The organism is Streptomyces sp. STAM6 (assembly GCF_054963715.1).
Map to the genome: position 1 here is coordinate 1 of NZ_JBUEFZ010000029.1, position 84,999 is coordinate 84,999.

General features: G+C 73.3%; 60 protein-coding genes and 1 pseudogene. 39 read left to right on the forward strand and 22 right to left on the reverse strand.

From position 1 onward, the window contains the following. Nucleotides 1-129 precede the first annotated feature (129 nt). The 7 genes from ACY34K_RS26365 to ACY34K_RS26395 all read left to right on the forward strand — a co-directional run bounded on the left by ACY34K_RS26365 (nucleotide 130) and on the right by ACY34K_RS26395 (nucleotide 9,868). A complete protein-coding gene (locus ACY34K_RS26365; protein ID WP_462751336.1) occupies nucleotides 130-1,377 on the forward strand; it encodes a Tm-1-like ATP-binding domain-containing protein in 1,248 nt (415 codons plus the stop codon). A gap of 81 nt (nucleotides 1,378-1,458) precedes the next feature. Next, the gene (locus ACY34K_RS26370) at nucleotides 1,459-3,579 is read left to right on the forward strand and encodes a SpoIIE family protein phosphatase (RefSeq protein WP_462751338.1); all 2,121 of its coding nucleotides are present in this window, start codon (nucleotides 1,459-1,461) and stop codon (nucleotides 3,577-3,579) included. 40 nt (nucleotides 3,580-3,619) lie between these two features. Then, nucleotides 3,620-5,842: an NADP-dependent isocitrate dehydrogenase gene (locus ACY34K_RS26375; protein WP_462751340.1), complete on the forward strand. Its 2,223-nt coding sequence runs from the start codon at nucleotides 3,620-3,622 to the stop codon at nucleotides 5,840-5,842. A 420-nt stretch (nucleotides 5,843-6,262) separates the two neighbouring features. Further along, nucleotides 6,263-7,318 (forward strand): molybdopterin-dependent oxidoreductase, encoded by a 1,056-nt coding sequence (locus ACY34K_RS26380; protein WP_462751342.1) that lies wholly within the window; start codon nucleotides 6,263-6,265, stop codon nucleotides 7,316-7,318. Between the two features lie 9 nt (nucleotides 7,319-7,327). After that, complete coding sequence (locus ACY34K_RS26385) at nucleotides 7,328-8,680, forward strand: MBL fold metallo-hydrolase (RefSeq protein ID WP_462751344.1); 1,353 nt, start codon at nucleotides 7,328-7,330, stop codon at nucleotides 8,678-8,680. Between the two features lie 13 nt (nucleotides 8,681-8,693). Next, the gene (locus ACY34K_RS26390) at nucleotides 8,694-9,545 is read left to right on the forward strand and encodes a sulfurtransferase (protein ID WP_462751346.1); all 852 of its coding nucleotides are present in this window, start codon (nucleotides 8,694-8,696) and stop codon (nucleotides 9,543-9,545) included. A 92-nt stretch (nucleotides 9,546-9,637) separates the two neighbouring features. Continuing rightward, nucleotides 9,638-9,868: a hypothetical protein gene (locus ACY34K_RS26395; protein WP_462751348.1), complete on the forward strand. Its 231-nt coding sequence runs from the start codon at nucleotides 9,638-9,640 to the stop codon at nucleotides 9,866-9,868. A gap of 386 nt (nucleotides 9,869-10,254) precedes the next feature. Here ACY34K_RS26395 and ACY34K_RS26400 read toward each other — a convergent pair whose 3' ends face one another. Further along, nucleotides 10,255-10,887 (reverse strand): LysE family transporter, encoded by a 633-nt coding sequence (locus ACY34K_RS26400; protein ID WP_462751350.1) that lies wholly within the window; start codon nucleotides 10,885-10,887, stop codon nucleotides 10,255-10,257. 261 nt (nucleotides 10,888-11,148) lie between these two features. After that, nucleotides 11,149-12,072, reverse strand: coding sequence for an MBL fold metallo-hydrolase (locus ACY34K_RS26405; RefSeq protein WP_462751352.1), 924 nt, complete (start codon nucleotides 12,070-12,072; stop codon nucleotides 11,149-11,151). A 120-nt stretch (nucleotides 12,073-12,192) separates the two neighbouring features. Here ACY34K_RS26405 and ACY34K_RS26410 point away from each other — a divergent pair. The 4 genes and pseudogenes from ACY34K_RS26410 to ACY34K_RS26425 all read left to right on the forward strand — a co-directional run. Then, nucleotides 12,193-13,131: pseudogene (locus ACY34K_RS26410) on the forward strand (AraC family transcriptional regulator); the annotation flags it as partial. Between the two features lie 169 nt (nucleotides 13,132-13,300). Then, nucleotides 13,301-15,712 (forward strand): SpoIIE family protein phosphatase, encoded by a 2,412-nt coding sequence (locus ACY34K_RS26415; protein WP_462751354.1) that lies wholly within the window; start codon nucleotides 13,301-13,303, stop codon nucleotides 15,710-15,712. A 113-nt stretch (nucleotides 15,713-15,825) separates the two neighbouring features. Next, complete coding sequence (locus ACY34K_RS26420) at nucleotides 15,826-17,127, forward strand: S1 family peptidase (RefSeq protein WP_462751448.1); 1,302 nt, start codon at nucleotides 15,826-15,828, stop codon at nucleotides 17,125-17,127. Nucleotides 17,128-17,314: 187 nt separating this feature from the next. After that, complete coding sequence (locus ACY34K_RS26425; RefSeq protein WP_462751356.1) at nucleotides 17,315-18,472, forward strand: RCC1 domain-containing protein; 1,158 nt, start codon at nucleotides 17,315-17,317, stop codon at nucleotides 18,470-18,472. A gap of 54 nt (nucleotides 18,473-18,526) precedes the next feature. Here ACY34K_RS26425 and ACY34K_RS26430 read toward each other — a convergent pair whose 3' ends face one another. Together ACY34K_RS26430 and ACY34K_RS26435 are read right to left on the reverse strand one after the other, a co-directional pair. Next, entirely contained in the window at nucleotides 18,527-19,714 is a 1,188-nt protein-coding gene (locus ACY34K_RS26430) for an amino acid aminotransferase (protein ID WP_462751358.1), read from the reverse strand. After that, nucleotides 19,707-20,765 (reverse strand): DMT family transporter, encoded by a 1,059-nt coding sequence (locus ACY34K_RS26435; protein WP_462751360.1) that lies wholly within the window; start codon nucleotides 20,763-20,765, stop codon nucleotides 19,707-19,709. Before ACY34K_RS26435 ends, ACY34K_RS26430 begins: the two co-directional genes overlap by 8 nt. Before the next feature lie 130 nt (nucleotides 20,766-20,895). Here ACY34K_RS26435 and ACY34K_RS26440 point away from each other — a divergent pair, with 130 nt between their 5' ends. Continuing rightward, entirely contained in the window at nucleotides 20,896-21,354 is a 459-nt protein-coding gene (locus tag ACY34K_RS26440; RefSeq protein WP_462751362.1) for an Lrp/AsnC family transcriptional regulator, read from the forward strand. On the opposite strand, the gene ACY34K_RS26445 is transcribed toward ACY34K_RS26440, so the two are convergent. The 3 genes from ACY34K_RS26445 to ACY34K_RS26455 all read right to left on the reverse strand — a co-directional run bounded on the left by ACY34K_RS26445 (nucleotide 21,336) and on the right by ACY34K_RS26455 (nucleotide 27,982). Continuing rightward, the gene (locus ACY34K_RS26445; RefSeq protein ID WP_462751364.1) at nucleotides 21,336-24,011 is read right to left on the reverse strand and encodes a SpoIIE family protein phosphatase; all 2,676 of its coding nucleotides are present in this window, start codon (nucleotides 24,009-24,011) and stop codon (nucleotides 21,336-21,338) included. The genes ACY34K_RS26440 and ACY34K_RS26445 overlap by 19 nt on opposite strands. An 811-nt stretch (nucleotides 24,012-24,822) precedes the next feature. Continuing rightward, nucleotides 24,823-25,740 carry a S1 family peptidase gene (locus ACY34K_RS26450; RefSeq protein WP_462751366.1) on the reverse strand — a complete coding sequence of 306 codons (918 nt, stop codon included), beginning with the start codon at nucleotides 25,738-25,740 and terminating at the stop codon, nucleotides 24,823-24,825. A 694-nt stretch (nucleotides 25,741-26,434) separates the two neighbouring features. Beyond that, nucleotides 26,435-27,982 (reverse strand): MFS transporter, encoded by a 1,548-nt coding sequence (locus tag ACY34K_RS26455; RefSeq protein WP_462751368.1) that lies wholly within the window; start codon nucleotides 27,980-27,982, stop codon nucleotides 26,435-26,437. 331 nt (nucleotides 27,983-28,313) lie between these two features. Here ACY34K_RS26455 and ACY34K_RS26460 point away from each other — a divergent pair, with 331 nt between their 5' ends. From ACY34K_RS26460 to ACY34K_RS26480, 5 genes are all read left to right on the forward strand, one after another. Further along, nucleotides 28,314-30,413 carry a PEP/pyruvate-binding domain-containing protein gene (locus ACY34K_RS26460; RefSeq protein WP_462751370.1) on the forward strand — a complete coding sequence of 700 codons (2,100 nt, stop codon included), beginning with the start codon at nucleotides 28,314-28,316 and terminating at the stop codon, nucleotides 30,411-30,413. Then, nucleotides 30,410-31,318 (forward strand): hypothetical protein, encoded by a 909-nt coding sequence (locus tag ACY34K_RS26465; protein WP_462751372.1) that lies wholly within the window; start codon nucleotides 30,410-30,412, stop codon nucleotides 31,316-31,318. Before ACY34K_RS26460 ends, ACY34K_RS26465 begins: the two co-directional genes overlap by 4 nt. A 134-nt stretch (nucleotides 31,319-31,452) precedes the next feature. Next, nucleotides 31,453-32,154: a phosphatase domain-containing putative toxin gene (locus tag ACY34K_RS26470; protein ID WP_462751374.1), complete on the forward strand. Its 702-nt coding sequence runs from the start codon at nucleotides 31,453-31,455 to the stop codon at nucleotides 32,152-32,154. Between the two features lie 859 nt (nucleotides 32,155-33,013). Then, entirely contained in the window at nucleotides 33,014-33,790 is a 777-nt protein-coding gene (locus ACY34K_RS26475; protein WP_462751376.1) for an alpha/beta fold hydrolase, read from the forward strand. Continuing rightward, nucleotides 33,787-35,031 carry a cytochrome P450 gene (locus ACY34K_RS26480; RefSeq protein ID WP_462751378.1) on the forward strand — a complete coding sequence of 415 codons (1,245 nt, stop codon included), beginning with the start codon at nucleotides 33,787-33,789 and terminating at the stop codon, nucleotides 35,029-35,031. The genes ACY34K_RS26475 and ACY34K_RS26480 overlap by 4 nt, the downstream gene beginning before the upstream one ends. Here ACY34K_RS26480 and ACY34K_RS26485 read toward each other — a convergent pair. Both ACY34K_RS26485 and ACY34K_RS26490 read right to left on the reverse strand, forming a co-directional pair. Further along, nucleotides 34,988-36,187: an anhydro-N-acetylmuramic acid kinase gene (locus ACY34K_RS26485; protein WP_462751380.1), complete on the reverse strand. Its 1,200-nt coding sequence runs from the start codon at nucleotides 36,185-36,187 to the stop codon at nucleotides 34,988-34,990. The two genes, ACY34K_RS26480 and ACY34K_RS26485, sit on opposite strands and share 44 nt — an antisense overlap. Nucleotides 36,188-36,201: 14 nt before the next feature. After that, nucleotides 36,202-37,569: an MFS transporter gene (locus ACY34K_RS26490; protein ID WP_462751382.1), complete on the reverse strand. Its 1,368-nt coding sequence runs from the start codon at nucleotides 37,567-37,569 to the stop codon at nucleotides 36,202-36,204. A gap of 216 nt (nucleotides 37,570-37,785) precedes the next feature. Here ACY34K_RS26490 and ACY34K_RS26495 point away from each other — a divergent pair, with 216 nt between their 5' ends. The 3 genes from ACY34K_RS26495 (at nucleotide 37,786) to ACY34K_RS26505 (ending at nucleotide 43,479) form a co-directional block, all read left to right on the forward strand. Further along, entirely contained in the window at nucleotides 37,786-39,846 is a 2,061-nt protein-coding gene (locus ACY34K_RS26495) for a transglycosylase domain-containing protein (RefSeq protein ID WP_462751384.1), read from the forward strand. Beyond that, entirely contained in the window at nucleotides 39,843-41,150 is a 1,308-nt protein-coding gene (locus tag ACY34K_RS26500) for a polysaccharide deacetylase family protein (protein WP_462751385.1), read from the forward strand. The genes ACY34K_RS26495 and ACY34K_RS26500 overlap by 4 nt, the downstream gene beginning before the upstream one ends. A gap of 157 nt (nucleotides 41,151-41,307) precedes the next feature. Next, nucleotides 41,308-43,479 (forward strand): SpoIIE family protein phosphatase, encoded by a 2,172-nt coding sequence (locus ACY34K_RS26505; RefSeq protein WP_462751387.1) that lies wholly within the window; start codon nucleotides 41,308-41,310, stop codon nucleotides 43,477-43,479. 58 nt (nucleotides 43,480-43,537) lie between these two features. Here ACY34K_RS26505 and ACY34K_RS26510 read toward each other — a convergent pair whose 3' ends face one another. Beyond that, nucleotides 43,538-45,991: a SpoIIE family protein phosphatase gene (locus tag ACY34K_RS26510; RefSeq protein ID WP_462751389.1), complete on the reverse strand. Its 2,454-nt coding sequence runs from the start codon at nucleotides 45,989-45,991 to the stop codon at nucleotides 43,538-43,540. A gap of 198 nt (nucleotides 45,992-46,189) precedes the next feature. Here ACY34K_RS26510 and ACY34K_RS26515 point away from each other — a divergent pair, with 198 nt between their 5' ends. From ACY34K_RS26515 to ACY34K_RS26545, 7 genes are all read left to right on the forward strand, one after another. Next, the gene (locus ACY34K_RS26515; RefSeq protein ID WP_462751391.1) at nucleotides 46,190-46,378 is read left to right on the forward strand and encodes a hypothetical protein; all 189 of its coding nucleotides are present in this window, start codon (nucleotides 46,190-46,192) and stop codon (nucleotides 46,376-46,378) included. A 13-nt stretch (nucleotides 46,379-46,391) separates the two neighbouring features. After that, a complete protein-coding gene (locus ACY34K_RS26520) occupies nucleotides 46,392-47,093 on the forward strand; it encodes a hypothetical protein (protein WP_462751393.1) in 702 nt (233 codons plus the stop codon). After that, a complete protein-coding gene (locus ACY34K_RS26525; RefSeq protein WP_462751395.1) occupies nucleotides 47,090-48,022 on the forward strand; it encodes a DUF6895 family protein in 933 nt (310 codons plus the stop codon). Before ACY34K_RS26520 ends, ACY34K_RS26525 begins: the two co-directional genes overlap by 4 nt. Then, complete coding sequence (locus tag ACY34K_RS26530) at nucleotides 48,019-48,942, forward strand: DUF6895 family protein (RefSeq protein ID WP_462751397.1); 924 nt, start codon at nucleotides 48,019-48,021, stop codon at nucleotides 48,940-48,942. Before ACY34K_RS26525 ends, ACY34K_RS26530 begins: the two co-directional genes overlap by 4 nt. Continuing rightward, complete coding sequence (locus ACY34K_RS26535; protein ID WP_462751399.1) at nucleotides 48,939-49,982, forward strand: serine hydrolase domain-containing protein; 1,044 nt, start codon at nucleotides 48,939-48,941, stop codon at nucleotides 49,980-49,982. Before ACY34K_RS26530 ends, ACY34K_RS26535 begins: the two co-directional genes overlap by 4 nt. Before the next feature lie 29 nt (nucleotides 49,983-50,011). Beyond that, nucleotides 50,012-50,812: a VOC family protein gene (locus tag ACY34K_RS26540; protein ID WP_462751401.1), complete on the forward strand. Its 801-nt coding sequence runs from the start codon at nucleotides 50,012-50,014 to the stop codon at nucleotides 50,810-50,812. A gap of 129 nt (nucleotides 50,813-50,941) precedes the next feature. Next, the gene (locus tag ACY34K_RS26545) at nucleotides 50,942-52,258 is read left to right on the forward strand and encodes a DUF418 domain-containing protein (RefSeq protein ID WP_462751403.1); all 1,317 of its coding nucleotides are present in this window, start codon (nucleotides 50,942-50,944) and stop codon (nucleotides 52,256-52,258) included. Between the two features lie 38 nt (nucleotides 52,259-52,296). Here ACY34K_RS26545 and ACY34K_RS26550 read toward each other — a convergent pair whose 3' ends face one another. Continuing rightward, the gene (locus ACY34K_RS26550) at nucleotides 52,297-53,472 is read right to left on the reverse strand and encodes a hypothetical protein (protein WP_462751405.1); all 1,176 of its coding nucleotides are present in this window, start codon (nucleotides 53,470-53,472) and stop codon (nucleotides 52,297-52,299) included. Nucleotides 53,473-54,770: 1,298 nt separating this feature from the next. On the opposite strand from ACY34K_RS26550, the gene ACY34K_RS26555 reads away from it, so the two are divergent. Then, nucleotides 54,771-55,871, forward strand: coding sequence for a glycosyltransferase (locus ACY34K_RS26555; RefSeq protein WP_462751407.1), 1,101 nt, complete (start codon nucleotides 54,771-54,773; stop codon nucleotides 55,869-55,871). A gap of 82 nt (nucleotides 55,872-55,953) precedes the next feature. Here ACY34K_RS26555 and ACY34K_RS26560 read toward each other — a convergent pair whose 3' ends face one another. Together ACY34K_RS26560 and ACY34K_RS26565 are read right to left on the reverse strand one after the other, a co-directional pair. Continuing rightward, the gene (locus tag ACY34K_RS26560; RefSeq protein ID WP_462751409.1) at nucleotides 55,954-56,721 is read right to left on the reverse strand and encodes a class I SAM-dependent methyltransferase; all 768 of its coding nucleotides are present in this window, start codon (nucleotides 56,719-56,721) and stop codon (nucleotides 55,954-55,956) included. Further along, complete coding sequence (locus tag ACY34K_RS26565; RefSeq protein ID WP_462751411.1) at nucleotides 56,718-61,199, reverse strand: aminotransferase class I/II-fold pyridoxal phosphate-dependent enzyme; 4,482 nt, start codon at nucleotides 61,197-61,199, stop codon at nucleotides 56,718-56,720. Before ACY34K_RS26565 ends, ACY34K_RS26560 begins: the two co-directional genes overlap by 4 nt. A gap of 198 nt (nucleotides 61,200-61,397) precedes the next feature. On the opposite strand from ACY34K_RS26565, the gene ACY34K_RS26570 reads away from it, so the two are divergent. Both ACY34K_RS26570 and ACY34K_RS26575 read left to right on the forward strand, forming a co-directional pair. Continuing rightward, nucleotides 61,398-62,144: a TetR/AcrR family transcriptional regulator gene (locus ACY34K_RS26570; protein WP_462751413.1), complete on the forward strand. Its 747-nt coding sequence runs from the start codon at nucleotides 61,398-61,400 to the stop codon at nucleotides 62,142-62,144. A gap of 29 nt (nucleotides 62,145-62,173) precedes the next feature. Beyond that, nucleotides 62,174-62,467: a hypothetical protein gene (locus ACY34K_RS26575; protein WP_462751415.1), complete on the forward strand. Its 294-nt coding sequence runs from the start codon at nucleotides 62,174-62,176 to the stop codon at nucleotides 62,465-62,467. Between the two features lie 45 nt (nucleotides 62,468-62,512). Here the strand turns inward: ACY34K_RS26575 and ACY34K_RS26580 are convergent, their stop codons facing one another. From ACY34K_RS26580 to ACY34K_RS26595, 4 genes are all read right to left on the reverse strand, one after another. Further along, nucleotides 62,513-63,739 (reverse strand): acyl-CoA dehydrogenase family protein, encoded by a 1,227-nt coding sequence (locus tag ACY34K_RS26580; RefSeq protein WP_462751417.1) that lies wholly within the window; start codon nucleotides 63,737-63,739, stop codon nucleotides 62,513-62,515. A gap of 135 nt (nucleotides 63,740-63,874) precedes the next feature. Continuing rightward, the gene (locus ACY34K_RS26585; RefSeq protein ID WP_462751418.1) at nucleotides 63,875-64,333 is read right to left on the reverse strand and encodes an RrF2 family transcriptional regulator; all 459 of its coding nucleotides are present in this window, start codon (nucleotides 64,331-64,333) and stop codon (nucleotides 63,875-63,877) included. A gap of 45 nt (nucleotides 64,334-64,378) precedes the next feature. Continuing rightward, nucleotides 64,379-64,879, reverse strand: coding sequence for an NUDIX hydrolase (locus ACY34K_RS26590; protein ID WP_462751420.1), 501 nt, complete (start codon nucleotides 64,877-64,879; stop codon nucleotides 64,379-64,381). Further along, the gene (locus ACY34K_RS26595) at nucleotides 64,876-65,457 is read right to left on the reverse strand and encodes a MerR family transcriptional regulator (protein WP_462751422.1); all 582 of its coding nucleotides are present in this window, start codon (nucleotides 65,455-65,457) and stop codon (nucleotides 64,876-64,878) included. The genes ACY34K_RS26590 and ACY34K_RS26595 overlap by 4 nt, the downstream gene beginning before the upstream one ends. A gap of 126 nt (nucleotides 65,458-65,583) precedes the next feature. Between ACY34K_RS26595 and ACY34K_RS26600 the strand changes: the two genes are divergently transcribed. After that, nucleotides 65,584-66,213 carry an alpha-ketoglutarate-dependent dioxygenase AlkB gene (locus ACY34K_RS26600; protein WP_462751424.1) on the forward strand — a complete coding sequence of 210 codons (630 nt, stop codon included), beginning with the start codon at nucleotides 65,584-65,586 and terminating at the stop codon, nucleotides 66,211-66,213. A 261-nt stretch (nucleotides 66,214-66,474) separates the two neighbouring features. On the opposite strand, the gene ACY34K_RS26605 is transcribed toward ACY34K_RS26600, so the two are convergent. Next, nucleotides 66,475-67,266 (reverse strand): carbonic anhydrase, encoded by a 792-nt coding sequence (locus ACY34K_RS26605; RefSeq protein WP_462751426.1) that lies wholly within the window; start codon nucleotides 67,264-67,266, stop codon nucleotides 66,475-66,477. 202 nt (nucleotides 67,267-67,468) lie between these two features. Between ACY34K_RS26605 and ACY34K_RS26610 the strand changes: the two genes are divergently transcribed. From ACY34K_RS26610 to ACY34K_RS26625, 4 genes are all read left to right on the forward strand, one after another. After that, complete coding sequence (locus tag ACY34K_RS26610; RefSeq protein ID WP_462751428.1) at nucleotides 67,469-70,210, forward strand: SpoIIE family protein phosphatase; 2,742 nt, start codon at nucleotides 67,469-67,471, stop codon at nucleotides 70,208-70,210. A gap of 25 nt (nucleotides 70,211-70,235) precedes the next feature. After that, complete coding sequence (locus ACY34K_RS26615; protein WP_462751430.1) at nucleotides 70,236-70,970, forward strand: class I SAM-dependent methyltransferase; 735 nt, start codon at nucleotides 70,236-70,238, stop codon at nucleotides 70,968-70,970. 66 nt (nucleotides 70,971-71,036) lie between these two features. Continuing rightward, nucleotides 71,037-71,870: an ATP-grasp domain-containing protein gene (locus ACY34K_RS26620; RefSeq protein ID WP_462751432.1), complete on the forward strand. Its 834-nt coding sequence runs from the start codon at nucleotides 71,037-71,039 to the stop codon at nucleotides 71,868-71,870. A gap of 135 nt (nucleotides 71,871-72,005) precedes the next feature. Beyond that, entirely contained in the window at nucleotides 72,006-73,529 is a 1,524-nt protein-coding gene (locus tag ACY34K_RS26625; RefSeq protein WP_462751434.1) for a DUF6056 family protein, read from the forward strand. Here ACY34K_RS26625 and ACY34K_RS26630 read toward each other — a convergent pair. Then, nucleotides 73,504-73,947 carry a GtrA family protein gene (locus ACY34K_RS26630; RefSeq protein ID WP_462751436.1) on the reverse strand — a complete coding sequence of 148 codons (444 nt, stop codon included), beginning with the start codon at nucleotides 73,945-73,947 and terminating at the stop codon, nucleotides 73,504-73,506. The genes ACY34K_RS26625 and ACY34K_RS26630 overlap by 26 nt on opposite strands. Further along, complete coding sequence (locus ACY34K_RS26635; protein WP_462751438.1) at nucleotides 73,944-74,927, reverse strand: glycosyltransferase family 2 protein; 984 nt, start codon at nucleotides 74,925-74,927, stop codon at nucleotides 73,944-73,946. The genes ACY34K_RS26630 and ACY34K_RS26635 overlap by 4 nt, the downstream gene beginning before the upstream one ends. 465 nt (nucleotides 74,928-75,392) lie before the next feature. Here ACY34K_RS26635 and ACY34K_RS26640 point away from each other — a divergent pair, with 465 nt between their 5' ends. Then, entirely contained in the window at nucleotides 75,393-75,599 is a 207-nt protein-coding gene (locus tag ACY34K_RS26640; RefSeq protein ID WP_462751440.1) for a DUF5133 domain-containing protein, read from the forward strand. A 262-nt stretch (nucleotides 75,600-75,861) separates the two neighbouring features. Here the strand turns inward: ACY34K_RS26640 and ACY34K_RS26645 are convergent, their stop codons facing one another. Then, on the reverse strand, nucleotides 75,862-76,800 hold the full coding sequence (locus ACY34K_RS26645) for a MurR/RpiR family transcriptional regulator (RefSeq protein ID WP_462751442.1): 939 nt from the start codon (nucleotides 76,798-76,800) through the stop codon (nucleotides 75,862-75,864). A 170-nt stretch (nucleotides 76,801-76,970) separates the two neighbouring features. On the opposite strand from ACY34K_RS26645, the gene ACY34K_RS26650 reads away from it, so the two are divergent. Both ACY34K_RS26650 and ACY34K_RS26655 read left to right on the forward strand, forming a co-directional pair. Next, nucleotides 76,971-79,781, forward strand: coding sequence for a SpoIIE family protein phosphatase (locus ACY34K_RS26650; RefSeq protein ID WP_462751450.1), 2,811 nt, complete (start codon nucleotides 76,971-76,973; stop codon nucleotides 79,779-79,781). Between the two features lie 63 nt (nucleotides 79,782-79,844). Further along, nucleotides 79,845-82,238, forward strand: coding sequence for a SpoIIE family protein phosphatase (locus tag ACY34K_RS26655; RefSeq protein ID WP_462751444.1), 2,394 nt, complete (start codon nucleotides 79,845-79,847; stop codon nucleotides 82,236-82,238). Between the two features lie 170 nt (nucleotides 82,239-82,408). Here ACY34K_RS26655 and ACY34K_RS26660 read toward each other — a convergent pair whose 3' ends face one another. Then, the gene (locus ACY34K_RS26660; protein WP_462751446.1) at nucleotides 82,409-83,143 is read right to left on the reverse strand and encodes an SDR family oxidoreductase; all 735 of its coding nucleotides are present in this window, start codon (nucleotides 83,141-83,143) and stop codon (nucleotides 82,409-82,411) included. A gap of 401 nt (nucleotides 83,144-83,544) precedes the next feature. Between ACY34K_RS26660 and ACY34K_RS26665 the strand changes: the two genes are divergently transcribed. Next, nucleotides 83,545-84,771: an MFS transporter gene (locus ACY34K_RS26665; RefSeq protein ID WP_462751452.1), complete on the forward strand. Its 1,227-nt coding sequence runs from the start codon at nucleotides 83,545-83,547 to the stop codon at nucleotides 84,769-84,771. Nucleotides 84,772-84,999: the final 228 nt, after the last annotated feature.

Below are 84,999 nucleotides of genomic sequence, written 5' to 3' on the forward strand. Positions count from 1 at the left end.
CCGGTCGGACGACCGGGACAGGCCGGCGCATGGCCGGCTCTTCGCCTCAACTCACCTCCCCATAGCACGACTTGGCGACCCTTGGCCAGTGCTCTTGCCGGGCCTGCGGGGGCGCGTGAGAGTACGTGCATGGCGAACGTCGTACTGGTGGGCACCCTCGACACCAAGGGGCAGGAATACGGGTGGCTGCGCGAGCGGCTGCTGCGGCACGAGGTCGACGTCATGGTGGTCGACACGGGAGTGATCGGCGAGCCGAAGACCGCCGCGGACGTCCCCCGCGCCGACGTGGCGCGGGCGGCCGGCGCGGACCTGGAGCGGTTACGGGCCGAGGGCGACCGAGGAGCCGCCGTGACGGCCATGGCCAGGGGCGCGGCCGAAACCCTGCGGCGGCTGCACCGGGAAGGCCGGGTGCACGGCGTCCTCGCGCTGGGCGGCAGCGGCGGTACGTCGATCGCCACCCGGGCGATGCGGGAACTGCCGCTCGGCGTGCCGAAGGTGATGGTCTCCTCGATGGCCTCGGGTGACGTGTCGGCGTACGTCGGCTCCACGGACATCACCATGATGTACAGCGTCGTCGACATCGCCGGTATCAACAGTGTCTCGGCCCCGGTGCTGGCGAACGCCGTCGACGCCGTCGCCGGCATGGCGAAGGAGTTCGCCGCCGGCTCCCGCGAGCTGTGGCCCGCCGAGCTCGGGGCCGAAGGGCGGCCCCTGATCGCGGCGAGCATGGCCGGTGTGACCACGGCCGGTGTCGACGCCGCCCGTGACCGGCTGACCGGACTCGGCTACGAGGTGCTGGTCTTCCACGCCAGCGGCGCCGGTGGAAGAACCCTGGAGTCCCTGGCGGACCGCGGGCTCTTCGCGGGCGTTCTCGACCTGACCCTCAGCGAACTCGCCGACGACCTCTGCGGCGGCATCCTCACCGCGGGGCCCGACCGGCTCCTCGCCGCCGGCCGGCGGGGCATTCCGCAGGTGGTGAGCCCGGGCGCGCTCGACATGGTGAAGTTCGGCCCGGTAGGCACCGTCCCGGCACGTATGCGCGACCGCCATGTTCGCGTGCACAACCCGTCCATCACGGTCGTCCGTACCACGGCCGAGGAGTGCGCCGAGCTGGGCGGTCGCGTCGCGGCCAAACTGCGGGCGGCCACCGGCCCCACCGCGGTCTGCCTGCCCCTGCGCGGGCTGTCCACCCTCGGCGCGCCCGGCGGCCCGTACCACGATCCGGAGGCGGACCGGGCCCTCTTCGACGCCCTGCGCGGCGGCCTTCGCGGCAGTTCCGTCGAGGTGATCGAGGTCGGCACCCACCTCAACGACCCGGCTTTCGGCCGCACCGCGGCCATCGCGCTGCACCGGCTCATCGGCGCGCACGTCTCCTGATCCCGTGCGGCCTTCCGGGGCGGCCGGAGTGGCGACTCATACGCACAATGGAGGACAAAGGGGTCATGGAGGGAGCGCTCGGTGTCAGCAGACCCGCTCAGGGGCGAGCCCGCTCCCGGAATTCTCCGATCCGAGCCGGGAACGCTGCTGGAGCACGTCTCCGTGGCCGTCTTCGGCTTCGACGAGGACGACCGGGTCTGCTACTGGGGCCCGGGCGCCCACGAGCTCTTCGGGTACGACCCCGGATCGATCCTCTCCCGGCCCGGCGCCGGGCTCTTCGCCGACCCCGGCAGGTGCGCGTGGCTGGCGGAACGCGGCCGGACCCTGGGCTACTGGCGCGTGCGGCTCCCGGCCCGGCACCGCGACGGCACGGTGTTCGACTGCGGCTTCCGCGTCTTCCCCGTGACCGGCGCCGAGGGGCGTTCCGTGATCATGGGCCTGGCCAGCCGCGGCGACGAGCTCGACCGGGTCAAGACCAACCTCGTGTTCCTCGACGCTCTCTTCGAGACCTGCCCCATCGGCCTGGTCATGCTCGACCGGGACCTGCGGTACGTCCACCTCAACCAGGCGCTCGCCGACATGGACGGCCTGCCCATCCGGGCCCACCTCGGGCGGCGGATGGACGAGGTCATGATCACGACCGACGGTGACGAGTACCGGCGCATACTGCGCAGCGTCGCCGACGGCGGTCCGCCCGTCGTCGGGATGCTGGTCGGGATGCGCACCCGCGGCCGTCCCGACAGGGACCAGGTGCGCTCGGTGAGCCTCTTCCCGCTGACCGGGGCCGGTGACACCCTCCCCGGCGTGGGCGGGCTGCTGGTGGACGTGACCGACCGCGAGCGGGCCATCCTGGAGGCCACGGCGAGCCGGCAGCGACTCGCCCTGCTCGATCGCGCCGCCGCCCGGATCGGCACCACCCTCGACGTCGACGTCACCGCACGCGAACTGGTCGAGACCGCCGTACCCGACTTCTCCGACGGCGCCGTCGTGGAGGTGGTCGAGCGGCTGGACGAGGCCGAGGCGATCGACCCCGAGCTCCCGCTCCTCACCCGCCGCATCGCCTCCGGCACCGTCCTGCCACCACCCGCCACCGAGCTGGTGAGCGGTGTGGAGAGGGTCCGCTACCCGCCGGGGTCCGTCATCCACCAGATGCTGCGCACCGGCCGCCCCATCGCCGCCGAGGTGAACGAGGAGTTCCTGGCCACGAGCGTGAGCGTCCAGTCCCGTGCCCGGCTGTTCGCCGAGAGCGGCCTCGTCTGCATCCTCGTCGCGCCGCTCATCGCCCGCGGCACGGTCCAGGGCCTCGCGATGTTCGGCCGGTCCGACGCCCGGCCCGCCTTCACCGACGACGATCTCAGCCTCGCCGCCGAACTCACCTCCCGCGCCGCGCTCTGTCTCGACAACGCACGCCTCTACAGTCGCGTCCAGGACATCGCCCTGACCCTCCAGCGCGCCCTGCTGCCCAGCGTCCTGGCCACCAGCCCCTACATGGACATCGCGCACCGGTACGTGCCCGGCAGCCGCGTCACCGAGGTCGGCGGCGACTGGTACGACGTCGTCCGCCTCCCCGGCGAACAGGTCGCCCTGGTCGTCGGCGACGTCATGGGCCACGGGGTACCGGCCGCCGCCGCCATGGGCCGGTTGCGCATCACCAGCAAGGCCCTGGCCCGGCACGACCCCGCACCGGACGAGTTGCTCGCCGAACTCGACGAGTGCGTCCAGGAGGCCGGCATCGAGCTCGCCACATGCCTCTACGTGGTGTACGACCCCGCCACCGGCCGTGCCCGCATCGCCAGCGCCGGCCACCCGCCGCCGATGGTCCGCCACCCGGACGGCCGGGTGGAGACCATCGGCGACGTCCTCGGCGTACCCCTCGGCGTCGGCGGCCGGCGCTTCGGCACCCTCACGGTGGACCTGCCCGAGGACGCCACCCTCGCCCTCTACACCGACGGACTCATCGAGGTCCGCGGCCGGGACATCGAGGTGGGGCTGGAGGCGCTGCGCGCCGAGCTGGGCCAGGCGTCCGAGCCCCTGGAGGACACCGCGGACCGGCTCCTCGTCCGCCTCATGCCGCATCCGCCGACCGACGACACCGTCCTGGTCCTCGCCCGCGTACGGAGGGCCCCGCCGTCCGCCCGGCCCCCGGCCGCGCCCCCGGAGGCAGGGCCCTTTCCTGAGAAAGCCGATCACGAGATATCTTGATGTCGAGCAAATGTTGCAGACGTGGAGAGTGGAGCACCCGGTGACTGACTCGACCATCATCTATACGCACACCGACGAGGCGCCGGCACTGGCGACGCATTCGTTCCTGCCTGTGATCCAGGCGTACGCCTCGACGGCCGGGGTCACCGTGGAGACCCGGGACATCTCGCTCTCGGGGCGGATCATCTCCCAGTTCCCCGAGTTCCTGGAGGAGGGCCAGCGCCTCGACGACGCGCTCGCCGAACTCGGTGAGCTGGCCAAGACGCCCGGCGCGAACATCATCAAGCTGCCGAACATCTCGGCCTCCATCCCGCAGCTGAAGGCCGCGATCGCCGAGCTCCAGGCCCAGGGCTACGCCCTCCCGGACTACCCGGACGACCCGAAGACCGAGCAGGACAAGGACGTCCGCGCGCGCTACGACAAGGTCAAGGGCAGCGCCGTCAACCCGGTCCTGCGCGAGGGCAACTCCGACCGCCGCGCCCCCGCCTCGGTCAAGAACTACGCCAAGGCCCACCCGCACCGCATGGGCGCCTGGTCCGCCGACTCGAAGACGAACGTCGCCACGATGGGCGACAACGACTTCCGGTCCACCGAGAAGTCCACGGTCATCGCCGAGGCCGGCTCCCTGCGCATCGAGCACGTCGCCCAGGACGGCACCACCACCGTTCTGCGCGAGTCGGTACCCGTCCTCGCGGGTGAGGTCGTCGACGCCTCGGTGATGCGCGTCGCCGCGCTGCGCGAGTTCCTGGCCGCCCAGGTCGCCCGCGCCAAGGCCGAGGGCGTGCTGTTCTCGGTGCACCTCAAGGCCACGATGATGAAGGTCTCCGACCCCATCGTCTTCGGGCACGTGGTGCGCGCCTTCTTCCCGAAGACGTTCGCGAAGTACGGCGAGGCGCTGGTCGCCGCCGGTCTCTCCCCGAACGACGGCCTGGGCGCCATCCTCACGGGCCTGGAGTCCGTGCCGCACCTGGGTGCCGAGATCAAGGCGTCCTTCGAGGCCGAGCTCGCCGAGGGCCCGGCCCTGGCGATGGTCGACTCCGACCGCGGCATCACCAACCTGCACGTCCCGAGCGACGTCATCGTCGACGCCTCCATGCCGGCCATGATCCGCACCTCCGGCCACATGTGGGGCCCGGACGGCCAGGAGGCCGACACCCTCGCCGTCCTTCCGGACAGCAGCTACTCCGGTGTCTACCAGGCCGTCCTCGACGACTGCCGCGCCAACGGCGCCTACGACCCGGCCACCATGGGCTCCGTTCCCAACGTCGGTCTGATGGCCCAGAAGGCCGAGGAGTACGGCAGCCACGACAAGACCTTCGAGATCGCCGCCGCGGGCACCGTCCGTCTGGTCGACGAGGCCGGCAACACGGTCCTGGAGCAGGAGGTCGCCGAGGGCGACATCTTCCGTGCCTGCCAGACCAAGGACGCGCCGATCAAGGACTGGGTGAAGCTCGCCGTCAGCCGCGCCCGCGCCACCGGCGACCCGGCCGTCTTCTGGCTCGACGAGACCCGCGCCCACGACGCGCAGCTCATCGCCAAGGTCAAGGCGTACCTGCCGGAGTTCGACACCGAGGGCCTGGACATCAGGATCCTCGCCCCCGTCGAGGCCACCAAGCTGTCCGTGGAGCGCATCCGCCGCGGTGAGAACACCATCTCCGTCACCGGCAACGTGCTGCGCGACTACCTCACCGACCTCTTCCCGATCCTGGAGCTGGGCACCAGCGCCAAGATGCTCTCGGTCGTCCCGCTGATGAACGGCGGCGGTCTGTTCGAGACGGGCGCCGGCGGCTCCGCCCCGAAGCACGTCCAGCAGCTGGTCAAGGAGAACTACCTGCGCTGGGACAGCCTCGGTGAGTTCCTCGCCCTGGCCGTCAGCTTCGAGCACCTCGCGACGACGACGGGCAACGCCCGCGCCCAGGTCCTCGCCGACACCCTCGACCGCGCCACCGGTACGTTCCTCAACGAGGACAAGTCGCCGAGCCGCCGCCTCGGTGGCATCGACAACCGCGGCAGCCACTTCTACCTGGCGCTCTACTGGGCCCAGGAGCTGGCCCGGCAGACCGACGACGTGAAGCTCGCCGAGGCGTTCGAGCCCCTGGCGAAGACCCTCACCGAGCAGGAGCAGACGATCGTCGACGAGCTGATCGCGGTCCAGGGCACGCCGGCCGACATCGGCGGCTACTACCGCCCGGACGTCACGAAGGCCTCGGCCGTCATGCGTCCGTCGGCGACGTTCAACCAGGCGCTGGCCACCCTCGCCTGACGCGACCCGCGCAGCAGCGTCCGACGCGACGCACGCATGAGCCGCCCCCGGCCGGATCGTTCCGGCCGGGGGCGGCTCATATGTGTCCCCGACAGAGCAGTCCCCGGCGTCCTCATCGGTTCGCGGGGCCATCAGCCGTCGCTGGTGGCTCCCTCACCGACGGGTGCCGTCGGGGGCCTGGCCGGAGCCGACCAAAAGAGTCACGCGGGCCTTCGGACGTCTCCGAAAGCTGGTGCGGCTCTTTCCGGTTGTCCGGTGTATTGATGAGTGTCCTCCCTATTTGTCCCCAGTCAAGAGGTATGGATGGATTAATTTGGAATAGGGCTTTCGCGGGTCGCCGAGTGTGCCTTGGCACCCGGACCTAGACTGGGAACACCCGCGTCGCGTTCCCCGACGCGCACCCGGCGGAAGGCTGCCGCCATGACCACACCGGCAATTCCACGAGGGCCCGGTGCCAAGGCCTGGGCGCCCGAGACGGTCACGGCCGACCCGTACAACGCCGAGACGCCGTCGGCCGCACTCACCCGGCCCGTCACACCGGCCGCCGCCCTCTTCGTACGCGACCACTTCGGCCGGCCGCGCCCGGACCCCGGCCGACGGCTGCGGCTCGACGGCGCCGTCTTCGCACCGGTGGAGATCGGACACGACGAGCTGGCCGCGCTCCCGCACCGCGAACTCGACGTCGTCATGGAGTGCGCGGGCAACGGCCGCAGCCTGATGACACCCCGCCCGCCCGGCCTGCCCTGGGGGCAGCGGGCGGTCGGTTGTGTGCGCTTCTCCGGGGTGCCGTTCCGTACCCTCCTCGGGCCGGTGCGCATCAAGGACGACGCGGTCGAGATCGTCTTCACCGGCGCCGACTCCTTCGAGCGCAGCCTGCCGCTCGACGTGGCCCTGCACCCCGACACCCTGCTCGCCACCCGCATGAACGGCGAGCCGCTCACCCCCGAACACGGCGCGCCCGTCCGCCTCGTCGTACCGGGCAGGTACGCGGTCGCCGACGTGAAGTGGCTGGTCGCGGCAAGGGTGGTCACCGAGCCGTTCACCGGGGTCTTCCAGACCGACGAGTACGTCTACGTGGCGTCGCGCGGCACACCCGACGGGCCCGTCGCGGACCTCCGGGTCAAATCGCTGATCGTCGAGCCGGAGCCGGACACGCCCGTCAACCGGGGCCACCCCACCGTCGTACGCGGCCGGGCCTGGTCCGGCGCCGGGGTGCCGGTGCGCGGGGTCGAGGTCCTGGCGCGGGGCGAGGAGGACGAAAGCGGCGCATGGGCCGCCGCGGAGCTGGAAGAGCCCGCCGGCCCCTACGCGTGGACGGGCTGGTCCTACCGGTGGACGCCCCGACGGCCCGGCCCCTACCGGCTGATCGCCCGTGCGACCGACGCGCGCGGCGACACCCAGCCGCTCCGTGCGCCGTGGAACGCCCACGGGTACGGCTGCAATCCCGTGGCGTCCGTGGACGTGGTCGTCGTGTGAGGTGACGGCATGAGTGAGATACAGGTCATGACCACCGCGTCACTCGGTGACACCAGCTATCTCCTCCTCAGCGGGGACGAGGCCGCGCTGGTCGATCCGCAGCGGGACAGCTGGGAGCTGATCGAGTCCTGTGGCGCCCGGGGGGTGCGCATCCGGTACGTCCTGGAGACCCATGTCCACAACGACTACGTCTCCGGCGCGCTGGAGGTCCGTGCGGCGACCGGTGCCACGGTGGCCGGCCCGGCCCGCGCCCCGTACGCCTTCGGCCACCTGCCGCTGGCCGAGGACGACGAGATCGTCGTGGGCGACACCACCGTGCGGGCCATGGAGACGCCCGGCCACACCGCCGAACACACCTCCTACCTCGTCTTCGACGACACGCGCCCCGAACCCACCGCCGTCTTCACCGGCGGGAGCCTGCTCGTCGGCAACGCCGGGCGCACCGACCTGTCCGGCGAGGAGCACACCGAGGAGCTCGCGCGCGCCCAGTTCCGTTCGCTGCGGCGGTTGTCGCTGCTGCCGGACGCCACGCGCGTACTGCCGACGCACGGCGCGGGCAGCTCCTGTACGGCCGGCCCGGTGGCCCGGGGCAGAACCACCACCGTGGGCGCCGAGCGGCGGACCAACCCGACCCTCACCGCCCGCGACGAGGAGGACTTCATCGGCGAACGTCTCTCGGGACTGCCGCCGTACCCGGCGTATTACCACTACATGGCGGACATCAACCGGCACGGGCCCGCGGTGCTCGGCGGCCCGCCCGGGCTCCGGCCGCTCACGCCCCGCATGGTCGAGGGGCTCGCGGGCGGCGGGGCGCGGATCGTCGACGGACGTGACCGCGTGACGTTCGCCGAGGCCCATCTGCCCGGGGCGCTCTGCGACGAACTGGACGAGCGGTTCGCGAGCCTCGTCGGCGAGGTGGTCCCGTTCGGGTCGCGGCTGGTGCTGGTGCTCCCCGAGCCGGCCCGCGAGGCCGCCGAGGAGGCGATGGTCCAACTGCTGCGGATCGGCTACGAGAGCGTGGCCGGATATCTGGCGGGCGGGGTCGGCGCCTGGGCCGCCGCGGGCCGTCCGCTGCGCGGGTTCCGCACCGCCGACGCCACCGAACTGGCCCGGCGGCCGGGTGGCGCACGGGTGCTCGACGTCCGGCCGGAAGGCCCCGGGGACCCGGTGCCCGGCACACAGGCCGTGCCCCTGGCCGAACTGCCGCGGCGGCTGGGCGAGGTACCGAGGGACCGCGAGGTCTGGACGGTCTGCGGCAGCGGCCGCCGGGCCACCCTCGCGGCGAGCCTGCTGGACGCCGCCGGCATCCCGGTCACCGCGGTGGTCCGGGGAGGTGTCCAGGAGCTCAGGGGACACGTATAGGCGGGAGAAGGCCATGGGCAGCAACGGCTACGCACATCCCGAGACGCTGGTCGACACCGAGTGGCTGGCCGCCCATCTGGACGACGGAACGGTCCGGGTCATCGAGGTGGACGAGGACACCCACGCGTACGAACAGGGCCACATCCCCGGCGCCGTGAGCTGGAACTGGGCCACGGACCTGCACGCCGACGTGGGACGCGACCACCTCGACCGCGACGCGCTCGGAAGACTGCTGGCCGCGGCCGGCGTGGAGGACGACACCACGGTGATCCTCTACGGCGCCAACAGCAACTGGTTCGCGGCGTACGCCTATTGGATCCTGCGGCTGCGAGGCTTCCGCAAGGTGCGGCTGCTCGACGGCGGCCGCAGGAAGTGGGAGCTCGAAGGCCGGTACATGACCCAGGAGGTCATGGACTACCAGCACACCGGCTACACGCTCACCGGCCGGGAGAACCCCCAGTTCCGCGCCCTGCGCGGCGAGGTGCTCGACAGTGTGGGGTCGGCCGTGCGCATGGTCGACGTACGGTCCCCGGAGGAGTTCCGCGGCGAGAGGCTGGCGCCGCCGCACCTGCCGCAGGAACAGGCGCAGGTCCCCGGCCACATCCCCGGCGCGGTCAACATCTCCTGGTCGCAGGCGGCCAACGAGGACGGCACCTTCAGGTCGGCGGAGGAGCTGACGGCGTTGTACTCCGCCCAGGGCATCACGTCCGACAGCGAGGTCATCGCCTACTGCCGGATCGGCGAGCGGTCCTCCCACACCTGGTTCGCGCTGCACGAACTGCTCGGCTACCCCGTCGTCAAGAACTACGACGGATCCTGGACCGAGTACGGATCGCTCGTCCGAGCCCCCGTCGAAATGGGGTGATCAGTCCGTTGTGCCGTGCCCTCGTGAGGTCCCGGGCTGTTACTCAGAGCGCGTGGAGCAACAGCTTCCGGACCGACCGCGAAGGGACACCCATGATCGAGAAGGTTCTGTTCACCGCCGGCCTGGCCGCCGCCACCGTGCTGGGGGCCGCCGCCCCGATGGCCGCCGCGGTCGGCGACCGGACGATCTCGACGCACAACGGCAACGGCTCCGTCCAGGCGTACGGGAACACCCACACCGGCACCGGCGCCACCGCCGGTGCTGACGCAACCGCCCCCGACCGGTCGCCGACCCGCCTCGCCGGGCACCTCCTCGGCTTCTGACCTCGGCGCGGATACCGGCCCCCTGAACCGCGCCCGCCCACGGGGCGCGAGGCGCCGTACAGCTCGCGGCGTCGCCCGTCGGCCCCGACACGGTCGTCCCCGCGGGCCGGCGGTGCAGCCAGGTGCCGCGGCCCTCATCGCGGACAGCGCCGGCCGGACCCTGGCCGACGCCGTCCGGCACTGGCACGACACGCGTGCGGAGGCGGCCCGGCCCCAGGAGGTCGGAGCCCAGTTCGATTTCAACCGCTTCCAGCGGGCCTGGTATTCGACCACCCGCGCGGCACCCGTGACGAGTCCCTGGCCGCCTGGCGTCTGCACCGGTCGCGGCCCCGTGGCACCGTGAGCGAACCGCGGAACCGCCGCCCCCGCGCCCCGAGGGGCTGCCGTCATGACGGTGACAGGAGCAGGTGCCCCGCGAGGGCGATGATCACCGCGCTGGAGGCCAGGGCCGTCAGCAGCCGCCCCCGGTCACCGGTCAGGGCCCGGCCCAGCAGCGCTCCGCCGCCGGCGAGCAGCAGCTGCCAGCTTGCTGAGGCCGCGAACGCGGCGACCACGAAGACGGCCTGCTCCCACCGGTCCGGTGCCGCCGCCGTCCGGCTCCCGAGCACCAGGGCCGCGAAGTAGACCACGGTCATCGGGTTCAGCAGGGTGATCCCGAGCAGGCCGAGGAAGGCCCGGGCGGCGCCGGGCGGCGGCTCCTCGCCGCGTGCGGCCGTCCGCCGCTCGCGGTAACGCGCCACCGCGGCGGCGCCCCCGCGGACGGCCAGGGCCACGAGCACCACGGCCGAGACCCAGCGCAGCGGGACCGTGACCGGTGCGACGAGCGGGGCGAGCGCCGAACCCCCGACGGCGGCGACCAGTGCGTAGAGACCGTCGGCCGTGGCCACGCCCATCGCGGCGGCCGCGCCGACCCGCAAGGACGTACGCGCGGTGAGCGCCACCAGATAGGTCCCGACCGCTCCCACCGGGATGGCGATGCCGTACCCGGCGAGCAGCCCCGCGACCAGGGCGGCGATCACGCGCGGACGGGAATCGGTCCTCGGTGCCGGCCGGTCTGCTGCTGCTCCCGCACCGAACGGTCGGCGGAGGTCGGCGGCAGCGGGGCGAGAGCGGTCAGCGTGTTCATGCGCCGATCCTGAGGGCCGCGGGCCCGCCGGAACAACCCGTTTTCCGCGCGCCCCACTCGCCCGGCCCGCCCCGGCCGTCCGTCCGCCCCGGCCGTCCGCCCGCCCCGCCCGCGCGACCCGTCCCGCCGTCCCGCCCGGCGGCGCCGGAAGGCGTCAGTGGGAGGCCGCCCACCGGGAGATCGCGAACCGCGCACCCTCGCGCCGCACCTCCGCCGCGCCGCGGCCGCCGAAGTGGGCCGGGACGACCAGCTCCCGCTCGTCGGCCGCGCGCGCGAGGACGCGGCGCCGGCTCTCCGCCGCCCGGCGCGGGTCCTCGCAGAAGCAGCTGCTGCAGGACGGTTCGAGGATCTGCACCGGACTGTGGAGCAGATCGCCCACGAAGACGGCCCGGTCACCGCCGGAAGCCAGCCGCAGCACCGACGAACCGGGCGTGTGGCCCGGCGCGGGCTCCAGCGTCAGATGGGCGTTGATGCGATGGGTACCCTCCCACAGCACGGCCTGTCCGGCCCGGTGAACGGGCGCCACGCTGTCCTCGAACACCAGCCGGTCGGTCTCCCGCCGCAGCCGCCCGTCCTCCCCGTGCGGCGCCGGCCGGCGGACGGACGACCCGTCCGGGTCGAAGTGCGCGTGGTCCGCCGCCGGCATCAGATACGTGGCGTTGGGAAACGCAGGCACCCACTCCCCGTCCCTCTCCACCGTGTTCCAGCCCACGTGGTCCGCGTGCAGATGCGTGTTGACGACGACATCGACGTCCTCCGGCCGCACGCCGGCCCGCTCGAGCCGCTCGGGGAAATCCGTCGCGAGGTTGTCGAACTGCGGTGTGTACGGCCTTTCGCGGCCGTTGCCCACCCCGGTGTCGACCAGCACCGTCATCCCCTCGCTGCGCAGCACCCAGGTCTGCAGCGCGGCGACGAAGGCGTCGCCGTCCGGCTCCCAGAAGTCCGGTGCCAGCCACTCCTCGTTCGCCTTCCACACCCCCGGTGCGCACTCCGGGACGATCGCCCCGGCGGGGGCGAACGGCCCCTGCCACTCCACGATCCGGGTGATCTCGACATCTCCCAGTGTGATCCGCTCCATGGTTCCTCCGCTCGTCCGGCTCTCTCCCGAACGACCCTAGGAACAGCCCATGAGCCGCTCAATGCGCCCGCACCTCACGCGGATACGCATACGTCTCACTCCGGACCATAGGGTGGGGCCATGGATGTGGTCAGCGATGCGATCTCGGCCGTCCGCACGGGACGGCCCTCCGCCAACCGGGTGCGCGTCACCGGGACTTGGTGCAGCCGATTCGCCTCCTACGGCGGTGCGGGCTTCCACGTAGTGCTGGAGGGAAGCTGCTGGCTGCTCACCGACAGCGGGTCCGCGGTGGCACTCTCGGTGGGCGACGCGGTCCTGCTCCCGCACGGCACCGGCCACGTGGTGGCCGACTCCCCGGCCGGCCGGGACACGATCGACCGGGCGGTCCCGTTCGAAGCATGGCTCGCCGCCCGGGAATCGGGAAACCCGCTGCCGCCTCCGCTCGCCCCGGCGGCGCACGACTCCGACGGGCCGGCGGCGGAACTGCTCTGCGGCAAGTACCGGCTCGACCGGACCCACGGCCACCCCCTGTTGGCCGAGCTCCCGGACGTCGTCCATCTGCCGGACCGCCCCGGGCGCGACCCCGAACTGCGCGCCGCCATCGATCTTCTCGGCCGGGAAACCGCCGCCGAACGCCCGGGGGCAGGCGTCGTCCTCCCGGGTCTGCTCGACCTGCTGCTGGTGTACATGGTCCGCGCCTGGACGACGCGGACCCCGGCCGGTACCGCCACCGGCTGGCCGGCCGCCCTGAGCGACCCCGCCGTGGCCGCCGCCCTGCGCGCCCTGCACGACGACCCCGCCCGCCCGTGGACCATGGAGCGCCTGGCCGCCCGGGCGGGCGTGTCCCGCGCGACACTCGCCCGCCGGTTCACCGCCCGAGTGGGCCGCCCGCCCATGGCGTACCTGACCTGGTGGCGCATGACCCGCGCGGCTGCCCTCCTGCGCGACACCGACGAGCCCGTCGACACCGTCGCCCGGCGGGTCGGCTACGGCTCCCCGTACGCCCTCTCCCACGCCTTCACCCGTCACCTGGGCACCACTCCCGGCCGCTACCGGGCGGAACACCGCCGGTCGGCGGGCCGGGAGCCGCGGCGCCACGACCGCCGAATGGCCCAAGGGGGCCGCCGCTCACCGGGCCCGCCGACCACCCCTGCGACAGAATGGGCGGTACAGGCCGCTGAGTGAGGTGTGTATGGGAGGCGCCGGCAGCGAGAGTCGCTCGTACGACGTGGACATCCCTGCACTGGTGCTGGACGAGCGGGGACTGGTCGCCCGCTGCACCCTGGGCGCCGAGCGGCTGTTCGGGCGGTCGGCCGACGATCTCTGCGGACTGCTCGCGCCACGGCTGCTGGCCGAGCCCGGCCGGTGGACCGACCTGATGGCACGCCACACCGGGGACATGTGGGAGGGCGAGACCCGCGTACGGCGCGGCGACGGCTCGGAGCTCGACGTGGCCTTCCGGGTGCTGCCGCTGCGGACCGGACGACCGGCCGGCCGGGACTCCCAGTGCCTGGTCATGGGAGCTCCGCTGGACGTGGTCTCCCGCAGACGGCACGACGAAGCCTTCACCAAGGAACTGTTCCTGCAGGACCGCGTCGGCCTCGCGGTGTTCGACGACGAGCTCAGCATCGTACGGACGAACACCCCGCTGCTGCCCTACACGGGCCTGCCCGGGGAGCTCAGCGGCCACCGCCTCGGTGACTTCCTCCAGGACGACGACGCCCGCGTCATCGAGGGCGAGCTGCTCCGCGTGCTGGAGACCGGCGCCCCGATGGTCACCAGGGAAGTGCACGTCCGCACGCTGGTCGACCCGCGGGAAGGCCGCACCATGTCGATGTCCGCGTTCCGGCTCCAGGGACCGGACGGGCACGTCATGGGTGTCACCGTGCTCTTCACCGACGTGACCGACCAGCGGCGCGCTCGCCGCCGGCTGCGGCTGCTGCACCTCGCCACGGCCGTCATGAGCGGCTCCCTCTCCGTCGTCGAGACCGCGCAGGACCTCGTCGACGTGCTGGTCCCCGGACTCGGAGACCTCGCCGCCCTGGACGTCGCCGACTTCGTCTTCACCGGCGACGAACCGCGGGAGGCCGGGGCCGGGCCGTGGCTGCCGCTGCGCCGGGTCGCCACCGCCGTGGGCGATGGCGACGCGGAGCTCCTGACCGGCACCGCCCTCGGCGTCGACCTCACCAAGGCGGCGCGCAGCGTCATGTGGTCGGGCCGCGAGGGCACCGCCCACCCCGAGGGAACCCCCGCCGGTGCGGGCGTCCACGCCGGGATGAGCGTGCTGCTGCGGGCCCGGGGGCACGTCCTCGGGCGCGTCACCGTCTGGCGGGCGGCCGGCCGCCCGCCCTTCGAGGACGACGATCTGTCGATGCTCGAGGAGATCGCCTCCCGCGCCGCCCTCGTCGTGGAGAACGCCCGGCGGTACGCCCGCGAGCGCCGCGTGGCCGTACGACTCCAGCGCAGCCTGCTGCCGCCGGCGGTGACCGACAGCGTCGCCGTCCAGACGGCCAGTGTGTACCTGCCCACCGACGCGGCCACCGGGGTCAGCGGGGACTGGTTCGACGTCATCCCCCTGTCATCGGCCCGGGTCGCCCTCGTCGTCGGCGACGTCGTCGGCCACGGGCTGAAGGCCACGGCGACGATGGGCCGGCTCCGCACCGCCGTGCGCACCCTGGCCGACCTCGATCTGGAACCCGACGAACTGCTGGCCCACCTCGACGACCTGGTCTCGCAGCTCGCCCTGGAGGACAGCCGTGAGGAGGCCGGCACGACGGACGAGTACGCGGCCGGCCACCCGGGACCCCTGGAGGGCGACATAACGGAACGCACCTATGACTCGTTCGGTGCGACGTGCCTCTACCTGACCTACGATCCGGTCACCCGGCAGTGCGTCATGGCCAGCGCGGGCCACCCGCCGCCCGTCGTGCTCGCCCCCGACGGCTCCGCCTCCTACGCCCGGGTCAGCCCCGGCCCGCCCCTCGGGGTGGGTGGCCTCCCCTTCGAGCGGCTCGACCTGCGGATCGAGGAGGGCAGCGTGCTGGCCCTCTTCACCGACGGCCTGGTGGAACAGGGCCGTTCCGACGTCGACGTGGGCATGGCGATGCTGCGGCGCGAACTCCAGGCGGCACGACCGCTCGAGCGGTCGCTGCGGGACGTGGGACGTGCGGTGGTGGACACGCTCGCCCCCCGCCGGCTGGACGACGACGTCACCCTGCTGCTCGCCCGCACCCGCGCCGTACCCGACGACTGCACGGTGGCCTGGGTGCTGGAGCCCCGCCCCGAAGTGGTGTCCGAGGCCCGGCGCCTGCTCACCGGGCAACTGGTCGCCTGGGGGCTCGACGAACTGCTCTTCACCACCGAGCTCGTGGCCAGCGAGCTGGTCACCAACGCCATCCGGTACGCGGGGGAGGGCCCGGTGGAACTGCGGCTGGTCCGCGCCGGCACCCTCATCTGCGAGGTGTCCGACCGCAGCGGCACCCAGCCGCGCATGCGCCGTGCCCACACCACGGAGGAGGGCGGGCGCGGGCTCTTCCTGGTGGCCCAGCTGACCAGCCGCTGGGGCAGCCGCTACACCCGCCGGGGCAAGACCATCTGGACGGAACAGCCGCTGCCCCGCACACCGTCGCACCGCCGTTGAGGAATTCCGGCCTCCACTGAACACAACTCCCGCTCGCTCCGTACCTAGGGGCGGACGCGTCCCCCGGCTGCCGACGGCAGTCGGAGTCCGAACCACCCCCAGGAGACGTGGAGTTGAGTCACAGGCGAATAACCAAGCGGAAGGCCGTCGTCGCAGGAGCCGGGGCGATCGGCATCGTCGCAGCGGCCATCCTGCTGCCGAACGCCAACGCGTCCCAGTCCGGTTCGGGCCCCGGCCCGTCGGGTGTCAAGAAGCTGAACGCGGCGGCCGCCGCACAGCTCGCCCAGCAGCTCGGCAAGAACCTGGGGGACTCGTACGGCGGCGCCTACTACGACGCGGGGAAGCAGCAGCTCGTCGTCAACGTGGTCGGTGACGACAAGAAGTCGATCGTCAGCGAGGCGGGCGCGGTGGCCCGCAGCGTTCGCAACAACACCGCCACTCTCAAGTCGGCGACCGGCACCCTGTCGGCCCGGGCCACCATCCCGGGCACGGCGTGGGCGGTCGACCCGAGGACCAACCAGGTTCTCGTCACCGCCGACCGGACGGTCACCGGCGAGCGGTGGGACAGACTGGAGTCGACTGTCAAGTCGCTGGGCGACGGAGTGGCCCGGATCCAGAAGTCCAAGGGGGCGTTCAAGCCCTTCATCGAGGGCGGAGACGGCATCGCCCGAGGCGGTGCCGCGTGCTCCCTCGGCTTCAACGTGACGACCCAGGAGGGGCAGAAGGGCTTCCTCACCGCCGGGCACTGCGGGCCCGCGGGGTCGCAGTGGTCCGACGAGCAGACGGGCGAGCCGCTCGGCTCCACCCAGGAGTCGGTGTTCCCCGGCAACGGTGACTTCTCCCTGGTCACCTATGACGACCCGGCGGCCGAGGCGCCCAGCGCGGTCGACGTGGGCGGCGGGCAGCTCGTGGAGATCCGGCAGGCGGCCGATGCCGCGGTCGGCCAGCAGGTGTTCCGCATGGGCAGGACCACCGGGCTGAACGACGGTCAGGTCACCGGTCTCAACGCCACGGTGAACTACCCGGAGGGCACGGTCACCGGGCTCATCCAGACCAATGTCTGCGCCGAGCCGGGGGACAGCGGCGGCGCCCTGTTCACCCGGGACGGCAACGCCGTCGGTCTCACCTCGGGCGGCAGCGGCAACTGCGACGCGGGCGGCGAGACGTTCTTCCAGCCGGTCACCACCGCGCTCGCCGCCGTCGGCGCGCAGATCGGCGCGGGCGGCGGCGGTCAGCAGGACGGCGGTCAGCAGGACGGCGGCGCCCAGCAGGACGGCGGCCAGCAGGACGGTGGCGCCCAGCAGGACGGCGGCCAGCAGGCCGGTGACGGTCAGCAGGACGGCGGTCAGCAGGCCGGTGACGACCAGCAGGGTGACGGCGGACTGCAGGTCGGCGGCGGACTGCAGTTCAACTGACCCCCACGGCGAATCCCCCCCATCGCCCCCGGCCCCGTGCACCCTCGCGTGCACGGGGCCGGGGGCGTTCCGGGCCTCTTCCGTGCCGCGCGTACGGGTGACTGACGCCACGTCACCGCGGATGTGCGGCCCGCCGGTGGGATGACTCACCCGTGGAGCAGGACCGTCCACCGGGAACGGAGGATTCATGGAGAGCGATGCCCAACGGCGCTGGAGCCTTCACCTCTGGGGCGCCAACCACTGCGGACAACTCGGCGACGGAAGCAGGGAAGAACGGCTCACCCCCGTGACCCTCGACGACGTGGCCGACGTCACCGCCGTCGCCGCCGGCTCCCACCACACCCTGGCACTCACATCCCGGGGCACGGTCCTGGCCTGGGGAGCCAACCACTACGGGCAGCTGGGCGACGGCACCAGACAGGACCGCTGCCGCCCGGTCGCCGTCCGGGACCTCGGCGGCGTCACCGCCGTGGCGGCCGGCGGCGGGCACAGCATCGCCCTGCTCGCGGACGGCACCGTATGTACCTGGGGCGCCAACGACTGGGGCCAGCTCGGCGACGCCGGCCGGCAGGACCGGTACGCCCCGGTCCCCGTCCCCGGCCTGCGGAACGTCGTGTCCGTCGCGGCGGGCGGCGGCCACAACCTGGCACTGCTCGAAGACGGCACCGTCCGGTCCTGGGGGTCGAACAACCGGGGCCAGCTGGGCGACGGCACCAAGGACGAGCACCGGACCCCCGTGCCGGTGCACGACCTCGGCGACGTCACCGCCGTCTCCGGAGGCGGCTATTTCAGCCTGGCCCTCCTCAAGGACGGGACGGTACGGGCCTGGGGCACCAACCACTGGTGCCAGCTCGGTGACGGCACCAACGACGAGCGCTCCCGCCCGGTGGCCGTCCGGGACGTCCACGGGGCCACCTCGATCGATGCCGGGTGGCACCACGGCCTGGCCCTCATCGGGGACGGGACCGTCCGGGCCTGGGGCAACAACCACTGCGGTCAGCTCGGGCACCCGTCCGGCCGCCAGCCGACCGCCCCGGTCACCGTCCCCGGTCTGCGCGACGTGGCGCGGCTCGCCGCCGGCTACCGGCACAACCTCGCCGTCCTCACCCCCGACGGCCCCGGCGGCGCCGAACACTGTCTGGCCTGGGGCACCGCCCCCGACAGCCGAGGCCACGGCCGGCCCGCTCCCATCGAACTCGCCACCCACCCGGAGGGGACCACCACGTCCCGGGTCCCCGCGCTCGCCGCCGGCTGGGCCCACACCGTCGCGGTCGTCCACGCCCCAGCGACCCCGAGGGGCCACGACCCGGGGCGACCGGACCGCCAGGGCGTGTTCCGGAAGTAGCGTCGTCCGCCCGGAGGGCGGGGCCCCGGCCGGACGGGACCTTCGAAACACGCCCTAAGGGCGATCGAGCACCTTCGCGATGCCCTCGGCGAGGCAGGGGACGCGGTCCGCCGGAAGCCCCGCGATGTTGACGCGACCCGCGGTCGTGCCGTAGATGGCGCACTCGTCGCGGAGCCGGAGCATCCGGTCGGGCGTGAGCGGCAGCATGGAGAACATGCCCTTCTGCCGTGCGATGGACCCGGCCGGGGTGTCCAGGCCCAGCGCCCGCAGGTGCGCGACCAGGGACGTCCGATTCCCCTCGATGCGTGCCCGCATCGCGTCGAGTTCGGCCCGCCAGGTGGCGCGCAGACCGTCGTCCTCCAGGATGGCCGTGACGACCGCGGCGCCATGCTCGGGCGGCATCGAGTAGAGGGTGCGGGCGGCGTTCTGCAGCGCGGTCTCGGCGTGCCGCAGCGACTGGCGGGACCCGCCGACGACGACGGCGCAGCCGGTGCGGTCGCTGTACAGACCGAAGTTCTTCGAGCAGCTGATGGCGATGAACATCTCCGGCACCCGCTCCGCGAGCATCCGGGTCGCCGCCAGGTCCGCCTCCAGCCCGTCGCCGAGTCCGTGATAGGCGAGGTCGACGAACGGCACCCAGCCGTTGTCGGCCGCGAGCCGGGCGATCGCGTCCCAGGCCTGCGGGGACGGGTCGACTCCGGTGGGGTTGTGGCAGCAGCCCTGGAGCAGGACGACATCGTCGCGGCGTGCGCCCGCGAGGTCCCGCAGCATGCCCTCCGTGTCGGCGCGGCCCTCGGCGTCGAGCCAGCCGAAGGTACGTACCCGCAGGCCCGCCGCCTCCAGGATGGGCCGGTGGTTGACGTAGGCCGGGTCGCTGATCCACACCGTCGTGCCCGGACGGGTCCGGAATATCAGGTCCGCCAGCAGCCGCAGTGCGCCGCTGCCCGCGACGGTCTGGACCGCCACCGCCTGCTCCGCCGATCCACCGGTGCCGAGGACCATCGTGAGCATCGCGCGGTTGAACGCGGTGTTGCCGGAGAGGCCCCGGTACTCCTTGGAGACGGATCGTTCCGCCAGGCGCAGCTCGGCCTCCCGGACGGCCGCCATGACCGGAGTGCCGCCCGTGTCGTCCCGGTAGACACCGAGAACGAGGTTGAGGCGCTCGGGCCGGTTGTCGGCGCCGTACGCCTCCGTCAGGTCCCACAAGGGGTCGACGGGCGGCGGGAGGAGAAGCTCAAGCATCTGCGGACACCTTGGCTCGGGATCGGGAGGGGGACGAGGACGGAGACTGGGACGGGAGCGGGGACCCGGAGCCGGACTCGGGCTGGGCACCGGACTCGGGTTCGGCGTGGGACACGGGCCCGGGCGCCGCGGGCCGGGGGCGCCGGTTGGCGAGGACGACGCCCGCGGTGATCAGCGGTACGCCGACGAGGACGGACAGCGTCGGGGCCTCGTCGAGCAGCGGCACGGCCAGCAGGACGACGGCGACCGGGCTGAGGCTGCCCACGACGGAGCTGCGCTCCGCGCCCAGCCTGCGGATCGCGAAGGCGTACAGCAGGCCCGCGCACAGACCCACTCCCAGTCCCTGCACCACCAGGAACAGCGCGATGTCGCCGCCCGTCGCGGAGGCCAGGCCGGTGGGGAGCACCCCGGTCAGCACCAGCAGCGCCACCACGGCGAACGACGGCAGGCACAACAGTCCTATGGAGCCGACCGGGTCGAGGTCCACTTCCTTCAGACCGACGGTGTACAGCGCCCACAGCCCACTGGCGACGAGCAGCATGCCGGAGCCGGCCAGCACCTGCGTGTCGAGCGGGATCACGAAACGCCAGACCAGCGCGGCCACCCCGACCGTGATCAGGGCGAGGCCCGCCGCCCCGGTCCCCCGGGGTACACCCTTGCCGGCGGCCACCATGAGGGCGGAGACGAACAGCGGGACCATTCCCGGGATCAGCGAGCCCACGAACGCCGCCGAGGTCAGCGACCCGCCGAACATGGCCGCCAGGAAGAAGGGCACCCCCGCACCGCAGATGATCTTGAACGCGGCGGCCGGGCGCACCGCGGCGATGTCGCGGCGCCGCCGCCACAGCGCGGGCGCCAGCACGACGAGCGGCAGACCGAAGCGCAGCAGGGCCGCGTCGGCGGGCAGCAGCGACGAGGCGCTCAGGGCGCGGGCGCTCAGTGCGAAGGCCGCCCAGATCGTCACGGTCACCAGCAACGCCGCCATCCCCAGTGCGTGGGGGGAAGGCCGGCTGCCGCGCGTTCGCGCGGGAACGGTCTCAGCGGTGGCCAAGGGGGCTCCTCCAGTCCGGGAAGGGGCCGGTTCCGGCCATGGGGCAACGGTAGAGCGTGGACCGGGGCAGCCGATTGCCAGTTCTGCCGCTCGGGCATAGCTTTGAGGCAGAATCTGCCAAGGAGGGGTGATGGACGCGGTCGATCTGCAGATCATCCGGGAGTTGCAGGCCGACGGGCGGCTCTCCAACCAGGACCTGGCCGACCGGGTCCGGCTCTCGCCGTCCCCCTGCCTGCGCCGGGTGCGACGGCTGGAGGAGGCGGGGCTGATCAGGGGCTATACCGCCATGGTCGACCAGGTCGCCTTCGGGCTCCCGATCACCGTGTTCGTCCGGATACGCCTGGACCGCCACACACATGAGGCGGTCCGGGTGTTCGAGGAACACGTGGCCGTCATCGAGCACATCCAGGACTGCTATCTGATGGCGGGAACCAGCGACTACCTGCTCAGGGTCGTCATCGAGAGCCTGGAGGCGTACGAGGCCCTGGTGCGCCACCGGATCCACGCCATTCCGGGGATCGCGTCGATCGAATCCAGCTTCGCCTTCGGCAGCGTGAAGCAGTCCAGGGTCTACCCGCGGCCCGCGTGAGCGGCGACGAGCGGCTGCTCGGTCCAGATGACCTTTCCGTTGCCGGTGTAACGCGTCCCCCACCGCTCGGCGAACTGCGCCACCAGGAACAGGCCCCGGCCGCCCTCGTCGGTCGCGGCCGCCCGGCGCAGATGCGGGGCGGTGCTGCTGCCGTCGGAGACCTCGCAGATCAGCGCCCCGTCGCGGATCAGGCGGACCCGGATCGGTTCGACCGCGTACCGGATGGCGTTGGTGACCAGCTCGCTGAGGATCAGTTCGGTGGTGAACGCCTCCTCCGCCAGACCCCACGACTCCAGCGTCCGGGACACATCCGCCCGCACCACCGCCACGGCCGCCGGGTCCGACGGCACGTCCCAGGCGGCCGTGTGGTCCTCGCCCAGGACCCTGGTCCGGGCCACGACCAGGGCCACGTCGTCCCGCGGCCGCCCCGGGATCAGGGCGTCCAGCACCGCCCGGCACGTCTCCTCCGGTGACCGGCCGGGCCGCGCCAGGGTGCGCCGCAGCAGCTCCAGCCCCTCGTCGATGCCGCGGGTGCGGTCCTCGACCAGCCCGTCGGTGTACAGCACCAGGCTGCTGCCCTCCCGCAGCCGGAGCTCGGCCGTCTCGAAGGGCAGCCCGCCGAGACCGAGCGGCGGACCGGCAGGCAGGGCGGGGAACTCCACGGTGCCGTCCGGGTCCACCACCGCGGGCTCCAGGTGCCCGGCGCGGGCCAGCGCGCACACCCCGGAAGCCGGGTCGTAGACCGCGTACAGGCAGGTCGCGCCGGTGACCGAGGTCATCGCCCCCTCACTGTCCTCGTCCTGGTCGATCCGGGTCACCAGTTCGTCCATGTGCCACAGCAGCTCGTCGGGCGGCAGGTCGAGGGTGGAGAAGTTGTGCACCGCGGTGCGCAGCCGGCCCATGGTGGCCGCCGCGTGCAGCCCGTGACCGACGACATCGCCCACCACGAGCGCCACCCGGGAGCCGGGCAGCGGAATGACGTCGAACCAGTCGCCCCCCACCCCCGCGGGCCCCGCCTGGGCGGGCAGGTAGCGGTGGGCCACTTCCAGGGCGGTCTGCTCGGGCAGGACGCGCGGCAGCAGGCTGCGCTGCAGGGTGACCGCCATGGTGTGCTCGCGGGTGAAGCGGCGGGCGTTGTCGACGCTGACGGCGGCCCGGGCCACCAGCTCCTCGGCCAGGGACAGATCGTCCTCCTCGAACGGCTCGGGCTTCCGCCGGCGCCAGAAGGTGGCCACGCCGAGGATGACGCCGCGGGCCCGCAGCGGTGCGGCGATCATGGAGTGGATGCCGTACGCGACGAGCTTGCGGGCCCGCTCCGGCTCCTGCTCCTGCCAGCCCGAGAACGCGGGCATGTCCGCCTCGATGACGGCCTTCCCCGTCTCGAAGGCGGCGGCCTGCGGGGTGGCCCGGACGAAGTGGATCAGCCGGCCGGTCGGGTAGAGGGGTGTGTCGTCCCGGATGCCGGCGGACGCCACCCGGCGCATTTTCGTGCCGCTGTTCCCGGGTTCCTCGCCGCCCAGCACCGCCTCCGGCAGATCGACGGTGACGAAGTCCGCGAACCGGGGGACCGCGAACCGCGCCAGCTCCTCACAGGTCCGCTCCACGTCGAGCGTGGTGCCGATCTCCACGCCCGCGTCGTACAGCAGTTCCAGCCGGCCCTGGGCGATGTCGGCGCGGCCGGTGAGCGCCTGGAGCTCGGTGGTGTCCCGCAGCGTCGCGACCGTGCCGGACGGCCCGCCGTCCAGACGCGTCCTGCGCTGGTTGACGGCCACCAACCGGTCCCCGACCGGGTGCACCTCGTCGGTGACCGGACGTCCGGAGTCCAGCAGGAGCGCCAGCTCCGGAGAGATGCCCAGGTCCAACGGGGTGCGCCCGTCCGCGTCGGCACGCAGGCCGAGCAGCCGGCGCGCCTCGTCGTTGGCCAGCAGCAGCTTGTGGCCGTCGTCGAAGATGAGCACGCCCTCGCGCACGGCGTGCAGGACGGCGTTGTGGTGCTCGTACATCCGGCTCATCTCGGCGTAGCCCAGGCCGTGCGTCTGGTGCCGCAGGCGCCTGCTGACCAGGGCGCTGCCGGCGGTGGCGAGCGCCACGGCGAGCGCGGCGGCACCGAACACCAGGGGCAGCTGCCGCTCGACGACCGACGTCACCTTCTCGATGGTGATCCCGGCCGACACGAGCGCCACCACCCGGCCGTCGGCGCCGGTCACCGGGACCACGGTGCGGATGGACGGGCCGAGGGTTCCGGTGACCGTCTCCGTCACCATCCCGCCGCGCGCCGCGGGTGCGATCGTGCCGATGTACCGCTTCCCGATCTGAGCGGGGTTGGGGTGCGTCCAGCGGACGCCCTGAGGCGTCATGACGACGATGAAGTCCACCCCGGACGCTTTGCGGGCCTCCTCGGTCAGGGGCTGCAGCGCCGCCGTGGGATCGCGGCCCGCCAGGGCTGCCCGGAGGCCCGGACCGTACGCGAAGGTCTCGGCCACGGAAATCGACCGATTGCGGGCCTCGCGCTCGCTGTCGGTCCGGGACTGCAGCACGAGGGTCACCACCGCCGCGACGACGAGCAGCACCGCCACCACCGCCTGCAGGAGGAACACCTGAGTGGCGACGGCTCGCACACTCAACAGCGAGCGCAAGCGGCCGAAAGGTCCGGCCATGTCTCCTTTCTAACACCCGGCGCTGCGACAGGCTAAGTCTGCCGCCGTCCCGCACGGCGACGATGCCGTGGCAGACTCCCGCGCAGGCGGTGCCGTCGTTGCCGACGGTGACCGGTGGCCGGTCGTTGTCGTCCCGCGGGCCGTTCCGTGAGCGTGCGCCAGCGGCGCTCCCCGGTCCGGAAATCGACCGCTGCCAGGTGCCGGGCGTCGATGCCCAGCCTGTTCGGTTCCTTGTCGGAGAAGTTGAGTACAGCGGCCCGCTCGCGGTGGCGAGTCTGGGCGCGGTGGAGGGGGAGCGGACGCCGCTCTCCTCCCACCGCGTCGCGGCCGCTGCCGTCCCGGCCTGCGTCGATCCGGGTGGCTCCGTCGGCGGCGCCGCGTCCGGAGGCCGGTGATGTGGGGTTCGCACAGCCGTAGTTGTTCTCCACCAACAGGCTGTCGCCCCGGCGCATCGGCGAATTGCCGGCGCGTCGGGGCGCCCGGAGCGGCCACGGCGACGGCAGGCGCGAGTGCAAGGGCGGGCGCTCTGCGGGGCACTGGGCTCCTGGTTCGCGTACGTCGTACGGCGCGTCGAGCGGCCCGCGACGTCGGAGCCGCGCCGTGCAGTGTCCGTGCGCATGCCGAACCGCTCTCCAGCAGGAACGGCCGGAGGGCGGGCACGGGCCGCGATGCCGGGGGACCGGCGGTCCGCCCGGGGCGGCCGCCGGTCCGGTCGTGGAGCGGGGGAGCGCGGTGCCCAGGGCGTGTTTCGAAAGTAGCGTCGTCCGCCCGGAGGGGCGGGCCCCGGCTGGACGGGACTTTCGAAACCGCCCTAGAAGACGCTCACGCCGTACGCGCTCAGCGCCTCCGTCACGGGCTGGAAGAACGTGGTGCCGCCGGAGGAGCAGTTGCCGCTGCCGCCGGACGTCAGTCCGAGCGCGGTGGAGCCGGCGAAGAGGGCGCCGCCGCTGTCGCCGGGCTCGGCGCAGACGTTGGTCTGGATCAGGCCGTAGACGATGTCGCCGTTGCCGTAGTTGACGGTGGCGTTCAGTCCGGTGACCGTGCCGCCGCGCAGGCCCGTGGTGCTGCCGCTGCGCTGGACGGACTGGCCGACGTAGGCGTTCCCGGCGGAGGTGATGTCCCGGTAGCCGCCGTTGTAGAGGTAGACCCGGCCGTCGGCCGCCGAGGCGCTGGAGTGCCGGATGATGCCGTAGTCGTTGCCGGGGAAGCTGGACCCGGTGCGGGTTCCGAGCAGTGTGGTGTTGGCGGAGTTGGTGTACCAGGTGCTTGCGATGTCGGTGCAGTGGCCGGCCGTCAGGGCGTAATAGGTGCTGCCGCTGCGCACGTTGAAGCCGAGCGAGCAGCGTCCGCCGCCCGCGTAGATGGCCTGGCCGCCCGCGATGAGCTTGTTGAACGTGCCGGGGGTGCGCTTGATCTCCAGAGCGCCGGCGCGGCTGCCGGCGGCCTCCTTGATACGGGCGATCTCGACGGCCGAGACGGTGGAGTCCGCGGTCACCACGAGTTTGCCCGACGCGGCGTCCGTGTACCACGCGGTGCCCGGGACGTCGGCTCCCAGGACGGCCTCGCTCGCCCGGGCCAGCTGGGCCGTGGTGACCCGCGCGTGGTCGGTCGGCTCGGCCGCCGCGCTCGGGCTCGCAAGCGCGGCGGCGGTCAGCAGAGCGGCTGCGACGGCGGTCAGCCGCGCGCCTCTCGCCTTGGCGCCGAGGGGGGTGAAGCGCTTGGTGTTCACTACATCCTCCGGTGGGGGATCCGGGGCCCGCTGGGTGGGCGGGCCCGAGGGCGCGCCGGAGGCCTTCACCCGACGGCTGAGTGTCCGTCATGTGCCTGACAATCCGGCGCGGTAGGAATCCTGGGCTTCGGTCATCGAACGGGCAAGATCGCCTTTCGGTCGCGCTACGCGCGTTCGTGTCCCGCGCGGGCCCGGGGGCCGGGGGAGGCGCGGCGGCCGGGGCATGGATCGCGGGGGCGGTGGGGCCCCGCCGCGCGGGAGGTCCGGTGTGCAGCAAAGGGCGCCAGTTTGCTGAAAGCCCGTCAGGTCATGTACGCGGCACGGGGAGAGGGGCGGGGAGTTGCGGGGTGGTGTCCGGCAGTGGTGATCAATAAGCGGAAGGAAGTATGCCGTTTGTGCTGTTCATGCTTCAACTGGCAGCCGGGAAAGGTGCGTCCGGCGAATCGCCGCCGGTGGCCGGCGACGCGGGGCGGGGACAGACGCCGGTGCGTCAGCCGGGCGGTGGCTCCTGCAACGGCGGCCCCCCGGCGGCGGAGTGCCGTTCCGCGTCCGGCCCGGGTGCGGCGGCACCGGAAGGACGTGGACACGCGCCGGCGGCCGGTGGGCAGGCCGCCGCGTGCGCCACTCCGTTATGCCTCGATCACTCCCGTTCGCCCGCCGGGCCGGTGTGTCCGGATTCCGTCGCCGACCGGCGTCAGAGCTGTCCGGGCCCCACTCCACCCTTGAGGCGTTCGATGTCCGAGGGACGCACCTGGATCACCAGGACGGCGATCAGCGCGGCGACCACGGTGAAGATCGCGGCCACGATGAACGCCAGGGAGACGCCCGCCGTCAGCACCTCGTCGGCCCAGGGCGGAGGCAGTTCTCCGGTCCGCTGGAACCGCAGCCGTTCCACAGGTGTCGCCTGGGCCAGGTAGTTCGCCACCTGCTTCTCGGCCTCGTTGGCGCTGGCCGTGCCGAAGACCGTGACCAGGATGGACAGTCCGAGCGCTCCACCGACCTGCTGAGTGGCGTTCAGCAGACCGGACGCGGCGCCCGACTCGTGGACCGGCACATTGGACAGCGCCATCAGGGTGAGCGACACGAACTGCATGCCCATGCCGAGGCTGAAGACGAGCATCGGACCCAGGATGCTGCCCAGGTACGTCGAGTCGACGTCCGTCAGTGTCAGCCAGCCCAGACCCACCGCCGCGAGCAGCGCCCCCATCACCATGAACGGCTTGGGCCCGAACCGGGGGAGGAACTGGGAAGCCAGGCCCGCGCCCACCGCGATGACCGCGCTCACCGGCAGGAACGCCAGGCCGGCCTCCAGTGGGCTGAAGTCCAGTACGTTCTGCACGAAGAGCGTCAGGAAGAAGAACATGCCGAAGATCGCGGCCGCCAGGCTGAGCATCATGCCGTACGTGCCGGCCCGGTTGCGGTCGGCGAACATGTGCAGAGGTGTGATCGGCTGCCGGGAGCGCTTCTCCACCAGGATGAACAGGCCGAGCACCACCACGGCGGCGACGAAGGACGCGATCGTCAGCGCGTCGCGCCAGCCCTCCTGCGCGGCCCGGATGAACCCGTAGACCAGCAGCACCATGCCGAGGGTCGATGTGAGCGCACCGGCGAAGTCGAAGTTGCCGGGATGGCGTTCGGACTCCTTGATCCAGCGCGGCGTGGCCAGGACGATGAGCAGTCCGATCGGCACGTTGACGAAGAACACCCAGCGCCAGTCCAGCCACTCCACGAGCATGCCGCCCGCGAGCAGCCCGATCGCGCCGCCGCCAGCCGACACCGCGGCGAAGACGCCGAAGGCCCGGTTGCGCTCCGGGCCTTCCGGGAACGTCGTGCTGATCAGGGCGAGCGAGGTCGGGGACGCGATCGCGCCGCCCACGCCCTGCAGGGCGCGCGCGGCCAGCAACTGGGCCTCGTTCTGCGCCAGCCCGCCGAGCAGGGAGGCCACGATGAACAGCACCACGCCGAACATGAAGACCCTGCGCCGGCCGAGGATGTCGCCCATGCGACCGCCCAGCAGCAACAGGCCGCCGAAGGTGAGCGTGTAGGCGTTGACCACCCAGGAGAGCGAGGTCGTCGAGAAGTCCAGCGCGCTCTGGATGTGCGGCAGCGCGATGTTCACGATGGTGATGTCGAGCACCACCATCAGCTGGCACGAGGCGATGACCAGCAGCGCGATTCCCCTGCCGCCGCCCTTCTCGGGGGTGGCGGCCTGCGGGGCAGGGGTCGGCTGAGGCGTGGTCATGGCGAGATCGCCCTCCGTCGGAGGGCGGGTGGACGGTGCCTGGGACCAGGCGGCGTGGCCGTCCACCATTCGAAGGTAAGCCCGGCGGGGGAACGTCACCAGTCGATCAAGGGCAGGGGCGTGATGCGCCTCGGGAGCGGCCCATCGGGGCGTCCAGAACCGGGACTTGGGCAGTGGGGGCCCTCGGACCGGGCGGCTGGCCCGCCCCCGGGTGCGATCCACCGATCGCGGGGACGGCGCAAGGCGTACAGAGTGGGCGAAAGGCCGTGTTCCGGCGCGGCCCGTACGCAGGCCGTCAGTGCGACTGTCGGCGTGACCGAAGGAGGCTGCTGTGGGCATCGGCCTGGAGCGGCTGGCGGTGATCCCGCTGGACGCCGAGGAGGCCCGGGACCCGGCGGTGACCGGGGCCAAGGCGGCGAACCTCGCCCGTGCCGCCGCGGCCGGGCTGCCGGTTCTGCCGGGGTTCGCCCTCGTCCCCGACCGGTCGGTGGCCGACGACCGCCCGGCGGCCGGACCGGCGCGCGGCGAGGCCGCCGTACGGGCCGCCTGGCGGAACCTGACCGGCGAAAGCGGCCCCTCCCTGGTTGTACGGTCCTCTTCGGCACACGAGGACGCGACGGACTCCTCGATGGCGGGCCTCTTCGCCTCCGTCCTGGACGTCCGCGGCTGGGAGGGGTTCGTCACCGCGGTGCGCACGGTCCTCGACTCCGCCCTCCGCCTGAACGTGCCGCCGCCGGCCGGTCGCGCGGACCCCGGTGTCGCGCCCGGCGGAATGGCCGTCCTGGTCCAGCCCATGCTGCACACCGCCGTGGGCGGAGTGATGTTCGGTGCCGACCCCGTCGCCGGCCGCGAGGACCGCATCCTCGTCAGCGTCGTCCGCGGCGGCCCGGAACAGCTGCTGGCCGGGACCGCGCAGGGCGTGCGCTACCAGCTGACCCGCCACGGCAGGCTGGTCGGCACCGAGCCGCGCGAACCCCGCCGGGGCCGGCTGCTCGGCCGCCGCCACGTCTGCCGGCTGGTGCGGCTGGCCCGGCACGCGGAGCGCGTCTTCGGCGGGCCGCAGGACATGGAGTTCGGCTTCGACGCCGACAACCGCCTCTGGCTCTTCCAGGCCCGCCCGATCACCGCCATGGGCCTGCGGGCCGCGCGCGGCGCCCGGCTGCTCGGGCCCGGCCCGGTCGCCGAGACGTTCCCGGGTGTGCTCCAGCCCCTGGAGGAGGACCTGTGGCTCACACCCATGTCCCACGGACTGACCCTGGCCCTCGACGCCGCCGGGACGGCCCCTCGACGCCGGCTGCGCAGCCTGCGAGTGGTCACCACGGTCGACGGGCGGGCGGCGGCCGATCTGAGGCTGCTCGGCGCGGTACCCTCCGCACACCCCGTCCTCGACTTCATCAACCCCGTCCCCGGGGCCCGGCGCGCCTCGGCGGCCTGGCGCGTGGGACGGCTGCGCACCGTGCTGCCGCTTCTCGCGGTCGATCTGATGGCCGACGTCGACCATGAGCTGGCCGAGCTCCCGGCGCCGCGCGCGATGCTGTCGGGCCAGATCCTGGCCGCCCTGAACTGGGGCCGCAACACCCTGTCGGCCCTGCACGCCCAGGAATCCCTGGCCGGGTCCCTGCTCGGCCAGGGCAGCGGCGTCACGGCCGTCGGCGAGGCCCTGGCCCTGCTCGCCGAGGGACGGGCCCGCGGTACGCCCGACGACGAGCTGCTGGGCCGCCACCCCGTCCTGCTGTGCCTGTCACCGCCCTCGCTGGCACGCCGGCCCCGGCTGCCCGAGCGGACCGGCTGGACCGGCGCCACCCGCGGTGTCGGTTCGCTCCCGGTCCGTGAGGGACTCCGGCTCAGGGCGAGGTGGGTCCAGGAGATGCAGGCGAGCCTCGTCCGGGAGTGCGCGACCCGCCTGGAGGGCTCCGGCCGACCGGCCGCGCTGTCCGAGCTCGCCGCGCTGCGCTGGGAGGAACTCGTCGCCCTGCTGAACGGCTCCCCGGCCCCCGCCGACCTGGACGAGCGGCGGCCGCGGCCCGAGGCGCCCCCGCTCCCCGCGGCGTTCCGCCTCTCGCCCGAGGGCAGACCGGTGGCAGAGCGGCTCGGCTCGCGCGGCACCGGCGACGGGCAGGGCGCGGGCGGCGGCTACGGCACCGGCACGGCCTGGCACGGGCACGGCCCGCGGCCCGACCACCCGGTCCTCATCACGCGCGCACTGGACCCCGCACTGGCCGCCGAGCTCCCCGACCTGGCCGGTCTGGTCGCCGAGACCGGCAGCGTGCTGTCCCACCTCGCGGTACTCGCGCGCGAGTACAAGGTGCCCACGGTCGTCGGCGTGCCGGACGCCGTCGAGCGGTACCCGCAGGGCACACGGCTGAGCGTGGACGGCACGAGCGGCGCCGTGACCCCCACGGACCCGGCCGCGGACGAGGACGCGGCGTGAAGTACGTCAGCTATCTCCTGGGTGGCGCGGCCGCGGTGGCGGCCGGCGTCTACCTCTTCGTGTACCTCTACCGCTGGGAGTGGCAGCGCGCGCTCACCAGCGGTGTGCTGCTGCTGATCGTCGAGGTCTTCCTGGTGGCCACGGTGCTGCTGTCCCGGATCGGGCGCCTGGAGGAGAGGATCGCCCAGAGCGAGGCGCGGGCCGAGGAGGTGCGCCAGCGCATGGAGCAGAGCCGGGAAGCGGCGGCGGAGCGGTTCCGCTGGCTGGACACCCGGCCGGAGGAGGACCGCAACAGCACGTTCGTCTTCATCCCGGTGCTGATGGCTGCAGGGGTCGCGCTCTCCGCCGTCGCCTTCGTCATCCAGAAGATCGCGGGCGCCACGGGGCGCGCCGAGGCGGAGCGCCGGCTGGCCGGCCGCCTGGTGAACCTGGCGGCCCCGCCGGGCGGCGTCCGGACGGCCGGGCCCGGGCTGGAGGAGCGGCCCGCCGTTCCGCCGGGCCGGCCCGCACGGGCCCTCCTCCGGGTCGGGCTGGGACTGGCGGGTGCCGGACTGCTCGCCTACCTCACGTTCTTCCTGGCCGACACGATCCAGAGCCGCCAGACGCGGCCCCCGGCCTCCGCGGGCACCACCGTGGTCTTCCGCGTCGAGGTGCGCAGCGGTCACAGCGTGACGGGCCTCGACCTGGCCGCCCGCGACCTGTGGGAGACCTGCCGCCGGTCCACCGCCCAGTCCCGCAAGAACGCGCCGCTCACCTCCCTGGACACGGGTGTGTACGCGGGGGTGCTGCGGCCGGCGCTGGCGCCGCACGACCTGGTGCGGCTGCGAGGCTGTCTCCAGGACCTCACCGCCAACCGGGCGCAGGCGGTCGTGCTCGGGGAGGGGCAGGCGCTTCCGACGCCCTGACGAGAGCCCCACTTTATGAAATGTCTGATTTGGGGTGAATGTGCGCTACGTCACAAACTTCGACCTTTGGTCCCCCGCTCGGGTTATCGTCGCGGAGGACACCCCTCCCACGCCCCAAGGTGATCGCCCTCGTGATGCCCGCCCCCACCGCCCCGCTCACCCCTACCACGGCCTCCCGGGCCGGCCGTTTCCATCCGGCCCTCCGCAAGACGGTGAAGATCCTGCTTCTGAGCGCCCTCGGCTACGTCGCCGTCTGGCTCGTCGCCACGCTCGGCATGCTCGGCATCCACGCGCTGGCCGCCCAGAAGGAGACCTCAGGGGTGCGGCTGGAAGGGATCAACCACTTCACGGCGGTCGACGACCGGGTGTGGCGGGGCTCCGCGCCCAATGAGGCCGGCTACCGCGCCCTCGCCGAGCGCGGCATCCATACCGTGGTCGACCTTCGCGCCGAGAAGATGACCGCCAAGCAGCTCGCCTTGCCGCAGACGGCCGGCCTGGACGTCGTCCGCCTGCCCATCCGGGACGGCCAGACGCCCACGAAGGAGCAGGTCGAGCAGTTCATGAAGACGGTCGAATCCTCGTCCGGCCCGGTGTACGTGCACTGTGGCGCCGGCGTCGGCCGCACCGGCTCCATGGCCGCCGCCTACCTCGTGCGCACCGGTGAGGCGACGAACACGCAGGCCGCCCTGCGCAACCTCGCGGTCGGCCCGCCGTCGATCGAGCAGGTCTGGTACGCGCTGTCGAGCAAGGACGAGAAGATGGAGCAGCCGCCGGCCGCCGTCGAGGCCATGAGCCGCCTGCTGGACGCGCCGCGCCGCATCAAGGCCACCCTCTGACCCAACGGCCGGCCATCGCGCCGGCCGGACAGCGGCCCCGGCCGCCGACCGCCGAGAAGGGCGGCATCCGCCACGGATGCCGCCCTTCCGCGCGCCCGGCCGCCGGGCCGGTGCGCGGGCGGCCAGCCGGGGCCGCGGTGCGTCGGGGGCCGGTCCGGTGCATGCCAGGGGGGCGATCGGGAGGTGTGATGCCCGGTCGGCGTGCCGGGGGCCTGCCTGGCGGGCGTCTCAGGTGCGTGTTTGGGGCGTGCAGGGTGGACGCCTGGTTGGCGGGGCTGGTGTGTGCCGGATGGGTGATCCGTGGGGTGGGGCCGCTCGGCCGGTCGGGGTGGTGCGTGGGTCGGCCGGTCCGGTGCATGCCCGGTGGGCGATCGGGAGGTGTGTCTGGTCGGCGCGCCGGGGTCCTGGGGCAGCGTGCCTGTGCCTGTGGCGGTGCTTCTGGTGGGCGCCCTGGTCGGCGCGCCCGGTGCCTGCCGGGTGGGCGAGCCGGGGTGTGCCTGAGGAGGGTGGGGCCGCTCGGCCGGTCGGGGGTGGTGCATGGGTCGGCTGGTCCGGTGCGCGCCCGGTCGGCGGTCCGAGGGTGCCAGCCCGGTGGCACGCCGGGTGTGCCTGGTGGGAGCCGGGTGGGCGATCCGGGGTGGGGGCGCTCGGCCGGCCCGGGGCGGGCCCGGTCGGCGTGCACCGTGCGCGGTCAGGCCGGTAGGCCCGGTGCTCGGCCCGGTCCGCGTGGGGCGGAGGGTCGGCGGACGCTGCCGCCCGCACCGCCGCTCGCGTGTACGCTCGCACGCGCTCTTGTGGCCCACCGGGGACGGGGCCAAGGTGGTGGGCGTCCGGCCGAACCCTCCCGGTAGGAGCGCCCGTGACCCCTTTCGTCCTGCCCCATGAGCTGATCGGCGACGGGCCCCACCGGGTTTTCGCCGTACACGGCTGGCTCGCCGACCGCCACGCCTACGCGCCGGTCCTACAGGACCTCGACCGCACCGCCTTCACCTACGCGGTCGTTGACCTGCGCGGCTACGGCGAGGCCAGGGACGCCGCGGGCGCGTACACCACCCAGGAGGCGGCAACCGACCTGCTCGGGCTCGCCGACCGGCTCGGATGGGACCGCTTCTCCCTAATCGGGCACTCCATGGGCGGCAGCGTCGTCCAGCGCGTCCTGGCGGCCGCGCCCGGCAGGGTCCGCCGGCTCGTCGGGGTGTCCCCGGTCCCCGCGGCCGGACTGCCCCTGCCGCCGGAGCAGTGGGAACTGTTCGCCGGGGCCGCCGAACGTCCCGAGAACCGACGGATCATCATCGACACCACCACAGGCGGTCAGCGCCCCGCCGCCTGGCTGGACCGCATGGTGCGCCGCTCCCTGGAACGCAGCGATCCCAAGGCCTTGCGCGCCTGGCTCGACTCCTGGGCCTGCGAGGACTTCCACACCGAGATCGACGGCAGTCAGGTGCCCGCCCTCGCGGTGGTCGGGGCACTCGACCCGGCTCTCGGCGCCGATTTGATGCGCCGCACCTGGCTGCGCTGGTACGCCGGCGGCCTGCTCACCGAACTGCCGCGCGCCGGGCACTGCGCCATGGACGAGACACCTCTCGAACTCCTGCGCACCGTCGAGGACTTCCTGCGTGCGGACGGCACCGCGTGACGGTACGCACGGACGTGTTCGACCCCCGCGTCTACGCCCGGGGACTGCCGCACGACGCCTACCGCGAACTCCGCGACCACGCGCCCGTCGCCTGGCAGGAGGAGTACGAGGTGCTGGGCTGGCCCGCGGGACCCGGCTTCTGGGCCGTCACCCGCCACCATGACGTGGTGCGGGTCCTCAAGGACGCCCGGCGGTTCTCCTCGTACCTCGGCGCCACCCAGATCCGCGACCCGGACCCGGCCGACCTGCCGTTCATCCGGCGCATGATGCTCAACCAGGACCCTCCCGGCCACGGTCGGCTCAGACGGCTCGTCAGCCGCGCCTTCACCCCCGGCCGCACCGACCGCTTCGAGGCGAACGCCCGTGCCCGGGCCCGGCGGCTGCTGGAGGCGGCCGTCGCCGCCGCCCGGGACGGCGACGGCAGCGTCGACGTCGTCCGTGCCGTCACCGACGAGTACGCCCTGCTCAACCTCGCCGATCTGCTCGGTGTGCCGGAGACCGACCGCGGCCTGCTGCTGGCCTGGACCGAGCGCGTCATCGCCTACCAGGACCCCGACGAGCCGGCGGTCCTCGGCCCGGACGGCCGACCCGTCAATCCGCGCTCGCCCGCCCTGCTCAAGGAGATGTTCGACTACGCCCAGCGACTCGCGGCGTACAAGCGCGACCACCCCGCCGACGACGTCCTCACCTCGCTCGCGCACGCCGGGCTCCTCGACGGAGAGCTGGAGATGTTCTTCTTCCTGCTGACGGTCGCCGGCAACGACACCGTCCGCAGCGCCGCCCCGGGCGGCCTCCTCGCCCTCGCCGAACATCCCGACCAGCAGCGGCGGCTGCGGACCGGGGACGCCGCACCGGCGACCGCCGTCGAGGAGCTGCTGCGCGTCCACCCGCCGGTGCTGAGCTTCCGCCGCACCGCCGCCGAGGACCGCGAGCTCGCCGGGCAGCCGGTCCGCGCGGGGGACAAGGTCGTCGTCTTCCACGCCTCCGCCAACCATGACGAACGCGTCTTCCCCGACCCCCACCGCCTGGACCTGGCCCGCACCCCGAACCCGCACGTCTCCTTCGGCGACGGGCCGCACGTCTGCCTGGGCGCGCACTTCGCCCGCCTCCAGCTCCGCGTGCTCCACGAGGAGGCGCTGCGTGCCCTGCCCCCGTACACCCTGGCGGCCGGGCCGGCGCGGCTGGTCTCGAACTTCATCAACGGGCTGAAGACACTGCCCCTGCGGTTCCCGCGATCCTGAGCCGGACCGGTGCCGTGTCCACCGGGCGCGGCAGGCGCAGGGCCCGGCGGCCGGGGGTGATCGAGCCGAGGACGCGGGCGCCCCGGGCGCCCGTGCAGGAGGGGACCGTGCCCGGCAGGCCGTGGGCCGTCAGGAAGCCGAGGACCGCGAAGGCGTAGGCCTCCTTCGCGGCCGAGGGCAGTCCGAGCTCGTCGGAGGTGCGCAGCGGGACACCGGGCAGGGCCCTGCGCAGCATGGCCATCATCGCCGCATTGCGGGTGCCGCCGCCGGAGGCGATGACCTCGGTGGCGGCAGCCCCGCGGACCGCGTCGGCCACCGTGCGGGCCGTGAGGGCGGTGAGGGTGGCGACGACGTCCTCGGGCGGGAGCGATTCGTGCCCCGTCAGCGCCCGGCGGAGGTAGGCGGGGTGGAACAGCTCCTTGCCGGTCGTCTTCGGCGGGGCCTTCGCGTAGTACGGCTCGTCGAGGAGCCGGTCCAGCAGCCCCGGGTCGACCCGGCCCCGGGAGGCGAGCGCGCCGTCCTCGTCGAAGGAGCGGCGACCGCCGGTGAAGTGGTGGACCGCCGCGTCGACGAGCGCGTTCGCCGGACCGGTGTCGTGGGCGACCGGGCCCGCTGCACCGCCGGCCACCGTGATGTTGGCGATGCCTCCGAGGTTGAGGGCGACCGGGACGCCCGGGCGCCCGCGCAGCCACAGCACGTCCACGATGCTCACCAGGGGCGCGCCCTGGCCACCGGCGGCGACGTCCCGGGGACGGAAGCCGGAGACCACCGGGCAGCCGGTGGCCTCCGCGATCCAGGCGGGGGACCCCAGCTGCAGGGTGCCGTGCACTCGGCCGTCCTCCGTCCAGTGATAGAGGGTCTGGCCGTGCGAGGCGACCAGGTCGGGGTGGCGGCGGCCGCACAGTTCCCGTGCCGCCCGCACGGCGAGGGCCGCGAACGCCTGTCCGATCCGGGTGTCGAGCAGGCAGACGTCCCGCATCGTGGTGGCGGCCGGCGGCAGTGCGGCGGCCAGGGCGGTACGCACGTCGTCGGGGTAGGCCTCGCTCACCGTGCCCAGCGGGGTCAGAACGAGGGTGTCTCCGTCAAACGCGAGGTCCGCGGCAGCGGCGTCCACCGCGTCGTGGGAGGTTCCCGACATCAGCCCGACGACCCGCATCCCGTCCTCCTCCGTCAGTCGCGCAGGGCGCGCTGGTGGTCGTCGCCGCGCAGGGTGGTCAGGGCGAGCGCGCTGACCGCACAGGTGCCCGCCACATAGAACGCGGGGATGTCGGCGTCTCCCGTCCGCTTGATCATTTCGGTGATGACGAGCCCCGCGCAACCGGAGAAGACGGCGTTGGACAGCGCGTACGCCAGACCCAGACCGGTGTGGCGGACCCGGGTGGGGAACATCTCGGCCAGCATCGCCGGGCCGGGGCCCGCCATCAGACCGACGACCGCCCCCGCGCCGACCACCCCGAGCCCCTTGGCGCCCGCCGGGGCACCGGCGTCCTGCAACAGGTCGAGCAGCGGGAACGCGAGGACCGCGGCCAGCACCGCCCCGCCCGTCATCACCGCACGCCGGCCGATCCGGTCGCTGAGGGCGCCGGCCGGGACGATGGCGGCGGCGAACCCGAGGTTGGCGAGGACGGTGGCCAGCAGCGCCTGCCGGAAGCTCGCGTCGAGCACGCCCTGCAGATACGACGGCATGACGACGAGGAAGGTGTAGCCGGCGGCGGACCACCCCATGAGCCGTCCGGTGCCCAGCGCGATCGCCGCGGCCACCTCGCGCCCGCTCGCCCTCCCGCCGGGGGAGCCGGCCGGTTCCTCCCGCGTCCGCCCCGTCCTCCGCGTCCGCCGGAACGAAGGGGTCTCCTCGAGCCTGAGCCGCAGCCACAGGGCGACCAGACCCAGCGGCAGCGTCAGCAGGAACGGCACCCGCCAACCCCAGGAGACGAGTTGGGCTTCGCTCAGCACGGTGGCGAGCAGTGCCGCCGTGCCCGCGCCGCAGAGCAGGCCGAGCGCCACGGTGAACGACTGCCACGAGCCGTACAGCCCGCGCCGGCCCGGCGGCGCGAACTCCGTCATGAGCGCGACGGCCCCGCCGAACTCCCCGCCGGCCGAGAGTCCCTGGACGATCCGCAGGAACGTCAGCAGCCAGGGGGCCGCGGCGCCCGCCGTCGCGTACGTCGGCAGCAGGCCGATCAGGGTCGTGGCGCCGGTCATCAGCAGGAGGACGAGGACCAGGGTGGGGCGCCGGCCCGCGCGGTCCCCGATCCGGCCGAACACGGCGGCGCCGACGGGGCGGAAGAAGAAGGCCAGCGCGAACGCCGCGTACGTCCTGACGAGGGCTTCCGCGTCGCTGCCGCCGTCCGGCGTGAAGAAGTTGGCTGCGATGATCGTGGCGAAGTATCCGTAGACGCCGAACTCGTACCACTCGACGAGGTTGCCCACCGATCCCGCCACCAGCGCCCGGCGGGAGCCGGGGTGCCCGGCGGCGCTCCCGGCAGGAGGGTCGGCGGGGTCGGGCGATCCGGCCGGTTCGTGCACGGAGGTGGTCATGCGGTTGCACTTTCCCGTTCCGGGTGTGACGTACCGGATGCCCTGTTCCAATGGGACTTTCGAACGAGCCTGTTATCTTTGCGTGACGTCGCGGACGTGACTCTCGGTCATGCTTTGGGGAGTGGTTCCGTGGTGGATTCGTCGCGCCGGTAATACAGATGTCGGACGGACGCCCGCGGTTGCGTGCGCCAAGCCGCAAGTCATGGCTGGACGGGGATGACCAGGCACATCAACTACAAAAAGGCCGTCGACACCCTGCGTGCGGCGGTGAGGCCAGCGACCGGGGCGCGTGGGAAGCGGGCGAAGCCCCGCGCTTCCCGCGGGTTCCGTCCGCGCAGGCCCGACTATCCACGCGCCGGCAGAGCCGGCTGGCGCCGCTGGATACCGTCGTGGCGCCAGCTCCTCGCCTCGTTCCTGACGGTCACGGCGACCCTGGTCGGCATCGTGACCGTCGCCTACGCGCGCACGGAGATACCCGACGACCTCAACGCCTTCGCCACCCAGCAGGACAACGTCTACTACTGGGCGGACGGCACCCGGATGGCCCGCACGGGCTGGGTCAGCCGCCAGGAGATGCCCCTGGACAAGATCCCCGAGGACGTCCGGTGGGCCGTACTCGCCGCCGAGAACGCCGGGTTCTACTCCGACCCCGGCATCTCGGTGGGCGGTGTCACCCGCGCCCTGTGGCGGACGGTCGGCGAGGGCGACACCCAGGGCGGCTCCACCATCACCCAGCAGTACGTCAAGAACGTCTACCTCAGCCAGGACCAGTCGTTCTCCCGCAAGTTCACCGAGATGCTGCTCGCCATCAAGCTCGACCGGCACCTCAGCAAGGACCAGATCCTCGAGGAGTACCTCAACACCAGCTGGTTCGGCCGGGGCACCTACGGCCTCCAGCGGGCCTCCCAGGCGTACTACGGCAAGGAGGTCACCCAGCTGAACGCCAGCGAGGGCGCCTTCCTCGCCGCGGTGCTCAAGGGCGCCTCCCTCTACGACCCGGCGCTCGGGCCGAAGAACCGCGAGCGCGCCGTCGAACGGTGGTCGTGGACCCTGGACCGGATGGTCGAGATCGGCAAGCTGTCCCCGGAGGAGCGGGCCCGCTACACGAAGTTCCCCGAACCCAGGAAACCGACCAGGCCCCACAGTGCCGGCGGACAGGACGGCTACCTCGTCGAACTCGCCGAGGCCTACGCCAAACGGGCCGGACGCATCACCGACGCCCAGTTCGACCTCGGCGGCTACCAGATCTACACGACCTTCGAGAAGCCGCGCATGACCGCCCTCACGAAGGCCGTCAACGACGCGCGCACGTCCCTCGACCCCAAGGACCGCAAGGCCGACCAGTACACACGGTTCGGTGCCGCCTCGGTCGCCCCCGACGGTCGCATACTCGCCGTCCACGGCGGTCCCGACTTCCAGAAACAGGCCTTCAACGAGTCCAACGCGGCCACCGTCCCCGCCGGAACCGTGTTCACGCCGTTCGTCTACGCCTCCGCCCTCGAACACGGCGTCCAGCGCAAGCGCACCGGCCCCCGCACCCCGGTCAGCCCCTCGACGCTCTACGACGGCGACGACGGCACCCCACTGATGACCCCGGAAGGCCCCTACTGGGACCGCGGCGGCAAGATGCTCAAGGGGCACAACCTCGACGGCCGCTCGCACGGCCGCATCACCCTGCGCCGGGCCATGGCCGAATCCGCGGACGCGCCGTTCCTGCAGCTCGGCATGGACGTCGGCCTCGACCGGGTGCGCGGTACCGCCGAGTCGGCCGGACTGCTCGCCTCCAGCTTCGGGCCGCCCGTACCGGACTTCGCCCTCGGCAACTCCACCCCGAGTGCCATCCGCATGGCCAGCGCGTACAGCATGTTCGCCGCCCGCGGCACGCACACCGAGCCGTACTCGGTCCTGCGCGTCACCCGCAACGGCGAGCCGGTGCCCCTGGTCAAGCCCCGCGCCGAGCGCGCCGTGAGCGCCGCGGTCGCGGGCCAGGTCACCGACGCCCTCGCACGCCAGGGGCGCCCCGGCACTGCGGGGAAGGCCGGCGGCAACCGTGAGGACACGGCCCGCTGGTACGCCGGCTACGACGGCACCCAATCCACGGCCGTCGTCGTCTACCGCATGGACCTCGCCAAGAGCCTCGCGCCGCTGCCGCTGAAGGGACTCGGCGGAGACTCCCCGGCCGAGGCACTGCGGCCGGCCGCCATCTGGAACCAGTACACGGACGCGGTGAAGGGCAGCACCGGCCGCGCCGCAACCGAGCGGGAGAAGTCGAGATGATCCGGAACCACCCGACCGTGCGGCGCCTGTGGGCCCGCGCGAGCACGCGCGGCGTCGGCCTGGGCGTCGCCGCGGTGCTCGTCGCCACCGGAGCGACGCTGATCCCGCTCGCCGTCGGTGACGCGTCCGACGGCGACCCGGCGGGGACGGCCACACGCACGACCGCACCCGCGCCCCGGCCGCCGGCCGGGCAGAAGGGCGGGAGCGGCAAGAACGCCGAGGACGAGCAGTGGGACGGGAAGGTCAGAATCCTGGGAGACGGGTCCACCAGCTACACCGGCCCGCAGCCCGGACAGTTGAAGGCCGAACGGCTGAAGCCCGGGCAGAAGCCTCCCCAGTTCGTGGTCTTCTCCTGGGACGGCGCCCTGGAGGGCGACGACCGGCTCTTCTCCCGCTTCCGCCGCGTGGCCAAGGAGAGCGGCGCCCATATGACGCTCTTCCTCACCGGCATCTACCTGCTGCCGGACGAGAAGAAGAACCTCTACCGGCCGCCGCAGCACGGCGTCGGCTCGGCCGCCATCTCCTACCCCACCCGTGAGCACATCCGGATGACCCTGGACCAGCTCGGAAAGGCGTGGAAGGAGGGCCACGAGATCGGTTCACACTTCAACGGCCACTTCTGCGGGGCCAAGGGAGGCGGCGACTGGAGCACGGCCGAGTGGACCAGTGAGATCGACCAGTTCTACTCCTTCGTGCAGAACTGGAAGACCAACACCGGCTTCCAGGACATCGACCCACTGCCCTTCGACCCCACCCGTGAGGTGGTCGGCGGGCGCGCCCCCTGCCTCGAAGGACAGAAGACCCTCATATCGGCGTCCAAGCCCTTCGGATGGCGCTACGACGCCAGCTCCTCCGGCGACTTCCAGATATGGCCGTCCAAGAAGAACGGCGTCTGGGACCTCCCCCTGCAAATGCTTCCGTTCCCCGGCAAGGATTTCCAGGTGCTGTCCATGGACTTCAACTACCTCTACAACCAGTCCCAGGGCCTCACCAACGGCGATCCGGCGAAATACGCCACCTGGCGGAAGCAGACCCGGGACTCCTACCTCGCCGGATTCGAGCGGGTGTTCCACGGCAGCCGGGCGCCGATGTTCATCGGCAACCACTTCGAGAACTGGAACGGTGGCATCTACATGGATGCCGTCGAGGACGTGATGAAGGACGTCTGCCGGCGCAAGGAGACCCGCTGCGTCTCCTTCCGTGAACTGACCGACTGGCTCGACGCACAGGACCCCAAGGTCCTGGCCCAGTGGCGGACGCTCGACCCCGCCCAGCCGGCCGGCTGGGCCTCGCTGACCCCGTGACCGCGGCGGCGCGAGGGCCGGGACACCACCGGTGACCGGCCCCCGCGCCGCCCGTGCCGGAACCCCGCCGCGCGTGTGACCCACCGCGGATCGGCGTATCGTCCCCCTATGAACGGACCTCGTGCCGGGGCGGGCGCCCCACGAGGAGGAGCGACCGGTGTCTGAGCGCGCCGGGCCCCCCGGGCGTCCCGAGCCCCCCGAGGGTCCGGGCCTGTGGCAGCTGGACGCCCCTCTGGTCGACGTGCTGGCGGGCACCGGGGCGTCGGCGGGCATGCTGTACCTGCTGCCCCCCGGCCAGAACGTACTGCGCCTCGCCACGCTCAGCGGCATCTCCCGCGACTTCGCCGCCCCCTGGACCCGGGTGGCGCTCGGCGAACCGGTCCCCGTGGCCGACGCCGTCGGCGAAGGACGGCTGGTGTGGATCGGCGGCCAGGAGGAGATGGCCCGCCGCTACCCCCGGCCGGGGCTCGTCCTCCCCTACCGCTTCGCCCTCGCCGCGGCCCCCCTCACCACGGACACCGACCCCACGCCCCGCGGCGGCCTCGTCCTGCTCTGGCCCGGAGACCACCCCTCGGAGCTCTCCCCGCAGGAGCGGGACGGGCTCCTGACCGGCTGCGCCCGTATGGCCGAGACCCTGCGCCGGGCGACCGACCGAGGACGGCCGGTCCTCCCCGGACGTGCGCCACGGCTCGTCGCCCAGCGGCGCAGACGGGCGCCCGGCCCCACGGAGGCCGCGTCGGCGGTGGAGTTCATCGACCGGCTGCCCGGCGGCAGCTGCTCGGTCGACCTGGAGGGCCGCATCACCTACGTCACGGACTCCGCCGCCGCACTTCTCGGCGCCGACGTCTGGGACCTCATGGGCGCCCTGCCGTGGGAGGCGCTGCCCTGGCTGGACACCCCCGTCGTGGAGGACCGCTACCGCTCCGCGGTCATCAGCCGCCGGCCCACCTCCTTCACCGCCGTCAGACCCCCCGACCAGCCGCTCTCCTTCCGGCTCTACCCCGACGACACCGGGCTGAGCGTGCGTATCACACCGGCGCCCGCCGAGGCGGAGGACACCCCGGCGGGCGAAAGTGCCCCGGACACCGGTACCAGCGGGGCCGCGGGCCCCCTGGAACCCGGCCTGCCCAGCCGCGCGGCGGTGCTCTACCACCTCATGCACCTGGCCGCGACCCTCACCGAGGCCGTCGGGGTGCAGGACGTCGTCGACCAGGCCGCCGACCAGATCGTCCCCGCGCTGGGCGCCCAGGCCCTGGCCCTGCTCACCGTCGAGGACGGCAGGCTGCGGGTCATCGGCCACCGCGGCTACAGCGCCGTCTACATCGACCACTACGACGCCGCCCCGATCACCTCGGACGCCCCCGCCGCGCGGGTCCTCGCCACCGCCACACCCCTGTTCTTCAAGGACGTCCACGAGCTCGAGCGCGCCTACCCGGCGGCCGTCGACAACATGGCCGCGTGGGCGTACCTGCCGCTGATCGCCTCCGGCCACCCCGTGGGCTCACTGATCGTCGCCTACGACCGGCCGCGACGGTTCAGCCCGGGGGAGCGCGCCGTCCTCAGCTCCCTGGCCGGGCTGCTCGCCCAGGCCCTGGACCGGGCCAGGATGTACGACGACCAGCACCGGCTCGCCCACCACCTCCAGGCCGGTCTGCTGCCCCACGAGCTGCCCCGCGTCCACGGCCTGGAAGCGGCAGCCCGCTATCTGCCCGCCCGCCGCGGCATGGGCATCGGCGGCGACTTCTACGACCTCATCCGCATGAGCGGGACCACCGTCGCCGCGGCCATCGGCGACGTACAGGGCCACAACGTCGACGCCGCCGCCCTCATGGGCCAGGTCCGCACCGCCGTCCACGCCACCGCCGGCGCACCCCCGGACGAGGTCCTGGGCCGCACCAACCGTCTGCTCACCGATCTCGACCCGGGCCTGTTCACCAGCTGCCTCTACGCCCACATCGACCTGTACGCCCACGCCGCCCACCTGGCCACCGCCGGCCACCTCCCGCCGATCCTGAGCCATCCCGACGGGAGCACGTCCGTGCCCGAGCTGTCCCCCGGACTCCTGCTGGGCATCGACGCCGACGCCGACTACCCCACCACCGAGGTCCCGCTGCCGCCCGGCACCGTCCTCGCCATGTACACCGACGGCCTCGTCGAGGCGCCCGGAGTCACCCTCGACGAGGCCACCGCGGAACTCGCCGGACAGCTCGCCGAAGGCCGGGAACTGCCCATGGAGGCACTCGCCGACAGCATCGTCCGCTACGCCATGCAGGCCGCGCCGCGCAGCGACGACATCGCCCTGCTGCTCATCAAGGCGACAGGCGGCTGACAGGGACGCCGGAAGGGCGGCGCGAGGCGCCGGGACGCCGGCCGTGAGGCCGGCGGCCTCACACGACGGGGCGGCGGAAAGCGGCGGGCAGTTCCTGCTCGGTCCACACCGTCTTGCCCCGCCTCGCGTGCCGGGTGCCCCAGCGGTCCGTCAGCTGCGCGACGAGCAGCAGCCCGCGCCCGCCCTCGTCGGTGCTCCGCGCCCGCCGCAGATGCGGGGAGGTGCTGCTGCGGTCGGACACCTCGCAGATGAGGCGGTGATGATGGATGAGCCGGAGGGTCACCGGGCCCCCGCCCGCGTACCGGTAGGCGTTGGTGACGAGTTCGCTGACGACCAGCTCGGTGGTGAACACCAGGTCGTCCAGGCCCCACTCGGCCAGCCGGCGGGCGGTCAGCTCACGGGCGCGGGCCGGGGCGGTGGCTTCCGCCTCCAGCTCCCAGGTGGCGACCTGGTCGGCCGCCAGGGTGCGGGTCCGGGCCAGCAGCAGCGCCACGTCGTCCTTCGGCCGGGTGGGCAGCAGCGCGTCGACCACCGCCTGGCAGGTGTCGTCCAGCGGCCGGGGAGGCCCGCTCAGCGCCCTGGAGAGCCGGGTGAGGCCCGCTTCGATGTCGTGCTCCTCGCTGTCGACGAGCCCATTGGTGTACAGGGCCAGCACACTGCCCTCGGGAAGCTCCAGTTCGGCGGCCTCGAACGGCAGTCCGCCCAGGCCCAGCGGGGGACCGGCCGGCAGCTCCGGGAAACTCAGGGCGCCGTCCGGAGTCGCGACGGCCGGCGGGGGATGGCCCGCCCGGGCCACCGAACAGAGCCGGGACACCGGGTCGTACACGGCGTACAGACACGTCGCGCCCACCACCTGTTCACCGGGTGAGACCTCGTCGTCGGCCTCCTGCTCGCCGGCCAGCCGGGTCACCAGGTCGTCCAGGTGCGAGAGCACCTCGTCCGGTTCGAGATCGAGATCGGCCAGCGTGTGCACGGCCGTGCGCAGCCGGCCCATCGTGGCGGCGGCGTTGATGCCGTGACCCACGACGTCCCCCACGACCAGCGCCACGCGGGCACCGGACAGCGGGATGACGTCGAACCAGTCGCCGCCCACCCCCGCCGTACCGCCCGCCGGCAGGTAGCGGTGGGCGACCGACACCGCCGGGTGCTCGGGGAACGCCCGCGGAAGCAGCCGGCGCTGGAGCGCCAGCGCGGTCCGGTGCTGCTGGGTGTAGCGGCGGGCGTTGTCGATGGAGAGCGCCGCCCGGGCCGCGAACTCACCGGCCAGGGTGAGGTCGTCCTCCTCGAACGCCTCCGGGAGCCGGTACCGCCACATGCTCACCAGCCCCAGCACGAGCCCGCGCGCCGTCAGCGGCGCCACCATCAGGGAGTGCAGCCCGATGTCCACCGCCTTCTGGATCTTGTCCTCGCCGATGCCCGACAGCGGGCTGACCGGGTCGAAGTCCGCGACCAGGACCGGACGCCGGCTCGCCAGGCACCGTGCCTGCGGTGTGTCGGCCGCGTACGACCGGACCGTTCCCACCGGATAGAGGAAGTCGGCGGCCTGCGGGAGCGCCGCCTTCACCGCGGTCCTGCGCACCGGGCCCACGGCGCCGGGGGCCGGCTCACCGCCGAGGCTGACCGGTTCGAGCAGGTCGACCGCGACACAGTCGGCCAGGTCCGGGGCCGCCACCTCCACCAGCTCCCGCGCCGTCGTCGTCACATCCAGCGTGGTGCCGATCCGGGCGCTCGCCTCGTTGAGCATCGCCAGCCGCCGCCGCGCCCGGTGCCGGTCCGTCACATCCTCGACCAGCTGGGTCACGCCGAGGGTCCGGCCCTTGGAATCCTGCATACGGAAGGCGGAAACGGCGACGAACCGCTCCCGGTTGGGCTCGCTGAGCAGCCGGCACGACTGCTCGGTGAAGATCATCGGCTTGCCGGTCTCCAGCACCTGCCGCAGCCGGCTCTCGATCGTGTCGGCGTCCGGGCGGACCAGGAAGTCACCGATGCGATGCCCGCGTGCCTCCTCCGTGGGGATGCCGGCGATGTGCGCGATCGCCCGGTTGACCCGCAGCACGTCCAGCACGGGGTCGTGGACGGACAGGCCGATGGGCGACCGGCGGAACAGCCCGTCCAGCATGGTCTGGTCGATTTCCCACTGGGCGACCTCCTCGGCGGGAGCGGCCACCAGGAACCACTCGACCGCCCCGTCGCCCCGCACCACCGGGCGGGCCCGCACCCCGAGCCCGATCTTCCCGGCGTGCTTGCTCCGAACGGGCAACAGACCGAACCAGCCCCCGTGCTGGACGCCGGACGCCGCGGCCTCGCGGACGACCTCGTGGTCCGCGAGGTCCACGAGGAAATCGGCCGCGCGCCGGCCGAGAGCCTCCTGGGCCGTGTATCCCAGCAGCTCACGCGCACGGTCGCTCCAGCCGACCACCGAGCCGTGGTCGTCCAGTACGACAGAGGCGGCGCGAGACAGCGAGAACGGGTCCTCCGGGCTCTCACTGATCAGGGTGACGGATCCGGTCATCACCCCCATGCTCCACCGCCGCAGGGCCGCGCGCACGCGCTGGTCGTCGCCGTGGCGGCGCCCCTGTCCGGCCTTTGGGCACGCCCGGTCGGAAGGGGACCGTCGCACGGGGGACGGGCGACGCGATTTGCGAGGGTTCCGACAGTGCGTTCCACTGGAAGAACCAACAAACACTCCTCCGCATAAGGGGATGGTTGTATGCGTTCGTTCGAGCCTGTGATCCCGGACCGGACCAAGGTCCAGGACACCGACATCGAAGCAGCCCTCAATCCGGGAGAGGCAGAAGGCTTCTACCGGGACACCCGCGAGTGCGCGATCCTCGCGCTCGCCGCAGGTCAGGGCGCGGCCCTGCTGTCGCCTCCGACGCCCCGGCCGAAGAAGGGCTGACGGAGGAACCTGAATGGAGCAGCCCAGCACTCCCACCCGGCTGACGGGCGCGGTGCGGGACCTTGCTTCCGAAGTGGTCTCCGCCCTTGAGGGCGGGGGCCACTTGGGGGTGTGCGCCGGTGCCGCGGGCGCCCCCGGGGACGACGACATCGGCCTCGCGGCCGTACGGGTCCTGGGAGCGGACGTCCTGCTGCCGAGCGTTCTCCTCGGGCACCAGCCGCCCCCCGGCGACGTGGCCGTCTTCGAAAAGGCGGTCCTCGCCCACCCGCCGGCCCCCGACGCCTCGGTCACCGCCCGCTGGAGCCACTGGGCCATGACGCGGACGCTGGCCGGTCTCGGCACGTCCGCCGTCGTGCCGTCCGCCGGTGAGCCCGAACCGGACGCCGACTGGACGGCCGGCCTCCCCTGGCAGGGCCTGACGCACCAACTGGCCCTCCTGGCCCCGCTCGCCGTGCCCGGTGCCGACCACGCGCTCGCCCGCGCGGCGGGGGCGCGCACCGTCGACGTCGCCCGCGGCTTCGTACGGGCCGTGCGGCGCCGCGGCTGGCTCCAGGCGGCCGGCGCCGGCCGCTGGCTGGCCGTGCTCGACGGCGTGCCGGAGTCCCTGGGCCTGGACGCCGGGCTGGAGTTCGTGGCGCACATGGGCGGCGCGGACCCGCGGGTGGCACTGCACCTCCACGCCGCACGCCACCTGCGGGCCGGAGCCACGGCGTGACCGCGACCGACGTCCGGTCCCTGGCCGCGTCCGCCCTCGGCTGGCTCTCCCGCAACCGCGCCGGATTCCGGCTGGGCGACGACGCGCTGGAACCGGACACCAACGTCAACCTCACCTGGAAACCCGTCGGGGAACTCGCCCAGGTGTGCGTCGCCGTCCAGCAGCACACCCCGGCCGGCTCCGCCCTCCACGACACCGCGTCCGACCTGCTCCTGCACGCCTGGCACCAGACGGACGACGGCGCGCTCTTCCTCGATCTGCAGCGCCTCGAACCCTGCGCCACCTACCCGCTGGAGACCTACGCGGCGTTCGCCTCGGCCGGACTGCGCAACCCGGCCTACGAGGACTTCGTCTCGATGCTGGCGCGCACCCGCAACTGGCGCGTGACGGAGCAGCGGCCCAACCGGCGCCTCGCGGTCCTCAACTCGGAGCGCCGGGGCGGCATTCCGTCCTCCGAGACCATGTCCGCGGTGCTGCCCCGCACCTGGCTGGCCGCCCTCCCCGAGCCCTGGACGTTCGAGAAGACGTCCGGATACACCCTCACCCACGTCGTCTTCCACCTCACCGACTGGGGCCGCGACGTACGCGGTGTACCGCCCGGCATCGCCTCCTACCTGGAGACCTGGCTGCCGCCGTGGCTCGACACCTGCCTGGAGGACCGGCAGTGGGACCTGTCCTGCGAACTGCTCGCGGTGGCGGCCAGTCTGCCCCGGCCACCGTCACGGGCGATGGCCGACGAGGCGTGGAACGTCGTGGCCGCGGCCCAGGACGACGACGGGGCCCTCACCGAGATCGGCTCCGGACCCGGAGGGGAAGCCGTCCCCCGGGTCTTCGTCAACTGCTACCACTCCACCCTGATGGCGCTGTTCGCCGCCGTCCTGACCGCCGCCCGCACCCCAGAGGGACCGGACCGAGGAGCGCCGGCATGACGAGCACCAGTCTCATTCACAAGGTCGGCGCCGACGCCCTGGAGTGGCTCCACGCGCACCGGGACGGCTTCCGGCTGGAGCCGGACGCCGCCCCCGAGGTGGGCTTCCTGGAGCGCTTCAAGCCGGTCGGTGAACTGGCCGTCATCTGCAAGGTGCTGTTCCGCGAGGGCGTGGCCGGCTCCCGCCAGGCCGACCTCGCCCGCCGGCTGCTGGACCACGCATGGCGGGAGGTCCTGGACGGCGGGCGGATGCTCGTACGCGGCCAGCGCACCGAGCCCATCTCACCCATCCCCTTCGAGGTGTACGTCCCGTTCCGGGAACTCGGCTACAGCCAGCCCGAACTGGAGGAGGCGATCCGCCTCAACCACCGCACCGAAAGCTGGCGGGCGTTCGAGGTCAAGCCCGTACGGAGACTCTGCCTCAGCGCCTTCCAGCGCCGCTTCGGCCTGCCCCCGAGCACTCCGTTGGAGGAGGCGCTGCGGGGCACCTGGCTGGCCCGCACGCCCGAGCCGTGGACGGTCGAAGCCCACATCGCCTACGACATCACGCACACCGTCTTCCACCTCACGGACTGGGGCGAGCACCCCGGCCGGCTGCCCCCGGCCATCGCCGAACACCTCGAACTGTGGCTGCCGGTCTGGCTCGACGACTGGCTCGACCTGGAGCGCTGGGACCTCCTCGGCGAACTCCTCGTCGTCGACGCCTGCCTGGCCCGGCCCACCCTGGACGAACGCGCCTGGGAGGGGTTCGCCGCGGCCCAGCAGCCGGACGGCGCGATGCCCGCCCTCGGCACCATGCCCGAAGGCGATCCGCAGGACGTCTTCGACCAGGTGTACCACCCCACGCTGGTCGCGGCGTTCGCCTCCGTACTGGCGACCTCGCGCGTCCTGACGGGCCTGGCCGAGGGGACACCGGCGTGAGCGCCGGCCCGGCGGCGCGGCTCGACGAGGCGGTCCGCGCCGTCGACGCCCCCGACGTGGTCTTCGCACTCTCCCGCGACGGTGTGCGGACCTTCCGCAGCGGGGGCACGGCACCGCCCCCCACCGTTCCGCGCGACCGGCTCCGCTACGAGATCGGCTCGGCCTCCAAGACCTTCACCGGGCTGCTCCTGGCCCATCTCACCCTCACCGGCGTCCTCTCCGGGAACGACCCGGCCGTCGCCCACCTGGCCCCGGACCGGCCGGCCGGCCGGCACCCCATCACACTGACCCATCTGATGACCCACACCTCCGGACTGCCGCCGCTGCCCCCCGACTTCTACCCGCAGGCCCTGCCGCACTGGTCGACCAACCCCTATGCCCACTATCCGGCGGGCCGGGTCGTGCGCGCCTTCCTGCGCTGCAGGCCGCGCCACCGCCCGGGGACCCGGTGGCGCTACTCCAACTTCGGCGTCGCCGTCCTGGGGCACGCCCTCGCGGCGGCCACCTCCACCCCCTGGGAAGACCTCCTCACCGGCCGCGTACTGGAACCCCTGGGCCTGACCGGTACGACCCTCAGGCCCGCCGAACGCCCCGGCGCCGCCGGGGCCGGCCCCGAGACCGACGCCACCGGGCACCGGGCCGACGGCACGACCACCACGCCACCGCTGCGCATCGGAGGGTTCCAGGCGGCGGGAGCCGTCCGGGCCGACCCGCACGACCTGCTCACCTTCCTCGAGGCGCATCTGCGTCCCGACTCCCCGGGCCCGCGGGAGACCCCGCTGGCGGACGCCCTCCGCGAGGTCCGCCGCCCCCTGCTGCGCAGGGGCTGGGGCCACCGGCACGAGCACACCCTCACCTGGTTCCGGCACCCGACCGACCGGGGCCCGATGTACTTCCACTCGGGGGCCACGAGCGGGCAACTGACCTTCCTGGGCTTCCACCCCGGCACCGGCACCGCGGTCGCGGCCGTCTCCACCCGCCGCTACCGTCGCCAGGACGGGCTGATGCCGGCGGCGTACGCGCTGCTCCGCGACCCCTGAACCACGACCCGCAGGACCTCGGAGGAACCGTGCTGACGACCGATTACGTGCCCGGCGCGCCCGTCTGGATCGACCTCGGCGCCCCCGACCCCGAAGCCGCCGCGGCCTTCTACCGGCAGGTGTTCGGCTGGACGTTCCGATCCGCCGGCCCGGACGCCGGCGGATACGGCTTCCTCCAGCTCGACGACCGGACCGTGGGCGCCGTCGGCCCGCTCACGGAGGAGGGCGCGAACTCCTCCTGGACGGTCTACTTCCACACCTCCGACGCGGACGCCACCCGCCGGGCGGTGGAACAGGCCGGGGGATCGGTCCGCGTCGCGCCGCAGGACGTCTTCACCGCCGGGCGCATGGCGGCCTTCACCGATCCGACCGGCGCCGAGTTCGCCGTGTGGCAACCGGGCGACACCAAGGGCCTGGACGCGGTCATGGAGCCCGGCACCCTCTGCTGGACCGAGCTGTACACCACCGACGCGACCGCGGCCCGCGACTTCTACCGCTCCGTCTTCTCCTGGACGTACCAGGACATGGACATGGGCGGCGGCATCGTCTACGGCGTCGTCTCCTCGCCCGGCGGCGGCCGTGGCGACGACTCGGGCCAGGGCGGCATCATGCAGCTGCTCCAGGAGAACCTGGACGCGGGCTCCACGTCCGAATGGCACCCGTACTTCGGCGTGACCGACTGCGACGCCGCGTTCGCGAGGGCCACGGACAACGGGGCGACGGTCCTCATCCCGCCGATGGACACCCCCGGCGTCGGCCGGCTGGCGATGGTGAAGGACCCGGTGGGCGCGGTGTTCGCCCTGATCAAGGGAGACCCGAGCACCACCTGAGGCGGCCCGTCCGCGCATCCGGCCGGCTACTTTCGTCGCGGCCCCCGCGCCCCGGCGTCATCCGTTGGTCGGGCACCGGCAGACGCGCGGCGGATGTGGCGGCACCGGTCGCCTCCCTAGCGTCGAGGCATGACGGTAGAGACCGAAGAACCGCCGCGCCGGCGCGGGGCCGTTCGCCCCGAGGAGCGGGCCCTCGCACCCGACCTCGCGCGCGGCATGATGCTGCTGCTCATCGTGCTGTCCAACACGGCGTTCCACCTCTGGGCGGCGCGGCACGGCCCCTCCGGCTGGCATCCCGTCGACGGCTCCCGGGCCGACCGCGCCGTCCAGTTCACCATGATCACCGTGCTGGACCTGCGCGTCTACCCGTTGTTCGCCTTCCTCTTCGGCTACGGCATGACGCAGATGTACCTGCGCCAGACCGCCGCCGGAACCTCCGGGCGCGCCGCCGCCGGACTGCTGCGCAGGCGCAGTCTGTGGCTGCTGCTCATCGGGCTGTCCCACGCCACCCTGCTGATGGCCGGCGACATCCTCGGCTACTACGGCCTGTCGGGCCTGATCCTCGGATGGTTCTTCCTGCGCCGCGGCGACCGGGCGCTGAAATGGTGGATCGGCGTGGCCACCGCACAGCTCGTGCTGCTGGCGGTCGTACCCGTCGTCATGGCCATGGCCCGGGGAGAGCTCGGAACCCTCGGCGACGCGGGGGCCGAAGCGGGGTACGTGGCGTACGCGGCGGGGGAGGACAGCTGGCTCGCCGCGGCGGGCACCCGGCTCGCCACCGGGCTGTTCGTCACCTTCATCGGCGCGCCCGGGGCACTGATAGGCGGCTCCTACGTCATCTTCCTGCTCGGCTTCTGGGCGGCGCGGCGCCGTGTGCTGGAAGAACCCGGCCGCCACCTACCGCTGCTGCGACGCACCGCGATCACCGGCATCGCGGTCGGCTGGCTCGGCGGTCTGCCCGCCGCCCTCGCCCACATCGGCGCGCTCGACGTCCCGCCCGACGCCCAGAGCGAGACGGGGGCGCTCACGGTGCTCCGGGACGTCACGGGGAACGCCGCCGGGCTCGGCTACGTCGCGGCGGCCGCCCTCTTCGCCCACTGGTGGGCCCGACGGCCGGGCCGCCGCGGCGAAACGGCCGTCACGGCCGTGGCCGCCGTCGGGAAACGGTCGCTGTCCTGCTACCTCGCCCACTCCCTGCTCTTCGCGCCGCTGCTGGCGGCCTGGGGACTGGGGCTCGGAGCACACCTGTCCAGCGCCACCATGGCGCTGTTCGCGACCGGGGTGTGGCTGGCCACGGTGGCCGGGGCGTACGCACTGGAGCGCGCGGGCCGCCGCGGCCCGGCCGAGACGGTGCTGCGGCGGCTGGTGTACCGGCCGGGCGAGCGGCTCCGGAGCACTCCCGCGGCGGGCCCGGGGCCGGAGTTCCCCGCGGGGCGCCCCTCGTGACCTGGCCTCAGGGGCTCACGGGCTCGAAGTCCGTTCGCTCAGGGGCTGTTGGCCGCGTCGGCCTGCTTCGGGTCCGGTGGCCGGTGCAGCAGGGCGGAGCCCGCCAGAACGGCTCCGGCCGCGGCGCAGAGCACCGCCACCGCGTCCGCCCAGACGAACGGCGCGAGCGTACTGTTCGCCAGCAGATCGAGTCCGCCGACGCCGGCCAGCGCATGGAGGGCGACGATGCCGATCGCCGCCGCCGCGCCGGCCGCCCAGGCACCGGCGGTGTCCCGCACGGCCAGCCACCCGCCGATGGCGAGCCCCAGCGCCGTGACGGCGAGGGAGAGGGCGTCCGCGTAGCCGCCGGAGCGCAGGTTCGCGAAGTCCGTCGGCAGGTGGATGAATCCGCAGACCACCAGGAGGAGCGCCGCGGGCCAGCGCAGGACGGAGCGCAGCGGGGGCGAGTCGGTGCGGCGCACGTCGGTGCGCGGCGCGGCGGCGGACTCGCCCCGGGGGCGGGGCGGCCGGGTGCCGCGCACATCGCCGAACGCCGGAAGCAGGCGCCGGGCGCCGCGCTTGTCGGCGGCGGCCGGGGTGGCCTTCGCGCTCTCCGCGGCCACCGCCGGGGCGCCGAGGGACGGGGTGGCACCGCGGGTGCCGGCCACGGGCCATGCCGGGCGGGCGCCCGGGTCCGGGTCCGGGGCCGCGGCCGGGGTTGCGGGGGCGTCGGAGGGCCGGCCGGCGGGCTTCTTCGCCAGGTCGAGCGCCGCCTCGGGTTCCGGCTTCTTCTCCCGCGCCATGGCGGTGGCGGCCGTGATGCCGGGCCAGCCCTCGGCGCCCTCGGTACCGAGGATGGTCACCAGCTGGGCCACTTCCTCGATGGGCCGGCCGACGGCCGCGGCCCTCAGGGTCGTGTCCGCCTCGTCGAGTTCGTGCGGCGGGCCGCCCAGCATCGCGACCAGTTCCCGCACTTCGTCCAGCGGGCGGGCGACGGCGGCCGCACGCAGCGCCTCGTCGCCGGGGTTGGGTACTTCGCCGGTCCGCTTGAGCAGGCTCACCAGTGCGGCGACCTCCTCCAGCGGACGGTACGTCGCGGCCGTCCAGAGCAGCGTGCGTATGGGTTCTTCGCCCGTGTCCGAGCCGGATGCCCGGGGACCGGTGCCGATGGTGTCGGGCGGCTTCTCCCGGCCGTCGTCGAACGGCGTTTCGGGAGTTGTGGGATCGGTTGTCATGGCGCGGCTCCATTCGCCGAGCGTTCGGTGAGGAACACACCTGGTCGGTAGTGCGCGCCGGAGGACGCGCGCTCGGCACCATCCAATAGGCATTTCCGGACATTCCGCCATCCGGGACAGGCAGAAGAGGGGTGCGGGCGCTTGGCGGGGGAGCGGTGCGCGCTTCGGGGGCTCACCCGGAACCGTGCAGCGGGTGGGCATTCCGGCGAAGAGGGTTCCCCTGCCGTGGCGTGGGTACCGGCTGCTGTGCCCGCCGATCTCATTGACTGCACGTAAGTCATGTGCTAAGGGTGGAGTTCGGGCAGTTATTCATGGCAAGCATGCGCAGGAAGAGGTCCCCGTGTCCTCGTTCCAGGCAAGCCGGACGCCGGCGCCTTCCGTCCCTCACCCGCTGCGGCGGGCGACCGACTGGCCCGCCGCCTGCTTCCCCCGCCGTACGCCGGACGAAGCGGCGCCGCACGCCACCGCGCATCCCGCCCGCCGGTCCTCCGACCGCCTGGTGCCCGTAGCGACCGTACGGTGCGTGGCCGTCCACAGGCCCCGCGCGTCGGCCCGGCGCCGAAGGGCGCGGGTCACCTCGTCGCACACCGCACGCGGTCGGCGCAACGAAGATTCCGACGGCGGCCCAGCCGCCGCACCCTCCCGCCACGGGCCGTACCGGGCCCTGAGCCCCCTCGCTCCGGCGGCCCGTGTGCCACGCCCGTACTCCCCGGACGCACGACAGGTCCGCCACCGCCGCAATGACCGGTTGCCGCCGGCCGGTTCCGCAGCCGTCCACGGCGTGCCCGAGACCCTCGGTGAACCGGCTGGACGTTCTCACCGGCCCCGAGGAGGGGTCGGTACGACCACCGCCGGCCCGGCCACCACTGCCCACCGCACGGACCCGGCGGTCCGCACGAGCGGCGTGGCGAGCAGGGCGGGCGCCAACACCCCAATAAGCCACGTGACTACGGTCACAGCCGGGTGGTCGCGGGAATCCGGGCGGATGCGGACGCCCGCCCGCACCACTACCGGGGAAGCGGTACCGGGGACCGCCGCGGGAACGCGGCCGGTGCCCGCGCTGGGGCTGAGCGGCACGACCGCCCCCGTGGCCCCCGGTACCGTGGCGCGGCCCCTTCCCGTCCGGTGGGGCCACCGGACCGGGAGCGGCCGCCGCCCCCGGCCCGCCGGACCCCGGGCCGGCCACCCGCCGGCCCCGGGAACGGCCATCGCCGCGGAACGCGCCCGAAGGGCCCCGCCCGGTGCCGGAACGGCGCGCCGCGGTCCCCCCGGGGGCACCGCGCGGACCGGAGCAGCTCGTGGCCACTAGCGCGCCCCGTACCCGCGTCCTGCTGCTCACCGGCGGCCCCCTGGACGGCCGGAAGGGCGCGGACGCACAACTCGCCACCGTCGTCGCGGGAGTGCTCCCGGACACCGAGTTCACCTGGTTCACGCGCCGGCCGCGCCGGGCGGGCCCGCCGCCGGTCCCCGACGGCCGTCCCGTCCCCCTGCTCGCCCCCGACGCCCTCCACGGCATCCACGAGCCCCTCCAGGCGGCAGCCGCGGCGGCCGTCCTCGCCCACCGCGTCGACCTCGTCCACGCCGTGCTGTCGATCGGCGAGGGCTACCCACTCTTCTCCCGCCTGTGGCCACCGCTCCTGCGCGGCACGCCGGTTCTGCACACCGTCCCGGGCGTCCGCGACCGCCGTCTGCTGCGCCGCTCACGCCCGCTCGGCCAGACCGTCGCCCTGTCCACGGTGACCGCCGCGGAACTCGGCACCGCCGGTTTCGGTGAGGTGCTCGTCGTCCCCCCTGCGGTCCGGCTCGACCAGTGGCCCTACACCCCCCGCCCTTCCGGGCCCACACCGGTGGTCCTGGTCACCGGCCACCACGACCCGCGCGGAGGCGCCGAGGAGGCCGTCCGGGCCGCCGCCGTGGCCACCCGCGCCGGTGCGCGGTTCCGGCTGACCCTCGCCCTGCGGGCCCGCGCCGGACAGAACGTCCGCACCTTCGCCGGTGCGCTGCGACTGCTCGCCCAGCAGGAGGGCTTGGACGACGTCCAGATCCTCGGTCGCGTCGCGGACATGCGCACGCTGCTGGCCGCCTCGGACGTCCTGCTGTTCGTCCCCCGCGCGCTCGGCGTCAAGACCGACATCCCCCTCACCGTCCTGGAGGCACTGAGCACCGGACGACCGGTCATCCTCAGCGACCACCCGCAGTTCGCGGCGCTCGGTGACACCGTGCTCCGCGCCCCCGTCGGCGACGCCCGGCGCACCGGCCACCTCCTGCGCCAGCTCCTGGAGCGCCCCCACTGGTGGGAGGTCCTCTCCCGGCGCGGCCGGGAGACCGTCGAGGAGCGCTTCGGGCCGGAGCGGATCGGCGCCCAGTACGCCCGCCTGTACCGGGACATGCTGGCCTGAGCCGCCTTCCGAGGGCCGGGCCGCCCGTGGGCCGGGCCGCCCGTCCGGGCCGGGTCGCTCTCCGCCCTGCCCGCCCGGCCGCCTACCGATCGGTGCGCCGTGCCGCCTGGAGCAGCACCATCCCCGTGTCGCCGTAGTCGGGCAGGGTCGGGTCCTTGTCGACGCGCGTGACCCGCAGCACGTCGCAATACGGGGCGAAGACCTCCCGGACGGCCGCCGAGTCCACGGGGAAGGCGGGCCAGACGAGCCCGGCGCCGATCCGGTAGCTCGGCATGTTCTCCATGAACGCGGCGACCAGATGCCCGCCCGGCCGCACCGCCCCGATGAACATGCCGCACAGCGCCGCGAATTCATCGGCGTCCTCGGTGACGCTCTCGGCGACGAAGTTCATCGACGCGAGGTCGTAGGCCCCCTCCGGCAGTGCGGTCGCGTCGGCCCGCACGACCCGCACCCGCGACAGGGCCTCGACGAGCGTGCCCGGCAGCCGGGGTTCGAGCTGCCGGCACAGGGCGTAGAAGCTCTGCCAGCTCTCGTCGGGCCGGTCCAGCTGCCCCACCAGGTAGGCCACGTTGCCGGCGCTCGGCTCCAGGGCGTCGATGCGCCGGACGGCCGCGGCGGCGACCATGAGCGGGTACAGGTTCGGGCCCGCCCCGAACTCCAGCGAACGCCCGACGGAGCCGGGCGCGAACTGCCGGTAGAAGGAGGAGTGGTGGCGGATGACCGTGGCGTCCGAAGCGTGCATCCGCCGGTAGTTCTCCGCCAGGTAGGCGGTGACCGGCCAGCGGTCCCAGTCCGCGTCGGCGTTGTGCCGCGGGACTTCCCCGTCGTCGTCCTGCGGGTCGGGGGTCATGGCCGTCTCCCACCGTGTGTTTCCGGGCCGTTCTGCGGCTCGGGCGGCGTCATGCCCCGTTTGAGCGGGAACCGTTCACCGAGCTCGGTCAGCGCGGCGTTGAGCTGGTCGATCTGGCCGTCCGTGTTGAGCGCGGTGATCTGGATGCGGAAACCGACCTGGCCGCGCGGCACCAGCGGATAGGGAGCCAGCGTCACATAGATGCCGCGGTCCCAGAGGAAGTCGCCCACGGCGTCGAGGTCCCAGCCGTCGGCGAGCGGTATCTCGACGATGGGCAGCCCGTCCGTGTTCGGCGTGGCCACGTCCATGGCGCGGACATGGTCCAGCACCCGCCGCGTCTTGCGGTGCAGGTCCGCGCGGATCGCGTCGCCCCGCCGCTCGTTGGCGTCCAGCCCGGCCAGGGCGGTCGCCAGCGACGCCGTCGGCGACGGCCCCGAGTACAGGTACGGCCCTGCCGCGACCTTCAGACGGGCCTTCAGGTCGGGTGGTGCGGTGACGAACGCCAGCAGCGACGAGTACGCCTTGGAGAACCCGGCGACCAGCACGATTCCCTCGTACGACTCCCCGGCGTGGCGCACGATGCCGTTGCCCCTGGACCCGTAGGGAGAGGTCTCGCCCGGGCCACGCTCCCCGATGACCCCGAAGCCATGGGCGTCGTCCACGTACAGCAGGGCCTCCCGCGACCTGCAGATGCGCGCGAGTCCTGGCAGGTCGGGCAGGTTCCCCGTCATGCTGTTCACGCCGTCGACACAGACCATCCGGGGTGCCCCGGCGGGAGCCGAGGCCAGCAACCGGTCCAGTTCCCCCGGCCGGTCGGCGTGAAAGCGCCGCACCGAGGCGCCCTGCCCGCGCGCCACGACGCATCCGTCGTACACGGTGCGGTGGGCACGGGCCTCCACACACACCAGCCCGCCGCCCGCCAGCACCGGGATCACCGAGCCGTGGATCAGGGTGATGGTCGGCAGCAGCAGGGTGTCGGGCGCGCAGAGCAGACCCGCCAGCCGCTCCTCGATGTCGTTGTAGAGGCGGGGGCTGCCGATGAGCCGGGACCAGCTCGGATGGGTGCCCCAGCGGCGTACGCAGGGAGCGATGGCCGCCCTGATCTCCGGGTCGAAGTCGAAGCCGAGGTAGTTGCAGGAGGCGAAGTCGGCGAGCCACCGGTCGCCGCTGCGGATGCGCCTGCCGTGCACCTCGTCGATCACCGCGTCGCACATCCTGCTGGTCTTCCGCAGCCGTGCCAGATCGGCCACCCGCTCCTCGTCGCGGACCGCCGTGCGGGTCACGCGCTCGTGCCGGGCGGGCCGTGGCGGGGTGCCTCCGCCACGCCCGTGGGACACCAGGAGGAACCGCTGCGCCTCGTCGGCGGTCATCGGCCGGGCGAAGAGATAGCCCTGGCCGAGCCGGCAGCCCATGGCCGAGAGCAGGTCGCACTGCCCGGCGTTCTCGATGCCCTCGGCGATCACCTGCAGTCCCAGGACGTCGGCGATGCGGACGATGCCTTCCACCAGGGCCACTTGCTGCCCGTCCGTGACGATGTCGTCGATGAACGACTTGTCGACCTTGAGGACGTCGATCGGGAACTCCCGCAGGTAGCTCAGTGAGGAGAACCCCGTCCCGAAGTCGTCGATCGCGATGGAGACCCCGAGGTCCTGCAGGGTGCGCATGGAGGCCCGGATCTGCTCGTCGCGCCGCATCAGCACGGACTCGGTGATCTCCAGGACGAGGGAGCCGCGGGCGAGTCCGGACGTGTCGAGCACCCGGCGGATGTCGTCGACGAAGGCGGGATCCACGAACTGCCGCGACGAGACATTGACGTTGAGCCGCAGCGGGGCCCTGCGCGACCGGGACCGCTGCCAGCGGGCGACGTCACTCGCGGCCCGCTCGAGGACCCACGCGCCGAGCGGCATGATGTGCCCGGTCTCCTCGGCGAGGGTGATGAACTGCTCGGGCGGGACGAGACCACGGCGGCGGTGCGGCCAGCGGATCAGTGCCTCGAAGCCGGTGACCGAACCGTCCGCGAGTTCGACGATCGGCTGGTAACGCAGCGCGAACGCCTCCTCGTCGATGGCGCTGTCCAGACCGGCCTGCAGCTCATGGCGCTCCACCATGCCCGTGTGCAGATCGGGCCGGTAGCGCTGCCACTGCCGCTTGCCGGCCGTCTTCGCCGCGTACAGCGCGAGGTCGGCGTGGCCGAGCAACTCCTCCGCCTCGTCGCTGTCCAGCGCCGTGGCCACCCCCACACAGGCCGACACGCTGGTCGAGCCGGTGGTCAGCCGGAACGGGCGACTCAGCGCCCGGACCACCTCGGCGGCGAGCAGCTCCGCGTCGTCGGGCCCCTCGGCGCCCTCCATCAGTACGGCGAACTCGTCGCCGCCGAGCCGAGCGGCGGTGTCGCTGAGCCGCAGGGTCGCCGCCAGCCGCCGTGCCACGGAGACCAGCAGCTCGTCGCCGACGGAGTGCCCCAGCGTGTCGTTGACGACCTTGAAGTCGTCGAGGTCGACGAAGAGCACACAGGCGAGGGTGGATTCGCGCCGCCCGCGCACCAGGGCGCGCTCGATGCGTTCCAGCAGGAGGACCCGGTTGGGCAGCCCGGTCAGCGAGTCGTGGAAGGCCCGGTGGGTGAGTTCCCGTTCCAGCTGCCGCTGCTCCGTCACGTCCCGCAGGGTGAGCACGATGCCGTGGACGGTCCGCTCCTGGCGGAGGTTGCTGCACCGGACCTCCACGTCCAGCCGCTGGTCGCCGGCGCGCAGGACCCGCCAGTTGTCGTGGACGTCCCGTGACCGGCTCTCGCGGACCCGGTCGAGCGTACGGATCGCGCGTTCGCGGTCCTGGGTGTCGACCAGGAGGGCGAGCGGCGTCCCGGAGAGGACCGCTCCGCCGAACATCCCCTCGGCGGAGGGGCTGGCGTAGCGGACCGTGTCGTCGTCGTCCACGATCAGGATGACGTCGGACGCGTTGTGCACAAGCGTCCGGAAGTACGCTTCACTGCGGCGGCGGTTGATCTCCTCGCTGAAGACGACGCGCTCCAGCGCCAGCGCCGCCTGGGCGGCCAGCGACTCGACCGAGATCGCGAGCCTCTCCAGGTCCCGGGGCGGCCCCGCCACCACCAGGGCCCCGATCATGGGTTCGGGCGACTCGGGCGACCGCAGGGCCAGCGGGCAGAGCAGCGCTCCGGCCGAGGGCGCGAGCACGGCCGCCGCTTCCGGGCCGAGCTCGGCGACGTCGACGAGCCGGGTCCCGCCGGTGAGCGGCTCGGGCGTCGCGCCGCTCTCTTCGGCGTCGTGCCGCCGCTCCTCGGCGCCCTCGCCCGTGCCGCCGCCGGCGCCGGCGGGGCCACCGCTCCCGGGGTCGTCGTCGACGCCCCGGTTCCACGCATTCTCCGGGCCGGCGACCGGGCGGAGGCGCCGGTCGTCGTCCACCACCAGCAGCACGGCTCGGTGGGGAACACCCGCGCCGAAGAGCGTGTCGGCGGCCGCCTCGACGCACCGCGAGACGTCCTGGGGCGTGACCGCGCCGACGAGTGACGCGGCGGCCATCCGCAGGCTCCGCTCGCGGGTCACGGCCCTGCGGTGCTCCGAGACCAGCTCCCGCAACCGTGCCATCACCAGCAGGAACATCACGCCGGAGAACCCGGCGATGACGGCGGCGTCACGGGTGTTGCCGCTCAGGGACTGGGTCAGCAGCATCAGCGGTGCGACGAGGGACGCCCCGGCGAGGACGGCGAGGCGGCGCTTGGCGATACCGGCCGCCGGCTGCGGGACGCGCTCGGTCAGCCGCACCATGGACGGATGCAGCGCGGCCAGGCCCCAGGCGGTGAAGAAGACCACCCAGCCCAGGTCCATCACGGTGCCGACCTGCCAGGTGCCCTCCAGCTGCAGCAGTCCGTAGAGCACGTCGGAGACGAGGATGCCGCAGGTGCCGAGGGCGAGCAGCTGCACGGACCGTTCACGGGTGCCGCCGAAGGCGAGCAGCCGGACGAGCATCGCCAGGACCAGTACGTCGCCGAGCGGGTAGGCGATGGCGACCGCCCGCTGCACCCAGGTCTGGTCCTCGGCCGTCGCCAGCGGATTGATCAGGTGTACCCAGGAGAGCAGCGCCAGCCCGGACGTCAGGATCAGCGCGTCCAGCAGACTGGCCAGGTCGCGGGCCTCGGTGCGGTGGCGGACGAAGCCGAAGATCCCGGCGGCGAACAGCGGATAGGTGGACAGGTAGAAGACGTCCGCGAGCGACGGGAACGGGTTGGACTGGTGAAAGACCGCCTCGAGCAGGTTGTACGTCGTGTCACCGGCCGTGAAGGCCAGGTTCGCCGCGGCGAGCATGAACCACGGCCAGCGCCGGGCCGGCTTGTTGAGGTGGACGCCGACGAGGATCGCCGCGACCCCCGCGACACCGATCGTCGCCCACATGCTGGTGTGCAGGGACGGGAAGAGCAGATAGCCGACGGTGAACGGGACGACGAAGAGGACGTAACCGGTCATCAGACGCCGTAGGAGCGGGCCCGGCCTTCCGCCGGCTGTGTACCGGCCGGTCGGCACGGCCCCCGTTGTACGACGCGTGATCGTGTCCACCCGTCTCCACCCATACGTCCGTTCGGGTTATATTTACGGCGTATACGTACACTTTGCGCCGATGTGTAAGGGGGGTCAAGGCGGCTGCAGCGCTCTCGGAGGCGTGAGATGCCGAAGCGGACCAGGTCCGAGGGGCCCCGGCGGCGCGGCCGGCTGAGCCGGGAGCTCGTGCTGGCCACCGCCCTCGCACTGGTCGACCGGGAGGGCCTCTCGGCGCTGAGCATGCGCCGCCTGGCCTCGGAGCTGGGGGTCGAGGCGATGGCCCTCTACCGGTACGCCGACGGCAAGGACGCCCTGCTGGACGGCCTGGTCGAGGCGTTCTTCGGTGAGCTGCTGGACACCCTCGGGGTTGGCGGCGTCTCCGCCGCCGGAGCCGCCGGAGACACGGAAGCCGCCGGAGCCGCCGGAGGCACGGAGGGCGCCGACTGGAGGGCGGAGCTGCACCGAACGGCTCGCGAGACCTACCGTCTTTCGCTCCGCCACCCACAGGTCGTCCCGCTGCTGGCCACCCGCATGCTCGCCGTGCCCCTCGCCCGGCGCCCGCGGACGGTACTGCGCGGGCATGAGCACATCCTGGCGCTGCTCGACCACGCAGGGGCCGGCGACCACCGCACCCAGCTGGCCCACCGCTCCGTCGTCGCCTGGGTCCTCGGCTATGTGCTCGTCGAACTGGCCGCCGTGGTGGACGACCCGGACGAGCCGGAGCCCGCCATCCGGCTGGGCCTGCAGCGCATGCCCGCGAGAGAGCTGCCCCGTCTGCGCGCCGCCGCGCCCGCGCTCGCGGAACGGGCCGGTGAGGAGGCGCTCGTCACCGGCCTGGACACGCTCCTCGACCGCTTCGTCACCTCCGTGTGAACGAGGGCCGCCGCGCCTACGCTGCGCGCGTGGACCTTGACGGCGATCTGCGACAGCTGGGCCGGGACGAGCTCATCGAGGAGGTGAAGCGGCTCCGCGCCGGCATCCGCGCCCACCGGGACAGCACCGGCCACGACCTGTGCTGGCACCATCCGCGGTTGTGGGCGCTCCTGCCCGAGCCCGCCGACCCCGAGGTGGCCGTGCCGCCGTGGCCGCGGTTCCTGCGGGGGTGCGTCGCCTACCGGGAGTCGCTCGACCGCGAGCTTCCGAACGCCCCCGCCCACGACCAGGAGTACCTGCCCGGCACCGGCTCCGGACCGTGAGCGGCTCCCTGAGCACGGGCCGGGAGGGCCCGGCCCGGGGCGGTCTCACCCCCGTGCCGTGAGGCGCGGGTGTCTGCCGTTGAGGTAGTGGTCGCCTATGTCCCGCAGGGCGTGGGCGGAGGAACCGCGGGCGGTCAGAACCCGGGCGTTGCGCCAGAACCGGTCGAGCCCGGCGCCGTCGGTCAGCTCCAGTACGCGGGTCGTCAGGTCCACGGCCGACCGGCCGGCGACGGTTTCCGCGGCGGCCACCAGGACGGCTATGTCGGCCCCCTGGCCGGCGCCCAGGGCGTGGCCGGCGCGCAGCCCCTCCGCGAGCGCCTCCGTGGCGTGCTCGGCGACCGACGACGCCGCGTGCGCCGAGGTCGCGAGCTCGCCGTAGGCGAGCAGGAGGTACGGGTCGTCGCTCGGTCGTTCGAGGCGCGCGTCCGGCGCGCCGTCGTCCGGGCCGGTGGGCGGCCACTCGGCCCGTGCGGCGCGGCTGAGGTCGCGAGCCTCGGCCAGGGCGCCTTCGGCGATGCCCAGCGCGACCTGCACGAGACCCAGCCGCGACGCGAGCGGAGCCAGTGCGGTGAACGGCGGGACGGCGTGCTCGTCCCGGGGCAGGGCGCCGAAAACCCGGTCGTGTTCGACGGGGACGCCGTCGAACACGACGCTGCCGCCCCCCGAGAGCCGCTGTCCGAGCCGGTCGCCGGCGGGCGTGGCGGTCACCCCGGGGTGTGCCGGGTCCACCAGGACGACCAGTAAGTCCCCGGAGCCGGCACAACGGGCGCCGACCACGAGGCGGTCCGCGACGGCGACTCCCGTGCTGAAGTCGCGGCGTCCGTCGAGGACGTACCCGTCGTCGGCCGGCGTCAGCGTCAGTCCGGTCCCCCTCTCCGCCTCGGGCGGCTCGAAGCCCCCTGCGAGTAGCCAGCCCTCCTGCGCGGCCCGTCGCTCGAAGCGCCGGGCGTCGCGGTTGCCGCCGAAGAATCGGGCGCTCCAGGACAGGACGTAGTGGTGGGCCAGGAGCTCGCCGATGGAGCTGTCGGCCGTCGCCATCTCCCGCACCACGGCCGACGCGGTGTGCCAGTCCGCGCCTGACCGGTCACGGCCCGGGGGCGTCAGCAGCGTGATCAGCCCCGCCTCCCGGAGTCGTACGGCCTCGTCGAACGGCGGCTTGCCCGCCCGGTCCCGGGCCGGCGCGTCGAACGCGAGATCGTCCGCCAGTTCCCGGGTGACACGTGGCCAGATCGTCTCGCCGGCCGGGTGGTGTGGCGCGGTCGTCGTATGCACGGAGTGACCTCACAAGAATCCTAGTTTCCCCATCGGATTGGTAGGGATACTCGCAGAGGCGGGCCGTCCACCACAGAGGGCGTTCGAAGGGTGGACAATCCGTTCCGTATGCTGATCGGTGAGCCCGAGTTCGGGTCAGGGGTTGGTCCAGGCGGCCGGGTCCTCGGCCAACTCGGTGACATGGCCGGGCAGTTCGGCCGACGCGACGTCGGCGAGGGTCACCCGGTCCAGGATCTGCCGCACATTGGCGCGCACCGCGATCCACAGCGGCAGCAGCGACTCCGCGGGACCGGTGTACGAGAGCTCCGGCGGCCGGACTCCGCGCACCGACACGAGCGGGCCGTCCACCACCCGGATGACGTCGGCGATGGAGATCGAGTCCGCGGGCTTGGCGAGCCAGTAGCCGCCGTTGCCGCCGCGCTGGCTGAACACCAGCCCGCCGCGGCGCATGTCGCTGAGGATGCCCTCCAGGAACTTGTGGGAGATGCTCTGGGACTCGGCGATCGCCTCAGCCTTGAGGGGGCCCGTGTCCTGGGCGGCGGCGAGGTGCAGCGCGGCACGCACCGCATAGTCGGCCCTGGCTGAAATGCGCATGCCCGCATTATCCCGCAGCCCGCCGTCCCGGGGTGCGTCCCGCCCTCACGCGTTCTGCGCGACGAAGCCCAGATCGACCGGTGGTGGGACGGGGCGCTCCGGGCGGTGGTGCAAGGGCGCCAGCAGGTCGGGGAGTTGCGGTGGCCAGAGGGCGTCGGGGGAGGTGGCCAGCTCGTGCGGGGACCACCACCGCCAGCCCAGGATCCGGTCCTCGGCATGCGCGGCCGCCGCATGGGCGGCCGGCGGCCGGTGCGGGCCGTGGGCGAGGTAGATGTGCTCGTGCTGGCGGACCGGGACGCCCGCCCGGGTGAAGTCGTGCTCCCAGGTGCACAGCAGCGGGCCCGGGGACAGGTCGGTCCAGCCGGTCTCCTCGCGCAGTTCGCGCAGGGCGCCCGCGAGCGGCGTCTCGCCGGGGTCGAGGCCGCCGCCCGGCATCGCCCAGTGGACGCCGACCTCCTCGTTGTCGTAGCGCAGCAGGAAGACCGCCCCGTCGGGGGCGAGCACCGCGACGCGGGCGGCGCGGCGTGGGTGACGGGGGGTGGTCACAGGCCGTACCTCCGTGCGCTCTCCTCCTCCTGGGCGAGCCGCCGGAGAGCGAGCAGCACGGGATCGAACAGTACCGCCGAGACCACCGTGGTCTCCACCTGTTCCCCTTCCGTCGGCAGGCTGTCCAGGACGTCGAGGTCGTGTGCGGCCACCTTGGCCATCCGCCGGGCGTAGGGGCGCAGTTCGTCCGGACCGCAGGGGAAACCGAGCCGTTTGAGCGTGGCCACGGTGGTGGCGAGCGCGCGGTGTGCGGGGGAGAGCCGGCCGAGCTCCCGGGCGGGGGTCCAGCCCAGCTCCGCCAGCAGCCGGCCGATCTCCTCGTCGGCTTCCAGGGTCTCGAGATCGTCCTCCGGGGCCTCGGCGCCCCGGGGCAGCGCCCACAGGGCGGCCCCGAGCCGCATCGTGCGGCCCAGTGATTCGTCGTCGGCCGCGGCCAGGACCTCGCGGACGGTCGCCACCGGCAGGCCACCGACCTGGACCAGCGCCCGGACCAGACGGAGCCGGCGCAGATGCGACTCCTCGTACTCGGCCTGGGTGGCCGTCACGCGCCGCCCCGCCGGAAGCAGCCCTTCCCGCAAGGCGCACGGGGTGGCTCCGCTGGGTGAGGGCGTGCGGGCGCGGCAGCGCCTGCGCGTCTGACCCTCCACCGGCCGCCCCGCACACCGAATAGCTCATACGTTCGGTTTTCTGGTTACGCTGGGGGCATGTCCGCACATCTGCAAGGCTCGCTCTTCGACCAGACCGACGAGATCCGCCTCGGTCCGCTCGACGGCGTCCGCCGCACCGTGCTGGGCGGCGGCGCCTGGATCGACCTGCTGCCGGGCTGGCTGCACGGGGCGGACGCCCTGTTCGAAGAGCTCGCCGGCCATGTGCCCTGGCGGGCCGAACGGCGCCGGATGTACGACCACGAGGTCGACGTGCCCCGGCTGCTCGCGTACTACCGCGACGGCGACGCCCTCCCGCACCCCGTCCTCGGCGAAGCCCGGGACGCCCTGTCCGCGCACTACGCCGGCGAACTGGGCGAGCCGTTCGCCACCGCCGGCCTCTGCTACTACCGCGACGGCCGGGACAGCGTCGCCTGGCACGGCGACCGCATCGGCCGCGGGGACCGGGAGGACACCATGGTGGCGATCCTGTCCGTGGGCGAGCCGCGGGACCTCGCGCTCAGGCCCCGCGGTGGCGGCGCCGCGGCCCGCCGGGTGCCGCTCGGTCACGGCGACCTGATCGTGATGGGCGGCTCCTGCCAGCGGACCTGGGAGCACGCGATCCCCAAGACCGCGAAGGGCGTCGGACCCCGCATCAGCATCCAGTTCCGGCCCCAGGGGGTCGCTTAAGGCGCTGCTTTCGGATCGTGCCGGGTCGGTCGCGAGCCCCGGCACGCGCGGCTGCCGCGTGGGTGTCGTCGGTCGCCCGTGTTCCCGTGGCCCCCGGGCGCCGGATGTGCCCTCGACGCGTGGCCCCCTCCTCCGCCTCACGAGCGCACGCACCGGGCCCCACCGCACCCGCGCCGGCGCGCGGACGAGGCCATGTCGCGTGACATTCCCCAGGACCGGCCCGCCCGGCCGCGTCCGGCCCCTGGGGAAAGCTCCGGCGGGTCAGCGGATGTGGTGCACCAGCTGGTTCGTCAACTCGTAGCGCGCGGCCACGACGGCCAGCTTCCCGGCCGCCACCCTGGCGGCGAGATCGGGTTCGGCCGCCAGCAGGTCGCGTACGCGCCGCACGTTCGCCGTGATCGTGGCGTCGATACGGGCCGGACCGGTCCGGGTGTGGTCGATGGCGGGCCGGATCTGCTCGGCGACGTACTCGATGTGGGCAGGCAGTTCCTCTCCGGTCTCGTCCGCGTGCACCGCCGCCGCGACGGCGCCGCACGACTGGTGGCCGAGCACCATGATCAGCGGGATCTCCAGCTCCAGCGCACCGTAGGCGATGCTGCCGAGGACGGCCTCGTCCAGGACCTCGCCCGCCGACCGGACGGTCATCAGATCACCCAGGCCCTGGTCGAAGACGAGCTCGGGGGCCACGCGCGAGTCGATGCAGCCCAGCACGACGGCGAACGGATGCTGACCCGAGACCGCCAGCATCCGGTCCGCCTCCGTCTCGTGCGGGTGTGTCTGGTGCCGGGTCCGCCAGCGGGCGTTCCCGTGGAGCAGCTCCCGCAGCGCGGCGGCGGGAGTCCTCGGGCGCGTCGCGCCGGCCGGGCGCGCGCCCACGGGGCGGCCGGGCGCCACCGCGCCCGCGCTGCCCGGACCCAGGGCCAGTCCCGCGCCGATCGCCGCGCCGCCCCCGACGGCCGCGCGCAGCAGGGTGCGGCGGGCGGTGGGGGAGGGGATGAGGGCGGGACGCCGGCGCGGCCCGCCCTCCGCTATGCCGTCTGATATCGATGTCACGCCACGAAAAGTATGACCGCACGGCCGAACGGCGTTCGATTTGGGTCTTCGTTGGCGCAACGTTGTCCGGGGCATGGGGGAAGCGCGGCTTCCAGCCGTCGACGGCAAAACCGGAACCGGACCCGCTCTTCCGCTTCGTGGTCGCTCCGTGACCGACGGTCACTCATGGTCCACGACGGGCGTGCAGTGCTAGTAATTGAGCGTGGTCAAACTTCTCGACCGATTCCGCGGTGTTTCGGTCCGGTCACTGATCGAGAGACGTCCACGGAGCGTCGCGGGGCAGGTTTTCGTCCTGCAGGTGGCGCTCGTCGTGCTGCTGGTTCTCGGCGCCGTGCTGGCGCTGCTCCTCCAGTCCAGGAACGACAGTGACCGGGAAGCCAGGAACCGGTCGATCGCGGTCGCCGAAACGTTCGCTCATTCGCCGGGCCTCCAGGACGCGCTGAGATCCCCCGACCCGACCGCCCTTCTCCAACCGCTCACCGAGACCGCCCGCAAGCGCGCGGGCGTCGATTTCATCGTCGTCATGGACACCGGCGGCATCCGCTACACACACCCCCAGCCCGAGCGCATCGGCGGCCGCTTCGTCGGCACCATAGAGCCCTCGCTGGCCGGTGAAGTCCACACCGAACACGTCAACGGCCCCCTGGGCGACGAAGTGCAGGCCGTCGTCCCGGTGACCAACAACGAGGACCAGGTCGTCGGCCTGGTCTCGGCAGGACTCAAGGTCAAGAACGTGACCGGCGTCGTCAACCGCCAGCTGCCCGTCATCCTCGCCACCAGCGCCGCCGGACTCGCCGTCGCCACGGCCGGGTCGGCACTCGTGGCCCGGCGGCTGAAACGCCAGACCCACGGCCTCGGCCCCGCCGAGATGACCCGGGTGTACGAACACCACGACGCCGTTCTGCACGCGGTCCGCGAAGGCGTGGTCATCGTCGCCGAGGACGGACGGCTCCTGCTCGCCAACGACGAGGCCGAGCGGCTGCTCCACCTGCCCCCGCACGCGGAGGGGCGCAACATCAGGGACCTCCCGGGCCTCGACCCCCGGATGGCCGAACTGATCTGCTCCGGCCGCGTCGCCACCGACGAGGTCGTCCCCGCGGCCGACCGGCTCCTCGCCGTCAACCAGCGCCCCACCGACCGGCACGGCGGCCCCGCAGGCACCGTCGCCACCATCCGCGACACCACCGAGCTGCGCGCCCTCACCGGCCGGGCCGAGGTCGCCCGCAAGCGCCTCAACCTGCTCTACGACGCCGGGGTCGGCATCGGCACCACACTCGACGTGGCGCGCACCGCCGAGGAGCTCGCCGAGGTCGCCGTCCCGCGCTTCGCCGACTTCGTCACCGTCGACCTCGCCGACGCCGTCCTCCGCGGCGAGGAACCGACCGGCACCAGCGCCGACATGCGCCGCACCGCCGTCGGCGGCATCCGCGACGACCACCCCCTCTACCCGCGCGGCCGGATGATCGGCTTCCTGCCGTCGACCCCGCAGGCACGCGGCTTCGGCACCGGCCGGGCCGAGATCGTCCCCGACCTCTCCCGGGCGCCCGGCTGGCAGGCCCAGGACCCCGAGCGGGCCGCCCGGATCGTCGAGTACGGCATCCACTCCCTGCTCACCGTGCCCCTGACCGCCCGCGGGGTCGTCCTCGGCGTCGCCAACTTCTGGCGCTCGGAGAAGCCCGAACCGTTCGAGGACGAGGACCTCGCCCTGGCCGAGGAGCTCGTCACCCGGGCCGCCGTCTGCATCGACAACGCCCGCCGCTACACCCGCGAACACGCCATGGCGGTGACGCTCCAGCGCAGCCTGCTGCCGCGCGCACTGCCGGAACAGAGCGCCCTCGAAGTCGCCCACCGCTATCTGCCCGCCCAGTCGGGCGTCGGCGGCGACTGGTTCGACGTGATCCCGCTCCCCGGCAGCCGGGTCGCCCTCGTCGTCGGCGACGTCGTCGGGCACGGCCTGCACGCCGCCGCCACCATGGGACGGCTCCGCACCGCCGTCCACAACTTCTCCACCCTCGACCTGCCGCCCGACGAGCTCCTCGGCCGTCTCGACGACCTGGTGGGCCGGATCGACCAGGACGAGCTGGACACCAGCGGCTCCAACGCCGGAATGACCGGCGCCACCTGCCTCTACGCGGTCTACGACCCGGTCTCCCGGCGCTGCGCCATGGCACGGGCCGGTCATCCGCTGCCCGCGCTGGTCCACCCCATGGGCACCGTCGAGTTCCCCGACCTGCCGGCCGGACCGCCTCTCGGGCTCGGCGGCATACCGTTCGAGACCACCGAACTCGAACTGGCCGAGGGCAGCAAGCTCGTCTTCTACACCGACGGGCTCATCGAGGACCGCACCCGCGACATCGACGTCGGGCTCGAACTGCTCCGCGACGCCCTCGCCCATGCGGACCGGAGCCCGGAGGAGAGCTGCCAGGTCGTGCTCGACGCCCTGTTGCCCGCCCACCCCAAGGACGACGTCGCCCTGCTCATCGCGCGCACCCGGGTCCTCGGCGCCGAACGCGTCGCCGACTGGGACGTCCCCATGCACCCCGAGGCGGTCGCCCCCATCCGCTCCGCCGCCGTCCGCAAGCTCGACGAGTGGGGTCTGTCCGAGCTGGCGTTCTCCGCCGAGCTCATCCTCAGCGAACTCATCACCAACGCCATCCGCTACGGTGCCGCACCCGTCAAGGTCCGCCTCCTCCACGACCGCGTCCTGACCTGTGAGGTGGCCGACCACAACAGCACCTCGCCCCATCTGCGGTACGCCGCGACGACCGACGAGGGCGGCCGCGGCCTGTTCCTCGTCGCCCAGCTCGCCGAACGGTGGGGCACCCGCTACACCCCCCAGGGCAAGGTCATCTGGGCCGAACTGGCGCTCCCCGGCAGCACCCCGAAGAACGGCGGAACCGAGGCGGTGCTGCCCTTCGACTTCTTCGACGCCGAGATCATCTGACGCCCGCGCACTAAGCTGGCCACCGATGTTCACCCCCGACGGACCCACCTTCCGCGAACTGGCCGTCCAGGCGCTCTCCTCCACACAGGCGGGCTACGACCTGCTGGCGCCCAAGTTCGACGAGACCCCGTTCCGGACGCCGGACGCCGTCCTGGACGCCGTAGCGGGCGCCCTGCGGCCGCTCGGGCCCTTCCGCACCGGCCTCGACGTCTGCTGCGGCACCGGCGCCGGCACGGACGTGCTGCGCGGGCTGTGCCGGGAACAGGTGACCGGGGTGGACTTCAGCGCCGGCATGCTCGCCCGGGCCCGCGCGCGGACCGGCCTGCCGCCCGCCTCCGAGGCGCCGGCGACGCACTGGGTGCGGGCCGACGCCCTCGCCCTGCCCTTCCGCGACACCTTCGACCTCGCCGTGAGCTTCGGCGCGTTCGGCCACTTCCTGCCCGCCGAACGGCCCGCCCTGTTCGCCCAGGTGCGGGCGGCGTTGCGGCCCGGCGGCCGGTTCGCGTTCCCCGTCGCCGCGCCGCCCCGGACCGGCTCCCTGCCCTACTGGGCGCTGTGGGGGTTCGACGCGGGCATGCGCCTGCGCAACCTGGTGTGGCGCCCGCGCTTCATCATGTACTACCGCACGTTCCGCCTCCCGGACGTCGTCGCGGACCTCACCACGACCGGCTTCGACGTGCGGCTCCTCCCCCTCGAGGCGCTCGGCCGCCGTCCCGACGGCAGCCCCCGCTGCCGCCTGGTGGTCGCCCGCCGCCCCTGAACCCGGGCGGGAGGGCCCCGAGCCGGTCGGGTACTTTGCTCAGCCGGCCCCACCACCAGGAGAAACGTGCCCCCCGTCGCGCCCCGCCCCAGAGTCCTGTACGTCACCGACCTCGCCTACCAGGCCCGCGGACGCCGGTACTGCGACGAGGACATCTTCCTCACCTCCCGGCTGCGCGAGGCGTTCGACATCGCCCTGTGCCACCCCCTGGACGCCGCCGCCCCGATGGACGCCCACGACCTCGTCGTCGTCCGCAACAGCGGACCGGTCATCCACTACCAGGAGCAGTACGACGCGTTCCGCGCCCGTGCGCTCCGCGACGGCGTGCGCGTCCACAGCCAGCTCACCGGCAGGGCCGACATGGCCGGCAAGCAGTATCTCGTCGACCTCAGTGCCGCCGGTCACCCCGTCATCCCCACCGTCGACCGGCCGCAGGACCTCCACCGGCTGCCCGAGGCGGACGAGTACGTCGTCAAGCCGAAGCTCGGCGCCGATTCCATAGGCCTCCGGTTCGTTCCCCGGGACCGGCTCCCCGCCCTCACCCACGGCGGTGTCCTCGTCCAGCCCCGCATCCGCTTCCGCTACGAGGTCTCGTTCTACTTCGTCGACCGGGCCTTCCAGTACGCCCTCCACGCCCCCGACCCGGACCGGCGCTGGGTCCTGGAGCCGTACGCGCCCACCGGCGCCGATCTCGTCTTCGCCCAGCGTTTCGTCGACTGGAACACCGTCGACCACGGCATCCAGCGCGTCGACGCCTGTCGCACCCCCGACGGGGAGCTCCTCCTCGTCGAACTGGAGGACCTCAACCCCTACCTCTCCCTCGACCTGGTCGGCGACGACGTACGCGACACCTTCGTCGCGAACATGACGGCCTCCATGCACCGCCTCCTCGCGGCGTAGCCGCACTGCTCCACCCGATCCAGCGGCGGTTGCGCGCCGGGCGGCCGACGCGTCGGGTGGAGGAGGAACGACATCGCGCGGAAACACCTCTTCGGTGTCGGACCAGTAGTTTCCCGAGAGGCAGTGGTGAAAGAGATGGCCGTCGGCGCATCGAGTGTGACCGCCCCGAGAGACCCGGGTGACCACCCGGGAGCGGGACGCGGGGAGGACGGCGGTGGCCGGCGCCGCTCATGGACGACCCTCTGGCCGGTGGGGCTCGCGCTGCTGCCGCTGGGCCTACTGGCCGCCGCCTCGTGGCTGGGCCGCCATGTGCGGCCCAGCGCCGACGAATGGTGCTTCCTGCCCCACGTGCGCGACCACGGCATCTGGGGACTCGTCGACAAGTTCTACTTCACCGACAACGGCAGGATCGCCAACGGACTGCTCGTGGGCCCGTACGCGAAGTTCCCCGTCGCCGGCCACCAGTGGTACGCCCTGGTCAGCGGCGTGCTGATGCTGGTCCTGCTGTGGGCCCTGACCGTGCGGCTGCTGCGCAGGGCGGGGCTGACCGTGCCACGCGGCGTCGCCCTGCTCGTCGCGTCCATGATCACGGCGGTGTTCCTGTTCGCCACGCCGAACACCTACAAGACGTTCTACTGGCCGGCGGCCTCCGTCTCCCACACCCTCGCCCCGGTACTGGCCTGCGCGGCGGCCGTCCCGCTGCTGGCGGCCCGCGGCCGCCGGGGCCGCGTCACCGCCCTCGTGGTCGTGTTCCTGTCCGGCGTCTTCATGGGCACGCTGTCCGAGGAGGCGTCGGTCGTGGCGCTGGTGGTCCTCGGCGGTGTCGTCGTGCTCGGCCACCTGGTCCTCGCCGAGCGGGTCCGGGCCTTCGCCCGGGGCTGGTCGCTGGCCGGCATGGCCGGCATCGCGATCGGGACGATCGTGCTGGTGACGTCCCCCGGCTCGCGCAACCGCCGCGAACGGTACGGCGCCGAGACCGCCTCGATGCTCTCCCCCGAGACGCTGGCCGGCTCCCTGCGCGCCTATGCGCGCATCCTGGAGACGGTCCTGACCACCTGGCAGTACGTGGGCGCGATCGCGGCCGGGGTACTGCTGGGGCTCATGGCACGGCGTGCGGAGGGCACCCCCGGGCGTCCGGTCCTGCTGCCGTGCCGGCCCGTCCTCCTCGGCGGCCTCGGGGTGCTCGCCTTCCTGCTCTCCGGCTACCTGTGCACGGTCATCACCTACCCCGTCTTCGGGAACCGTGTGATCACCACCGAGCGGACGTGGAACGACTACCTGCTGCTGTACGTGCTGGTGCTGGTCGCCCTGGGCGCCTTCGCCGGGCGGGCGCTGCGGACGCGGGCGGCCGCGCCCCGCACCGGCACCGTGGCGACCGCCCTCGCCGCCGCGGTGTGTGCCGTGACGGTGCTGGGGCTGGCCGGTCCGCTGCACGAGCTGGGGCGGGCGATGGAGGTCCGGGCCCAAAAGTGGGACCGCCAGGACCGGTGGCTGCGCGAGCGGGCGGCCGAGGGCGCCGAGGTCCTGCCGTACAAGCCGGTCTCGGTGGCGAAGATGCTGGAGCCGTTCGGCGACAACGGACGCAAGATCTGGCCCGCCCAGTGCGTCGCCGACTACTACCACCTGGACCGGGTCACTCGCGGGACGCGGCTTCCCTGACCCGGTCCTCCGGCGGCCGTGACCCGGAACGACGGGTGGCGGCCGCCCCGGAGGTGATGGCCCAGCGGGCGAGCAGGAACGACAGGGGCGTGACGAGCACGCCCGCGGCGATCGCCGCGAGGTTCTCGTTCATGTGCAGCCGGCTGACCGCCAGGTGCAGCAGCAGGCCGCTGCCGAGCGCGTTCACCGCGCCCGACAGCGGATAGCGGGCGAAGGCGCGCCAGGTGGGCCGGGTGCGGACGGTGACGTACGAGTTGAGCAGGAACGACCCGGTGACGCTCACCGCGTACCCCACGGCATGGGCGGCCAGGTAGGGCAGCCAGATGTTCAGCGTCGCGTAGACGGCGTAGTACACCGCCGTGTTGGCCAGTCCGACGACCGCGAAGGACGCGAACTGGCGCAGGGAGCGCCGGTTCATCGCTTGGGCCGGGTCCGTCCCGCGGTCTCCAGCCGGGCGTGCGTGGCCCTGGCCGGGGTGGATTCGTCGGTCTCGCGGACCACGTAGTGCGGCCGGCGCTTGGACTCGTGGTATATCCGGCCCACGTACTCGCCGATGACGCCGAGCGTGGCGAGCTGGATGCCGCTGAGCGCGACGATCGCGGTGATGAGCGTCGCGTATCCCGGGGTCTCGACCCCGTTCAGGACGACGTTGGCGACGATCCACAGCGCATAGGCGAACGCCGAGAGGAACAGCCACAGACCGGTGTGGATGGCCAGGCGCAGCGGACGGCTGTTGAACGACAGCAGCCCGTCGATGCCGTAGTTCAGCAGGCGCCGGCCGCCCCACTTGGACTGGCCGGCCGCACGCTCGACGTTCTCGTACGCGAAGCTGACCGTGTCGAAGCCGATCCACGAGAACAGCCCCTTGGAGAAGCGGTTGCTCTCGGGCAGCGACAGGACGGCGTCGACCGCCCGCCGCGACAGCAGCCGGAAATCGCCCGCCCCGTCGACGATTTCGACGTCCATGAAGCGGCGCACCAGCCGGTAGTAGGCCCGGCTCACCGCGGCCCGCAGGGCGCCCTCGCCGGTGCGGTCGCGCCGGGCGATGACCTGGTCGTAGCCGTGCCGGTGCAGTTCCAGCATGCGGGGGACGAGCTCGGGCGGATGCTGCAGGTCGGCGTCCATGAGGACCACCACCGCGCCGCGGGACATCCGCATCCCGGCGAGCAGCGCGGACTCCTTGCCGAAGTTCCGGCTGAACGACGTGTAACGCACGGACGGGTCGGCGGCGGCGAGGTCCCTCAGCCGCTCCATGGTCCGGTCGCTGCTGCCGTCGTCGACGTAGCAGACCTCGAACGTCACCGCTGTCGGTTCGAGGGCGGCGATCAGCGCGTTGTGGAACGCGTCGATCACCTCGCTCTCGTTGAAACACGGGACGACGACCGAAATATGGACCATTGCCAACTCACTCCATGCACGGGCTGTGCGGGCGGCGCGCCTCCCCGTTCGGGCCCACCGTCCTTGAGGATGTGCGGACGGCCGCCGGGGTTGCCTGCCGCGGGCGACCAACTCGCCGCGGGGTTCCAGTGGAGCGCGCCGGGAAGCGGACGACACCTCATGGCGGCCACCCGGGTGAGCCGGGAAGCGCCGGCGACGATGTGAAATCCCGGCCGAGCGGGCCGAGGATCCGGGCGACGGCCGGAGCGTGAAGGGAGCGGAGTCGCGGCCTGTGTCCTTGATGCGCAAATCCGTCACGGTTGCATCACAATGTCGTGTGAGGAGCGGAAAGCGCGGGCACATCCTTGTGCGGGGAGGGCGTCCCCGGTTCGGCGGCCGGCGCAACGCCCGGCCTCAGGGACGTCGCGTCGACATCCCTCTCTCTGTCTCTCTGTGCTTTCTGCTGTGGGAAAGGCAGGTACGTCCATGTTGTTGGCGCATCCCGCGGTGCTCCGTGAGCTCGTGGCCCGTTACGAGTCCCTCTGCACCGCATCCCAGGACCTGGCTCTCGCTCCCGATCTCAAACGCCGGCTCGACGACGTCACGTACACGCTGTGCGTGACGACCGGAACGCGGCAGCTGGAGCAGGCCCTGGCCGTGGCGCGCGCGAGACTGGCCGCCACCGCCACCTGAGCCCGGGTGGAAGTCTGGCGGCCCCGGCCCAGGGGTTGACCGGGGCCGCCATGGGCATCCGCGACGCGGACGCCCGCTGTGGAACACCATCTGGACGACGATGAGGAGGGTTCGCCGTCCCGGAAGTGTTCGGGGGGTGTGCCCCGGTGGTACGCCGGGGTTGTGCGAGCAGTAAATATATATACCGTCGAGTAAGCAAGAGCATGAAAAATTTCATGCGCCGCGATGGCGTGAAAACGCCCCTCTCCGAGGGCCTGCCGCCTCAGTCCTCCAGGAAGAAATCGTGCTGCTCAGCGACCTGCTCGTACCCCTCCAGCCGCACCTGGGTGCGCTCCGGATTGGCATCGGCCATCGCCTGCAGCACTGACGCGGACAGCACCCCCGGAGCCGCGTACGAGTCGAACACCAGCCGCGAGCCGGTACCGGCCGCGAGCGTCACATCCGCCTCGTCCACCAGCGGTCCGAGCGTCGAATCCGTGATCAACGCCACTTTCAGCCCGGTCCGCCGGGCGGCCCTGATCGCCCCCAGCGTCTCGTTGGCGTGCCGCGGCATCGCGAACGCCAGCACCCAGGTGCCACCCGCCTCGCGGGACTGCAGCAGCGCGTCGTAAGCGACGCTGCCGCCCCTCGTGACCAGGCGCACGTCCGGATGGATCCGCCTGGCGGCATACGCGAAGTATTCCGCCAGGGACACGGAAATACGCAGACCGAGGATCGTCAAGGGGACGGAATGAGCCAGCGCCCGGCCCACCTCGAGCACCTGGCCCGGGTCGGCGAGCACCCGCCGCAGACTCTCCAGGTTCTCGATCTCGGCGTCGATGGCCGCCTGCAGCTCATTGCGGCGGTTCTCCTCGCGGACCTCCGGCGTACCCGCCACCGCGCTCAGCGCGATCGGCTGCAGCGCCTCCCGCAGGGCCGGGAAACCGCTGTACCCCAGGGACGTGGCGAAGCGGGTGACCGACGGCTGGCTCACCCCCACGCGCTCCGCAAGGTCCGTGATGGACAGGAACGCGGCCTCGGTCAGGTGGTCGATGATGTACTGGGCGATCCGCCGCTGGCCCGGCGAAAGCCGATGACCGCTGCCGCCGAACAGCGCCAGAACCCGGTCCGTGGGATCGGTAGGGGCCGCCTCCGCGTCCGGGCTCCGGCGGCCCGGAGTGATCGCGGCCGCCTGTGCGCGTGCCTGCTGCCCTGATGGCACCGGCGTGCCTCCTTCTTGTCAAGCTCCTGCTCAACATAGCTCACCTGCGACGACAGCCAGGTGGAAGAAGATGCTCCACGAAGGTGCGCGACACCACCGTCGAGGAGCATCCTGTCTGTGTGTCCTGGTACCGCCACGCCGGGCACCTCCCGCCGAGCGAGGCCGGGACGATGCCGGGCGGTCCGCCGAGCGAGGGCCGGGTCCCGGACGGCCTGGCACTGGTCCTCGCTCAGGCCACGGTGAGCGCGGTCGAGTCCGTCGGCGGTTACGCCGGCGGCGTCTATCTGCGCTCCCGCGCCCAGGGACTGCTGCGGCTCGCCGTGCTGGCCGGCCTCCCCAGCGCCCTCTTCCACCCCTGGTGGCGCATGCACGCCAACCGGCCCTACCCGGTCGCCGACGCCTACCGCTCCGGCGAGCCCGTGCTGCTCGGCGACGCGGAGGAGGCCATGCGGCGCTTCCCCCAGCTCATGGCCGGCCTGCCGTTCCCGTTCGGCTCCCTCTACATGCCGGTGACCAGCGGACACGACCGGTTCGGCGTCCTTGTGGTACTCCGGACCGCCACCCCCGGAAAGCCGGTCGACCAGGGCGACCGCCGGCGGCTCCAGCAGGCCGCCCAGCGTCTCGGCGCCGACCTCGCGGAACTCGCCGCCAACGGGACACCCGTCGAATGGGACCGCGAGCCCGTGCCCGTCCAGCTGCCCGCCGCCGCCACCCCGCCCGTGCGGATCGGCCACCTCGACTGGGACATCGACGACGGCACCGTCACCGCCGACGACGAGCTGCGCCAGATCCTGGGCGCCGAGGAGGACGGCTTCCCCACCACCATGGAGGCCCTCGCCCCGCTGCTCGCCCCGGAGGACGTGTACGGCCTGTGGACCGTGGCCCGCCAGGCCGCCGACTCCGATCTGCCGGTGACCCGACGGATCTGGCTCAAGGGTCCCGACGGGCGGCCGTACCTGCTGGAACTCTCCGGCCGCCGCACCGTGCCGGCCGAGCCGTCCGGCCACGCCGGCCGGTACGGGCGGTCCGACGCGGCGGCGCGGTCCGGCACGTACGAACCGCTGAGCCCGTCCGCCCTCGCCCGCCCGGGCGCCCCGTCCGGCCCCCCGGACCTGTTCGGCCCGCCCGGCCTCATCGACCCGGCGGACCTGCGGTTCCGGGTCGGCCCACCGGCCCCGCCGGAAGCGCCCGCCGTGCCGGGCCCCGGGGCTCCGGACAGGCACGGACCCGGCGGCCCGCCGGCCGCGGCCGGCCGCACGCCGGCCGACGGGCCGCCACCCACCGCCCCGCACGGCCATGTGACCGGCTTCCTCGTCGACCCCGGCACCGGACCGATCGTCGCCGCCGCCGCGGACCGCCTCCCGCGCGGCGTCTTCTCCCTCGACCGGCTCGGCCGGATCACCTTCGTCAGCCACGGCGCCGAGACCCTCCTCGGCCTCGCCCGCTCCGAGCTGGTCGGCCGCGTCCTCTGGGAGGCCCTGCCGTGGTTCGGCAGCCCCGCCTACGAGGACCACTTCCGCGCCGCCCTGCTCTCCCACGACCCCGTGTACTTCCTCGCCCAGCGGGGGCCCAAGAAGTGGCTGGCCGTCTCCCTCTACCCGGGCCACGACGGCGTGACCGCCACCATCGACACGGCACAGGCGCCCACCTACGATGCCGGACCGGGCACCGCCCCCGGCGCCGGAGTCACCACCCCCGGCGGCGGGCTCGCACCGCCCGCCGCACTCGGCTCCCCGGCCGACCGGGCGGCCATGCTCTACCGCCCCGTCGCCCTCGCCATCGCCCTCACCGAGGCCGTCACCGCCCGCCAGGTCTCCGCCGTCGTCACCGAGGAGCTGTTGCCCGCCTTCGGCGGCCGCCAGCTCGCGATCTACCTGCTGAGCGAGCGGCATCTGCAGCTGGCCTGGGAGACCGGCTTCCCCCAGGGTTTCCTCGACCGGTTCGACGGCGTCCCACTCGACGCCCGGCTCCCCGGCGTCGAAACACTCACCACCGGCCGGCCCATCTTCTTCGAGTCCATGCAGCGCCTCGCCTCCGCGTACCCCGGCATCCCCCTCGACGCCCACGTCGGCGCCCGCGCCTTCCTGCCGCTGATCGCCTCGGGCCGGCCCGTCGGCTCCTGCATCCTCGGCTTCGACCAGCCGCGCGGCTTCAGCCCCGAGGAGCGCACCGTCCTCACCGCACTCGCCGGACTCATCGCCCAGGCACTCGAACGGGCCCAGCGCTACGACTCCGAGGCCGCCCTCGCCCGCGGACTCCAGGACGCCCTCCTGCCGCACCGGCTGCCCCGCCTCCGGCATGTCGAGACCGTCGGCCGCTACCTCCCCGGCACCCAGGGCATGGAGGTCGGCGGCGACTGGTACGACGTCGTGGAGACCCCGCGCGGCGTCTCCCTGATCATCGGCGACGTCCAGGGCCACGGTGTCTCCGCCGCCGCCACCATGGGCCAGCTGCGCAGCGCGCTGCGCGCCTTCGCCCTCAGCGGTCAGGACCCCGACCAGGTGGTCAGCGGCACCAACCGGCTGCTGATCGACCTCGACCCCGGCCAGTTCGCCAGCTGCTGCTACCTCGCCCTCGACCCCGCGACCGGCGCCACCCGGGCGGTCCGGGCCGGTCACCCCCAGCCCCTGCTGCGCCACCCGGACGGCCGAACCGAGGTCCTCGACCTGCCGGGCGGTGTCGTCCTCGGCATCGACGCCGACGCCCCCTACCCCGTCACCGAACTGGCGCTGGAGCCGGGCGCCCTGCTCGCCCTGTTCACCGACGGTCTGGTCGAGGAGCCCGGGATCGACATCGACCTCGGCGTCGAGCGGCTCCGCGACACCCTCGCCGGCATCGGCACCGCCTCGCTCCCCGAAGCGGCGGACCGGCTGATCAGGGAGGCCCGGCACGCCACCGACCGGCCCGACGACATCGCACTGCTGCTCGCCGCACGCCGACCGGACGGCCCGCCGCCGGCGCACCCGGTCCGCGCCGGCTGACCGGGACCGGTTGTGCCACCGCGGCGGCGGACCGACCATGAGGAGACGGAAAAGGCAGGTGCCATGAGCGCGGTCAACGCAGCCGAGGGTGCCGACTTCCGAGGCCCCCTCGACGTCACACGAGCCGCCACGGCCGTCCTGGACACCGACGGCACCGTCGTCGGCTGGGGTCCCGCGGCCGAGGCGCTGCTCGGCTACCCGGCCGAGGAGGCGGTGGGACGTCCCATCGGCGCGTTCGTCGTGGACCGGGCCGGGGCCTACCAGCGGGCCACCCATCTGCCCGGCGCGGCCGGAGCCCGCCGACGGCTCATGCACATGCGTCACCGGGACGGCCGGATCGTCCGCCTCGCCACGGCCACCCTCGCCCTCTCCCACTTCGGCACCGGCCCCGCCCGGCTGCTCGCCCTGGCCGACGCGGGTGAGACGGAACGCTGGGAGGCCCTCCAGTCCATGCTGCGCGGACTGGCCACCCAGTCGCCCGTCGGCCTCGCCATCTACGACACCGACCTGCTGGTGGTGTGGACCAACCACGCGCTCTACGAGGAGATGGGCACCTCGCAGTACGCCGGCCTCGGACCCGACGAAATGGTGTGCGCGGGCTCCGTCCTGTCCGCCGGATACCCCTCCACCCTGGAGGAGACGATGCGCCAGGTCCTCGCCACCGGCGAGCCGGTCATCGACCTCCACTACCGCGGCCGCCCGCCCGCCGACCCCGACCACGACCACGTCTGGTCCTGCTCCTACTACCGCCTCGCGGACACCCACGGCACCCCGCTCGGCGTCTGCGAGGAAACCGTCGACATCACCGACCGCTACCTCACCCAGCAGCGACTGGACCTCCTGGTACGCGCCGGCGGCCGCCTCGGCACCAGCCTCGACATGGTCCGCACCGCTCAGGAGCTGTCCGACGTCAGCGTCCCGCAGTTCGCCGACGACGTCACGGTCGACCTCCTCGACGCGGTCCTCGCGGGCGAACGCCCCACGCCCGGCACCGCGACCGCCCGACGCGCCCTCCGCGTCTGGGGCGGCCGCCCGAACGGCTCCCCGGGGCCGGCCGACCCCGAGCCGGTCGACTACCCGCCCGGCTCACCACACGCCCGCTGCCTCTCCTCGGGCCGGCCCGTCGTCGAGCCCACCGGCGGGCCGGGCTCGGGCCGCTCCCGACTCGTCGTGCCCCTGCGCAGCGAGGGCGCCCCGCTCGGCGTCGTCACCTTCGTCCGGGACCGCAACCCGGCCCCGTTCGGCGACGCCGACCTGCCGGTCGCCGACGAACTCGCCGCCCGGGCCGCCGTCTGCATCGACAACGCACGCCGCTACACCCGCGAACACACCGCGGCGCTCACCCTCCAGCGCAGTCTGCTGCCCCGCAACCTGCCCCGGCTCACCGGCGCCGACGTCGCCCACCGCTACCTCCCCGCCGACGCCAAGGGGGGCGTCGGCGGCGACTGGTTCGACGTCATCGCCCTCTCCGGAACCCGGATCGGTCTCGTCGTCGGCGACGTCGTCGGCCACGGCCTGCGCGCCGCCGCCACCATGGGCAGGCTGCGCACCAGCGTGCGCGCGCTCGCCCGTCTCGACCTCCCGCCCGACGAACTCCTCGCCCGCCTGGACGACCTGGTCGGCCAGGACGCCCACGAGCAGGCCTCCGTCACCGGGGACGACACCGGACAGGAAGCCGAGGCGCTCGGAGTGACCTGCCTCTACGCCGTGTACGACCCCGTGGCCGGACGCTGCACCATGGCGCGCGCCGGACACCCCCTGCCGGCCGTCGTCGACCCCGCCACCGGGGACGTCAGTTACCCCGACCTTCCCGCGGGCCCGCCCCTCGGCCTCGGCGGTCTGCCCTACGAGAGCGCCGAACTCCCCCTGCCCGAAGGCAGTCTCCTCGCCCTGTACACCGACGGCCTCGTCCAGGGCCGCGGCCGTGACCGCGACGCCGCCCTCGACGCGCTCGGCGCCGTCCTGGCCGACCACACCCGCCCCCTCGAGGAACTGTGCGACCGGATCGTCGCCACCCTCCCGGCCGGCCCCGTCCACGACGACGCGGCACTGCTCCTCGTCCGCACCCGGGTCCTGGACCGCCACGAAGTCGCCATGTGGGACCTGGACGCCGACCCCGAGGAAGTCGGCCACGCCCGCAGCCTCGCCACCGGCCAGGTCGGGGCGTGGGGACTGGACGGCGAACTCTCCTTCACCACCGAACTCGTCGTCAGCGAACTCGTCACCAACGCCATCCGCTACGCCTCCGGCCCCATCCAGCTGCGGCTCATCCGCGACCGCACCCTCATCTGCGAGGTCTCCGACAGCGGCCACACCTCGCCCCACATGCGCCGCGCCGGCAGCGAGGACGAGGGCGGTCGCGGGCTGTTCCTCATCGCCCAGATGACCCAGCAGTGGGGCACCCGCTACACCGCCACCGGCAAGACGATCTGGGCCGAACAGCACCTGCCCGTCTGACCGGCCGGGCCCCGCCCCGCCGCGTCTCGCCCGCACCGCCAGGGGTACGCGCTCCCCGTGAGGCACGCGGGGCCGTCCGCTGTGCGACCCGGACGAACTGGCCCGCCCACGGTCCCGCCGAACGGGCCGTCCTCGGGAAGCTCAGGACCGGGCGCCCGCCCAGCGGCTGATCACGGCCAGGACGGCTCCCTGCGCGGGACCACGACCAGCTCCGACGCGACACTGCCGTCGGGCACCGACAGCGCGTACAGCACCGTGTCCGCCACGATGTCCGGGCTCTGCAGCATCGACACGTCCGCGTCCGGGAAACGCTCCATGATGAACGGCGTCTCCATGCCACCGGCGATGATTCCCGTCACCCCGATGCCCGGGCAGTCCCGCTGCGCCTCCTTGAACAGCGTGTGGGTGAAGGCCCGCAGCCCGGACTTGCCCGCCGAGTACGGGCCCGCCTCGGTCCAGGTGCGGTTCGAGGCGGTGGAGAGGATGTTGACGATGTGGCCGCCGCCCCGGGCCACCATGCGGCGGTAGCCCTCCAGACAGAGATACATCGGCCCCAGGAGGTTCGTGGTGACGACCCGCGTCACCTCCTCCGCCGTCAGGTGCTCGATCGGCTTGGAGACGTCCACCGCGGCGTTGTTGACCAGCACGTCCACCGTCTGACCGGTGTCGTCCAGCTCACGGAAGACGTCCGCGACCGCCGCGGAGTCCCGTACGTCCAGCTCGACGAACCGCACGTCCTGCCCCAGCTCCTCGCACAGCTCCCTCGCCTGCTCCTTGCGCACGTCGGCGACCAGCACGGAAGCGCCGGCGCCCGCCAGCCTCCGCGTGATCGAGGCGCCCAGACCGCGCGCCCCTCCCGTCACCAGTGCCTGCCTGCCGCGGAGATCGATCCGCACGCCGCTCATGGCTGCCTCCTTCTTCCGTGCAACACCCCCACTGTGGCCTGGGCCACTACGCAGGGCATGCCGGGCGATCACTGTGAGCAAGCACACCAGAAGTTCGAACCCGCAGGTCAGCACGCGAACGGTGGCCGGAAGGCCGTGCCGCGATCGGCGCCGCCCCGCCACGGCGAGAGACCGTCTGCCACCATGGGCGACGCTGTGGGACCGCCTCCGACGAGGGGTGAAGCAGCAGACAGATCCGGTGGATCGGCCGTGCAGCGCAGCCGGTCTTCTCCAGTTCCGCCGAATTCCGCCATCCGAGTCCACCGGACTTCGTCACCGAGTAATTCGCCGTGCCTTCTTCCTCCACCCCTGTCCCCGCCCGCGCCGACCACTCGCCGTGGCGTTCCCTCAAGTACCGCAGCATGCGCTGGTGGTCCGTCGCCAACTTCGTGTCCAATGCCGGCACGTGGATGCAGCTGACCGTCCAGAACCTGCTGGTCCTGCAGATCACCGGATCGGCGGCGGCAACCGGCCTCTCCCTGTCGGTACAGGCCGCGCCCGGTCTGCTCATGGGCGTGGCCGGCGGTGCCGCCGTCGATCGCTGGCCCAGGAAGATGACCGCCGCCGTCAGCCAGGCGCTGCTCGGCGCGGTCGCCTTCGTCACGGCCTTCCTCGTCGCCTTCGACCAGCTCAACCTGGGCATCCTCATGGCGCTGGCCGCCGTCACCGGGCTCATCGCCACCGTTGACGGGCCCGCTTGCGCGCTCCTCGGCAACGACCTGGTGCGCGCGGAGGACGTGCCGTCGGCGATCGGCGTGGGCTCCCTGGTCCACAACGCGGGACGGCTCGCGGGCGCCGCCCTGGCCGGCATCGCCGTCGGCTTCTTCGGCACGTCCGCCGCGTACGCCGCCAACGGTGTGTCCTTCCTCTTCGTCGCTGCGGTCATCCCCTTCCTCCGCCCGGTGAAGGGCGCCGCCGCGCCGGCCGCCCCGCGCCCCCGTGAGGCGGACGACATGGGCGTCCGCGAGGGCCTCGTCTTCTTCGCCCGCCGGCCCCGGCTGGTGGCCCTGGCAGGCATCACCGGCATCAGCGCGGTCTTCGGCCGCAATTACGGACTGACTCTGGCGGTCCTCGTCACCGGCCCCCTCGCCGGGGGCGCCGGGGCGTTCGGCACCGTCTCCACCGTCCTCGCGGTCGGCGGCATCCTGGGCGCCGTCCTCGGCGCACGCCTGCGCAAGCCGTCCGTCCGCCTCGTCGGCATCCTCGCCGCCGCCGGGGCCCTGCTCCAGGTCGTCGCCGGCCTCTCGCCGTCCCTCGCGGTGCTGCTGGTGCTGGTCCTGCCGATGGCCGTCGTGGAGTCCGTCTCCGACACCGCCGGCACCACGGTCCTGCAGACCGACCCGCCCGCCCACCTGCGGGGCCGTGTGCTCGGCGTCTGGGGCAGCATCAAGACCGTGTGGGGGCTCGCCGGGCCGCCGGCGCTCGGCCTGCTCATGGAATTCGCGGGGGCGCGGGGCGCGCTGGTCTCCGGCGGGCTGCTGATCGCGGGGGCGATCGGGGCGGGGTACCTGCTGCGGGAGCGCAGGGCCGTGGAGCCGGTGCTCGTGCGCAAGCAGGTGCCTGCGCCGGCCCTCGGCACGGCGGCGTAACACCGCGGGGCCTCCGCCCCGCACCCCCGCCGGGGCTCCGCCCCGGCCCCCGCGGGTACCGCACCGCCCCGGACCCCTGTTTGTCTGCGGCCCGGTGGTCCCGTTGCGCCCACCTCCCCAAGCTCTCGGCCTCGCCCGAGCAGGGGCCCCATCACCCCAGCGGAACGACTGCCCACAACGGGATGGACCCGGCAACCCGCCGACCACCCGAGTGGCCCACAACCGGGC

What these genes read in the sequence shown, in the direction of transcription:
- ACY34K_RS26365 (WP_462751336.1), top strand. Translation starts at nt 130, where the DNA reads ATGGCGAACGTCGTACTGGTGGGCACCCTCGACACCAAGGGGCAGGAA.
- ACY34K_RS26380 (WP_462751342.1), top strand. Translation starts at nt 6,263, where the DNA reads ATGACCACACCGGCAATTCCACGAGGGCCCGGTGCCAAGGCCTGGGCG.
- ACY34K_RS26385 (WP_462751344.1), top strand. Translation starts at nt 7,328, where the DNA reads ATGAGTGAGATACAGGTCATGACCACCGCGTCACTCGGTGACACCAGC.
- ACY34K_RS26390 (WP_462751346.1), top strand. Translation starts at nt 8,694, where the DNA reads ATGGGCAGCAACGGCTACGCACATCCCGAGACGCTGGTCGACACCGAG.
- ACY34K_RS26395 (WP_462751348.1), top strand. Translation starts at nt 9,638, where the DNA reads ATGATCGAGAAGGTTCTGTTCACCGCCGGCCTGGCCGCCGCCACCGTG.
- ACY34K_RS26405 (WP_462751352.1), bottom strand. Translation starts at nt 12,072, where the DNA reads ATGGAGCGGATCACACTGGGAGATGTCGAGATCACCCGGATCGTGGAG.
- ACY34K_RS26425 (WP_462751356.1), top strand. Translation starts at nt 17,315, where the DNA reads ATGGAGAGCGATGCCCAACGGCGCTGGAGCCTTCACCTCTGGGGCGCC.
- ACY34K_RS26430 (WP_462751358.1), bottom strand. Translation starts at nt 19,714, where the DNA reads ATGCTTGAGCTTCTCCTCCCGCCGCCCGTCGACCCCTTGTGGGACCTG.
- ACY34K_RS26440 (WP_462751362.1), top strand. Translation starts at nt 20,896, where the DNA reads ATGGACGCGGTCGATCTGCAGATCATCCGGGAGTTGCAGGCCGACGGG.
- ACY34K_RS26445 (WP_462751364.1), bottom strand. Translation starts at nt 24,011, where the DNA reads ATGGCCGGACCTTTCGGCCGCTTGCGCTCGCTGTTGAGTGTGCGAGCC.
- ACY34K_RS26455 (WP_462751368.1), bottom strand. Translation starts at nt 27,982, where the DNA reads ATGACCACGCCTCAGCCGACCCCTGCCCCGCAGGCCGCCACCCCCGAG.
- ACY34K_RS26470 (WP_462751374.1), top strand. Translation starts at nt 31,453, where the DNA reads ATGCCCGCCCCCACCGCCCCGCTCACCCCTACCACGGCCTCCCGGGCC.
- ACY34K_RS26485 (WP_462751380.1), bottom strand. Translation starts at nt 36,187, where the DNA reads ATGCGGGTCGTCGGGCTGATGTCGGGAACCTCCCACGACGCGGTGGAC.
- ACY34K_RS26490 (WP_462751382.1), bottom strand. Translation starts at nt 37,569, where the DNA reads ATGACCACCTCCGTGCACGAACCGGCCGGATCGCCCGACCCCGCCGAC.
- ACY34K_RS26495 (WP_462751384.1), top strand. Translation starts at nt 37,786, where the DNA reads ATGACCAGGCACATCAACTACAAAAAGGCCGTCGACACCCTGCGTGCG.
- ACY34K_RS26500 (WP_462751385.1), top strand. Translation starts at nt 39,843, where the DNA reads ATGATCCGGAACCACCCGACCGTGCGGCGCCTGTGGGCCCGCGCGAGC.
- ACY34K_RS26510 (WP_462751389.1), bottom strand. Translation starts at nt 45,991, where the DNA reads ATGACCGGATCCGTCACCCTGATCAGTGAGAGCCCGGAGGACCCGTTC.
- ACY34K_RS26515 (WP_462751391.1), top strand. Translation starts at nt 46,190, where the DNA reads ATGCGTTCGTTCGAGCCTGTGATCCCGGACCGGACCAAGGTCCAGGAC.
- ACY34K_RS26520 (WP_462751393.1), top strand. Translation starts at nt 46,392, where the DNA reads ATGGAGCAGCCCAGCACTCCCACCCGGCTGACGGGCGCGGTGCGGGAC.
- ACY34K_RS26530 (WP_462751397.1), top strand. Translation starts at nt 48,019, where the DNA reads ATGACGAGCACCAGTCTCATTCACAAGGTCGGCGCCGACGCCCTGGAG.
- ACY34K_RS26545 (WP_462751403.1), top strand. Translation starts at nt 50,942, where the DNA reads ATGACGGTAGAGACCGAAGAACCGCCGCGCCGGCGCGGGGCCGTTCGC.
- ACY34K_RS26550 (WP_462751405.1), bottom strand. Translation starts at nt 53,472, where the DNA reads ATGACAACCGATCCCACAACTCCCGAAACGCCGTTCGACGACGGCCGG.
- ACY34K_RS26560 (WP_462751409.1), bottom strand. Translation starts at nt 56,721, where the DNA reads ATGACCCCCGACCCGCAGGACGACGACGGGGAAGTCCCGCGGCACAAC.
- ACY34K_RS26565 (WP_462751411.1), bottom strand. Translation starts at nt 61,199, where the DNA reads ATGACCGGTTACGTCCTCTTCGTCGTCCCGTTCACCGTCGGCTATCTG.
- ACY34K_RS26570 (WP_462751413.1), top strand. Translation starts at nt 61,398, where the DNA reads ATGCCGAAGCGGACCAGGTCCGAGGGGCCCCGGCGGCGCGGCCGGCTG.
- ACY34K_RS26585 (WP_462751418.1), bottom strand. Translation starts at nt 64,333, where the DNA reads ATGCGCATTTCAGCCAGGGCCGACTATGCGGTGCGTGCCGCGCTGCAC.
- ACY34K_RS26600 (WP_462751424.1), top strand. Translation starts at nt 65,584, where the DNA reads ATGTCCGCACATCTGCAAGGCTCGCTCTTCGACCAGACCGACGAGATC.
- ACY34K_RS26615 (WP_462751430.1), top strand. Translation starts at nt 70,236, where the DNA reads ATGTTCACCCCCGACGGACCCACCTTCCGCGAACTGGCCGTCCAGGCG.
- ACY34K_RS26625 (WP_462751434.1), top strand. Translation starts at nt 72,006, where the DNA reads ATGGCCGTCGGCGCATCGAGTGTGACCGCCCCGAGAGACCCGGGTGAC.
- ACY34K_RS26630 (WP_462751436.1), bottom strand. Translation starts at nt 73,947, where the DNA reads ATGAACCGGCGCTCCCTGCGCCAGTTCGCGTCCTTCGCGGTCGTCGGA.
- ACY34K_RS26635 (WP_462751438.1), bottom strand. Translation starts at nt 74,927, where the DNA reads ATGGTCCATATTTCGGTCGTCGTCCCGTGTTTCAACGAGAGCGAGGTG.
- ACY34K_RS26640 (WP_462751440.1), top strand. Translation starts at nt 75,393, where the DNA reads ATGTTGTTGGCGCATCCCGCGGTGCTCCGTGAGCTCGTGGCCCGTTAC.
- ACY34K_RS26650 (WP_462751450.1), top strand. Translation starts at nt 76,971, where the DNA reads ATGCCGGGCGGTCCGCCGAGCGAGGGCCGGGTCCCGGACGGCCTGGCA.
- ACY34K_RS26655 (WP_462751444.1), top strand. Translation starts at nt 79,845, where the DNA reads ATGAGCGCGGTCAACGCAGCCGAGGGTGCCGACTTCCGAGGCCCCCTC.
- ACY34K_RS26660 (WP_462751446.1), bottom strand. Translation starts at nt 83,143, where the DNA reads ATGAGCGGCGTGCGGATCGATCTCCGCGGCAGGCAGGCACTGGTGACG.
- ACY34K_RS26665 (WP_462751452.1), top strand. Translation starts at nt 83,545, where the DNA reads ATGCGCTGGTGGTCCGTCGCCAACTTCGTGTCCAATGCCGGCACGTGG.